We start from the raw sequence: 115343 nt of genomic DNA, 5'->3' as shown, positions 1-115343 counted from the left end.
ATCCTGGTAAAAGACAGCGGTATCGGCATTTCCAAAGAAAACATCCCGTATTTGTTCGACCGTTTTTTCCGCGTGGACAAAATGCGCTCCCGCTCCACAGAAGGCACGGGATTGGGCCTGTCCATCGCCAAATGGATTGTGGACGCCCACCATGGCAAAATTCACGTGAGCAGCGAGGAAGGCATAGGAACCAGCTTTTTGGTTACACTGCCAGTAAAGTAAGCAGAGGAACAGAGGCAGAACCGATTTCCACTTCAAGGGAATCGGTTTTTCTTTTGCAGACATGGATAAGTGTTGATAGTATACTTTTTTGCTTTACATATTTAGAAAGTAAGGTAAACTACAAGGGAAGAGAGGAGTGGCGTTTGATGAAGATGACGGTAACGGAAGCAGCTGTAGCGTGGTTTAAAGAAGAGTGGGGCTGCCAAGAGGGCGACAGCATTCGCTTTTTTGTCCGATATGGAGGGGTAAGCACGGTTCAGGATTCCTTTTCCATGGGGATCGCCAAAGAACTGCCGAACGAAATCGGACTGTCTACCGTAATAGATGGCATTACTTTTTATATGGAACAAGACGAGTTGTGGTATATGAACGGAAAAGGACTGATCGTGGACTACCGTCCAGCGACTGACGAAGTCGATTTCCGTCTGGATGAACAATAATGATGAGAAGCAAATGACTCCGCGAGATGGAGTCATTTTTATTTTCATACTTAACAAACTAAAATATATGTTATATTATAAATGCAAGATCCAATTGGTAAAAGGAGGATGTTACATGCGGTTACTCGATTCGTATTTGGAGCTCGGCTTGGTGGGAATGGCGCGCGCGGCGCAAGAAGGATGGTTCGAGGGTCATTACGGTGCGGCATTGCTGGCAGGCTACTACATGAATCAGGAGCATGATTTGCCTCGCCATGTAATAGAGGGGATTGAGCGAACCTGTGAAGCTTTCCGGAAATTGAAGCCGGAATGGTTCGCCCCGTTGGACCAGGAAGAAGAAGCTGATCCCGCCTTGCTGGACAGCGTCATTTACAGACTCAAGCAAAATACGCAGCAGCTGCGCACCTCCGGACATGGTTTGGCATTGGGCGTGCTGGCATTGAAAGCGCTCAAGGAACGTCCCGATCTGATCCGTCCGAGCATTGTCAGCGGGCTGGTTGAATTGCTGAAAAGGACAAAAGAAGACAGACCAACCCGCTATTGGGGCATCGCCAACTATTTTGCGATCAGGACGGAGGACGTGGCATCGGAAGTGGCGCCATACGACACGACCGACGAGATGGCGGTCAGGACGTTTGACGAGCTACATACAGTCATCCCCGGGCGGGTGATTGATGGGCAGCGCTATCACTTTGCAGGCGAGGTCATCCACAGCGTGACGCATGCCCAGGCTTTGACTGAGTTGGAGCGTTTCGGCTACGGAGAGATGGTCAAGGCGGGAATCGCCAATCATCGGATTCAAACCTATCTCGACCGTCAGCGACCGGAGTTTGTGCTGGAGGATGAAGTAAAAGAGCCAGCTTTTGCCGAGATTTTCGCGCCGGCGTATTGGGAGAAGACGTATAGCGACCCTCACGCGCTAAAGCTGCCGTACGCTGCGCTGGACTTGCTGAAAAAATTGCCGGCAGAAGACAGGGCAGGCGCCGAGCGCAACCTGTGCAAGCTGTTGACGATTATGGACTAAAAGCGCTCGATAACGAAAAAACAGGGAAGCCGCTGTGGCGTCCCTGTTTTCATTTTCATCAATGAATTACCAGCCCGGAATGACGGTCGTCGTGGATTCTTGATTCGCGTAGTAGCTCTTATGCTCCACCAGCGACCGGAGAATGGCGGCTTCATTAATCGTGAAACCTATGCCTGCTCCGGTAGGGACGGAGAGAACGCCCGGCGAAACGAAATCGATCATCGGCGTAACGACATCCTCTGTAAAGTAGCGGTGAGATGGCGACGTGTCGCCCGGGATGGTGAAGTTGGACAGCGAAGCGATGGCGATGTTGTGGGCGCGGCCAATCCCGACTTCCTGCATGCCGCCGCACCAGACCGGAACGCTTTTTGCCGCACACAAGTCATGGAGCTTCTTCGCATCTGTCAGGCCGCCGACGCGTCCGATCTTGATGTTGATGATGCGGCAGCTGCCGAGTTCAATCGCTTTGCGGGCATCCTCGACGGTGTGGATCGACTCGTCGAGGCAAATAGGCGTTTTCAGCTCGCGTTGCAATGTCGCATGGTCGATGATGTCGTCGTGTCCCAAAGGCTGCTCAATCATGATCAGGCCAAACTCGTCGAGCTGTTTCAGCATGTCGATGTCTGCGAGCGTGTAAGCCGAGTTGGCATCAGCCATCAGCGGGACGTCAGGGCCAAAGGTGTGACGGATGGCGCGCATCGGCTCTACGTCAAAGCCCGGCTTGATTTTCACCTTGATTTTTTTGTACCCGTCGCGGATAAAGCCGTCGACTCGTTCCAGCAATTTTTCGATGGTTGGCTCGATTCCGATGCTGACGCCGACATCGATTGTCGTGCGTGTGCCGCCAAGCGCCTGGGAGAGGGACAGCCCGTTCATTTTGGCGTACAAGTCCCAGACAGCGCCTTCCAGAGCGGATTTGGCCATCTGGTTGCGGCGCATCCAGGAGAAGATTTCCGAAACTTGATCAGGATGCTCGATGTCGCGGGTAAACAGTTGGGGAATCAGGTACTTTTCAAGCATGTACCAGACGGTGTCGACATCTTCTTCGTTGTAAACCGGGACATCCATCGCGACGCTCTCGCCAAAGCCTACGTGATTGCCGCTGTAGGCGCGGACGAGAATACATTCCTTGTGAGTTTCCAGCCCCATGCTGGTGACAAACGGGGCAGTCAGGGGAATTTTGATTCTTTGCAGATCGACGCGTTCGATTTTCATGACCATCTCTCCTCAGACATGTATTCGGATGAGCGAAGGCGGATTGCAGGCGAGATCACTTGCCCGCGTGCCGCTCAAACGTGGTGAGTACCGTTCGGGCCAAAATTTCGATGCCATCCAGCAGCGATTCTTTTGCAAAAGTCATTTGCGGATGGTGCAATCCGGGTGCCAGGCCGCAGCCCAGCCCCAGCATGGTTGCGCGTAGATGAGGCCGTTCTTTGGTGTAGTAGTGGAAGTCTTCCGCGCCCGGCGTCTGGATCGGCGCTTCCAGCTTGTCTGCGCCAAGCGTCTGGACAATCGCATCAGCCATGATTTGCCGAGCTTCCTCATGGACTTCGGCCGCGTACACCCGCTCGGTGATGTCATAAGACAAGTCTACCTCATAAAGCCGGGCTACATGTTGCAAAATGTGTTCGACTCGGGAAAAGAGCGCGTCGATGACAGGGTTCGTCTGCGCGCGCAAATCCAGATGGAACTGGGCGGAGCCGGGAATGATATTGCTGCTCTTGCTGCCCGCAGAAAGCTGCGTCATTTTCACGGAATACGGGATGAGCGGATCGAGATGAATGCCTTTGAGCTGCTCGACGATGGCGGCTGCGACCTCGATGGCATTGACCCCGAGATGCGGACGCGCTCCGTGGGCATCGTCTCCCTTGATTTGTCCAAAAATGGTGCCTGCCGCGCCGTGCATAATCGCCGAGGCAGCCGTACCTTGCCCAATCTCCTGAATCGGCCGGAGGTGGACGCCGTACAAGTAGTCGATATCGTCGACAACTTGCTTTTTGACCATAGCCAGCGCGCCGTTTCCGCTTTCCTCAGCCGGCTGGAAAATCAGCTTGAGACGTCCGGGAAGCTGAATATTTTGCGCCTGCAAGACCATGAGCACTCCCAGCACCATCGTCATGTGGGCATCGTGCCCGCAAGAGTGGTTGGCCTGGAAGACGCCGTTTACTTCTTGCCAGAGAGCGTCCATGTCAGCCCGCACGCCGACCGTCAATCCGCCGGGGGTCAAGTCTCCCCACTCAGCTACTACGCCTGTCACATCGTCAAAAGTAGTGACCCGGCAATGGTGCTCTTGCAAAAAGCGGGCGATATAAGCGGTCGTCTCGACTTCCTGCCAGCTAACCTCAGGATGTTGGTGCAAGTGCTCATACAGAGAAAAAATGGCGGGCTGCAATTGTTCGATAGTTGTGCGCATGGTTCCTCCATAGGTTTACGACCGGGGCTGCGCCACGTCATGGCCCAGCCAGTCAATTGGCAAAAATCGTGTCTAGGAAACGCCGATGGTGACAGCAACGATCAGAGCGACGGCGGCGATGAGTGCCCAGCCCAACAGCAGCTTCCAGATGAATTTGACCCATTTCTCGTACGGGATGCCTGCGACAGCCAAGTAGCCCATCAGTGCCGAAGAAGTCGGGATGATCGAGTTGGTCACCGCATCACCGTACTGGAACGCAAGAACGGCGATCTGGCGCTGAATGCCAAGCAGGTCTGCAATCGGCACCATGATCGGCATCGTTGTCGCAGCCTGGCCGCTTCCGGACGAAATGAACAGGTTGAGCACCGCTTGAATCAGGAACATAGCCAGTACGTTGATCGCATCCGGCAAATGGCCGATGGCGGAAGTCAGGGCGTAAATCATCGTATCGATAATTTTTCCTTCTTCCAGCACGACGGTGATCGCCCGGGCAAAGCCGACGATCAGGGCGCCGAAGGTAACGGCTTTGGCGCCAGCGACAAAGGAGTCAAACAGCTTGTCTACATTCAGGCCGCCGACAAGCCCGGCAACCAGACCCATGATTAAAAACGAAGCCGTCAGTTCAGTCAGGAACCATTCGTACTCGAACACGCCGTAGACGTTGAAGGACAGCCCACAGACCATCACCAAAAAGACAAGCTTGTGGCGTCCGTTGAGGTCTGGAATCTCGACAGCGACCTGATCGGTGCTTTCCTGTTTTTCGATCGAGTAAATCACGCTTTGGGTCGGGTCAGCTTTGACACGGTAGGCATAGCGCATGACGTACCAGATGGCAAAGCCGAGGACGAAAACGTAAACTACGGCGCGGAAAGTCAAGCCGGAGAAGAGCGGCAGTTGCGCCAGAGATTGTGCTACCCCTACCGTGAACGGGTTGAGCATACCGCCCATGAACCCGGCAGCCGCGCCCATCGTGATCATGGCCGTACCCGTTACCGCATCGAAGCCCATTGCCCGGGCGAGCGCAATCCCGATCGGGACGAAAATGATGCTTTCTTCCGCCATCCCCATCGTGAAGCCCCCGATGGAGAAGAGGAACATGGAAGCGGGGATCAGGAGCTTTTCCCTGCCCTCCAGATAGCGGACGCCTTTGTTGATGCCCGCCTCAATCGCGCCCGTTTGACGGATGATTCCGAAAACGCCGCTGACGATGAAGATGTAGAAGATGATTTGCGAGCCTTTTTGCATGCCCTCCGGAATCGCTTTGAACATGTCAAAAAACCCGACAGGACTGCTTTCGACAGGGTGGTAGCTGCCGTTCACGACAATCGTTTTACCCGAGGCTGCGTCCTTGACGCGTTCGAACTCGCCAGTAGGGAGCACGTAAGAAGCAAGCGCTGCCAAAATAATGATGATAAAGAGAATGGCATAAGTGTGTGGGACCGAAAAACGTTTCTTGGCTGGCGTTGCTTGAGGAGAAGGATGTTGTGTAGCCATGAGGTCACCTCGCTTTTTTTGGCTTTTTATAAGCAAGTGGCATGCCAAGTGTCGAAAATTCACGAAAAAAGGCGTTTTCATCGGACGAAGAAGGTGCTCCTCCAATAGAAAACGCACTCTTTAGGAATGTTTATTAGGATTTATTCGACCTAATACATCCTAATATTCAAAAATCTTTCCCTAGATTTTCCCATGCTTCCTCAGCACCTCGATGCCGTCTCGCGTTATCAAGGTTCCTTGACGTGTTGTTCCAGAGCGCACCAAGCCTAGCTGCTCCAGCTGTTTCAAGCGGTTGCGCAGCGCGCTTTCCGTCCAGCCGTTCGCTTGCAGAGCGGGGGAATGCGCCAGTTGGTAGCGCCCTACTGGTTTGTTGGAGAGGTAATATTGATACAGGGCGATTAAAATATCGAGATTTCGTTCATCGTCAAGCGGCACGACGGCAGCCAGTGATTGCTTTTGAAAAATACGCTCGGTCAGCCGCTTGGGGAGATCGGATACGCCAATGACAGGATGCTCGCTTACCGTAATGGCGTAGTCCACCACGTTTTTCAGCTCCCGAATATTTCCCCTCCAGTCATGGGCAAGCAAAAGCTCCATCACTTCCGGCGACCAGCTTTTGCGAATGCCTTGCTGCTTGAGGTGATCGTCAATCAGCAGCGGGATGTCACTGATCCGTTCCCGCAACGCCGGAATCTCGATTGGCAAGACGGCGAGGCGGTAAAACAAGTCTTCGCGAAACGCCCCTTCTTTGACGGCATCCTCCAGATTGCGGTTGGTTGCCGCGATCACCCGGCAGTCTACGGACAAAATGCCTGTGCCGCCGACGCGAATCACTTGCTTTTCCTGAAGGACGCGAAGCAGCTTGACCTGGATCGCTGGGGAGATATCGCCAACCTCGTCGAGGAAAATCGTCCCGCCATCTGCCTGTTCGAACAGACCTGGCTTGCCGCCTTTTCGCGCCCCCGTAAAAGCTCCATCATCGTAGCCGAACAGCTCGCTTTCCAGCAAGTTTTCCGGCAGCGACGCGCAGTTGATGGCGACAAAAGGGCCGTTTTTTTGCAAGGAATGCTGGTGAATGGCGTGGGCAAACAACTCTTTTCCCGTGCCGTTTTCCCCCGTCAGCAAGATCGTCTGGTTGTTTTTCGCCATTTTTTTGCTTAGCTCGATGGCGTGTAGCAGCGGTTGGCTGTCTCCTTTTATATCCGCAAAAGAATAAGTAGCCGTGTGCCCGCGCAAAGTGAGCTGCGTGCGCAGGCGCTGAATCTCGGTCACGTCTTTTAACGTGCAGACGAAGCCAAGCTGCTCGTGGCCTCTGCGAATGCTGTGGCTGCGGACAATGAATTGTCTCTGCTCGATGGCAATGAGCGTGTCTTCCTGGCCCTCCTGCTTGAAAAAGGGGGCGAGCTGGCTTGACTCTTTCAGCGTGGTATACGGTTTGCCGATGATCGCTGTTTCGAGTGGACAGAACAGTTCGACGGCCGCATCGTTAATAAACGTGATCAAGCCAGCTTCATTGCAGGCGATGACCGGGTCTTTTACAGCTTGAAACGTAGATTGCAGCTGACTGTTCAGCTTCTGCACCTCCGCATAGGAAGTTCCGAGCATTTTGGCCAACTCGGACATTTCGGCGATAAAAGCGGAGAGATATTGCCGCTCCCATTCAATCGGAACCCCTACCTTGCGCCCAGTATCGATCAGATCGTGGATGCTGATTTTGCGGAAGCCGAGGTCGATGATTTCCACATGAGGCGGCAGCGGAACGTCGGGAATGCTCATGATGATCGCATACTGAAATTCCGCCTCTTCGAACGTACAGCCGGGGTGGAACGGAACGTAGTGCAAGTGATCGATGTTGGCTTCCCGCAAGTTTTGAATGACTTCTTGCGCGGTGACGGGCGAGTTGTTCATGACAGGTACGGTCGTTCCGGGCGGAATTTGCATGAGCGCCTTGATTTTGCGCAATTCAAAGAAACGGTTGAGGACGGTAATCGGCACCGTCTCGGGTACAGCCTGACGGGCGATCGTATACAACTCGGGTGCCCTTGTCGTGATGAAGACGTGTGATACCCCGGAGAGGTCCGGGATTGGCTCGTGGCTGGCATAACCGATGACCTTGCAATACGGTTCGAAGTACGCCCGCAGCTCTTTCAGCAAAAAAGCGAGCGTATCGGTTCCTTTTGCAATCAAGACAATGGTGTGATCCATGGTGCACCGCCTTTTCTGGGAAAACTGTTGCTACTAATGATAGCACAACGGCTGTCCGGCGATGGATGGATTCCCTTGTCTGCAAAGGAAAGACAAGGATTGATCTGCCAGGCGGGAAGTGTGGTTTAATAGAAGGAGAAGGAAAAAGCGAGAAGAGGAGCAGGGGGATTCAGCATGGAGAACACATTTGTTCCAGAGATGCTGCAAATGATCGGTCAAGCTGTGCCAGAAGAAGTGTCCATTGCCATATCGGATGGAACGCAATATTTGTATTATCAGCCTAGCTCAAACATAGACTTGAAAATTGCACCGGGCGATCAGGTTCCGGTTGGCTCAGCGACTCACAAGGCATTGATGGAAAGAGGCAAAGTAGGGCATCAGGTAGAAAGCCGGATTTTTGGAGTGCCGTACTACGGTTTGTCGCTTCCGTTGTTCAAAAGTGGAGAGGTCATGGGCTGTATCACCGCCATCTACCCTTTGCAAAGCGTTCCGCTTGCCAATCCGCAGCCGCGGCTGTCGTTTTTGATTGGAAAAGGGGAAGATGGCTGGCTGCCGATTCCGTTGCATGAGATTGTGTATATCAGCTCGAATGAAGGCAAGACGCTGTTGCATGCGGCCACTGGATCGTACGCGAACAAGTACAGCATGTCCGAGCTGGAATACATGCTTCCGCCGGAGCGGTTCGTGCGTTGCCATCGCTCGTATTTTGTGAACATGGAGGCGATTGGCTTCATCCATCCGCATTTTCACTCGACGTTTTTGCTGGAGATGAAGGACAAGCAGAAGACGAGAGTGCCCGTGAGTCAGACGTATGCCAGTGCGTTCCGGCAACTGCTCGGCTTTTAACAAGGAACAACGTCGTTTCGCTGAGAATGGTTCGCTGTCTTTTTTTCTAATTATCTGCTCAAATATTCTGCTTTGTTGAAAATTGAGTGCCCGCTCAGATTCCTTGTGCTAGTGTAGGAGCAAGAAAAGATGGCATAGGGGGTCACAATGATGTGGGAGCGCTTACGCGATAAACGAATGGCAGATAAAATCGTGACAGCTGAGGAAGCAGCGAGTTGGATCGAGGATGGCATGACGATCGGGTTAAGTGGCTTCACTCGTGCAGGGGATGCCAAAGTCGTGCCGCTCGCATTGGCCGAGCTGGTCAAAAGAGAAAACAAACCTTTTGGAGTGAACGTATATACAGGCGCATCGCTCGGTTCCGATGTGGATGCCGTGATGGCGGAAGCGGGAATCGTCAGCAAACGCTTGCCTTTTCAGGCCGATCCCGTGATGCGCAAAAAAATCAATGACGGCAGCATGATGTTTGTCGACCAGCATCTGTCCCACACGGCAGAGCTGATTCGTCAGGGAGCAATGGCCGCCATTGATTACGCGATTGTGGAAGCGGTTGCAATTACGGAGGATGGTATGATCATTCCGGCCACATCCGTCGGCAATTCGAACATCTTCGTCGATTATGCGAAGCATGTCATCGTTGAGCTGAATCTGGCTCAGTCTGCTGAACTGGAAGGCATTCACGACATCTACACACCAGGGAAACAGGGAGAGCGCGAGCCGATCCCGCTTACAGCAGTCGATCAGCGAATCGGCACAGCGGGAATTGTGGTCGATATGGATAAAATCAAAGGCATCGTGTTGACGAACCAGCTCGACTCGCCATCGACGATTGTGGAGCCGGATGAGGAGACAGCTCAGATCGCCGCCCATCTGATTGCGTTTTTGCGCGAGGAAGTGAAAGCTTCCCGTTTGCCGAAAAATCTCGCGCCGCTGCAATCGGGCATCGGGTCTGTAGCCAACGCGGTGTTCAACGGCTTTTTGGACTCGGAGTTCACCGACCTGACTGTTTATTCGGAAGTATTGCAGGATGCGGTATTTGACTTGATCGATGCGGGAAAAATCTCGTTTGCTTCCGGCTGTTCGATCACGCTGACTGCCGAAAAAATGGAGCACGTCACGCGTCATTTTGCCCAATACCGCGACAAGCTGTTGCTGCGTCCGCAGGAAATTACTAACCATCCGGAAATCATCCGCCGTCTCGGACTGATTGCGATCAACACGGCGATTGAGGTGGATATTTACGGCAACGTCAATTCCACGAATGTATCCGGCAGCAAAATGATGAACGGCATCGGCGGCTCCGGCGACTTCGCCCGCAACTCTCGTCTTGGCATTTTCGTCACCAAGTCGATTGCCAAAGGCGGGAAAATTTCCAGCATCGTTCCGTTTGCGTCTCATGTGGATCACACCGAGCACGATGTCGATATTATCGTCACGGAACAAGGACTGGCTGATTTGCGCGGCCTGGCTCCAAGAGAGCGCGCCTTGAAAATCATCGAGAACTGCGCCCATCCGCTCTATCGGGATCAATTGAGAGCGTATTATGAAGAAGCGCTCACACGCGGCGGGCATACTCCGCACGTATTGGAAAAAGCGTTCTCCTGGCATGTGCGGTACGCGCAGGAAGGCACGATGCTTGCGCATGAGCCGGCTCTCGTATAGTTTAAGAGTTGTAGGAGAATAACAGCGGTAAAAAACAAACCCGCCCGGGCGTCGATGCCTGGACGGGTTTGCTTGTGTCTGTGCTTGCTTTACCTTTTGGCGGAAGCGATTGTTACTGTTCCGCTTTCTTTTGGCTGAGAAAAGGATGCGACGGCAAAGCCCAGCCCTGCGAGCACGAGCAAGCCGCCAACCCAGCTCACATGCACAATCGCCGCATGGTTGACGATCAATCCGCCCAGCCCTGCGCCAAGTGCCAGCCCCAGTTGAAAAACCGAGGTGTTGATGCTGAGCGCGACTTGGGACGAGTGCGGAGACAAAGTAATCAGGTAATACTGCTGGGCAGGGACAGTCGTCTGAACCGCAGCCACCCAGAACATGACTGCCACAATCGCGCCTGCGAACAGCATGGTGGACAAGGGCAAAAACAACAGGACGAGCGCATGCACTACCAGGCTGATGTACAAGGTGCGACGGACGCCCCATTTGTCAGTGGCGACACCGCCGATTCGCGAACCCGCGACACTGGCGAGACCAGCCATGAACAGCGTAGCGCTTACCCAGGCGGTAGACATGGCGGTCGTGCTCTGCAAGAGCGGGGTGATGTACGTGTAAACCGTCGAGTACCCTGTGACGAAGAACAAAGAGAGGAGCAGGGCGTGAATCACGCGGCGGTTGCGTAACGCTGCCAGCTGCTGGCGCAAGGGGATGGCTGCCTCGCCTTGTTCTTTTGGCAAAAAGGCAAGAATGGCTGCGAACGGAATGATGGTCAGGACGCCGATCAGGGCGAATACAGACCGCCAGCCCCACAGTTCGCCGAGCATCGTGCCAGCCGGAACGCCGAGCACAAGCGAGAGGCTAAAGCCCATGAGAATGATGGCAATGGAGCTGCCCTTTTTCTCGGGGGAGGCCATATTGGCGGCTTGCGCGAGAGCAACCACCGTGTAAATGCCGCCGCAAAGCCCGAGCAAAATACGCGAGAACAACAGCAGGGAGAACCCAGGGCTGACGAAAGCGAGCAAATTCGTCAGGATGAACACAAAAAGCGCCCAGAGGATGAGCTTTTTGCGCTCCATTTTTGCCGTGAGCGCAATCAAAATCGGTGAACCGAAAGCAAAAGCCAGGGAAAAGGCTGTAACAAGCTGGCCAGCCAGGGAGACGGAGACGTGGGTATCATTTGCGATCATGCCGATGATGCCTGTTACGATCGATTCGGCGGTGCCCACCATAAATTCTCCCAGTGCCAGCAACAAAATCAGTGTACGTCTGGACAAAGCGGCTTCACTCCTTGGAAAAACAAGCTTTTCATGCCGCCTGACCGCGCGCTGGTCAGTGAGCATCTCGGTAGTGACATTTTACGAAACAATTTTTATAATTTACATGCATGAACCAAGGTGTTTCTCTTGTATTTCTATATAGAAGCAAGTTATTTGCAGGTTAGCGCTTATGAAATCGAAAGGGTGATAAAAGTGGATCAGGTCGATTACAAAATCATTAGCCTGTTGCATGAAAATTCGCGGATACCGTTGGCGGAGATGGGGCGAATCATCGGGATGACGCAGCCAGCGGTCAAGGAGAGGGTGCGCCGTCTGGAAGAACAAGGCGTGATCACCGGCTATCACGCGGCGATCTCGCAGGAGAAGCTGGGCAAGCACACGACTGCTTTTGTCATGTTCCGCACCAAGCAGTGCGCCGCTTTTATCGACTTTTGCAAGCAGGCGCCTGAAGTGACCGACATGTACCGGATCAGCGGGGAGTACAACTACATGCTGAAGGTCGTCACCCGTTCTACGGAGGAGTTGGTAGCTTTTTCGGAACGCACCGGAGATTTCGGTTACTCTTATACGCTGATTGTGTTGACGGCTCCTTTTGAACAAAAAATGATGCTGGGGGAAGAGAAGATTTTTTGAGCGTTTTCCCAGCAAAAAAGGCTCCGCTGTAGCCAGGCCAGGCGGGGCCGCTTTCGTTCATGTACAAAAAATAAAGACCGCCACGAGCAGGTGACGGTCTTTGTGAAGCTATGGCTATATTCATGCATAAGGGCGGTTTTTGTTTGCAGTTTGGATACAAGAAATTATTTGCGGTAAAGCGGATAGTCGACTTCGAGCGGCACCTGGATCAGCACCAAGCGCAGGGGAGCATCGTCTTTTGCCTGATAAGTGATGGTTTCCGCTGCTTCGGTTGAAACGACGACAAAGTCGCCTGTATTCGCAGTTGCTGACTGTTCACTGCCCAAAATGTTCCCGCTGCCTTCCACGACGACGACAGCGTGAGCGTAGCCAGCCGGAAGCTCCAGCGAAAAAGCTTTGCCTGCCGGAATGGCAATGTCTTTCATTGAAGAGTCGGTCACGAGCGAAATGGGAGCTTGAGAACCAATGATGCTTTTCACCGATACGCCATCCGTCGTTTCGCTTGGAAACTCTTCGTGATCATACTGGTTGTAAGTCGGCGGAGTCTTTGTGGTTTTTGCCAGGTGCGGCTCAAACCAGATTTGGAACATTTCCGTATCTTTGCCCAATTCTTCGGCGTGGTAAGCTCCTGATCCTGTTTGCATGATCTGAGCGCCGCCTGTTGTCACTTGCTGCAAATTGCCCAGCGTATCCCGATGACCCACTGTGCCTTTCAAGACATAGGACAAAATTTCAAAGCCGGAATGCGGGTGAAGAGGAATTTCAAACGTTTGCAGTGATTTTGCCCATGCCCAGTAAAATAGCGGGCCAACCCGTTTTACGACGGAACCTTCGTGGGGGAAGCCAATCGGTTTGTTTTCTACGATTTCACCGTCGCCAAAGTGTCCTTTTGCTTGTTCATTCTGTGTATAGACGCGGATTTCCATCTGCTGTGTCCTCCCTTGGTGGAATGCTGGCTTACGGGCTTAGCAAGTGTTGCTTAAAACAAAACGTATGCTCCTGGACCGATCAAAGCGACACCGATAGCGACAGCGATCAAAGTCAGGTTGTACTCGTAGCCGTTTTGCGTTACCCAATATCCATTTTGACCGTGAACCTTCACAATCGCAACCAACATTGTGAAGACAATGAGGAGAGCGCCGACCCATGTACCGACACCTGCTGCAAACAGCAAGCCGCCGACCAGTTCAGCCAATCCGGCAAGCAGGGCCATGGCAACGCCAGGTTTGACCCCGATGGACTCCAGCCAGCCGCCTGTGCCTTTCAAACCGTAGCCACCGAACCAGCCAAACAGCTTTTGCGCACCGTGACCTGCAAACGACAACCCAATCACCAAGCGAATAATCAACAATCCAAGATCCATCATTTTTCATCTCTCCTTAATTATTTTAAATTATAGTATTTCAAATTTGAGATATTAGGACAAGAAAGGCTGGCGGGCCTTAGAAGGATTCCGCCAGTTTTGCTGCTTTTTCGATGCCTGCTGCTACGATTGCTTCTGCTTTGTCCGGGAATTGGTTGTGACCTTCTACGATCACTTCTGTCACATTGCTGATGCCCCAGAAGCCAAGCACCGTGCGAACGTAGCGGTTAGCCAGTTCGATTTCAGCCATTGGGCCTTCGGAGTATACGCCGCCGCGTGCGCTCAGGAGAGCTACTTTTTTGTCGCCCATCAGTCCAACAGGGCCTTCCGCTGTATATTTGAACGTTTTGCCTGCTTGCGACAGGTAATCAACGTAGGTGTGCAGAACAGCAGGAACGGTGAAGTTCCACATAGGGAATGCGATAACTACTTTTTCTGCATCAGTGAATTGGTTCAAATATTTGCTCACCAGTTCAGCGCCTTTTTGTTCTTCAGCAGTCAGCTCCATGCCGCGTCCAGCTTTGAACATGGCAGTGAGCAGGTCGTTTCCGTAGTAAGGAAGGTTTTCTGCGAACAGGTCCAGCTCGGCGATCTCGTCGTTTGGATGCGTTTCTTTATAAGATTTTACGAAAGCCTCGTACAGCTTTACGCTTACTGCCTGCTCAACTGGGCGATCATTTGCTTTAATGAAAAGTACTTTGCTCATGAGAAAAATATTCCCCTTTCTTTTTGTAAGCAGATAACTTTTAATGTGTAAATCTTGATTTTAAGATTATTACGTGTTGAAGGTTTTGTCAACACCTTTTTTACCCTCGGTGGGTGCTGCCCAGTCTAATAATTCTCCTGAGCAGCACGTCCCAACTTTTTTAACAAAGCAATCGCTTGCTGTTGTTCTTCGGGGGTAAGTCCCGCGACCGCTTTTTCAATCGCCTCTTGATGAGAAGGAAAAATGTCTGCCAGAAACGCATGGCCTTTTTCCGTCAGCTCGGCGTAAATGACCCGGCGGTCGGCCGAACAGGGTTTGCGAATCAACAGTTGCTTCTTTTCTAGCTTGTCCACAACGTAGGTGATATTTCCACTGGAGATCAGGATCTTTTCGCCAATTTGCTGCAATGGCTGCGGACCCTTATGATAGAGAACTTCCAGGACGCCAAACTCGGTAGGATTCAGCCCGTGCAGGCGGATGTGCCGATTGGAGTGGGCAGTGACCCAGTTATATGATCTCGATAATACGACAAAAAGATCGAGGGAATCATTGCGATCCATGAAAAACCCTCCTTTCCAACGAATTTTCGATATCTTGAATTTAAGATAACTTTACATGAAGTCGCATCCGTTTGTCAAATAGAGGGGGATAAAATCATCCTTTGCAAAACAAATGTTTTTGTGATAGACTTTTGTTTGTAAACGAAGCTGTGAATGCTAATCAGAAGAAAGGAGGATGACCGTGGAGAAAGATATGTTGATCCTTCATCACATCCGGCAAAATCCGTTCATTTCCCAGCAAGAGCTGGCTGACTTGATCGGGATTTCGCGGTCGGCTGTAGCGGGGTATATCGCTCAGTTGACCAAGCGCGGCGAGATTAAAGGCAGAGCGTACGTATTGCGGGACGAAGGCATGATCGCTTGCATCGGTGGAGCGAACCTCGACCGAAAAGCGCGTGGAAAGCAAGCCGTGCGTCTGCATTCCTCCAATCCGGTTACGATCATGGAATCGTGTGGCGGGGTTGCCCGCAATATCGCGGAGAATCTTGGACGACTGGGATGCAATACATCCTTGTTCACCAGCATCGGTGAAGATAAGGAAGGCGAGTGGATCGTGCAGGAGACGAAAAAGCACGGAGTAGATATCAGCCAGGTGTGGCGCTTGCCTACGCAGCGCACAGGCACGTATACCGCATTGCTCGATATCGATGGGGAAATGGTCGTTTCTTTGGCGAACATGGATATTTACGACGCGCTCACACCGGAGATGTTTGCCGAGAAATGGTCGCACATTGCAGCAGCCCACGCGATTTTTATCGATACGAACATACCGGAGGATTGCTTGGCCTACATCATTAGCCGTTGCCGGGAGGAAAACATCCGACTCTTTGTTGACCCGGTCTCTTCTGCAAAAGCGAAAAAGCTCCCACAGCAATTGGACGGAGTCGAAGCGATCCTGCCCAATCGGGAGGAAGCGGAGCTGCTTTCCGGCATGACGATCAACTCTATCGAGGATTGCGCCGAAGCGTGCAAGAAAATCAGGGAGAGAGGCGTCAAGCACGTCATCGTCACCATGGGCGAAGCAGGAATTTTTTATCAGTCGGAGGACGTATCGGAGCAGATGGCGCCGTATCCGACTGAGGTAGTTGATGTAACAGGGGCAGGCGATGCGTTTGCGTCCGGCCTGTTGTACGGCATCGTGAACGGGGAGTCGTTCCAGGCTGCTTGCCGTCTCGGTTTGGCAGCATCTGCTCTGACTTTGCAGACAGAGCAGTCCGTTTCTCCCTTGCTCAAAGCGGAACAACTGCAATTGACCGTTGGACAATACGAAAAGGAGCGATAAAAGATGAAACAATACCTGACCTTTACTGAGGAAGTACGCCACGCGCTGGAGAACAACCTGCCAGTAGTTGCCCTGGAGACTACGATTATCTCCCACGGGATGCCATACCCGCAAAACATCGAAATGGCAAAAGAAGTAGAGCAAATCATCCGCGACAATGGCGCAGTGCCAGCGACAATCGGAATCATGGACGGCAAAATCAAAATCGGTTTGACCGAGAGCGAGCTGGAAGAGTTCGCGACCAACAAATCGGTGGAAAAAGTGAGCCGCCGCGACTTCCCTTACATCCTCGCAAGCGGCAAAATCGGTGCGACGACAGTAGCGGCAACCATGATCGCAGCCGATCTGGCTGGCATCCGCATGTTTGCGACTGGCGGTATCGGCGGGGTACACCGCGATGGCGAAATCACGTGGGACGTATCTGCTGACTTGACTGAGCTGGCGCAAACAAGCGTTGCGGTTGTATGCGCTGGCGCAAAATCGATCCTGGATATCGGACGCACGCTGGAATACTTGGAGACGCAAGGCGTGCCGGTGGTCGGCTACCGCACTGCCGAGTTCCCGTCCTTCTTCGCTCGCGAAAGCGGATTTGGCGTAGACTTCCGTCTGGATACGCCAGAAGAAGTCGGCACTTTGATGAACACCAAATGGAAGCTCGGTCTGACTGGCGGCTTGATCATCGCCAACCCGGTACCGGAAGCAGACGCGCTTGACCACAAGCAAATCGAAGGCGTAATTTTGCAGGCGCTCAAAGAAGCGAAGGAAAACAACATCGCAGGCAAAAAAGTAACACCTTTCCTGCTCGACAAAGTGAAACAACTGACAGCAGGCAAAAGCTTGCAAACGAATATCGCTCTCGTAAGACACAATGCGGAAGTAGCGGCAAAAGTAGCTGTTGCTTACCAAAATGCAGTGAACGAAGGTAAATAAGCAGTCATTCCAGGCTCCCGATGAAGAAAATCGGGGGCTTTTTTTGTGCGTCGAGAAAAGCCAAAGAAGCAGAGGAGAAAAAATTTTAAAAAATCACTTGATATACCCTGTGGGGGTATTGTATATTGAGAGTGTGATAAGAAATGAACGTAAGGGGAACTATACAATGAAATATACCCTCTAAGGGTATTTGGGGGAATTGGTATGAGTGCCAAAACGGCAGAAGCTACAGTTCCGATTTCAGGGATGACATGTGCAGCCTGCGCGCTGCGCATTGAAAAAGGCTTGAAGAAGCTGGATGGTGTAGAAACAGCCAATGTGAATTTGGCTTTGGAAAAATCGACAGTCGTCTTCGATCCGGCCAAAACGAGTCTCGACGATATACGCTCGAAGATCGAGGCGCTTGGCTACGGCGTCGTCGCCGACAAAGTCGAGCTGAATATTACAGGCATGACTTGTGCGGCGTGTTCAACCCGAATCGAAAAGGGTCTGAACAAAATGCCTGGCGTGTTGAAGGCAAACGTGAACCTGGCGATGGAAACAGCTACGGTCGAATACGATTCTGCTCAGGTGGGCGTGTCTGATCTTGTGCGGCAGGTAGAAAAGCTGGGATACCAGGCAACGCGCAAGGAAGAGGGCAAAGAAGAGGAGCAGGTTGACCGCCGCATGGCCGAGATCAAGCGGCAAACGCAAAAGTTCTGGATTTCCCTCGTGCTGTCGCTGCCGCTGCTCTGGTCGATGGTCAGCCACTTTTCCTTCACTTCGTTCATCTGGTTGCCGGACTTCCTGATGAACCCGTGGGTACAACTGGCCTTGGCGACTCCTGTGCAGTTCATCATCGGGGCGCAGTTTTACGCAGGGGCCTACAAAGCGCTTCGCAACAAGAGCGCGAACATGGATGTGCTGGTCGCGCTCGGCACCTCGGCTGCCTATTTTTACAGTCTGTACGTGGCGATCTCGTCCATCGGGTCACACGCCCACATGCTGGAGCTTTACTTTGAAACGAGCGCTGTGCTGATTACCTTGATTTTGCTGGGCAAACTGTTTGAAGCCAAGGCGAAGGGACGCTCTTCGGAAGCAATCCGCAAGCTGATGGGCTTGCAAGCGAAAACAGCCGTAGTCGTCCGCGACGGTGTGGAAATCACGATCCCTGTTGAAGAAGTGCGGCCTGGAGATATCGTGAACGTGAAGCCAGGCGACAAGGTGCCAGTGGATGGCATCGTGCTGGAGGGGCAGTCTGCGGTCGACGAATCCATGCTGACGGGGGAAAGCATCCCGGTAGATAAAGCGGCTGGAGATGCCGTCATCGGAGCCACCTTGAACAAAAACGGTTTTCTGAAGGTAAAAGCGACCAAAGTCGGGAAGGAAACGGCGCTGGCGCAAATCATCAAAGTCGTGGAGGAAGCGCAAGGGACAAAAGCACCGATTCAACGACTCGCAGACAGCATTTCCGGGATTTTCGTTCCGATTGTCGTCGGAATTGCGGTGGTGACTTTTCTCATCTGGTATTTCGCCGTCATTCCCGGCAACTTTGCCGAGGCGCTGGAAAAGGCTATCGCCGTGCTGGTAATCGCTTGCCCGTGCGCACTTGGTCTGGCGACTCCAACCTCGATTATGGCTGGCTCTGGCCGCGCAGCTGAACTGGGCATTTTGTTCAAAGGGGGAGAGCATCTGGAGACGGCGCACCATTTGGATACGATTGTCCTCGACAAGACAGGAACCGTAACCAAAGGAGAGCCAGAGCTGACAGACGTGATTTCGCTTGATTTTGCCGAGCCAGAACTGCTTGCGCTGGTAGGCGCGGCCGAGAAAAACTCCGAGCATCCACTTGCCCAGGCGATCGTTCGCGGGATCGCGGAAAAAGGCATAGCGCTTGGGCAAACCAGCGTGTTTGAAGCGATTCCCGGCTTCGGGATTCGGGCAACCGTCGACAGCAGAGAAGTGCTGGTCGGGACCCGCCGTCTGCTCGAACAGCACCACATATCGTATCAGGCTGTTTCAGACACGATGCTTTCGCTGGAACAAGCGGGTAAAACGGCGATGCTGGCGGTCATCGACGGCAAGCTTGCCGGGTTGATTGCCGTAGCGGATACGATCAAGCCGACTTCGAAGCAAGCAATCGAACGCCTGAAAGCGATGGGGCTGACGGTCATCATGATGACGGGCGACAACCGTCAAACCGCCGAAGCGATTGCTCGCGAGGCAGGAATTGAGCACGTCATCGCCGAAGTCCTGCCCGAAGGCAAGGCTGCCGAGGTGAAAAAGCTTCAGGCAGAGGGCAAGAAAGTGGCTATGGTCGGCGACGGAATCAACGATGCTCCGGCACTGGCTACCGCTGATATCGGCATGGCGATCGGCACGGGAACAGATGTGGCGATGGAAGCGGCCGACATTACCTTGATGCGCGGCGAGCTGACCAGTGTCGCTGACGCCATCGAAATGAGCAAGCGAACCATTCGCAACATCAAGCAAAACCTGTTCTGGGCTTTTGCCTACAACACGCTGGGCATTCCGTTTGCAGCCTTGGGCTTCCTCGCTCCATGGTTAGCCGGAGCCGCGATGGCTTTCAGCTCCGTCTCCGTCGTGCTCAACGCCCTGCGCTTGCAGCGAGTGAAGCTGTAAGCTGCCATCTGCCATCTGTCGTTTACAAACAGCAACAAGCGGCTTTGTCCGCATCATTTATACACATACACTCAAAGGAGAGATTGAGAATGAAAAACGTAACATTGAATGTAGAAGGCATGTCTTGCAACCATTGCGTGAATACCGTGGAAAAAACGTTGAAAGAGCTGGGAGCAGAAGGCAAAGTCAATCTGGCGGCCAAAACAGTAGAGGTTTCCTTCAACGAAAGCACGTTGACGCTGGATGCCATCAAGGAAGCAATCGAAGAACAAGGATACGATGTCGTTTAAATAGCGACTGTCTCTTTGAACACAAAGCCCCTGCCTGAACATTAGTTCGGGTGGGGGTTTTTCGTTTTCCTCTCCACCAGCGCCGTTTGCCCACGAACTTTTCGCTTTTGTAAAGACTTTGTAAATCGTTAACACCTCCTCAACAATCCGGCAGGGGATCGACCGAAAAGGCGCATGGACAGGCGTCTGGCCTTTATCAAACCTTGTCGCCTGCTTTATACGCCCTTCAAAAACGACAGCTACAATGAAATCAAACGAAATCAAACAAGTCGGAAAAGAACAGGAGGAGTGGTCAGATGATGGACTTGCATATGCACACCACCGCTTCTGACGGGAAGCTCACTCCCGCAGAGCTGCTTGCCGAGGCAAGCGAGCGGGGAGTGACTCACCTAGCCATTACAGACCATGATACCGTCGATGGATATCTGCTGGCTCGCGATGAGGCCGAACGTCTCGGTCTGAAGCTCATACCGGGAATCGAATGGAACACGGACGGCCCAGAAGACGAGTTGCATATTTTGGGTTACGGCCTCGATATATCGGATGCCCGGCTCCTGCACGTCATGGACAGGCGCCAACGGGAGCGGATCGAGTGGATCGCCGAAATCGTCGAACGCTGCAATCGTTTAGGTATGGCGATCACCATGGAAGAATGCACAGCCCGGGCAAAAGGCGACGTGCTGGTGCGCACAGATGTGGCAGAAGTTTTGGCAGCACGCGGCTTTTGCTCCACTCCGCAAGCGGCGTTCGAGACGTATTTGCGAAAAGGCTGCCCGGCCTATGTGCCCCGTCCTTCCTTCTCGGCACGCGAAGCGATTGAGCTTACTCATGAAGTAGGCGGCATTGCGATTTTGGCCCATCCGGGTATTTACTCGTTTGAAGTGAAGCTGGATGCGTTGCTTGCCTACGGCATCGATGGCATCGAGGTGTACTATTCGAAGCATTCCGCGCAACAGATGGCATTTTGGGAGCGGCAAGCTAAGGTGAATCACCTGATCCGCTCGGGAGGCAGCGACTTTCACGGGCACGGCTCGCGCAACCCTTACCCGGTTGGCAGTGTGCCGATCCCGGCAGAGGTAAAGGAGTGGTGGACATGCTGTATGTTTCATCGACATTGATGTGGTCCTACCCGGTAGAAGCGGCGATTTTGATTGCCAGGCAGTACGGATTTGCCGGGATGGAGGTCTGGGCCGAGCACGTCTGGTTCCACAAAAGCAACCCGCGGGAAATTCAGCAGGCCGCCAAACGCGTCGGCATGAAGCTGACTTTGCATGCGGCTAGCTGGGACTTGAACTTGTGCTCGCTGAATAGCGGCATTCGCAAACAATCGGTGGAGGAAATCAAGCGGTCGTTGGCTCTCGCGGGGGAGATCGGAGCGAAAAGCGTGACGATCCATCCGGGACGAGTGACTTTGACCCACAAAAACCGGGAATGGCACGAAGCGGTGCTCATCGAGAGCCTGAACGAGCTGGCGCAAGAGGCTGTGCGTCTGGGAAGGGTGCTGTCCATCGAGCATATCGAGCCGTTGCCAAAAGAACTGATCGTGACGCCGGGGGATTTGAACAGGCTGCGTGCAGCGCTGAACTATCCGACGGCAGCGACCTTGGATATCGCCCATGTGCCCCTGACCTGTTCTCTGCCGCAGTTTCTCGGAGAACTGGAGGGAGTCGACAAAATCCATGTGAGCGATGCGACAGCAACCAAGCTGCATGTGCCACTCGGAACAGGGGAAATTGACCTGCCGACGATTTGGCCGCTCTTGCTTGCGGAAGAGAAGCCGCTGGTTGTAGAAGGCTTCGACGATGCGCGGAATTTGTCCCAACTCAAGCAAAACCTGCTCTTTTTGCAACAAGGCCACAGTGTCTCATTTGGATAGGAGGTTTGTATTATTTTGAACATTCTCGTAGTGAATGATGATGGAATTTTCTCCAGCGGCGTGCTGTGTCTGGCGCAAGCCCTGCAGCCGTTCGGCAATGTATCCATTGTCTGCCCGGATCAGGAACGAAGTGCGATCAGCCATGCGATCACACTGAAATCACCTGTAAAAGCAAACAAAGTAAACTTTTTCGATACTTCATTGGAAGCGTGGGCTGTCAACGGCACTCCCGCCGACTGCGTCAAAATGGCGATTGAGGTGATTCTCAAAGAAAAGCCGGACGTGATTGTTTCCGGGATCAACCGCGGGCCGAATCTCGGGCGGGACGTGTTTTACTCGGGCACGATCTCGGCTGCGATCGAGGGGGCGATGTACCAGATTCCTTCTGTCGCGATCTCGCTCGCCACGCTGAAGCCGAACCCGAACTTTTCGATCGTGGAGCCGTTGGCCTACGAAGTGTTTGAAACGCTGTTCAGGCACAAGCTCAGCCCGGAAGCGGTACTGAATATCAACTTGCCGTACTTGTCCAAAGAAATGGTAAAAGGCGTAGCGGTGACGCCATTGGCAATGGATGTGCTGCGCTATCAGTACGTCGGACTGAGCGACCCGCAGGGCTACCTGTGCTACTGGCTGTCCGATCATTTGAGCGAACTGAACTTTGAGGATGAGGAGTCGGATTACTACAAGCTGCGCGACGGGTTCATCACGATTACGCCTCTGCAATTGAACATGACCAACACGGCCATGAAGACGAAGATCGGAAAATGGTTTCAAGGTGCGAAGCAAAGCTCTTAACTCATAAGCCTACTTAATGATCAGGAGGAATAAAAAATGAAACGTGTTCTGTTGCAAAAATGGACTCTTTCTTTGTTCGCGGCCGTATCGGTCTTCGGACTTGCTGCCTGCGGTTCCCAGCCTTCTTCGTCGACCCCATCCCAGCCAGCGCCGCAGTCGACTCCGGCTGCCACAACGGAGCCTGCTGCCCCGAAAGTAGCGGGAACCTTGAGCTTTTACACGTCCCAGCCGGATGCGGATGCAGCTGCTTTGATCGACGCTTTTTCCAAGAAGTATCCTGACGTGAAAGTAGATCTGTTCCGCTCGGGAACGGAGGAAGTCATCAGCCGCTTGCAGGCCGAAGCACAGGCAGGCCAAGTAAAAGCTGACGTGCTGTTGGTCGCGGATGCGCCGACTTTTGTCAGCCTGAAAAAACAAGATTTGCTCATGCCGTACACTTCGCCTGAAGCGGCGGACATTCCGGCGGAGTGGAAAGACGCGGACGGCGCGTACACCGGAACGAAAGTCATGGCGACTGTGCTCGCGGTCAACACCAGCAAGGTAAAAGCTCTCCCGGACAGCTGGAAAGTGCTGACGAGTCCGGAAGCGGCGAACAAAGCGATTATGCCAAGCCCGCTCTACTCAGGCGCAGCGGCTTACAATGTCGGGGTGTTTACGCGCCAGCCTGATTTGGGCTGGGATTACATCAGCGGGCTGAAAACGAATCAAATGACCGTCATTAAAGGAAATGGCGCCGTTCTCAAAAGTGTAGCGGGCGGCGAAAAAGATTACGGCATGGTCGTCGACTATCTGGTTGCCCGCGCCAAAAAAGACGGTTCGCCCGTCGAGATCGTGTATCCAAAAGAAGGCGTGCCTGTCATCACGGAGCCGATCGGCATCATGAAAGCGACCAAAAACCAGGAGGCTGCCAAAGCGTTTGTCGATTTCGTCCTCTCCGAAGAAGGGCAAAAGCTCGCCAGCGGCCTGGGCTATACACCGATCCGCAAAGGAGTAGCAGCACCGGAAGGACTGTACGCACAAGATCAAATCAAGGCGCTTTCCGCCAATATTGACGAACTGGAAGCTTCCAGGGAAGCGGACAAAAAGAAATTTGGAGAGATGATGGGTGGCAAGTAACTGGCAGACGGTAGTGAGCGAGAGACAGATGGGGGAGCGGCGCAAGTTCGCCGCCTCCCTGTCCATGGATAAGGCGGCTACCTGGTTCGTGCTGGTGCCGGTCGCCTTCTTTTTTGTCTATCCGTTGTGGAAGCTGATTGTGCTTAGTATCCAGACAGAAGCAGGGCTTGGCTTGCACTACTTTCAGGAGGTGCTGGTCAATGCCCGGACGTGGGATGCAGTCGGTCATACTGTGCTGGCAGCAGGTATTTCCACCGTCATCTCGGTAGTCGTCGGCGTGGCGCTTGCCTGGCTGTGCGCGTATACCGATATACGCTGGAAAGGTGCGATTCACGCGTTTGCCCTTTTGCCACTGCTCATCCCGTCCTATGTAATGACGCTGGCCTGGACGCAGCTGGCAGGGCCGCAGGGTGTGCTGAACAGGGCTGCGAGCTGGGTGATGGGCAGTCCGGTCGAGCTGTGGAACGTGTACGGGCTGGATGGGATCATCGTCGTGATGGGGCTGACTCATTATCCGCTGGTGTACATGTTGACGCTGTCTGTGCTGTACCGGATTCCGAAAGAGCTGGAGTGGGCGGCGCATTCCTCGGGAGCAAGCGCGCGGGCTGTGTTTGCCAAAGTGACGCTTCCGCTCGCCTTGCCAGGCATTGCGGGAGGCGGACTGCTGGCGTTTATCTCCGGGCTGGACAACTTCGGGATTCCGGCATTTTTGGGTATCCCGGAAAATATCTCTGTACTCAGTACACTGATCTACGAGGAAGTGATCGGATTTGGGCCGAGCGCTTTTGCCAGGGCGGCTGTCCTGTCTGTTTTGCTCGGCGTCATTGCGCTGGCAGGGACAGGGATGCAGTGGGTTTTGCTGCGGAAAAGCCGGGTAGACCAGACCAGTGCCGAGGACAAGTCCATCCGGCGGTCTTTGGGCAAGCACCGTTTGACGGCGGAGGTTTTGGTGGGCGGGTTTTTGCTTGTGACGAGCCTGCTTCCGCTTTTGTCGATGGCCGCAACCGCTTTTGTCAAAGCGTACGGCTTGCCGTTTGTCCCGGAAAATTTGACGTGGAAGCATTTTGCCTTCGTAATGTTCGACCACGCAGGTACGAAGGGAGCCATCGGCAACAGCTTGATGCTTGCCAGCATGACGGGTGTCTTGTGCGTCGTCGCGGGCACACTGTTCGCCTACTGGCGCATTCATAAGCCGTCTGCGCTTGGCAAAGCGATGGAAGGGGCTGTAGCGCTGCCGTATGCGCTTCCGGGCATGGTGCTCGGACTGGCGATGATTTTGACCTGGATTGAACCGATTCCCGGTTGGCAGCCAGGCATATACGGAACGGTTTGGCTGATTATGATCGCTTACGTGACGCGCTTTCTCATTTTGCAAGTCAAAAGCAGTACGGTTTCGATCATGCAAGTGGGCAAAGAAGTGGAGGAAGCGGCACGGATCAACGGCGGGCGCTTCTGGACGAGATGGCGGCGCATTTTGCTCCCGCTCTACGCGCCGGGCATGGCAACAGGTTTGTTTCTGGTCTTTCTCACCGCTTTTACAGAGCTGACGATTTCGTCGCTCTTGTGGTCATCCGGCTCGGAAACGATCGGTGTCGTCATTTTCAGCTTTGAGCAGGCGGGATCGACAACGTACAGCACGGCCCTCTCGACCTTGATCGTAGGAGCCATCCTGCTGGTGCTCGCGGCGGGCAGTCTGTGGAAACGATACTGGCAACGGAGGATCGAACAATGAACAGTGCGCGGGTAATAGGGGTATCGAAAAAATTCGGGAATGTCACGGCGCTCCACCATCTCGATTTGCAGATCGGCCAGGGCGAGTTTGTCGCTTTGCTCGGTCCGAGCGGCTGCGGCAAAACGACACTGCTGCGGCTCCTTGCCGGGTTCGAATCTCCGACAAGCGGAGAAATCTGGATCAACAACGAGTGTGTAGCCAGCGCGGCCAAGCGCAAGCCGCCGGAAGAACGACGGATTGGCATGGTGTTTCAGTCGTTCGCGCTTTGGCCGCATTTGACGGTCTACGAAAACGTGGCGTTTCCTTTGCAGCATCAACAGCAGGTGCCGGAAGCGTACAAGCAAAACCCGAAAGCGCGGGTAGCCCAGATGCTGGAGATGGTCGGTCTGGGCGGTATGGAGGAGCGGTTCCCCAGTCAGCTTTCCGGCGGGCAAAAGCAGCGTGTGGCGCTGGCACGCGCCATCGTGTTCAATCCGACCTTGTTGCTGATGGACGAACCGTTGAGCAGTCTGGACGCCGAGCTGCGCATGCAGATGCGAAAAGAAATCCAGTTCATTCACCGCGAACTGGGTACGTCGATTGTCTATGTGACGCACGATCAATCCGAGGCACTGGCCATGGCTGATCGCATTGTCGTGATGAAGGGCGGCAGAGTTGAGCAGGCAGGCACTCCGCACGACATTTACTACGCCCCGGAGTCGCCGTTTGTCGCCAAGTTTGTCGGCAGAGCCAACTTTTTAAAAGGGAACTGGGCTGCCGCGAACACCTTTTTGCTGGAAAAACAGGGAGCGTCAGCGTTGCCGATCACCGTTTCGCGTGATTTTTCCGCTTTTTTCGATCAGCAAGTATTGCCTGTTCGCCCGGACCAGTTGAAGCTGTCCGTCTGGCATCAAGGCTCGGACGGGATCATGGGCAAGGTCGCTCACGTCCAGTTTCAGGGCCGGGAGCTGATTTACTCGATTCGCGTCGGGGAAGAGGAATGGGAAGTGGTCACCGATATTAGCGAGCGGTTTGCTTACGATGATTCTGTACTGGTGAGCATTTGCGTGTAAGCTGGAAAGCAGGCGAAATAGCTTTCATTTGTGAGCAACCGATAGCTAATGTCAGGATATAAATAAAGAACGATCAAGCATGAGGCAAGCAGGCAGAAGCGAGCATTCACAATAATTGGCAGCAGGCGTATAATCAAATCACATTACCGAATCTGATTCAAACATTTCATACGGCCTAGTTCCGGGGCAACCCGGAAGCGGGGGAACCAATCTTTTGGGGTTAATCCTGAGCAATCAGGAGGGATGAGATAAGTCTTCTCTGCCATCCTACCCGTCAGCTAACCTCGTCGGCCAAAGCAGGGAAGGTTCATGAAGCGATGAAGTCTGGGCAATGATGCGAAAAAAGAGGAGCGGTCCTCTTCGGGCGCGTTTATAGGCCATTTCAGACTTTTTCTTTGGGACCTTTGTTCTTGAGAAAAAGGATGAAATAGGTCTATTTTTTATGGCGATTTTCATGTGTGGCTTTTGTCATACGCGTGCATGTCGATGTGCGAGGATGGCGGGCGGCAAATGAATTTCGGCATAAACCCGGTGCATGAAACCAAAAAACGAACAGCGAAATCAGGAAGACAGCGTACAGGGAGCCTTTTGCACAGGGGCGCCAGGTATTAGGTAAGCCTGCGTTAGTTCTGCAAAAATCGAGCGTACACAAGCGGCAGCGTCTGCAGGTGGTTCGTCCGGTTGGAAGCGGAACTTCGCAGGTTTTTTCATTTGGGAAAACAAAAAAGGGAGGAAAGGCTCATGCCCAAAATGACAGTCAGGCAATTGACGAAAGTGTTTGGCAAGCAGCCGCAGGCAGCGTTAAAGCTGTTGGAGCAAGGATGGACAAAGGAGCAAATTTTTAAAGAGACAGGGCAATCGATCGGTGTGAACCAGATCAGCTTCTCGGTAGCAGAGGGCGAAATTTTCGTCATTATGGGGCTGTCAGGCAGCGGCAAATCTACCTTGATCCGACTTTGCAACCGCCTGATTGAGCCAACCACTGGGAGCGTTCAGATCGATGGCGAAGAACTCATTGGTATGAAGCCGGCTCATTTGCGCGAGGTACGCAGGAGAAAGCTCGGCATGGTTTTTCAAAATTTCGCGCTCTTCCCACAGCGAACGGTACGGGAAAACATCGAATTCGGTTTGGAGATTCAGCAAGTACCGCATGGATTGAGGCAAGAAAAAGCACGCGAAGCGCTTGCGCTCGTCGGGCTTTCCGAGTGGGAAAATGCCTTCCCTGATCAATTGAGCGGCGGAATGAGGCAGAGGGTCGGCCTGGCCCGGGCGCTCGCCAACAATCCCGACATTTTGCTGATGGATGAAGCGTTCAGTGCCCTTGATCCGCTGATTCGAAAAGACATGCAGGATGAGCTGCTAGAGCTTCAGCTAACGATGAAAAAGACTATTTTGTTCATTACTCACGATCTGCATGAGGCATTGCGGCTCGGTGACCGGATCGCCCTGATGAAAGACGGTCGCTTCATCCAGGTCGGGCGTCCCGAAGAAATCATGACCGATCCTGCGGATGAATTCGTGAAAAAATTCGTTGAGGATGCAGACTTGTCCAAAGTGCTGGTGGCAAAACACGTGATGAAAAGGGCAGAAGCGATTACTCCTGACAAAGGTGCGAGGGTGGCCCTCCAGCTCATGATGGACAACGGGGTATCCAGTCTGTACATCGTAGACAAAAAGCGGACATTGCTTGGGCTTGTTACCGCCTATGACGTTTCGCTTGCGATCAATACGGGCGAGTCGCTTGAAACCATGATGAAAAAAGATATCCCCAGCGTGGGGCCAGATGCCCGTCTGAACAGCCTGTTTCCTCTGATGGCAGATTTGCACGTTCCGATTGCTGTCGTGGGTGAGGAGCGGCGTCTGTTGGGCGTCATTGTCAAGGGAGCGGTGCTCGGCGGGCTTGTCGGCAAGGTCAATCCGCAGCAGGGAGCAGAGGTGATGCCTCATGGATTCCGTGCCTAAGTTGCCGATCGGTGAATGGGTGGAACGAATCGTTGAGGCGCTCGGTCAGCACAAAGGCATTTTGTTCGATCCGATCGCGATCATCATTTCGGGAATGGTCACGTACTTTACCGAGGTTTTGGCTGCGATACCGTCTGTTATTCTCATTTTGCTGTTCGGGGCGCTGGCCTGGGTATTTGGCGGGCGATCTTCGATGTTTTTCACATTGCTTGGGCTGTTTCTCATTGCCAATCTGGGGTACTGGGATGAAACGGTCGAAACGCTCGGCTTGGTTATTGCTTCTGCCCTGTTGTCCATCACTGTAGGGATTCCTGCGGGTATTGCCTGCGCGCGAAGCGATACTTTCACGAAGCTGGTCATGCCGTTGCTAGATTTGATGCAGACGATGCCAGCATTCGTTTACTTGATCCCGGCCATTTTCTTTTTTGGACTGGGCGAAGTACCAGGGGTCATTGCTTCCGTTATCTTTGCGCTGCCGCCGATCGTCCGATTTACGAATCTCGGCATACGTCAGGTTCCGCCGGAGCTTGCAGAAGCAGCGGATGCTTTCGGCTCATCGAGATGGCAAAAGTTGATGAAGGTGCAACTGCCTTTGGCGAAGACGACCATCATGGCGGGAGTCAACCAGTGCATCATGCTTGCGCTTTCGATGGTGGTTATCGCCGCCATGATCGGAGCAAAAGGATTGGGAGCCGATGTTTATCGGGCTGTATCCCAGGTGGATATCGGCAAAGGTTTTGAAGCGGGGTTATCGATCGTGATTATTGCTATCGTTCTGGACCGCATTTCCCAGCATGCCAAACAAAAGGAGAGAAAAGCGTTATGAACAAGTTCACGCGAAAAAATGCACTGACATGGGTGGTGGCTGCGGCTATTATGCTGGCAGGCTGCTCTCAGCAAGGCTCTACACCGACAGGGGCGACGATTGGGCACAATCCGAATCCCGTCCAGGTGCCGAAGAACGCGATTGGGGAAGCAGTGGGATATAAAATCATTGGAATTGACGCTGGTGCCGGCTCGATGGTGAAGACTGAGGAAGTCATGAAGCTGTACGGCCTGGACAACTGGCAGCTTGTAGAAGGATCGGATGCGGCGATGACTGCCGCGCTGACGCGTGCCTACGAACAGAAGCAACCAATTATCATCACGGGTTGGACGCCGCATTGGATGTTCAAAAAACTGGATCTGAAATATTTGCAGGACCCGAAAAACGGCTTTGGCGGAGCTGAACAGATTCATACCATCGTTCGAAAAGGATTGAAGCAGGATCACCCTGCCGCCTATCGGTTTCTGGACGCGTTCCAATGGAAGCCTGCGGACATGGAAGCTGTGATGGTACATATTTTGGACGGGAAAAAACCAGAGGAAGCGGCTGCGGAGTGGGTGAAAAACAACGAAGACAAGGTCGGGAAGTGGGTAGAGGGGCTTGCTCCGGTTCAAAAAGAAAAGCTGACCATCGCTTACGTGGCATGGGACTCGGAAATTGCCAGTTCGCACATAGTGAAGGAAGTGCTGGAGACAAAGCTCGGATATGAGGTGGAATTGAGTCAGGTCCAGGCTGGACCGATGTGGGCAGGCGTAGCCATGGGCGATGTGGACGGGATGGTAGCAGCCTGGCTTCCCTCTACCGATGCGAGCTATCTCAAAAAGTTCGGGGATCAGTTGGAAGACCTTGGCCCCAATCTGGACGGAACCAAAATCGGGTTGGTGGTTCCAGGCTATATGAACATCCAGTCGATTGAGGAGCTCAAATAAACGGGAAGAGGAGGGGCTGGCATGAAAAATTGTCTGGTCATTGGGGTGGGAGAGGCATTCACGTCTTTTGTGCAGACGATCAGAGGAGGCAGTGACTCTCTGTTCTTCCGGAAAAGTCCTGTTGCCTATTCGCTGATCAGGGGAGAGCGTCACTCCTGCACAGAAAAGTTGTCGCCCATTTCTTTCGATGAAAGCTATCTTCATCAAGAGGAGTTGTTAGTCTATCAGTCTGTCTATCTGTTTGTGGACGAATGGCCAGAAGGGCGTGATTTCATTACTTTGTTTCGGCAGTTGGGCACTTGCCGCATTTTCGTTCTGACACAGGAGCAGCAAAATGCGAGTTTATACAAAGGGTTAGGTGCCCATTATGTCATCATCAGCAAGCCAGGGTACAAGGGATATCGATGGCTGGCAGAACAACTCAGCGGTTGATTGGAAAAAGGCTCCGTCAGTAAGCAGGCGGAGCCGCCTTTTCGATGCACAGGTATTCAGTTGAGGAATCAGCCCAGCATTTTTTCGAGGTCCTTGTCCAACACGTAAACCTCGATTCGCTCCCCCATCTTGGTGCTGATGTCGCTATGACTGGACAGCACTTTGCAGCCGGTCAGCTTTTCTACGATTTCTTCTGATTCCTCGCTATACATCTCACGAAGCACCTCGCGCATTTCTTTTACAATGCGACGGCCTTTATCGTGGCTGGAGAGATGTTTTTCTTCAACGGTGAGCACTCCCTTGAAGCGAACGAGGACCATGTCGCCGACGATGTAGGTTTTTGCTTCTTGAGGGCCACGTCCGATCAAGTCGCGTTGAAATTTGATGAAAGTTTCGCTGATTTCAGCTTCCAGCTTTTTTTTGTTAGAGATGGCCAAACGCCATACCTCCCATTATTTATCATTGTGCCTTATATTACTCAGCCGACTTTGGGCTGTCAACACGCCTGAGGAGGGATGATTTTGTGGTAATCGTAACGATTTTTGCCGTGGGGATTTTTTTGTATTTGGTTCACGCCTTATGTCATGTAGAACAATTGTGAATTTCATAGGATAGAAAGGTGAATGGCCGTGAAACAAGTAGAAGAGCATTCGACATTCCACAATAAAATAATCGGAACAGCTTTGTTGGAGAGCGTACGCAAGCTAAACCCGCTGGTTATGAAATCGAATCCTGTACTGTTTGTGGTTGAGATGGGAACTGTGCTAATCCTGCTCATGATCCTTTTCCCCCATTATTTCGGAACAGAGAATCAGATAGGCTGGAACACAGGCGTATTTTTGGTTTTGCTGTTTACCGTCCTGTTTGCCAATTTTGCCGAAGCACTGGCAGAAGGGCGGGGAAAAGCGCAGGCAGATACGTTGCGCCGGGCCAAAAGAGATACTGAGGCGAAACGGCTGAAGGCAGACGGGGGCATCCATGTGGTGTCTGCGGAGGAACTGCGAAGAGGGGATCTTGTTCTGGTAGAGACGGGTGACTTCATTCCTGGCGACGGTGAAATTGTCGAGGGGCTGGCTTCGATTGATGAATCAGCGATTACAGGCGAATCTGCACCTGTAATCAAACGGGCGGGAAGTGATCAGTCGTCCGTGACTGGCGGTACGCGGGTCACGAGTGATTCTATCGTGATCAAAATAACCACGAACCCGGGCGATTCTTTTTTGGACAGGATGATTGCCTTGATCGAAGGCGCCAAACGGCAAAAGGCCCCAAACGAAATCGCCCTGAATACGGTATTGATCGTATTTACGCTTATTTTTCTCATCGTCGTAGTCACACTGGTGCCAATCGCCGCCTATGCGGGCATTCATCTCAATATTTCTGTCCTGGTCGTACTGTTAGTTTGTTTGATTCCGACGACGATTGGCGGTCTTTTGTCTGCGATCGGAATCGCAGGCATGGATCGGGTTACCCGCTTCGGTGTCATTGCGATGTCAGGCAAGGCAGTAGAGGCGGCTGGTGACGTCAATACGATTATTTTGGACAAAACAGGCACGATCACGTACGGCAATCGGCTGGCGGCGCAGTTTGTTCCAGTCGCAGGAGCAGAGGAGAAGGAGTTGATAGAGGTAGCGGTACTTACCTCTCTGTTTGACGATACGCCAGAAGGCAGCTCGATCCTCATGCTCGCCAAGCAAAAGCATGTCGTTTGCGACGTGAAGGCATACGAAGGCCAGGTCGTACCGTTTACCGCAGAAGAACGGATGAGCGGGCTGAATTACAGAGGGGTTCAATATCGGAAGGGAGCGGTTCGCGCCATATGTGACTACGTGGGCGAGCGGCAAGGAACAATCCCGAAAGACCTGGAGGAACGAAGCGCCCAAATCTCCCGCTATGTACAGTGCAAAAGAGAAGGGACGAAATCGATACATTGTGTACTCCTTTACGATGAGCAATCATGCATCAGAATGTCTTGCGATGGAACAGGAACTTCACAAAGCTTTGGAGAGGGGGGAATTTCATCTGCAATACCAGCCGCAAATCGATTGCCAGACAGGAAAAATAGTCGGAGTCGAGGCGCTGCTGAGGTGGCAGCATCCCGTATGGGGGCTGGTTTCCCCGGCAGACTTCATTCCACTGGCAGAAGAGACGGGACTTATTGTACCGATTGGCGAGTGGGCGCTGCGAACAGCCTGTAACCAAGCCAAGCTCTGGGAGCAGGCAGGATATGACCCGTTGCGAGTTGCCGTCAACTTGTCTGCCCGTCAGTTTCAACAAGAGAATCTGGTACAGATGATTCAGCAAGTTCTTCAGGAGACGGACATGCAGCCCGAGCTTCTGGAGCTAGAGATTACAGAAAGCGCCGTCATGAAAAATCCGGATGCGGTGATCGGTGTTCTGCATGAGTTAAAGCGATTGGGGATGAAGCTGTCGATTGACGACTTTGGCACCGGATACTCTTCGCTTAGCTACTTGCGCGATTTTCCCATAGATCGTCTGAAAATTGATCGCTCCTTCGTAAGTGCTATTACGGAAAAGGACGATGCCGTGATTGCCCAGTCGATCATTGCCATGGCCCATAATCTGCACCTCAGCGTTTTGGCTGAAGGGGTGGAAAACGAGCTTCAGTTTGCTTTTTTGCGTGAACAGAAGTGTGATGAAATGCAAGGATACCTTTACAGCAAGCCTTTGTCGGCAGAAGAAATAAAGCAATGGCTGCAAAAAATCGGACAGGGCATTTCCGAACGCGGTCCATGCGTTGCGAGAAAACGCGAGATAATCGACGAAATATCTTGCGCGGCTGAGTCCTGACAGGATTAAATCGCTTACATCGATAAAGACTGCACAAATCGTGCTAAAAAGCGAGAAACAAGACATTAACAACCGATTATGCCAGACGTATAATGAGACTCGTAACCAACAATTGCAAATCTGGCCAAATCCCGAGGCACTCGGGAACGGAGGACCCAATTTTGTAGGGGTTAATTCCACGATTCGTGGAAGGGATGAGTAACTCTTTCGCCATCCTACCCGTCAGCTAACTTCGTCGGCTAAAGCGAGGGAGGTCTAAAGACCGCCTGTTTGAGGAGGCTTTTTTTGTTGTCCTTTTGGATGAGCAAAGAAGCTTGCTCGAAACGAAAGATGCAGGTCTTTTCGTTTTGCCCAAAAAATGAATACACGTTTTTCGGAAAAAGGAAACGGGAGACAAAACGCAAAGAAGGCACATTCAAGTCGGCTGGGCGTTCGGTAGACCAATGAGTACTTTTTCTCCGAAGAAGTGATCGTCTTTCATACCGCTAAAGTGCGGGCGGGGCTTGCCCTGTCTGTTGAGCTTTGCTGGTCCATTGTGGCGATCTTTTCGGGGAATGAGTAAGCATTGGTCTATTTTTTTGCTTCCATGGCAGGTTTTTTCAGGGGAGAAAGCTTGTACCAGGAAGTGAGCGAAAGAGGCGAACCGGCACGACTTTGTTCAAGGTAGATGGAGGTGGGCGCCTGAAGGAAGCTGGCGCGACAAAAACGGCAAACTGCAAGCGGAAAAAGGAGGGACTTTTCATGGACTTAGTTGCCATACTGCTCTTGGCAATCTCGTTTGTTACATTTTTTGCCCTGATCAAGTTTTGTGATGCGGTAGTAAAAGAACAGGGAGGAAAAGAAAAATGATCTTGCTGCTGTTGATTGTGGCCGGACTGGCGATCTACCTGGGCCACGCACTGATCTATCCGGAAAAGTATTAAGGATTGGTCGAGCGATTCATTTCATAGAGGAAGTAGGAGGAATTGTCCGTGGACTTTATACAAATATCGGTGGTTTTGGTGGTGCTGCTCTTGTTGGCGATTCCGACGGGACGCTATCTGGCGCGGGCCTTTTCCCTGGAAAATACGCGATTGGACCGCGCTTTTGGCGGGGTGGAAAAAGTCATTTACAAATGGTCCGGCATTCGCGTCGCAGACATGACCTGGAAGCAGTACGCGACGGCGGTTTTGGTCAGCAATATCACGATGGTTGCGATTGCTTATCTGCTCTTGCGCTTGCAAGGGATGCTGCCGGGGAATCCGAGCGGTGTGGCGGCGATGGACCCGTTGCTGTCGTTCAATACGGCGGTAAGCTTTTTGACGAATACCAATCTCCAGCATTACAGCGGAGAAAGCGGTTTGTCCTATCTGTCGCAGATGATGGTGATTATCTACCTGATGTTTACGACACCTGCTACGGGGATTGCGGTCGTCATGGCATTCATGCGCGGATTGACCGGACAGCGCAGCATCGGAAACTACTATGTCGACCTGGTGCGGGCGCATACGCGTGTGCTGCTTCCCTTGGCAGTAGTCGTGACGCTTCTTCTGGTGGCGCAAGGCGTGCCGCAGACGATGGAACCGACAGCGACGGCGACTACATTGAGCGGGGCTGAACAGCAAATCGCACGCGGTCCGGTAGCTTCGCTTGTATCGATCAAGCATTTGGGAACGAACGGCGGCGGGTTCTTTGGGGTCAACTCTGCGCATCCGTTTGAGAATCCGACTCCTTTGACGAACGTGCTGGAGATTTTGTCGATGTTCCTCATTCCGGCGTCTCTGCCTTTTGCCTTCGGTTTCATGACGAAGAGCCGCAAGCAAGGCTGGATCATTTTTGGCGCCATGGGTTTGATGTTTCTCGTGTTCCTCGGGATTGCCTACGGAAGCGAGATCAATGGCAACCCGGCGCTTGAACGTGCAGGTTTGTCACAGGCCGTGGGCAGCATGGAAGGAAAAGAAGTGCGTTTCGGCATTGCGCAGAGCGCCCTGTTTACAGCGGTGACGACTGCGGCGACGACCGGAACGGTCAACAACATGCACGACACGCTGACGCCGCTGGGCGGACTGGTGCCGCTCGGGGAAATGATGCTGAACTGCGTATTCGGCGGAGATGGCGTCGGTACGGTAAACATTTTGATGTATGCGATTTTGGCTGTATTTATCGCGGGCTTGATGGTCGGACGGACGCCCGAGTTTCTCGGACGAAAAATCGAAGGGAAAGAGATGAAGCTGATCGCGATTGCGATTCTCGCCCACCCGCTGATCATTTTGGCTCCGACCGCGATTGCGCTGGCCTCGGAAATGGGCACAGCCGGAATCTCCAATCCGGGCTTCCACGGCATTTCGCAAGTTTTGTACGAATTTACGTCCTCGGCAGCCAACAACGGCTCTGGCTTTGAAGGACTGGGCGACAATACGCCTTTCTGGAACATTTCGACTGGGCTGGTCATGCTGTTTGGCCGATACGTGTCGATCATCGCGATGCTGGCGGTAGCCGGTTCGTTGCTCGCGAAAACGCCTGTACCTGAAACGATGGGTACGCTTCGCACAGACAATGGTGTGTTTCTGGTCATTTTGATCGCGACGGTCGTGATCGTGGGTGCGCTGACGTTCTTGCCGGTACTGGCACTTGGCCCGGTAGCCGAGTGGTTGACCATCCGATAATTCAAAAGGCAAAGGAGATATTTCCAATGAGCAGAACGCGCACGGTTGCGTTTCCAAAAGATTTGTACCAGCGTGCCTTTGTCGAGGCGCTGAAAAAACTGGACCCGCGGGTCATGATCAAAAACCCGGTCATGTTTGTGGTCGAAGTCGGATTTGTCGTGACCCTGCTTTTGACGATCTTGCCCGATCTGTTCGGGGGAGCCTCTGATCGCGGATACAACGGGATCGTCAGCCTGATTCTGTTTGTGACCATTCTGTTCGCCAACTTCGCCGAGGCATTGGCAGAAGGGCGCGGAAAAGCACAGGCTGAGAGTCTGAAAAAAACGAAACAGGATACAAAAGCGAGAAAGCTCGCCAAAGATGGCTCGATCCAAATGGTCAGCTCGACGGAACTGCGCAAAGGCGATCTAGTCATCGTCGAAGCGGGCGAGCTGATTCCGAGTGACGGAGAGATTGTCGAAGGTGTCGCCTCCGTGGATGAGTCGGCGATTACGGGTGAATCCGCGCCTGTCATTAAAGAAGCGGGTGGCGATTTCAGCTCCGTTACAGGCGGTACGCGTGTAGTGAGCGACCGGATTCGCGTCCGTGTGACGACTGATCCTGGCGAGTCGTTCCTCGACCGGATGATTTCTTTGGTCGAAGGTGCCAAACGGCAAAAAACTCCGAACGAAATTGCGCTCAATACGTTGCTGGTCAGCTTGACGTTGATTTTCCTGATCGTCTGCACGACTTTGCAGCCGATCGCAAGCTACGTCAATGCCGCCATTCCGATTGCTACGCTCGTGGCTTTGCTCGTCTGCCTGATTCCGACGACGATTGGCGGTTTGCTTTCCGCCATCGGGATTGCCGGGATGGACCGGGTTACGCAGTTCAACGTCATTGCGATGTCGGGGAAAGCGGTGGAAGCTTCGGGCGACATCAACACGATTATTTTGGACAAAACGGGCACGATCACCCACGGAAACCGCATGGCAGCGGAATTTGTGCCAGTGGGCAACAGCAAGGCAGACGCTTTGAACAGGGCGGCAGCACAAAGCTCCATACTCGATGAAACACCGGAAGGCCGCTCGATTGTGGAACTGGCGAAAAAGCAAGGTCTTGCAGCAAGCGAGCTGGAACTGCCGGGCGCAGAGGGCGTGGAATTTAGAGCCGAGACGCGCATGAGCGGCACGAATTTGGCAAACGGCACGCAAATTCGCAAAGGTGCAGTAGACGCGATCAAAACGTACGTCAAGGAATTGGGAGGCCGTATCCCGGCAGACCTCGACGAAAAGGCAAACCGGATCGCAACCGCAGGCGGAACGCCGCTGGCAGTGGTGGAGGGAAATGTCATTCTCGGGCTGATTTATTTGAAGGATACCGTCAAACCGGGGATGAGAGAGCGCTTTGAAGAACTGCGACGCATGGGGATTCGCACGGTGATGTGCACGGGGGATAATCCGCTCACAGCAGCGACGATTGCCCGCGAGGCAGGGGTAGACGATTTTGTGGCGGAAGCGAAGCCGGAGGACAAGATTGCCTTGATCCGCAAAGAACAGGCAGCGGGCAAACTGGTCGCGATGACAGGCGATGGCACGAATGATGCGCCAGCGCTCGCCCAGGCGGATGTCGGTCTGGCGATGAACAGCGGGACGGTTGCGGCGAAGGAAGCGGCCAACATGGTCGACCTCGATTCCGACCCGACGAAAATTATTGAGGTAGTGGCGATCGGCAAGCAGCTTTTGATGACGCGCGGCGCACTGACGACTTTCAGTATCGCAAACGACGTGGCGAAGTATTTTGCGATCATTCCGGCGATGTTCATGCTGGCGATCCCGCAAATGAACGCCCTCAACATCATGGGCTTGGCTACGCCGCAGAGCGCCATTTTGTCCGCGCTGATCTTCAACGCGATCATCATTCCGATCTTGATTCCGCTGGCGATGAAAGGCGTAAAATACTCGCCGATGAGCGCGACCAAGCTGCTCAGCCGCAATCTGGTGATCTATGGTTTGGGCGGCATTCTGGTGCCTTTTGTCGGCATCAAGCTGATTGACCTGGTGCTGGTCGGATTGAATCTCGTATAGGCGAAACCGCCACAATCGAAACAGGAAAGCAAAGGTGAATATCCATGATTTTGAAAAACCTCCGATTGTCTGTCGTTTTACTGCTCATATGCGGACTGATTTACCCGCTTGCGATGACAGGGGTGGCGCAGGTCGTCATGCCGGCGCAGGCGAGCGGCAGTCTGATTGCCGATGCGAACGGCAAAGTAGTCGGCTCCGAGCTGATCGGGCAAACGTTCACCGATCCGCAGTACTTCTGGGGCCGCATCTCGTCTATCGACAACAATGCAGCAGGCTCTGGCTCGAACAACTACGCGCCATCCAACCCGGCACTGACCGAGCGCGTGCAAAAAGACATCGCTGCTTTCCTGGCTGCCAACCCGGGCGTCGCGCAAGCAGATATCCCGGCCGATTTGCTGACCAACTCCGGTTCGGGCCTTGATCCGCACATCTCGCCAAAAGCGGCAGCCATTCAGGTGCAGCGCGTTGCGAAGGCGCGCAATCTCGATCCGGCAAAAGTTCAGGCTTTGGTTGCGGAAAACACGGAAGGAAGAAGCATGGGAGTATTTGGAGAACCGCGAGTCAACGTACTGAAGCTGAATCTGGCTTTGGATCGGCTGAAATAAACAGGAGGGCTGCGAGATGGTCGAGCAGTTTCGCCGAAAGACCCCGGAAGAAATCTTGCAGTCCATCTCCAGAATGCACCGGGGCAGGCTGAAAATCATTCTGGGGGCAGTGAGCGGCTCAGGGAAAACGTATCATTTGCTGATGGAAGGGCAGAGTCTCCGAAAAAAAGGAATCGACGTGGTTATCGCCGCTTCCGGTGCGGCCGCATCGCCGAAGCTTGCTCCCAAGCGGGAAGGTCTGGAGGAAATCCCTTCCCTTCTCTGGCATGCGCAAGGCGAGGCGAAGCATGACCTGGATGTCGGCAAAATTTTGGAGCGAGATCCCGAAGTCGTGCTGGTGGACGGGCTGGCTCACCGGAACCGTCCGGATGCGCCACGCCCGACCCGGCTCGATGACGTTCGTTATTTGCTCGACCACAATATCAGCGTGATTGCGACCGTCAACATTTACGAATTGGCGGGAATGAAAGAGATGGCGGAACGACTGACCCGCGCACAGGTGCACATCGATCAGTGCGTGCCGGAAGAGACGCTGGCTCTTGCCGACGAGGTAAAGCTACTGGACGTGACGCCGGAAGCGATCCTGAAACGGTTGCAGGAAGAGGATGGTGCTGCTTCGATGCGCAGCAACCATCCCTTGCTGCGCAGAGACAATCTGCATGTGCTGCGCGAGCTGGCGCTGCGGTTCGTAGCCACAGGCGTGAACGAAGATTTGGAGGAGTACCGCGAGAAGCACGGCATGGTGGGAGCATCCGGGGCAACCGAGCGCATTTTGGTATCGGCCCAGTATCATTGGAACGGCTCCATCCTGGTGCGGCGCGGACAACAGGTTGCCAAGCGGCTCGGCGGAGAGCTGTTGGTCGTCTGCTTTCGTCCGGCCTCCAAAAAGCTGAGCAAAGAAGAAGCGACTTTTCGCAGAGCGATTGCAAAGCTGGTTGACAAGGTAGGCGGTACGTTTGAGGAAACGCCTTTGCAGCGGGAAAAGGACGTGGCAAGCGAGCTGGTCGCCTACGCGATGGCGCGCAATGTAACCCGGATCGTCATGGGGCAGTCGAAGCGAACCCGCTGGGAAGAAATTTGGCACGGTTCGATCGTCCATAAAATTCTCCGGAAAACGAAAAATATCGATATTTTAATTGTCGCCGACCGCTCAGAGCGCGACGGGGAGCGAGTGATGCCAGCCAAGCGCCACACTACGGAAACGATCAATCCGTATCGCCGCCTGTCGCAGGAAGAAATGGAGCAGGAGATCGGAAAAATCAGGCGCGGAGCGTTAAAGGTATACGTCGGGGCAGCGCCTGGCGTGGGCAAAACTTACACGATGCTGCGGGAAGGAAACGAGCTGGCCGAAAATGGCATCGATGTAGTGATCGGCCTGCTGGAAACGCACGGGCGTAAAGAAACGATCGAGCAGGTCGGCGGACTGCCCCTGATTCCGCGCAAGCGCATCCCGTACAAAAACGTGACCTTGACGGAGATGGACACGGACGAAATCATTCGGCGCAATCCCGAGGTCGTCCTGGTCGACGAGCTGGCGCATACGAATGTGCCCGGGAGCGAGCGCGAAAAAAGGTATCAAGATGTGGAGAAGCTGCTTGCGGCAGGTATTTCCGTGATTTCCACGATGAATATTCAGCATCTGGAAAGTCTGAATGACAGCGTCGAACAAATTACGGGAGTACGTGTGCGGGAAACAGTGCCCGACCATATTTTGCATCAGGCGGACGAGGTTGAGCTGATTGATATTTCCCCGAAAGCGCTGCGGCAACGAATGCGCGAGGGAAACATTTACGCGCTGGAAAAGGTGGAGCAGTCTCTGGCGAATTTTTTCCGGACGGGCAATTTGATAGCGCTGCGGGAATTGGCTTTGCGCGAAGTGGCAGACGACGTTGACGAGCGGCTGGAGGCGTGGGAGCGGCGGACGCTCAGGGGGCCGTGGCGACAACAGGAGGTCATTTTTGTTTGCGTCAATTTGCGTTCCGACAGTGAGCGGCTGATTCGCAGAGGCTTTCGTCTTGCCTATCGGCTCAAGGCCGTTTGGCATGTGGCGTACGTCAAAGATCACGAGCCGCTTACCGAAGAGGAAGAGGCGCAACTGGCAAAGCTGCGCGCGTTGACCAAGCGGCTGGGAGGTCGCTTTGAACAATACGAAGCAGCGGGAAGGCGCAAAGTTTTTACCCAGTTGATCAAGCAGATGAACGAAAAAGGCACGACACAGGTCATTATCGGACAATCGGCGCGGACGAGGTGGAAGGAAATACGCGAAGGCTCGGTCGTCCAGCGATTGCTGCGCGAGGCTCGGCACATGGACGTCCTCGTCGTAGCCGATCAGATGCCGGATATGAGGTAAAGGGAGGATCACAATGGGCACAGAAAAAGCAGGGCAATGGGCGAAAAGCCTGGCAGACGCCTACAGCCGTTTGGAGTGCCTGATCAATGAGTGCGCCGGACAGGACCAGAAGAGCCAGCCGGAGCCGAGTACAGAAGCATTGCTGTTTTTAGAACTGATACGAATTTACGTCGAGGAAGAAGAAATCCGGGTGAGGCAAAAGCTGAAGCGCAAATCGTCCCAGCGAATCTCCCGCGTCATGCACGAGCGGATGGGGGCGTTTCTGGCAGAGCGGATTGCAGGGATTTCTTTTCAAGTGATGGACGGCCTGCTGTTTTTGCAAGCGCGGGAACAGACGGTCGCGGCGATCAAATGCATTCCCGACTTGGGCAGCTACGATACTCCGTCGTGGAATGCGACGATTGCCCGGTTTGCCAAACAGTATGAAAAGCGTTACAAGCTGGCGCCTGGCAAGCTTTTGTTTGTGGTGTGCTCTCTCGCCAAAAGCCTGGATGCCCAACACGCCAAGGCTTTGACCGGAATCGACGTCTGGTGCGGTTCGGCCCTTACTGCGCCAGTGTATCGGGAAGCTTTGCAAACGTACGTCAGCAAATGTGTAGAAGCGATGGATGCCGTACCGAATCCGCGAGGGCAAGTGTATTTTTTGAGTCCGGGCGCCCATCCGAACACGTTTGCCTGCCAATTGTTGCGCGGCGAGCCTGCTGTCATGCCTGATGGCTGGCTGAAACCTTCTGTCAACGAACTAATGCAGTTCGTCCAATCGAGGTGCTATACTGATGGTGATTTCCAATAAATGAGGTACTGGAGGAGCTGTCTATTAACGTAAAAGTGGCTGGTATCCCGCATTTCACGGGAGCGTATGTGTCTGGAACGGAGCTGGCCCCGGACGCACTGAGAAAAGCGGGGCTCATCGAGCAATTGCAGCAAGTTGGCTTGACAGTGGCGGATAGCGGCGATTTGAGGCTACCTGATTATTTGCCTCGTCACAATATTCCGCCTGTTCGCAATTGGCCTGCGCCGCGCATGCTGTGGGACGTGCTTGGGAAAGAAGCGCAGGCGTGGTTTGCAAGCGACGACGAGATCGTCCTGATGCTTGGCGGCGACTGTAGCCTGATCGTCGGGACGGCTTTGGCCCACCAGGCGCGTCACCAAGAAAAGGCGTACTTGTTGGTCATCGACGGGCATTTGGACGCGGTAGTGCCTTCTGCTTCGCGCTGCATTGGAGCGGCAGGGATGGGACTGTGGTTTTTGCTGCAAGACCAGGGGCAATGGATTGAACGCAGCGGTTGGCGTGCAGAGCGAATCCGGTTGGCGGGCTGTCAGCAACCGCCTGCGGAAACGTACGGAGTGGAGATCACGTCGCTGGAGCAGCTCAAAAGGGCAGGCGTACACGAATCCATCACCCGGATCATGCAGGAGATTCCGCCAGATGCCCGCATACTCGTTCATTTTGACGTGGATGTGATGGACAAGGAAGCGATGGCTGCGGCCTATTCGCCAAGCGAGATCGGGCTTTCCCTGGAGGAAGCGGAGATGCTGCTTGCGACTGTAGTCAGCGATCGGCGCGTCACGGGACTGGAAGTGACGGAGTTTTCCGCTCTCAGGGATACGGAAGGGAAATACGCCGCCAACTTGGTGCAATTGCTCGCTCGCGCATTGGCTACTCGCGCTACGGGAACTTTTTCTGCTACACTATAAATATAAGTAATTGCTTATATTTGGAGGAGAAGCCGATGTTCAAAAAGCTGATGGCAAAATTCGGTGTAGGAGCAGCAACTGTTGATTTGCAACTAGACGCACCTGGATTCCGACTGGGGGAAAAGGTGACAGGCGTCGTGCGGATCGAGGGCGGCAACGTAGAGCAGCGCATTTCCGAGCTGAGCGCTGTCCTGCTCATGAGAGTGAATGTGCGTGGGCAAGAAGTAACCAGACAAGTGCAGGTTTATCCGATCAGCCGCCAGTTTACGGTACAGCCGAAGCCGTTTGTGCAAGAGATCCCTTTTTCCTTTGACATGCCGGATGGACTGGCTATGTCTACTCCAGCCGTTCAATTTGCATTGCAAACCAAGCTGGATGTAGAAATGGCGCTCGATCCGACTGATTTTGACCGTCTGGACATTTTGCCGCCAGAACGGGTGGAGCGCGTGTTGCGTGCTTTTGATCGCGCAAATCTGCGGCAAAAAGCCGATTCCGGCAAGCTGACGCCGTACGGGCAGGAGTTCGCCTTTTTCCCGGCTGGCGATCTCGGAATCCCGCTCAAAGAACTGGAAGTGATCTTCTTCTCGACTCCTGACGAACTGCGCATGCTTGTGGAGCTTGATCTGGCTAGTGGCTTTCTGCGCCGCGAAAAAGAGTACAAGGCAGAAATCGTGGTGCCAAACGAATTGCTTGCCGCTGGACAAGAGGAAGAGTTGTCCCGCTATTTGCTGGCGAAGATTCGCGATTACGCCAACAACCCGCAAGCCATCCCGTACGTGCAGCTGTCTGCCTACCAACAGGGCCATTACGGTCATCACGGCCATCGCGGCAGCGGCATGGGCGGCATGATCGGAGGCATGGCAGCCGGGCTTCTCGGGGGCATGCTGCTTGGCGAGCTGATGTCGCCAGACGAGGAAATGGCTTCCGACGATGCACAAGAGGAGCATGGCAGCGAAGAGGAAGAAGCAGATTTTGACTTTGGCGGTTTTGACGACGAACTGTAAAAACGTACCTATTCCCATACAGGAAACAGAGCCGTCGCTTGCTGGAAGACAGCGGGCGGCGGCTTTTGTTGTGCCAAACGTTCATGACCGTCTTGCCTGGAAAAAAGGAGCGACCGTGGCCGATTGACTCCTTTTTCGCCAGTCATGATTTCTAAGAATAAGGTCCAAGCTGCTGACGGGAAAAGGCGTAGGGAGACTTCTCGTCTTTCAGCCACATGTTGCCTTTGACGATCAAAATGTACACAGCGACGGCAAAGTACAGCGTTCCGAAGATCCAGTCCAGTACCGTAGCCATGTTGTTGGCGACGATGTGCTGGATGTACCAGCCGCCGATCGGAATATGGAAGACGATGACGGCGAACAAGCCCGGATTGTACAAGGTGCCCGCCTTCCGATTCGCAAAAATGCCGTGCCAGACAAACTGGAAAAATCCCATGAAAATCGGCCCGAGCGCCAGCCATACGACGGTGGGGAAAAAGACAGGAACGAGATAAAAAAGATAGGCGATGACGAGGTTGATCACCATGGCCGACTGTCGATTCAGCGGATAGCGCTCCGGATGCTTGCTTGGAAAAATCAGTCCGTTGAACAGTCCGGGAAAATAGCCAGGCCAACGATATTCTTCAAACTGGTGCACGAGGATCGCGATGAAGCTCAACCAAAGAATTTGCTCAATCTCCGGGATGTCCGCCCACCCCGCCAGCAAATAAACTCCCACGATTGCTGCGGCGAGTAGTCCGAGATCTTGCCAATACGAGCGCAGAAAGTTCATACTCTTTCACTCCTATTTTGCATTTTCATGAAAATAGCGTGCAAACAACAAGTCCATTTGCTGTTCGACGGAGCCGACCTCGATGCCAGCGCCTGTCGACAGCGTCGATTTCAGCAGAGCCGGAAGGAAAATCGCTCCAAACAATTGCATGATCATCATTTGCAAAAGCTCCTGATCGGCTTCCCCGGTCAGTTCCTGGAGCACAGAGCGCACCTTGACGAACCCGATGCTGCGCAAAAACTGTCCGTATTGGTATTGCGAGGTAAAAACGGCCCCGCCGATGGCGAAAATCCGCGCAACCAGCTCGGGGTATTGCGAAATGACAGAGACGTAGCTGGTCAAAAATTGTCTGAGCCGCGCTTTTGGGGCGACTGTCAAATCGTCGAGCACATCAAAGGTGTCTTGAAAGCTGCCGAGAAAACTGCTGAGAGCTTCGTTGATCAGGCGATCCTTGGACCCGAAATAATAGTTGACCAGTGCGACATTCGTTCCCGAATCTGCTGCGATTTTGCGCACCGTGACGCTCTCGAATCCTTCCGACTTGATCAACTCCAGGGTAGTCTGCAAAATTTTTGCTTTCGTGTCACTGTTTTTATCCATTTTTGGCCGGACAACCTCCTTCTGGTGGGGAAGTTCAGAACAACGTCTTAAACGATGTTTTAAACATTGTTTAATTGAAGGATAGCAGCTTTTCTTTTATTTGGCAACAAGTCTTTTGGCCGGGATAAAAAAGCCAAGAAGGGACTGACTGGTGCAAACATGCCCTGCCTGTTTGTTGGCACAACACTCCTCTTTCTCGCGTATACCTAATAGGCAATGGGAAAGAGGTGACCACATATGAGCGGATGGCTCGCACTCCTGCTCGTTTCCCTGGCCATCAGCATGGACAGTGTCAGCGTAGGATTGACGTATGGCTTGCGCAACATGAAAATGCCCTTTTTGTCGCTGGTCGTCATTTCAGGATGTTCCTTTGCCGTTGTGTATGGTGTCATGCTTGTAGGGTCTTCCCTGACCAATTGGCTGACGCCTGAGATTGGCAAACATATTGGTGCGGCAGTGCTAATCCTGATGGGGTTGTTTACTCTTTGGCGACTTTTCTTTTCCAGGCAAGAAGGGGAGAAGGGACCAGAGCAAGCCCAGCCATGTTTGCTGACAGCTCAGGCCGGGGGATCGACAGCTGCGGGTGAAGTGTCCGTTGTACCACAAGCGGCAAATCAGGTAGAACTGGATCGCACAGTCTTGACCCAATTTCGGATTTTCGGCGTGATGATTCAAATTTTGAAAGACCCCTCCAAAGCAGATGCGGACCGTTCGGGGCACATCATGGGCTGGGAGGCGGTCATGCTTGGGCTGGCGCTCTCGCTGGATGCATTTGGCGCGGGAATCAGTCTTACGTTTTTAGGATACTCTCCACTCGTCGTCGCGCTCTGTATCGCCATCATGAGCGGACTGCTGCTTGTCGTCGGGCTGGCGATGGGACGACGCGCAGGAAAAGCCAGATGGCTTACACGACTGACATGGCTTCCGCCGATTTTGCTCATTTGCATCGGGTTGGTCAAAAGCTTGAAATAATATCTCTCCACATGAAGACCCGTCCACGGAAAAGGACGGGTTGTTTTATTTTCTGGCTCGTCTGCATACACATGAGAAGGAGTGAGAAGTGGATGGAGGAGATGTAGGTGGATACACAGCCAATTCGAAAATGGTACACGCTGGCGGCGGCCGACGTGACCGAAGCCCTTCATAGCGATGCGGCGCAGGGATTGACTCAGCAGGAGGCAGAGCGGAGACTGGCCAAGCAAGGTGCCAACCAGTTGGCTGAAAACAAACGCAAGCCTCTCTACTCGGTCTTTCTCGACCAGTTCAAAGATTTTATGGTACTCATCCTGTTCATCGCCACGCTGATTTCTTACTTCCTCGGAGAGTATCTGGATGCGATTACGATTATCGCGATCATCATCATTAACGGAATACTCGGGTTCATTCAGGAGGCAAAGGCGGAGCGGTCCCTGCAAGCTCTCAAGGAGCTGGCATCCCCGATGGCGCGCGTCATCCGGGAGGGGCACATTTCCATGATTCCTGCTTCTCGCCTGGTGCCGGGCGATCTGGTTCAGCTTGAAGCGGGCGATCGGGTTCCAGCCGATTTGCGACTGCTTACTGCCAATCGGCTGGAGGTAGAAGAGTCGGCGCTGACGGGTGAATCTGTCCCTGTAGGAAAAAACGTGAAAACGCTCGATACGGCGCAAGCTTCCACCGTGCCGCTGGGAGATCAGAAAAATCTCGCTTTCATGGGCACGATGGTGACAGGAGGGACCGGGAGCGGAATCGTCGTGGCAACCGGGATGACCACTGAAATCGGGAAAATCGCCCACTTGATGAATACCGCCGAAGAAGCGGAGACGCCGCTGCAAGTGCGTTTGGAGCAAATGGGCAAAATTCTCGTGGTTGTCGCCCTGCTCTTGACGATAGTCGTCATCGTAGCTGGTGTGTGGCACGGACACGAACTGTTCACGATGTTTCTCGCAGGGGTGAGTCTTGCGGTAGCAGCCATCCCGGAAGGCTTGCCGGCGATTGTGACGGTGGCGCTGGCGCTCGGCGTACAGCGAATGATCAGACGCAACGCCATCGTGCGCAAGCTGCCATCGGTAGAGACGCTTGGCTGCGCTTCCGTCATCTGCTCAGACAAGACAGGCACGCTGACCCAGAACAAAATGACCGTTACCCATGTCTGGCACAGCGATGCTACGTACGAAGTGAGCGGAAGCGGCTATGTGCCGGAAGGAGCTTTTCATCATCAGGGCAAAATGGTGTCTCCTGCCCGCGATGGAGCGCTCACGCAAATCATCCGTATCGCCGAGCGGTGCAACAATGCCCAACTGATTTGTGAAGAGCAGAGCACACGCAGCTTGCTTGGGATGGGCAAAGCGACGCGGCATTGGCAAGTAGTGGGCGACCCGACAGAGGGAGCGCTGAAGGTGCTCGCTGCCAAAGCAAACGGAAATGCCGCAGAGCGCAGCACCCAGAAAAGCCAGTCGATGCGCGTCGAGGAGCTGCCGTTTGACTCCGATCGCAAAATGATGTCTGTGGTGGAAAAAGGCGCAGACGGAGCGCACTCGCTGCTGACCAAAGGCGCTGCCGAGGCTGTGCTGGCGAGATCCACGCACATTTTGTGGGGAGGCGAGCTACAGCCGCTTACAGCCTCGCTTCGCCACCGGGTATTGGAGCAGACAGAGGTGATGGCGGGCAAAGCACTGCGGGTTCTCGGCTTTGCCTACAAAACGTTGCAAGGCTACCGTCCCGGACAACCGATCGCGGCGATTGAAAACAATCTCGTTTTCGTCGGGCTTGTCGGGATGATCGATCCGCCGCGGGAAGAGGTTCGCTCTGCGATCAATCTGTGCCACCAGGCGGGCATCAAGACGGTCATGATTACGGGCGACCACAAGGTGACGGCCGAAGCGATCGCTCGCCAGATCGGGCTGATGCGCGGCTATGGCGAGGTGCTGGAAGGCCGGGAGCTGGATGCGATGTCTGATGCTGTCCTCGCGGATCACGCCGAACGGGTGACGGTGTACGCGCGGGTTTCTCCCGAACACAAGCTGCGCATCGTACGCGCCCTGCAAAGCAAAGGGCATGTGGTGGCGATGACGGGTGACGGCGTGAACGATGCTCCAGCGATCAAGACATCTGACATCGGGATCGCCATGGGCATTACCGGAACAGACGTGACAAAAGAAGCGGCAGACCTGGTGCTGCGCGACGACAACTTCGCGACGATTGTGGCCGCGGTCGAGGAAGGGCGCAACATCTACGACAACATCCGCAAGTTCATCCGCTATTTGCTCGCTTCCAACGTGGGCGAGATTCTCGTCATGTTTTTTGCCATGCTGCTCGGCTTGCCGTTGCCGCTGGTGCCGATTCAGATTTTGTGGGTCAATCTGGTCACGGACGGGTTGCCGGCTATGGCTCTCGGAGTCGATCAGGCAGAGGCAGACACGATGTACCAGCACCCGCGCAACAAGGCGGAAAACATTTTCGGCAGAGGCTTGGGCTGGAAAATCATCAGCCGCGGCTTTTTGATCGGCGCCATGACGCTGCTCGCTTTCTGGCTGACGCTGCGCGAGAATCCAAACGATCTGGTCCACGCCCAGACGGTCGCTTTCGTCACTTTGGTGATGGCGCAGCTGATCCACGTTTTCGACTGCCGCAGCCAGTACAGCGTGTTTCATCGCAATGTGTTTGAAAACAAATACCTCGTCTGGGCAGTCATCTCGTCGTTGGTACTGGTGCTCGGTGTCGTCTACATCGACACGCTTCAGCCCATCTTCAAGACGACAGACTTGTCCATCCGCGATTGGGCGCTGATTCTCGTCACATCCGGCGTACCTACTTTTGTGGCAGGCATCGGCGGCGTGCTCGCAAGCGGCCGACCGCGTCGCGGCAAGCAAAAGCGTTCTTCCATGCGTACGGTACGTCCTGATTGAGCATTGATATAGTTTCGTACGGCGAAACGAGGGAGTGGAAGAAAGCGTGCGTTTTCGAAAAGGAGGCTGGAAAAGGCGCGGCAGAAAAATTTTCGCTACGTTTTTGGTGATCATCGTCGGATTGGCGATCTTGTTCGTGGTCGTGGAAAGAAGGGTGGAGCCAACCTTGATCCTGATTGCGCAAGCCAAAGCCGATCAGGTGGCAAAGCTGGCGATTACGGATGCAGTCACGAAGCGGTTGACACAGCAAGGAGTCGATTTTAACGAAATCGTGATGATGGAAAAGGACGAGGCAGGCAGTATCAAGGCGGTCAATTTCAATTTCCGCGAATACTCCCGAATCGTGGGGGAGACGACGGCCCGCATCCAGAATCGCTTGAAAGAGTTCGAGCAAGAGAACGTCCAGACGACGATTCCGCTCGGGCTGGCTACCAAGAACGTTTTTCTGGAGCACTTGGGTCCGGACATCCCCGTTTCGTTTGTCCCGATTGGCGCGGTAAAAACCCGGCTGGAAACAGGATTGAAGCAGGCAGGCATCAACATGGTGCTCGTCACGGTCTACATTTACGTAGAAGTGGATTTGCGTGTCGTCATTCCGTTTGCCACCAAACAGCAGACCGTGACGACGCAGATTCCGATCAGCGAAGCGCTCATTGTCGGCAAGGTGCCGAGTTATTTGTACAACAATCCTTCCGGGAAGCCGGATGTGCCGATGCCGAAAAATACGCAAATCATCAGTCAGCCATAACCGTTTATAGGAAGGGGGCAGCGACGAAGCTGCCTTCTTTTTTTCTATCCATAAAAATTTGTTGAAACGTTTGCGAAATGGCTCCGTCCAATGAATAGAAACACAACACAAGAGAAAAAACAAACATTGGAGGAATACAACATGAAAACAATTCGTACAGGAATGATGACTCTGGCGGCACTCGCCGTATTGGGCACGAATATCGTATCGGCTACCTCCGAACCAGTTAAAGAACTGTCGGTGAATGTAAACGGAAGCGCGATTACGCAAGCAGCGATTTTTGATAAAGGTCAACAAACGGTATTGGTTCCGCTTCGCCCGGTGGCTGAATCCCTCGGCTTCAAAGTAAGCTGGAACGACAATCTGAAAGCGGCAGAAGTGCAAAAAGGCGCCATCTCTAGCTACGCAAAAGCGGGCGAAGATCGCTACCCATACGCGAAAATGTACAAAACGCTCGGAGCGGAGCCGCGCGTGCTGAACGGCAGCACGTATGTGCCAGTCGCGTTTGTGGATGAAATCCTGCAAGCCGAAGTAAATGTGACAGACAGTGCGGTGACCGTTGTGGACGAAGAAGCAGAAAAAGCGCCAGTGCGTACAGGTACGATTTCTACCATCAACAAATCGGAAAAAGGAAATATCTCTATTGCGCTGGACGGATATGAGACAGGCATCATCCTGCACATCAGCGAAGAGACCAAAATCACCGACGCTGCGGGCAAAGTATTGAAGCCAGAAGACTTGAAGCTGGGCATGGAAGTGGAAGCGACTCACCACAAATACATGGCGATGAGCATGCCGCCACAAACAGGTGCGCTGACCATCGTGGTGAAGAAAAGCTTGGAATCTGCGGAAGTAATGGGAACAGCAGGCAAAGTAGCGAGCATTGCGCCTGACCAGCAAGGCACGTACAAAATGGTGGTAGAAGGACACGGCTTGACCACTACTTCTCCAGAAAAAGTGGCGCTGATCATCAACGACAAAACCGTAATCGTAAGCGCCAAGGACAACAAAGCGCTCAAGCCGGAAGAATTGAAGGCAGACATGAACGTAATCGCGTTCTACGGTCCTAAACTGACGCGCAGCTTGCCGCCAATCGGTGTAGCCGAAAAAATCGTAGTAGAGTAAGAGAGAATCCGGGATGGCAGCTGCTGTCCCGGTTTTTTGACGCATGTCGCTGACGACCTACGGCATGCAGGTGAATCGGTCAAGGGTCTCAAGGTCTATTCCAGTGTCATATTTTGTCAATGCCGACTTTGCGCGGAACGGGGCAGGTTAAGGGAATTCCCTGATACACAACTGGTCATGTAAACTCTACAATAGCATGTAGATGATTGTCTCAAAGGAGGAGCGCATGAGTACGTGGAAAGAAGATCTGGGAACATCCAATGAAGCTTTTTCCCTGATGCAGTCCATCTTTGCCAACGTCAGTGACGCCATCCTGGTGATCGACCATGAGGGACGGATTGTCAAGGCCAACGCAGCGCTGGCACAAATGTCAGGCTGGACAGAAGAAGAGCTGGTCCGGGAAAAGCACATTTGCGAGCTTTGCTTGGGCATGGCAACCTGTACGGAGGAGACGAGTTGCACCGATTGCTTTTTCAAGCGGGTGCAAATGCCGTCTTTTGAAATGCGGCTCCGTACAAAAGACGGACACGAACATCCTGTGGCAGCCAGCTCAGCCCGACTGCCCGACGACTCAAGTGGCAAGCTGGTGATGATCTTGCGTGACATGTCAGCTCAACAGCGTGTGGAAAAAGAGCGTTATCAGCACAAGCTGACTCATTTTGCGATTCAGGCGCAGGAAGAAGAGCGGAAGCGCATTGCTCGCGAGCTGCATGACGGCGTAGGGCAGGCGCTTTACAGCATTTTGGTCGGACTGAACGTGGTCAGGCAGGGAAATCCCGGAGAACAGGTCATGCAGCACGTTACAGAGCTGGTGAACATGACATCCAAGGCGATGGAGGAAGTCAAGCGCATGGCTTTGGAGCTGCGCCCGTCTGCTCTCGATGATCTCGGACTTTTGCCCGCGTTGCGCTCTTTGATGAAACGAGTGGAAAAGACTTTTCACATACAAGTCGAATTGCACGTACAAGGCGAGAAGCGGAGGTATTCGGCCGCGATGGAAACCGCGTTGTACCGGATCGTTCAAGAAGCCATGACCAACACCGCCAAGTACGCGCAGGCAAGCCAGCTGGCGATCATGTTCGAAAATCGGGAAAAAGAAGTCGTCGTGACCATCGTGGACGACGGCATCGGTTTTGAAGTGGAGAAGACGTTGAGTGTCGGCAAAGGACTTGGCGTGTTCGGGATGAAGGAACGGGCGCAACTGCTTGGCGGTACCGTCGATATTCGTTCGGCACCGCAAGAAGGAACGACAGTCATTGTCCGCGTTCCGTTGCCAAAGGAGGGGATTTTGGATGACCATTCGCGTGCTGATCGCTGACGATCACGCGATTGTACGGTCCGGGCTGGGAATGCTGATCAATGCCCAGGAGGACATGGATGTTGTCGGCTATGCAGCTGACGGCAAGGAAGCTTGCGAAAAAGCGCTGGAAATCCGCCCGAACGTGGTGTTGATGGATTTGAGCATGCCGCCAGGGGAGAACGGCTTGACGGCAACAGCGAGATTGAAGGAAGCAGCACCGGACATACAGGTACTCGTTTTGACGATGCACGACGACGAGGAGTATTTGTTTCGTGTCCTGCAGGCTGGAGCTGCCGGATATATTTTGAAAAGCGCCCCTGACCTCGATCTGATCGCTGCCATTCGTTCCGTCAACAGCGGCATGGCTTATTTGTATCCATCGGCCACGAAATCGCTGATTGAGGAATTTTTGCAGATGGTCAAAAACGGCGAGGAACAGGCGAAGTACGAGATTTTGACCGAGCGCGAAAAAGAAGTGCTCGTGCTGATCGCCAAAGGTTTCAGCAACAAAGAAATCGCGGAGCAGCTCACCGTTTCCGTGAAGACGGTCGAGTCGCACAAGGCGCATATCATGGAAAAGCTGCACTTGCGCACGCGGCCTGATCTGGTGCGGTATGCGATCAAAAAAGGCTGGCTCGACTTTGAGTAAACCAGACCGAATGCTTTCATCACGTCCTTGCATCTGTTTGAGGGCGTGTTTTTTATTCCGAAGATTTTGGACAGGAATGGAATATTATGTAACCATGTGCCCGTTCGTCTCGTCATTACTTATGTGTAAAAATAATCCAGTTACTTTGGAGGCGCGAGATGAAAAGAATCAATCAGTCGGTCATGACGATTGTGGCGGCATGCTTGCTGGCTGCAACGCCAATGTGGACGGAAACTTCGCGGGCAGAAGCAGCCAATATAGCAAAAGAACAACAGGCGAAAAAGAGTGAAATTTCAAAAGAAGTGCAAAGCTCGTTGGACAAGCTGTTCGAGCAGATGCCGGAATTAAAGACACTTCGCCTGGAAGAGAAGTTTTTGAAAGAAAACAACTTCCGCGACTACCCGAATCCGGTCTGGAACGTGATGCTGACAAACAGGCCAGAGACAGGGGCAGAAAAAAATCGCACCGAATATGCGACTGCCTCGATTGAACTGGATGCGCAGACAGGGCGACTGCTTTTCCTGGATATTCGCAATCCGGACTGGGCGTCAGCCAATTATCCGGACGAAAAGCTGGCACGCGAAAAAGCGGACGAATTTCTGCACAAATGGCTCGGAAAAGAAACCAGTTCTATGAAACAGTCGCAGGCAATGGGCAGAGGGAAGGCCGGAAGGGGGAGCGGAGAAACAGGCAAAATGATCGAGTGGGCGAGGTCGAGCGTCTATTACCAAACCCTGATCAATGAGATTCCGCTGAACGACTACTCTCTCGTTGTATCTGTTGACCATGCCGGACATATTGTTCGCTACGACGCTTACCGCCAAATTCAGCCTGACGAGGCCAAGTGGCCCGCCCCAGAAAAAGCGATCTTGCCGGAAAAAGCGAAGCAGCTGTATCAGGAGCAGTTGAAAATGCAGCTGGAGTACGTTGCTGAACAACCGACAGCGTATGCCGGGCCGGGAAGACCGTCCGAGAAAAAGCCGATGCTGATTTATCAGGCTAACGAGCCATTCGGAATTGACGCCGTGACAGGCAAGGTAGTGGGAGAGGACAAAATACCGGAGCAACAAAGCGTGCGAGTGAAAGGCGGAGGGAAGTCTGTCAAAATCGCATCCAAAGCAGAGGGCGAGCAATGGCTGAAGGAGCAGTTTGGCATTGATGTCGCAGGTGCTGACTTTGAATACGATGATCATAAGGAAAACTTGACGGATGGACTTCAGCAAATCGAATCGTATCATTGGTTGAACTTTTCCGGCAAGAGTGCCTCGTCCTTTGACAGCATTTCGATTACGACTGACGCTGTGAGTGACCGCCTGATCGGTTTCAATCTGCATTTGCCGGACGGGCGGAAACAGGGGGAGACAATCAGCATTGAGGAAGCAAAGAAAAAGGCGATTGCAGCATTGGAACCGTATGTTGATCCATCGCTTGCCGAGCTGACGCTTTTCGTGCGAACGGATGAAGCGGAAATCCCCGATTGGGTAGACAAGAGCAAGCTGCACAAACAGGACGAACCTCAGGAGTATTCGTTCCACTTCCAGGGCAAACGCGACGGGATTCCTGTGTCAGACGAATTTTATGGAGTGGAGATAAACAAGGAGACGGGGGCGATCGCAGGGCTGAACCTTCATCCGATCCAGCCGGGCATCGTTTTGCCAGACGCGGGCAAGATCGTGAGCGAGCAAGAAGCCAAAGAAGCGTATCAGCAGGAAGTAGAGCTGGAACTGAACTATTACTGGGACCAATACGAAGGACAGCGGGCGCCTGAACCGCAGTTGATCTACCAGACAAAAGAGAAGAACAGCTACCGCTTTATTGACGCCACTACGGGAAAAATCATTACAGTCAAATATCGCTAAACGTGCCCCAAAGCCGATTGCTCTTGCAGCATTCGGCTTTTTTGTCGAAAATGTGGCGGATATTATGTCGGAATTGTGTCGTGAATGAGTCAGAATGGGGATTTTCCCGGACCATTTTAGGGGATTTCCCCGAATTACTTCCAACTGGTCCCAAGGGTAGAATGAAGGCGTGATAGATGTGATGCGCCTGCGCGGCACACAGAAAGGAGAAAAGTGCGATGGAGACGCAAATCGACAAATTGGAGCAAAACAAAAAGTCAAAAGAAAAAAAGACACAACCAGAGAAAGAAGAGCTCAAAGGAACGTTTGCTGCTGTGCTAATTGTGGGAGGCATCATTCTCGTTGGCTGGCTAGGTGTATTCGGGCTTTTCCTGGAACGGGCGTAATAGAGGAAGAGAAGGAGGATACGTATGCATTTGCACCGTTATGAAAAAATATGGCTGATGCTTGGTGCAGGCGGATTGGCGCTGTTTATCGTGTTGTTGTGTGTCAACGCGTTTGCGATGGGGATGGCTCCGCCAAGCAATATGGAAATGATCGATCCGGAAAAAGTGATGGAGACTCCTCCCTTTGATAAACCAGGCTTGAAGCAAGTGGGAGACAAGGAGTACGACGCTTACATGACGGCGTTTGCCTTTGGTTTCTCACCGACAAAGATGGAGGTTCCGGCGGGTTCCACCATCAATTTTCATGTAACAAGTCCGGACGTTGTTCACGGATTCCAGATTCCGGAAACAAACATCAACTTCATGGTTTTGCCAGGGCACATCAGCTCGGCTACCCATACGTTTGACAAGCCAGGTGAATACCTGATCCTTTGCAACGAATACTGTGGCGCAGGCCATCAGGTGATGGCAACCACAATTATTGTGAAATAAAGGTAGGTGAACCTTAATGGTCATCGCAAGAAAATTGGATGAAGCAATTCCTCACACTCCGATACAGCGTTCTGCAGCCACACTGAGTCTGGCTTATGTCTGGGTGGCGTATGCGGCTTTTGGGCTGGCAGCATTGGCAGGTATGCTCCAAGGGATGGTTCGCGGCGGTATTATTGAGCTGCCAAGCTGGACGAACTACTATCAAATTTTAACGGCTCATGGCGTATTGATGGCACTCATTTTTACCACGTTCTTTATCGTCGGCTTTATTTTCTCAGGTGTTGCCCGAACGACAGGCGGCTCCTTGCACGGAGCAGCGCTGAAATTTGGTTGGGCAGGCTGGATTCTCATGGTGACGGGAACGCTGATGGCGGTCGTCACGATCGTGATGAACGAAGCTTCGGTCTTGTACACGTTTTACGCACCGTTAAAAGCTTCTCCATACTTTTACATCGGTTCGGCCCTGCTCGTCGTGGGCAGCTGGCTGGCTGGCTTCGGGGTTTTTGCCAGCTATCGCAAATGGAAAAAAGAAAATCCGGGTAAAATGTCTCCGCTGTTCGTGTTCATGGGAGTTACCACATACGTCATGTGGATTATCGCTACTCTCCCGGTAGCTGTCGAGGTACTGTTCCAACTCATTCCGTGGTCACTCGGACTCGTGCCGACGATCAATATCATGCTCAGCCGTACGCTGTTCTGGTTTTTCGGCCACCCGCTTGTGTACTTCTGGCTGATGCCTGCTTACATGGCTTGGTATGTATGCATCCCGCGAATTATCGGCGGACATGTGTTCAGTGATTCGTTAAGCCGTCTTGCGTTCATCTGTCTGTTGCTGTTCTCGATTCCGGTCGGCTTCCACCACCAGTTGATGGAGCCGGGAATTTCCGCAGGCTGGAAAATGATTCACGTTGTATTGACCTTGATTGTCGTTATTCCTTCGCTGATGACCGCCTTCTCGATGTTCGCTGTCTTCGAGACGACGGGACGCAAAAAAGGCGGAAGCGGCCTGTTCGGCTGGCTCAAAAAATTGCCTTGGACTGACGTTCGCTTCTTCGCTCCATTTGTCGGAATGCTGTTCTTCATTCCTGGGGGAGCGGGCGGAATCATTAACGCAAGTAACCAGATCAACGCGGTTATTCACAATACGATTTGGGTAACGGGACACTTTCACATCACGGTCGGGGCGGCAGTTGCCCTCACGTTCTTCGGAGTCAGCTTCTGGCTGATCCCTGCTTTGACCGGACGCAAACTGACCAAAATAGCCAACCGGATGGGTATGGTGCAGACGGTATTCTGGGCTGTCGGGATGTTTCTGATGTCGCTTGCGATGCATACGATGGGGCTGCAAGGAGCGCCGCGCCGCACAGACTATACGACGTACATGGATCATCCGACCGCTCTCGGCTGGATGGACTACCAACGCGTCATGGCTTTTGGTGGAGGACTGCTGTTTGTGTCGGCGGTTCTGCTGATCCTCATTTTGCTGTACTTGACGTTCTACGCGCCAAAAGGCAATACGGAATATCCGATTGCCGAAACCGAAACGAAGCAAGAAGTTCCCCGCATTTTGGAGCGTTGGCCTGTATGGGTCGGACTGGTTGCATTCCTGATCATTCTGGCCTACGGTTACCCGATTATGGAGCAAATCCAGCATCAGGCGCCAGGCTCGCCTCCGTTCCGAACCTGGTAGTGATACAAAGGCAAAGAGCCGCTTCCCGTGCAGGGGGGCGGCTCTTTTTTGCTTATTTACCAATATCCAAGGGCGGCGAACTCAGTGAAGGCGAGAATCAAATAACCGATCGCCAACAGCCAGAGGGCAAGCAGCCTGAGGTCTTCCTCTTCAAAAGACATCGAACTCCTCCTTTATCTCTTGTTACCCACAAAGTATTCAGGAGGAGGGGCATTGGTTTAGCTTTATGGCTCGTAAATCATTTTGCGCGTCATGCCTCCATCGATGACAAGCTCTGTGCCGGTAATGAAGTCGTTGTCCTTGCTCGTCAAGAAGAGGCAGGCACGGGCGATATCGTCGGGAGTGCCGACCCGTCCCGCCGGGTGCTGCGCATGATCCTGCGGGCGCAGGGCGGAGTAATCGCCATTTTCGATCCAGCCCGGTGATATGGCGTTCACGCGTATTCCGTCAGGTCCAAGCGACACGCCCAAAGCGTGGGTGAGTGCGAGAATGCCCCCTTTGGAAGCGGCGTATGCCTCGGAGTGCGGCTCGGACATATGCGCTCTTGTAGAAGCGAGGTTGACGATGGCGCCGCCGCCGTTGCGACGCATGATTTTGGCTGCTTCCCGCGAAGCGAGAAAGACGCTGCGCAGGTTGGTGTTCAAGATGCGATCCCATGCGTCGACGGCCAAGTCGTAAGGCGATTCCCAGACGGACAGGCCAGCGTTGTTGATCAGCACATCGAGACGCCCCCAGCGGGAGTCGACTGTTTGCATCAGTTGCTCGATCTGCTCGGGCGAGCTTACGTCTGTTTGGACAAATAAAGCCGTTCCGGGAGTATCTCGGGCAGCGTTTATTTTTTCGACAGCGGCTTCGCCTGCTGCGGGATTTTGCTCCGCGATGACGGCGTGAGCGCCGTGAGCTGCGTACATGGAGGCGACAGCCAAACCGATGCCTTGACCGCCGCCAGTGACGATGACAATGTTATCCGTGTATTTCAAACGAAGCGCCTCCAAACAATAGGGGATGAAAAGCGGTAAAGCGTAAGAAAAAATGATTGAATAATGTTTGTAACTATATTAAAGTAAGTTATATACTTCAACAAGGGTATTTCAATACTGAGAGGAGAATGAGTATGAACACAGAATTGAAAATGACCGCTGAACAGGTGATGGAAGCACGCCACAGCGTACGCAAATACGATCCGAATGCAACGATTCCCCAAGGAGAGCTGAATGAAATTTTGCGTCTCGCAGCCAGCGCTCCGTCTTCCTGGAATTTGCAACATTGGCGTTTTCTCGTCGTAACCGACCCGGCGATCAAGGAAAAGCTGCTGCCAATCGCTTACGGTCAGCAGCAGGTTGTGGATGCTTACGCGACCATCATCATCCTGGGCGATTTGGAAGCAAACAAGTCCGCCTATACGATTTATGACGCCGCGCTGGAAAAAGGCTACGTCACCCAGGAAGTACGCGACACCTTGATCGGACAAATCGAAGGGGCTTACAAAAACAACCCTGAGATCGCCCGTGACGAGGCCATCCGCAACTCTTCCTATGCCGCTATGCAGCTCATGCTGGCAGCAAAAGCAAAAGGCTATGACACATGCCCAATGGGCGGATACAACCGCGATGCGCTGATCAAAGAGCTGAACATCCCATCGCGTTATTTGCCGACCTTGATGCTCACCATCGGAACAGCGAGTGTGCAGGCGTACCCAACTGCCCGCTTCGGACTGGATGAACTCGTGATCACGAACAGCTTCTAAATGTTTACTTTAGCGTTCCCAGGCTGCCGGATTTTCCGGCAGTTTTTTTGTGCCTTCTTTTATTTTTCGATACAAGGTGCTGCGGGCGATACCGAGCATTTGCGCGGCCGCTTCCACGTTGGGCGATTTTTGCAGAGCTTCTTCGATCACTTTTTGCTCCAGCTTTTTCAAGGAAAAAGGAGAAGCGGACGGGAGGGGAACATCTTCGCGAATATGGCTGGGCAAGTGTTCCGGGCGAATCGGTTCGCCTGCTCTTTTGGCTAACAAAAAAGCCCGTTCCACGACATTGCGCAGCTCGCGTACATTTCCCGGCCACTGGTAGCCTAAGAGAGCATTCCAGGCTGCCTTTTCGATGAGATGTGGCCCGTTGCCGTAAAGGGCACACAAGTCGTGCAGGAATTGCTGGGCGAGCTGCCGGATATCTTCGCTGCGCTCGCGCAGCGGCGGAATGGTGATGGACAGCACGTTCAGACGGTAAAACAAATCGGCCCGGAACGTATCGCCATTCGCCACGGCTTGCAGCAGATTGCGGTTGGTGGCGGCGATGATGCGGACGTTTATGGCTCGTTCCTTTGTATCGCCAAGGCGGACGATCTTTCTCGATTCGATGACGCGAAGCAGGACAGCCTGCAAGTCAAGCGGCATGTCGCCAATTTCGTCGAGAAAAATCGTTCCGTTGTTGGCCGCCTCAAATTTGCCGATCGCCCCGCCCTTTTTTGCTCCTGTAAATGCCCCGTCGACAAACCCGAACAGCTCGCTGGCGATCAAATCCCGCGGCAGCGAGGCAGCGTTTATCGCAAGAAAAGGACCGTGGCGGCGCTCGCTTTCCCGGTGAATCGCTTCGGCCAAAACTTCCTTGCCTGTTCCCGTTTCGCCCAAAATAAGCACATTGGCTTGCGATTCCGCCGCCAGACGAGCGACATTCAGCTCCGCTTGGTAGCCGGGATGGGATGTTCGCACGCGGCCAAAGGAAGCGGCAGGACTGGCAAGCTGAACGGTGGGTGTTGCGCTTGCTTTCGCTTTCAACAAGTAAAAAAGATAAGGCGCTTGCTCGGAGCATGTCACCTCATAGCGGGAAGAGAGATCAGCCCAGTTGTTTTTTGCCACCGTTTGACCAGGGGAGAGCTGCGTCAAAGCAGATGCCTGCTCGCTCATGTAGACGATCAAGCCGTCCGTGGTGGCCACGATAAGCGCTTCGTCGCTGATTCGGCTCCAACCGTTCAAGACCGTTTCAGGCAAAGCGCCAGGAAGCTTCGTATCTGTCAGGAAGGGAGCAGGCGAGATGCTGCGCTTGGAATCCCACACGATCTCGAATTGTCCGTTGGGGAGCGATTTGCCGATTTTGACGGGTCTGGACAGATGGCGATCAGAGGTGTCCAGCGCCATCGGGCCGCATACGGTCGGGAATGTGCGGCCCTTGATCTGCTTCACAATGTCCCGGTGGCTAATGCTTTTTGTGTCCAGCAAGCTTTCCAGGATGAGCTTGGTTCCCAGGTACGTGTTGTACATGACAGAGGAAATCGGGCGCTTTTCCCCGAGAAACCGCTGGAAAGTAGCGATGAACGCTTTGTTGTCCTCGCCAGGCAGCGACTGAAAATAGCTGGCGGAGCTGTAATGACCCGCGCGGTATGGCGTGCCGATTGCAGCCAGTTCCGTCTCTTTTGTGATCGGACTGAAAATGGGAATCTTTTTTCGCGGAGCCGCCATGCGGTGAAAATCCCGGTAAAAGGGCGCGATGCTTTTCCCGACCAGCGTGGAAAAGACGGCATCCGGCTGTTCTTCGGCGATATCGGACAAGACATCGTGAAAATGCTGGTGTCCGAACGGCACGTAATGCTCTTTTACAACCGTGCCATTGCGTTGCGCCAAAAAGGAATGCACCTGCCGATGCGTTTCGCGCGGATAGTAGTAATCAGTGCCGATGCAGTAGACGCGCTTGCCGTAATGGCTGGTCATATAGTCCAGCAGCGTATGAATTTGCTGGTTCGGCAGCTCCCCGGTGTAGATGACGTTTGGGTGGCACTCCTTCCCCTCGTATAACGTCGGATAAACAAGCAGGCAATGGTATGCTTCCAGCACAGGGAGGATGGCTTGGCGGCAGGTCGACGTGTAGCAGCCTACGAAGATGCGGACTCCTTGCCGGGCCAGCTTTTCCGCTGCTTGTGCCCCTTTTCGCGGATCGGAGCCAATATCCGCTATGACAGCTTCGACTTGGCAGGAAGCGCGATTGTATTCCTCGATGGCGAACCTGGCAGCATCGCATTGCCCTTTTTCGGTGAGCGAGGTAGTTCCCGTCAAGGAAAAAAGCAAGCCGATTTGGATGCGCACAATATCCCCTCGTTTCTTGTCTTGATTTGCGAAAACCAGTCTCAAAATGAGAAAGAGCGTGTTTGCCGCGAGTTTTGTATAGAAAAATCAGAAAATTATGTGTGGAAGTCTGTTAATGAAACAGATTCTTCGCGGCAAATGCTTGTCCTGCCTCTGTTTTTGATTGGCATAAGAGTTGCGATAGGAAAAGCGCAAAAGGAAGGAGGGGAATGGCTTTGAAATTGTTCATTCTCGATAGTCTGGAAACAAAAGGCGTGAGGGTGCCCAAGGAGCATCTCGATGAACTGGAGATGAGATGGCAGGGGATCGTCAGTTTGAAGCAAGAGACAGAAGCGGCTTTGCTGGATGATCACGATATCGCATTGCGAAATATCCCGGGGGGTGACCATCTTGAGTAAAGAGTTGATCGGCAAGTCGGCAGAAGAGCTGGCTGGCCTGCTGGAAAAGCGGGATGTCTCCTCGCTGGAACTGACGAGGGCTGTTTTGGATCACGCCGAAGCGTTGAATCCGACGATCAATGCGTATTTGTCCATTACGAGAGAAGCGGCTGAGAAAGCAGCCGCAAAAGCAGATGCGGAGATTGCTTCCGGCGGGTATCGCGGGATGTATCACGGGATTCCAATGGGGATCAAGGACAACTTGTACTTTCAAAATGAAGTGACGACGATGGCATCGAAAATTCATCAGCATTTTGTTCCGGATTACGATGCGACGATTATTGCCAAGCTGCGGGAAGCCGGGGCTGTCTTTACCGGAAAGCTGAACATGCATGAATACGCGTGGGGGATTACGAACAACAATCCGCATTACGGCGCGTGCCGGAACCCGTGGAACCCGGATAAAATCCCAGGCGGTTCAAGCGGCGGCTCGGGGGCAGCAGTGGCAGCGGATATGTGCGTCGCTTCGCTTGGCACGGATACGGCTGGCTCCATTCGCATTCCGTCTTCTGCTTGCGGGATTGTCGGGTTGAAGCCGACGCACGGCAGGGTAAGCAAATACGGCTGCTTTCCGCTCTCCTGGTCGCTTGACCATATCGGCCCGATGACGAAAACAGTGAAGGATGCGGCAGGCTTGCTGGAAATCATTGCAGGCTACGATCCAAACGATCCGACATCTGTAAATGCGCCTGTTGCTACATACACGGCTGAGCTGACTGGCGATGTGAGCAAGCTGGTGATCGGGGTGAACGAGGACTATTTCTTCAAGCAGGTGGATACGGAAGTGGAGCGGCTGGTGAGGAAGGCGATCCAGGCACTCGCAGATCAAGGCGCCAGAGTGGAGGCGGTCGAGATTCCGGCACTTGCCTACGCGGAGTACGCAGAGATGATTACGATTTTGTCAGAGGCCGCTACCATCCATCATCGCAATTTGCTGAAGCGGCCGGACGACTTTGGCAGCGATATCCGCCTGTTGTTTGAGCTGGGAGAGCTTCCGTCTGCGGTCGAATACTTGCAGGCGCAGCAGCTTCGCCGCCAAATCAAGCGCGACTTCCGCAAGGCTTTTGAAAAGGTGAATGTGATCATCGCCCCGACTTTGCCGATTATTGCGCCTAATATCGGAGAGGCGTTCGCTGACTTGAATGGTGAGCAGGTCGACTTGATCAATCAGATCATTCGCTTTACCGGGCCGAGCAATCTCACCGGACTGCCCGCTTTGACGGTTCCGTGTGGGCTGAAGAGCGGAATGCCGGTAGGCTTGCAAATCATTGGGCCAGCTCTGCAAGAAGGGCTGGTGCTGAATGTGGGCTACGCGGTGGAGCAGACGAATCCGTTGCAAGGCAAAAAACCGGAGCTGGTGCGAGTGTAGCGTGTAACTGTAAACACCAAGGAAAAATGGCACAGGGAACGAGCGGAACAGGCAGCGCATGTGCATGTGCCAAGGCAAGCAAGGAAAAAGGCAGCGGCTGTCCCGGACAGGAAAAAGTCATGGGACAGCGCTGCCTTTTTGTATGGTATAAACACGTGTTTTATTAGCGATGCATGTGCCTGGCGATATCGGACAGCTTTTTGCTGCGCAACCTTCGCATTCAAGCAGGCTGCGCTGTTCGGACAGCTTTTGGGAAGCGAGAGTACAATTGCAGGTAGAATCAAAACCGATCGGCGAGGCAAAACCTCCGTGCCGGGTGTGTACGTCGAGGAAGTAAGCGATTGCCGTTTTCACTCCGTTCGTTCCACCGTCGACGCGCTTCCGGCAAGTCCGGCAAGGGGAGGGGCCAGAGGCAAATCAACCATGATGGAAGTGCCGCGCCCTTGCTCGCTGCTGACCAGGAATCGACCTGTGTGGAGTTGAATGATCTCCTTGCAGATCGCAAGCCCCAGGCCGCTTCCAGACAGCTTGGAGGTGCCTTTGAAAAACTTTTCCGTGACATGCGGCAAATCGTTCGGATGGATGCCCTCTCCGCTATCCGTTACGGTGACCGTCAGCCTGTCTTCCGAGGCCGTTGCCGCTACGCATATCGTGCCGCCTTTTGGCGTGAATTTGAAGGCGTTGTCCAGCAGATTGACAAACACTTGCTTCAACCTGTTTGGATCGCCCATGACGATCAGCGGAGAAGCGGGCAGGTCGAGTTGAAAATCGATTTGCTTCTCCTGAGAGCGGATGGCGAATTGCACATGCATATCGTCCAAAATCTCGCGCAAGTCCATCCGTTCGCGGGAAAGCTTCATCTCGCCGGACTGAAACTTGGAAAAGTCGAGCAGTTCTTCTACCAGGCCGATGAGCCGATCCGTTTCCTTGGAGATGACTTCAAGGCCGAGCATCGTTTCCTCCGGCTCCTCCAAGCCGCCAGAAATGAGCGTTTCCCCCCAGCCTTTTATCGAAGTGAGCGGCGTGCGCAGCTCGTGGGAGACGGAGGAGATAAAGTCGTTTTTCAGCTTCTCGTTTTTGCCGATCTCCGCTGCCATGTAGTTGAATGTATCGGCGAGCGTTCCTACCTCGTCATCGTAGCGTTTGGGGGCGCGGGCGGTGAAATTGCCCTCGGCCATTTGCTTCGCGGCGTTGGTCAGCTCTTCGATCGGGTCGACGATTCGTTTTGCCATGAGCAGGCTGAGAGCAAAAGCCAGCAAAACTACGCCCGCCCCAACACTCAGCCCGTAGAGGGCAATGCGATTAACCGCCTGATATAAAGGCTCGGCGGAGATCGTGTAGCGCAGCACGCCGACGTATTCAGAAGCAAAGGTAAGCGGATTGGAGATGGCAATTACCCGCTCGCGGGATTGCGGGCTTCTGCCGACAAACAGTCCTTTTTGCCCGCGAATGGCATCTGTGACGTCGGAAGTCTGGATCAGCTCTCCTGTCTGGAACCCGTAAGAGTTGAGGATGACTTTGCCATTCAGGTCGAGAACCTCGATTTTGGCATACTCTTGACTGGATATGTTCTCCAAAATATAACGAGCTTTATCCTTTAGGCGGTAGCCGGTAGCGTATTTGTTGATAAAATTGGTGAATGTCGTGCTGCGTGTTTCCAATGCTTCGGTCGCTGTCCCGAAGTAGTAAGTGTGGACAGCCCAATAAAACAGGCCTTCCAGCAACAACACAATCAAAAGCAGGATCATGCCGAAGTAGAGGACAAGCCTGCTTTTAATTCCTTTCATGAGGAGCATCCTTTCGCCACAGGTACCCGTATCCCCAAACCGTTTCCAGGAAAGTCGGGTGAGCAGGATCATCCTCAATTTTTTGCCGGATTCTCCGCATGTTCACGTCGACGATCTTCAAGTCGCCGACGAAAAACTGGCCCCAGACGTTGGTCAAAATCTCATCGCGGCTGATTGCTTTGTTCGCGTTCTCGGCCAACAGCTTGATAATCGCGAACTCTTTCGGGGTCAGGACAATTTCCTGGTCCTTTTTCGTCAGCTTCCGCTCATCGAGCAGCAAGGTGAACGGGGCAATATCAATGACGTTTTTGTCTTCAACAGCTGCGGGAACAGGAGCGAGCCTGCGGTGCAGCGCCTTGACGCGAGCCAACAGCTCTGCGGGACTGAACGGCTTGGACACATAGTCGTCGGCGCCGAACTCCAGCCCCATTACTTTGTCCAGCTCCTGACTTTTGGCGGTGAGCATGATGATGCCCAGGCGCGGATATTTTTTGCGCAGATGCCCGCATACTTCAAAGCCGTCGATGCCAGGCAGCATGACGTCGAGAATGGCAATCTCGATATCGGTATTGGCGTCTGCGATCTCCAGTGCTTCTTCTCCGGTGGCTGCCTCGATGACTTCCCAGCCTTCGCGTTTCAGATTGATGCGCACAAAATCGCGGATCGATTTTTCATCTTCCAGCAATAAAACCTTCATAAGGCAAATCCCCTTGATCTGATTTCGACTTTTTCAGCTATCCATAGACGATGGACGGGTAAACAGCGCTGGCCTTTATCACGGAATGGATAAAGGCTTGTAGAGCTGGCGTATTTCGTCGGCAGTGAGCTGCATGGCACGGTACTCCTGCATGGCAGACTTGCCGAGGTTAGGTGCTGCTTGCGGCAGAATCGCGATCAAAACTTGCTTGCCCTCTTCTTTCAGCAGGACGTAAGGAACTTGCTTCTGCTTGAGTCCGTTCTCGAATTTGCTCCACTCGGTTTGCGGAACGCTTTGGAGAGTCAAAAGCTCGGCTTTATTTTTCCCGTTTTCTCCGTAGTAGAAAAAGCGCATCGTGAACGAATTGGAGCTGGGGAGGGTCGCGAGTGAGTATTTGTCCCGCCATTTATCGGGAATTTTCAGATCGATGCCCTGGGCAAAGTTCTGGTAGTGATCCTCCACGTGTTTCAGCCCCGTTTTTCCATCCCATTGAAAGTAGGAGGAGATCCAAGGAATTTCGGCCATCGCCATATCTTCCGTCCCAAGCGGCTGAATCATCGTGCCGACCTCAATAATTCCATCCCCGTTAATATCCTCACTGTACAAAGAATAAGCCTTGAAGGTCAAATCCATTTCTCCCTCTACTTTAGCCAGCGGATTGCGCAGCTCGCCATTTTCCCAGAGCAGCAGGTCGGTGGCAGAGGAATGTGCGCCGACACCCGATTCGATAAACAGCGCATTGCGCGTAGGCGATGCTTTGCCGATAATCGCCTGTTCGTATCCGTTTACGTAGCCGTCGAGCGCGATCTCAGTCAGTTTGGTAATTTTCCCGTCTTTTGCGCCGAACAGCTCTGCTTTGGAGGTGAAGTTGGTGTGATCGTGCATGACCAGGGCAAGCTCGGGTTGTTGATCTCCGTTCAGGTCGCCAACCGCCATTACCGAATACGACTGCTTCATCAGTTCCCGGGTCTTGTCATCGGCGATCGAAAAGACGGACAGTTCTTTGTTCAAGCCGTCACCGCCGCCCAGTCCTATCAGCATCTCCGGGATATGGTCGCCAGTCAGGTCGTTGAACGAAACGTAGTCCAGCTCATTGCCGATCCCGGTAAAAGAAGTCAGCTTTTGCCAGTTTCCCTGCTTTTGGGTCAGCACCAGCACGCCGATCTCGTAGTCGGTTTTATCTGACTTGTAAAACGCGACAACCTCGGGAGCCCCGTCTCCGTTCAAGTCTTGCAGGGAGACAGCGCTTGCTTCCGCAGGGTGCAGCGGGACCGCCAGTTGAGAACCGGCAGGCAAAAATTGCATGACGGCCTGATTGATCGATTTCTGGTCGCCGTCAGCCGAAGGGGCGCGCATCAATTCATTTGGAGTATCTGTCAGGCCGCAACCGCTCAACAAGGCAGCGCAGAATGCCGCAGACAAGAGCCAAGCCTTTTTCATTGTGATTGTTCCTTTCTGTAGCTGCTTCACATTTGACTCTATTGTAGCTTGCCGCTTCTGTAAAGTTGTTGCAAATCGGTAAAAACGAGCAAGAAAACTTAGGAATTATTTACTAGCAACATTTACCCTGTCCCCCTCGTTAGAGATGTATAGAGGGAAGGAAATACACGGGTGTAATAATCTGGCAAGAAATAGCATGCCCATTTACAGAGGAGGAGAACAATTATGAAACGATGGCAAAAGGCAATGGCAGCGATCGCATGTAGCGGCGCGATTCTCATCGCATCAGGAGTGGGAGCCGATCCGGTTCATGCGAGCACTTTCCAGACGCAGGCATATGCTCCGGTAGTCCTGCTCCAGCCTGGGCAAGATATCCCGTTTTCCGTTCAGTTTACCGCTGGATTTCAGGCGAAGGTGACCAACTTGCGCACAAAAGCGGTCACGACAATTGATTTGTCCGCGAACAAGACGAAGTATATGGACAAAGGGATTTATCAAGCGGACGGAAAGCTGTTGAGGACGATGGACGGGTTTACGCAAAAGCTGGTTGAACTCGTGCCTTTCCGCGACGCCAAAGGCAACCTGCGCTGGATGGGCAAACAGATTATGTGGGGATTCAACAACGAGGATTATGTTGCAGTGGCGACCAGCGTGTGGAATGTCGTTGACAACAAGCCGCAACTGCTGTCACTGACGGTGGAAAAAGCGGACGAAGACAACTTGCCATCGCAGGAAGTCTCGATTAATAGCGGTTTTAGCATGCGGGGCGACAGTACATATGTACTGGATACCAAGTATGCCGATGTAACGGGCGATGGGGTAAAAGACCAGATTCTTTTGATCGGAGACAAAATGGGCTTCTCCATGAACCAGACAGCGAAAAATTTGCGGCTGGTCGTGCGGGAAGGAAAAGATCATCAACAGACGATCATCCCCGTGGGCAAACGCGATCAAGGATTGCTGCCAAAATTGGCGATCGCGGATGGCAATCAGGATCAGGTGAAGGACATTTTGGTTACCATGCCTACGGCTGCAGGCAATGTGTACAGTCAGATCACCTGGAAAGAGAACCGTCCTCGTCCGGTTGTGGAGCAGGATCAGTTGAACAATCGCACTGTATACCAGCCGGTAATGGGCGTGCATGGAGAAGCTGTTGCGATGAAAAGACTGCGCTAAAGCGACTGGCGCAAGGAGAAGAGCAAATCCTCTTCTCCTTGCTTGTTCATGAGCCTTGACAAAAAAAGGAACCAGGCATACAATAGAAATCGAGGGATTTGCTCGCACGTTGTGTACGACTAAATCCACATGAAATTAAGGCATTCTGTGCGTAGCTCAGTTTTTGATCTATGAACAGAGTGTCTTAATTTGTTTTGGGCATAAAAGCGCCGGATTGTGGATAGGGTAGGAACAGGTCGCACGTTGTGTACGACCGAAAAGAGGAGTTCGCACGTTGGGTGCGTTCTCCTCTTTTTATTTATACTCCCATGTGATGATCTTGGATTTCAGGTGCCTGGTGTAAAGAGCGAAGAGGGTCTCCTGGTGCCGTTTGCGCGGAGGAAAGCCGTAGATCGCCCGAAAATAAACGGAAGTGATGAAGTTGATCATGTCGGCAAGCTGGATCAGGTTTGCGTTTGTATCATGCGACAATTTGATTTGAAGGTCCGGGTACACCCGGCGATTTGCCGGGTTTCGCAAGGCGTCACGAAAATGGTTGAGTTCGCTAGGCTTGCCGTCGTCACAGATGATGAAGGCGTAAGAATCGGAATGACTCATCTCGTTTGAGAGGCACTTCACGAGTTCCGTATACGCATGAAGGTGCATCCGGTTATGATTCGTCTCTTTTGCCTTGGCCTGATAAAGCGGCTTGTTGACAAGGGCCGCCACCACTTTTACCTCGGCAGCTTTCACCAGAGACAGCAATTCATCAACGACCCGGAAGCGTTGTGCATCTGACAAATTATAGTAAAAATTTTCGCCATCAATAAACGCTTTTCCGTGTATCTCGAACTTTTTGAAGAAATCGATGTGCGGAAATTGCTCGGCGGGTATCCCGTGGATGGCTGCTTTTATATCTTTTTCCAGGTTGTCTTTTATTTTCTGCACTTCACGGTGCAAGTGGATTTGGTGATGGATCGGAACAAGTACGCCTGCATAGCAGAGTACCGGCTGGTTTTTCATATCGTTGAAGCCGTTGTTTCCTGACTCATCCGTGTAAAACCCGTATAAAGTCACATTTGCTCCTACTTTCGACTGCGACATAGTTCGATTATACCAAATAAAGGAACAGAAAGAGGACGTGTTTTGGACCGTGGTGAGTTCGTTAAATCGTAATTATTTCGTTTTGTGTTGACATGACGACTTCAGTTGGTTTAGTATGATTCATAAATCGTAATGATTACGTTTTGTTAAACAAACAGACAAAGGAGAGCAACTGATGAACGATACAAGAATCCCGGTAACAGTGTTGAGCGGCTACTTGGGAGCAGGGAAGACGACATTGCTCAATCACGTTTTGAACAACCGGGACGGATTGCGCGTCGCCATCATTGTCAACGACCTTAGCGAAGTGAATATGGATGGAGCTTTGGTAGCGCAAGGGGGAGGCATTTCCCGCGTAGATGAAAAGGTCGTGGAGATGTCGAACGGCTGCATTTGCTGCACTTTGCGGGAAGATTTGCTGACAGAAGTGGAGCGGTTGGCGCTCGAAGGACGGTATGACTACATACTGATCGAATCGACAGGGATCGGCGAGCCTGTTCCGGTCGCGCAAACGTTCACATATGTTGATGAGGAGAACGGGATTAATTTGTCGCTGTTGACCCGGTTGGACACGATGGTGACAGTGGTGGATGCCTACCGTTTCTGGCATGACTTTTCCTCGGGGGAAAGCTTGTTGGACAGGGATCAGGCTGTGGGCGAGGACGATACGCGAGAAGTGGTCGATTTGCTGGTGGATCAGATTGAGTTTTGCGACGTGCTGATCTTGAACAAGTGCGATCGCGTAGCTCCCGAGGATTTGGAGCAGTTGGAAGCTGTGCTGAGAAAATTGCAGCCAAAGGCGCGCTTGATTCGCTCCGTACGCGGTCAGGTCGATCCACACGAGATTTTGAATACAGGCTTGTTTGATTTCGAAGCTGCCAGCCAATCGGCGGGCTGGATTGCGGAGCTGCAAAAAGAGGAGCACACCCCGGAGACTGACGAGTACGGGATTTCTTCATTTGTCTACCGCGCGCGCCGACCTTTTCACCCGGAACGATTTGGCGAATGGCTTGCGCAATGGCCGGAAGAGGTCGTGCGAGCCAAAGGTTTTTTCTGGCTGGCAACGCGAAATGATCTGGCGATGACGCTCAGTCAGGCAGGGCCGTCCATTGAAGTGGGAACAGCCGGGTACTGGACGGCAGCGCTGCCGCCAGAGGAACAGCAGGCGGTGCTTGCAGAAGAGACGGATTGGCAGCACAATTGGGACCCGAATCACGGCGACAGGATGACAGAGGTGGTGTTCATCGGCATTGGGCTGGATCAGACAGCGGTGACAGAGCAACTCGATGCCTGTCTCTTGACGGACGAGGAATACGAGTCGGACTGGGGCATGCTCCCTGATCCGTTGCCTACAGCCAGCACCGTCGTAGAGATGTCGATGTAAAAGGATAAAGGAGGAGCGTCACATGCGCGTAAACATTACTTTGCAGTGTACGGAAACAGGAGATCGGAACTACATCACGACCAAAAACAAAAGAACGCATCCAGAGCGGCTGGAGCTGAAAAAATATTCGCCTCGCCTGAAACGCCATACGCTGCACCGGGAGACGAAGTAAACAAAGCGGTCATGACCGTTTGTTGACCGCAAGCGGCCACATCCCATTTCATGAAAAAAAGCCCTTTCTCATGCTGCGAAAATCAGGTCAGTTCCGGACCGATCCTTCGCAGGCGAGGGAGGGCTTTTTTGCTGAAGGATGGAAGGAAGTTGCAAACAGTGTGAACCAGCCACGGGCCGGACGGTTTCAGCCGTTTTTGCCCAAGGCGTAGACGCGCATGACTTGCTCAGCGGCTTGTTTCAACAGGGAAGCGCCATTCTGCATGGCTTCATCCAGCGTCATCGGCTTGTTGGTGATTCCGATGACAGCGGTAACGCCTTTTTCGTACAAAGCTTCTATGCCTTCCCCGACAGAGCCTGCCAGCACGATGACAGGAATGCCGCATTGCTGTGCGAGCTGTGCTACGCCGCATGGTGTCTTGCCTTGCGCTGTTTGAAAATCGACCTGGCCTTCTCCGCTGATGACGAGATCGGCTCCGTCCATGGCGAGAGCGAGCCGAGTCGTTTCCATGACGATCTGAATCCCGGATTGCAGCTTGCCGCCGAGAAAAGCCAAAAGCGCCCCTGCCACGCCGCCTGCCGCTCCTGTCCCGGGCAGGTCGTGAATGGCGGTGCCAGTCGTTTGTTTGATCACGTCGGCAAAATGCCGCAAATGCTCGTCCAGTGCGAGAACCATTTGCGGGGTGGCGCCTTTTTGCGGGCCAAATACGCGGGAAGCACCGTTATGGCCGACAAACGGATTGTCGACATCGCAGGCGATGACAAATTGGCACGCATCCAGCCGTTTGTCTTTGTCGCTGTCGTCGATATGCGATAGCCGCGAAAGCTCGCCGCCGCCAAAAGCAAGCGGCTGATTGTTTGCATCGAGCAGCCTGTAGCCCAAAGCTTGCAGCATTCCGGCACCGCCATCGTTGGTCGCGCTGCCGCCGAGTCCGAGAATAAAGCGTCGGCACCCGTGATCGAGTCCCGCCAAAATCAGCTGGCCGAAGCCGTATGTAGTAGTGAGCAGCGGATTGCGTTCGTCTTTGGCGATGAGATACAGACCAGATGCTGAGGCAAGCTCGATGACGCAGGTCACGCCGTCGCCAAGAATGCCGAACTGGGCTGCAATCGTGCGTCCGAGCGGGTCCATGGCCTGCGCAGTCAAAACTTTGCCATTGGTGGCATCAACGAGGCACTGCATGGTTCCTTCGCCGCCGTCTGCCATGGGCGAGACGACAACTTCGGCTTGGGGGCAGGCGCGTTGTACCCCTGCGCGAATCGCTTCACCTGCTTGCTTGGCCGTGAGACTTCCTTTGAAAGAATCGGGAGCGATGACGACTTTCATGCGGGACACCCTCCTTTTTTCTTCATGATAAGCCGAAACGACTCGTTAAAGAAACGTCTGCCGATGAAAAAAGCTGCCCCGGCGTCGCGTGACGCGGAGCAGCCTGTTTTTTTGTCGTTACGCATTCTTTTTCATCAACAGCTTTTCTTCCTGTGCGTCCTTGTCGGCAAAAAACCACTTCATCATCGGCGGGGTAACAATCGTCGTCAAAAGAACAACGACGATCAAGACGGCAAACATATCGTCTGTCAGCAGATTGTTTTCCAACCCGATGGCGGCGATAATCAGCGCCACTTCGCCCCGCGATACCATGGCCGCTCCGATTGCCATTGAATTTTTCCAGGGGAACCCGGTCATTTTGGCGCCAAGGGCACCGCCAACGAGCTTGGAGACAATGGCGATGACACTCAGGATGACGATCAGCCACAGATTTTCCACAATACCGGAAAACTGCGCAGTTACCCCGATCGAGGTGAAAAAGACCGGAACGAATACCGCGTAGCTGATCGTTTCCACCTTGTGCGTGACTTCTTCCTTGTACGTGGTCAGGCTGATTGCCACACCAGCGATATAGGAGCCGATGATCGCGGCCACACCTGTGTACTCGGCAAAGTAGGCAAACAGAAAACAAATAATCAGGGCGGCGGAAATGACGGATTCGGTTACTTGCAAAGGCGCGAATTTACGCAGAACCCATGGAACCACTTTCCACGACAGGAGAATGACGACGGCGAAAAACGCGACCTTTTTCAAAACGACCATTCCCAGGTTGACGTCGCCGCCCGCAAAGCTCATCAAAAAGGCGAGGGCCAAAATGACAAGAACGTCGTCAATCACAGCAGCACCCATGATGGTCGCGCCTTCCCTGGATTTTAGCTTGCCCAGTTCTTTCAGCGTTTGGACGGAAATACTCACGCTGGTTGCGGAGAGCAAGAGTCCCAAGAAGACTGATTCGATCGACGATAGTCCCATTGTGATTCCGGCTACATACCCGAGAGCCAGAGGGGCGATGATGCCTGCCACACCTACACTGGTCGAGGATTTGGCGGTGCGCTTGAACTCGTCTATATCGGTTTCCAGACCGGCGATGAACATGAGCAGGATGACCCCGATCTGGCTGATTTCTTTCAAAATTTCCGTGTCAGTGACAAGCCCGAGAACAGTGGGGCCGAGGACGATACCGATGAGCAACTTCCCCAAAACGGACGGCTGTCCCAGGCGCACACTGATGTCTCCGGCGATTTTGGAGGCGATCAAGATGACAGCCAGCTGAAAAATAAGCATGTGGTTTCCCCCTTTATCTTTTTGAAAAAAACAAAAAGAGCCCGTAATCAAGGGGTTTTTCTTTTTGTCCGCTGAAAAAAGACAAAAAGAACCCTATGATGACAGGCTCCTCCATAAACGAAACGAATATTCATTTGCAATACGATTACATTTTAACATAACGGGGAGAAAAAGTAAAGAAACAGTGGCGACCGTATTCATGCCGAGTAGCAAAAGTGCTGCTGCATGCGGGCACATCTGCGTTTGCGAAACACGCCGAGACTTTTCTACAAAAAAAGAAGACCTGACTGTCAGAGGACGGCCAGGTCTTCTTTTATTACTGCCCACTAGCGGACATGTTTATTTCCAGTTAACGAAATCGGACATTTGTGCGAATGCGTCTGCCAAAGCGTGCAAGCTTTCTCCGGTTTGGTAAGCGAAGATAGGCAAACCGACAACGAACAACAAAACTTCTCCGATATATTTGGCGATCATGAGATCTACCTCCTTTTGGATGTGGTTCAAGCCGTGCGATCCAAAAAAAGGGAGCTGTATGTATCCTTGTCGCCATTCGCGTGCTGAATCCGCCGAATGATGCGGAAGCGCAGCGGTTGCCTTGCTGCCATCGGATAAGTTTCAACCGAGCAAGGATTGATGGAGGGTTGATAGCTGTCACTCGTGCTCCAACGAAAAGCCTGCAATTGCGGGTGATCACAACGTCTCAGGCAAAAGCCGGAGGTGAAGCAACCCACAAAGAGGGCGAGCAAGGCGAAGAAATCATCCAGTGAAAACAGCAGCAGCATATCTTCCACGGCGATCCTCCTCCTTTCGTATCCATCATTCTACTCCTGTTCACATATTCCAGCAACCCTAAAAAGCAGGGGGATTGATTCCATTGCCAATGATCCGATTATTTGATTTTGCCGATAGACAGGTTGACGCGATAGTTGCCGAAGGGCAGGAGATCATCCAAAAAGCGGTTGAGGGCGGACTGGTCAGGGACGTTGATTTTCATCGTATAACAGCCTTCTCCGCTGATGCGATGCGCTTCGAGAACTTCGCTGCGGGAGGCGACGAAGCGAGTAAAGCTCGTATGATCGGTCGTTTTCATGAACATGGTGACCATGGCAGTGAGGGACGGAGCCAGCTTTGTTTCATCCACGAGTGTAGTGTAGCCGGTAATAATACCCTGTTCCTCCATGCGGCGAATGCGGTTGCCGACGGCTTGTCCGCTCAAATGCACCTGTTCGCCGATGTCTTTCCACAAAAGGCGGCTGTTTTGGCGCAGCAAGGCCAAAATGGCGAGGTCGGTTTGGTCTGGCATGGAAATCTCCTTTCACGGTGAAAGTGGGGCGCTGTATTTGTTTCGCGGGAAGAGGCGTTTGTTTTTTACAATAAAAGCAAGCTCATTTCTATTATACGATCGGGACTGGAGGACAGTGAAGAGATGCACATTCAACTTGTTAGACACGCCACATTGAAAGTGGCTTACGGCGGCCGCACGTTTTTGATCGACCCGATGTTCAGCGATGCCGGGGAGCTGCCTGCTGTACCGAATACGCCGAATCAGCGGGCAAATCCTTTGGTCGACCTGCCTTTTTCTCTGGAAGAAGTGCTGGCAGGAGTTGACGCGATTGTGATTACCCATACGCATCGCGATCATTTGGACGAAAAAGCGATGAGCCTGTTGCCACGGAATTTACCTGTGTTCTGCCAGCAGCCAGACGAGGAAATGCTGCTGCAACAAGGATTTTCACAGGTTACCGCCATCAAGGACGAACATGAATGGCAAGGGATTCGCCTGAATCGGACAGCCGGGCAGCACGGGACAGGCGAGATCGGAAAAGCGATGGGGCCAGTTTCCGGTTTTGTCCTGCAAGCCCCTGGCGAACCGACCTTGTACATGGCAGGAGATACGATCTGGTGCGACGAGGTAGGGCAGACGATTCAACGGTTCTCGCCAGATGCCATCGTCGTGTTCGCCGGAGCGGCAAGGTTTTTGGCGGGCGATCCGATCACGATGACAAAAGAGGACATAGCATCTGTGGCGGCAGCCGCACCGGATAGTCACGTGCTGGTAGCCCACATGGAGACGTGGAATCACTGCCTGTTGTCGCGCAGCGAGCTTCGCGAGTTTTTGAGCGAGCACAAACTGCAAAAACGCGTCCTTGTGCCGAATGACGGGGAGATCGTTGCACACCTGTGACCTGTGAGGTAAGGTGTGATCGAAAAAAGGAAGCAGCTTCGCTGACTGGCGGAGCTGCTTTTTCGTCTGCGAGCAAATTCGGGCTTGGCCAGCATTTGACAAACGAGTTGTCACGTAATAAACTATTTTTACGTAAATGATTAATGTCATGAGGTGTTGTTGTGGCGCACGAACAGCTGGAAACGTATATCGTCGAAACGCCCGAGCAGGCGATGGCGTTGTTGAATCCGCTCAGGGCCGAGATTTTGAGCCGATTGGCGGAGCCTGCTTCAGCGGCGGAAGTAGCGCGGGGAATCAACGAGATTCCACAGCGGGTGAATTATCACCTGAAAGCTTTGGAAAAGGTCGGGCTGGTCAGGCGCGTAGGCAGTCGGCAGGTCCGCAATCTGGTTGAAGTGCTGTATTTGGCGATAGCTCGCACGTACGTGCTCTCCGAAGGGCTGAACTGGGCTAACGACACCGTGCAGCAGATGAAGGATCAGGGAGCTTTGTCGCACTTGATCCAGACGGCTGAGCGGATCAAGCGGGATGCCCTCGCTTTGCTGGAACGCTCGGATCAGGAAAAAGAAATTCCGAGTGCCACGCTCGATACGAGCATTCGCCTCGCCAACGAGGAGCAGCGGGCAGCTTTTGTCGAGGAATACGTGCAGCTCGTCAATCAGCTCGTCAAAAAGTATCAGACGAAGACAAGTGCACAGGAGACGTATCAGGTCATTCTCGCGGTGTATCCCAAAGAAGGAGGCGAGCCGTCATGAAAGCAGAGGCTTCAGCGCCTGTAAAAGCAAGACCAGTCGTTGTGTGGGAAAGACGGGTCGAACCGAAGGCAGACAACGTCATCATGCTTCCGGCAAACGGCAACAACGTGGAACGGGAAGCAGCAGTGACAGAGTGGACGATCGGTTCGAGCGAACAGCCTGCTGTAATCACCCAGGTGTCATCCGGGTTTGGCAAAAGCAAGGCTGCGGCTGTACCGCCACAGTCCGTGCGCATGAGCATGGCAGCCTAAAAGCCTAAAGGATATAAAGGAGGGTTTGGCATGAATTTGATTCCGGTAGTCGTTGAGCAGACGAGTTATGGCGAGCGTTCGTACGATATTTACTCCCGTCTGCTGAAAGATCGCATTATTTTTCTCGGCAGCGCCATTGATGATCAGGTAGCAAATGCAATTGTGGCCCAGTTGCTGTTTCTTGCGGCAGAGGACCCGAAAAAAGACATTCATTTGTACATCAACTCCCCCGGCGGCTCGGTGACAGCGGGAATGGCGATCATCGACACCATGCAATTCGTGGCGCCCGACGTATCCACCATCTGCACAGGTATGGCTGCTTCGATGGGAGCGATGCTGCTGGTGGCAGGAGCGCCCGGCAAACGCTACGCCCTGCCGAATGCAGAGGTCATGATTCACCAGCCATGGGGCGGCACGCAGGGACAGGCGAGCGATATTAAAATCGCTGCCGAGCGGATCATGAAGCATCGGAATCTGCTTTACTCGATCATTGCCCAGCGTACAGGCAAGTCGGTTGAGCAGATCGAAAAGGATGCCGACCGCGACTACTTCATGTCCGCCGCCGAAGCGCTTGAGTACGGGATCATCGATAAAGTTATTGAAAAGCTGTAAAAGCTTGTAAAACATAGACGCAGAGGCATCTTCGGAACTTAGTTTTCGAGGATGCCTTTTTCGTTTGCCCCTAAACATGCGTATATTTTTTTAGCCTGGTTTAAAGAGGAAAAGGACAGGGAAAGAAAAAGGGTGGTATCCGAGTATTTTCGACATGATCACATTCATTTCGACAAGAGGAGGCACTCTTTTGAAAATCAGAACCAAATTCATTCTAGCTTTCAGCCTGATTTTGGCCGTTATGTTCAGCTCAGGCTCATATATGTACATTCATATGCAACAACTGAAATCTGCCTATGAGGAGATGCTCGACGACGGAGAGTTCCTGACCGATTTGCGCGAGATGCAGTTTACCCTCACAGGTCGAAACAATGACGAGCGCGGCTATGTGCTCACGGGCGATGAAGAGTATCGCAAGGAGTTGAAGGAGAAAGCAGGAAAAATCGAAGCGCTGTTTCAAAAGCTGGACGAGTACGAGGATATTACGGAACAGCAAAAAGCAACGCTGCAAGAAGCGAAGAAACTTTATCAAGGGTACTTGGCCGCAAGCGACAAGGCCGTGGCAGCTTTGGACGAAGGCAGGCGGGAAGAATCGATGGTCTATCATTTTGGATTGGAGCGGCAAGCGCGAAAGAAGCTTGATTCGACGGTAAGCACGCTCATGGAGGATGTTCGCCGGGAAAAAGAAGCCGACGATCAGTTGCTGCGTGAACGGGAAGTCGTGTCCGTCAACATCCAGATTGCTTTTAGTGTCGCAGGAGTTCTTGTTGCTGTCGTCATTGGCGGACTGTTGATTCGGGCGATCATTCGTCCGCTCAATCGCGTTAACGAGCAGTTGGCTGCCATAGCGGATGGGGAAGGCGATCTGACGAAGGAGCTGACGGTGTCCTCCAAAGACGAGATCGGCGAGTTGGCTGCGTCCTTTAACCGGATGCTGGCCAATCTGCGCACGCTCATTTCCCAGATTCGCGGGCACGCCCAGCAAGTAGCGGCTGCGGCAGAGCAGTTGACGGCCAGCTCGGAGCAGACTAGCAAGGCAACCGAGCAAATCGCGGAAACGATCCAGGAAATGGCTACAGGCGCAGATGTGCAGGCGCATCAAGTGGAAGAGGGCGACAAGGAAGTGCAGGAGATGACCACAGGCATCGGACAAATCGCTGCGCGTGCGCAAAATGTCTCGGCTGCGGCACTGAACGCCTCGGAGCTGGCAACGGGAGGAACCCGGACGATTCAGCTTGCGGTAGAACAGATGAACGGCGTCGGTGAAACGATGCAGCAACTGGCTCATGCGGTCAGCGGGCTGGGCAGCCGCTCGGAGCAGATTGGGCAAATTGTCGAGGTGATCACGCAAATCGCAGGTCAAACCAATTTGCTCGCGCTCAATGCGGCCATCGAAGCGGCCCGGGCGGGTGAGCAAGGCAGAGGCTTTGCGGTAGTCGCAGATGAGGTGAGAAAGCTGGCTGAGCAGGCGTCCGCGTCCGCACAGGAAATCACCCAGCTGGTTAGCGCCATACGCGCAGAGACACTTGATGCAGTAACGTCGATGCAAAAAGGCTCGGACGAGGTGGCAGCGGGGATGGAAGGTGTCGCGACGGCGGGCGAAGTCTTTTCGCACATCCGCGATGCCGTTGTCAGTGTGGCAAAAGACGTGGAGAGCGTTTCGGAAGCCTCGCGTACCTTGACAGAGAGCACGGGAAAAGTCGCAGCGTCGATGGAGCTGGTCGCTTCCGTCACGCACACCGCTGTCAGCCGGACTTTGGACGTATCTGCAGCGACAGAACAGCAGCTTGCCTCCATGCAGGAAATTCATTCCTCGGCTGCTTCTCTCGCCAATTTGGCGGAGGATTTGGAGAAGATGATCAGCCGCTTCAAAGCATAAAGGCTAGGATACCAAATGGAATGCTGTCGTGCAGCGAAACACCATGCGCGAAGATGCAAAGCCACTTGCAGGCACGAAAAAACTGCAAGTGGCTTTTTCTTTGCCACATAAAGCGAGAGTGCGGTGATTGCCGGATCAGGCCAGCCGCCACAAGGACAGCTTGCGGTAGACGAGAAAGATCAGCATGTTGCCGAGAGCTGCGACAAGAAAGACTGCCCACGGGCCGATCGACACCGTCATGAAGCCGGAGCCGAAGATAGAGAAGACGATTCCCAGCTTGAAAATCGAGCCGGTAATGCCGCTAATCCGCCCGATCAGATGGGCGGGCGTAGTCTCCTGGCGAAACGTCCAGATACAGACATTTTCAATCGTAGCGATCAGCCCGGTGAGAAACAGGGACAGGCAGAGCAGCCACGTACTGGTGGCGAAGACCATGAGCAGAGAGGAGAAGCCGAGTGACAGAATCGTTACGCCCATCATTTTCCCGAGCGGAAAGCGCCGCCGCAGCGGAGCGACGATGGAGCTGCCGATCAAGCCGCCAAGCCCGGCGACAGACAAGACCAGCCCCAGTGTGGAAGTATCGAGACGCAAATGATCTTTGGCAAAGAAAATGATCATGGCGTCGTACATGCCGGAAGTCGCGTTGAGAAAAATGACGAGCAGCGTGATATGCCAAAGCGGTTTATTGCTCAACAGCTCGGCCCAGCCAGCTTTTAGCTCCTGCCAGAACCCGGCTTTTTGCGCAGCGGGTGGATCGGCTTTTTCCAGGAACGAGATCGCGATGAAAGCGAGCATATAGGCTACGCCTGTGATCAGAAGCCCTGAGTACAGACTGGACAGCAACAAAATAAATCCGGTAATCGCCGGGCCCATAATTTCAATGAACGTGCTCATGAACGAAAAACGGGCATTTGCCGCGGTGAGCAGCGGCGTAGGCACGACTTGCTTGATCATGCTCACCCGCGCATTTTGGAAGCCGTAGTTGAACGCCATCAGAAAAAATCCGGCGATGTAGTAGTGAATGACCTGGGCGTGCCCAGCCGCGGACAAGGCGTACAGTGAAAACAGCAGCACCATTTGCCCGAAGACCATCCATTGCGACCAGCGCTTTTTCGAAAAGCGGTCGACCCATACGCCAATGAACATGGCGAGCAGCAGGTTGGGCAAAAACTCGATGCTTTTCATCGTGGTCATCGCTATGGCTGACTGCGTCATGTCGTACAAAATGAGCGGCAGGGCCAGTTCGTATACTTTGCTGCCGCAAGCAAGCAGTGTGGACGTGCAAAACAAGATGAGAAACGGTCGATTGCGCCAGATCGGCATGAAAATCAAAACCCCCTTTTCGTTCTCCATTGTAGTTGGAAAAAGGGGAAGAAAAAGGGTAGAGTAGTAGCAGAGGCAGTTCCCCTTTTTATAGAAAGAAGTGAGGCAACTTTGCAGATTGTGTATCATTACTTGCGCTTGCGCCAACATTTTGCCAACAGGCAGGTGGGCGAAGCGCAAGCGATTACGCTTCACGAGCTGGCGGAGATTTTGTGCTGTACGGAACGCAACGTCAAAAAAATCATCAAGCAGCTGGTCGAACAAGGCTGGATCGAATGGACGCCGGGCAGAGGGCGGGGAATCGGCTCGCAGCTTGTTTTTTTGCGCAGTGTCGAGCAGATTGTCATGCCGCTCGCCAAAGCCCAGATTGAGCAAGGCGATCTGGAGCGGGCGATGCAGTTGCTGCAAGAGTCCCGGCTTCCTGCCGGGGGCAGGGAACGCTTTTTTGACTGGCTCTCCGGGCAATTCGGCTTTCACAGTCAAATTGTCGAAGAGCGGACATTGGACACGCTGCGCATGTCTTTTTACAGAACGATTCCCCGTCTTGACCCGGCTTTTGTGAACAGACGCACGGAGTCGCACATGGTCAGGCAAATTTTCGATACGCTGATCAGCTACGATGCTAAGGAACATGCCTACAAGCCGCGTTTGGCTCATCAATGGGAGACGAATGCGGCAGGGACGGAGTGGACCTTTTATTTGCGAAAAGGAGTCTTGTTTCATCACGGGCGGGAGTTGACCGCGCAGGATGTAGTTCGGACATTGGAGCGGGTGGCTGATCCGCAGACGGGATCGCCGTATCGCTGGATGCTTGAAGATGTGGAGCGAATGGCGGCTCTTGGCGCCAACGTTTTGCACATCCGGCTAAGACGGCCCAATCGACTGCTGCCTGCCTGTCTCGCTTCGGATCGTCTGTCCATCGTTCCGGTGGACATGGTGCAGCAAAAAGGCGAGGAGTTCAGTCGCTTGCCAGTCGGAAGCGGGCCTTTTCGGCTGGTGACGAATGATGAGCAACAGTTTGTTCTGGAGGCATTTCCCGCTTATTTTCAGGGACGAGCACACTTGGATCGGGTGGAAATCTGGGTAGTGCCGCAATTTGACAAGCGCAGCGAGAAGTTTTTTGCTACGGAAAAAGAAGTCCATTTCCAGACAGCCTGGAGCTTGCCGAAGCCGCTGGGCAGCTGGCAGGAGTTGAAGCAAGTGGAGCGAGGGGCTACTTACCTTGCGTTTAACCTGAATCGGCAAGGCCCGCAGCAAAACCGCGCTTTTCGTCAGGCTGTGGATAGCATCCTCTCGCGCAAGCAGATGATTGCCGAACTGAAAGGAAACCGCTACGGGCGGGCCTACAGCTTTTTTCCGGAAGTTCCGGGGATCGAACCCGCTCTGGCAGCGGGAAGCCGCGAGGAAAAACAGGCTGCCGTAAAGGACAGCGGTTATAGGGGAGAGCGCTTGAAGCTGTATACATACGAAGGCGCGGGCAATGAAAACAACGTCGAGTGGGTGCAGCAACAGCTGATGGAGTATGGTGTCCACGTCGATGTGACGATTGTGCCGATTGAAACGTTGAAAAAGCCGGAGGTATTGCTTCAAGCCGATCTCGTTTTGGCGGGAGAGGTTTTTGATGAGCAGTGGATTTTGGGGATGGTCGAGTTTTTTCGCTCGGACATCAGCTTTGCCCGGAACTTGTGGAATCCGGCCTTGCGCGAGCGGATTGATCGTGAACTGGAGCTTTTGGCGGAGGAACAGGGCGAGGAAGGGCAGCAAAGGAGGCTGCGGCGTATCGAGATGCTACTGGCCGAGCGGTGCGCTCTGCTGTTTTTGTACCATACAAGGCAGCATTCGGTTTACCACTCGGCACTTGCCGGTGTCTCGTTAAATGCGCTGGGCCAAGCCAATTACAAGGACATCTGGTTCAAACAGGCGCATATCGCCACACCAAAATGAAGGAGAGCGCCGAAAACAGAGTCTGTCACGAATGTGGCGATTGCGATAAGATAGGAGTTCAGTGCGAAAAATGGGGGAGAGACGATGAGACGATTCCGATTTGACGAACAGGCTGGGAGAGAGATCGAGCGTTTTGATTCTGTCGGCGCGGTGTTTTCCCGCATTTTGCGTACGAAAGATGCTGTGTCTATCGGCTGTATTCATGTAAAAGCCGGCGGGGTAGTAGGCTATCATCCGGCTGTTTGCCCGCAGCTCTTTCTCGTGGTCAACGGAGAGGGCTGGGTGCGGGGAGAGGATGACGAGCGGATTCCGATTCAGGCGGGCCAGGCGGCTTTTTGGCAGGCGGGCGAGGGTCACGAATCGGGAACAGAGTCTGGGATGACAGCGATCGTGATCGAGGGAGAGGAGCTTGATCCCGACAGCTTCATGACGTTGTTGGAAGCATAATGGTTCACGCCAACTCCACATGCACGAGGAAGATCATCTTGAGAAAGTCGGTGTGAAAAAAGAAATGACGTGGAAGACACATATGCTCCTTGGCGCAATCGCGGGATACTGGGCGTACCCTTCCTGGAAGGGGAGCGTAATTGGTGCCACGATGGCGCTGGTGCCAGATATCGATCAGGCGAGAAGCAAGCTGGGGCATTTCCTGGGCCCTGTGTCCAAAATGCTGCAAAAAGGGCTTGGGCACCGGACGCTGACGCATTCGTGGGTCATTTTGTTGCTTCCGGCTGCTTTTTGGGGCGATTCCCCGGAGGGCTGGGCGGCCTTGTGGGGATTGCTCTCGCACCTGATCAGCGACATGCTGGTGGGGCGTATTCAGCTGTTTTGGCCGCTGCGAATGGGCTGGGTAGGTGTGCGCCTGTCGCGCGCGCTTTATGGAACCGTAGATCGTCTCGTCTTTTATGCGGCGATCGTCTACATCATCTACATGGGATATATGTAAGAAAAAGAACCTTGCCGCACTTCACAGTGGACAAGGTTCTTTTTATTCTCGCAGTTGCGATGCTTATGGCATCATGAATTGTTGGACCAGCTCGGCGTTTTCCGCCATGAATTTTTCTGCTGCGGCTCCTGCCTCTTGTTGGACTTCCATCATTTGCTCATCGGTCATGGTTGCCAGGTTGAGGGCATTGTCAGCTGTCATGGCTGGAATTTCCAGCGCTTTGCCAAATTCTTGCTTGGACTTCATTTTCAGGCTGATACCTTTTGGCATGTCTGGAGTCGCCTGGTCAAAGTTGATTTTCACGCTGGCGTCGGAATCGCGCCCGGCATCTGTAGATGTCTCGGATACAGTGACGTTCCCGCTCAGAGCGATCGGCTCGGAGTATTCGTCTGCCAGAACGACTGCGAAATCGTACTTGCCGTCTACTTTTTTGCCTTCTTTGACGGTTTCAAATGTTGTCGACAGATCAAGCGCTGGCTGCTCGTTCTCTTTTACCAGGAGATTCAGCTTGCCGTTTGTTTTGCCGCTTTGCTCAGTCGCTTTGTACGTGTAGGATACTTCGCCGTTTTTCGGATCTTCCGGGTTGTGGATGGCGAAGCGATAGTAGCTGTCCGCGCCTTTTTGGTAAGCGGTGCTTGAGAAGAACAGGTTTTCCTGTTTGTTGTCTTCCCCAGTAAACATCAGTTTGCGGGACAAGATTTGGTGATCGCCGTCTACGAGCACGACCATTTTCACTTGTTCCTTGCTCGCTGTAGAGCTGTCGCTAATGTCTTTCAGCAAGTCATCGAAGCCTTGATCGTAGTCTTTCTTGAACTCTTCTTTGGAAACTTCATCTACCACATAACCGCTGTCAGCCATCAAGGTAGCGACGTTGTGGTAGCGGGTGTAGATCAGATCAAACAGCTTCGTGTCCGCTTTCGCTTTTTCTGCCAGCTTGGTTGCGAGCGCTTTTGCCTCTTCTTCGGTAAAGGTCACAGTGATTTCACGAGCGCTTTCCTTGAAGCCTTCTTCCGAGAAGGAAGCATCCTTGTTGATTGCTACTTGCGTGTCCTTGATCGAATCTGCGTACAGCAAAGCATACGGAGTCAGCACGCTTTTCACTTCATCCTGGTTGAAGCGGACTGCTTCCATCAGTTCGCGATAGGTGAGGAAACGCTTAGGCATCTCTTGACCGTATTTTTGCTTGAGGGCATCGCGGTCTTTCAAGTCCATGTAGCCGTATTTCGAGTAAAAATCAGGCAGACGGAAGCCAAACTGCGAGTCGTTCATGAAGTACTCAATCGTAGCCAGCTTCTTGTCTTTCAGATGAACTTCGAGATTCCCTTGCTGCTGGTGCTTTTGCTCGTCGATGTTGCTTTGCATGACGACTTTCGCGCTCTTCAGCAGATCGAGAATTTTTTGTGCTTGCGGGTCTGGGATTGTAGCATCTATCGCAATATCAGACAGTTCGGTTGTGGAGTGCACAGGCTTTTCCAGATATGGCTTCATGTACTCTTCGTATTCCCCATAAGCCTTGGAAACGTTGGACGAGAACTTCATCATGCTCTCCGCTTCCGATTGCAGGTAGATCGTTTTTGCGCTTTTGAACAAGTCGAATTTGGCGTAGGCCGTTCCGAGCCCGCCCAAAATAACGACAGCAGCTGCTCCCGCAATCAGCAGCGGTTTTTTGGAGCTTTTGCGTGGCGGGTTCACGTTTGTAGTGGTTTCCATGAGTTCCTCCCCTTTGTAACACTCTCTCTTTTTTTTGCGTACGAACTGTAAATGGTTTTTCGCACTCGATTTTGTATTGTACCATAAGGGGGAAGGATGAAAGTGATTTCCAGTAAATTTTTTCAAAAATGAGGAAGAAAGACCCAAAAATATAAGTGTTTGTTCCAATTTTTCACCCTGGACAGCTTGTCTAATCGACAACAGGTAAGGCAGACGGCTTTTCGGGCTACAGAGACAAGGGGATGGATAGGAGGAGATTGTGTGGACTTTCGCGTGCTGCAGACGTTTTTGGTAGCGGCTACAACAGAAAATTTTCATCAGACAGCTGAGGCGCTGTTTATCGCCCAGCCAACGGTCAGCCAGCATATTCGACAACTGGAGAAGGAATTGGGGATCAAGCTGTTTGAACGGGTTGGGAAACGCGTCAGGCTGACGGCAGCGGGCAAGCGCTATCTGCCGCATGCAAAAGGTCTTTTGGAACAGTGGCACCACAGCATGGAAGATTTGCAGGCGTGGCGGCAAGGATACCGGGAGAAGCTTCATCTGGCTGTCTCGCCGATTATTGCCCGCGCCCGCTTCTCCCATCTGCTCCACCGTTTCACCAAGCAATATCCGGATGTAGACATTTCGATCAAAATTGCCGAATCGGTGGAGATCGGCCCGCTCGTGCAGAGTGGACAGGCTGATTTGGGACTGACCCGGATGGTGCCAGGCGAGTTTCAGCTGGATACGTACTTGCTGTATGAAGATCCGGTGGTGTTCGCTGTACCGCATAGCGGAGGCGACATGGACGCTCCTTTGCCTGATTGGGAGCAGGAAGTGCAGGCGAACCGTTTGCTGACCCACAATCACCCGGGCTACTGGGACGATTTGCTGCTGCTTTTGCGCCAGAGAGGACTTGCTTTGCGCACGATGGCGGTATCGCAGGTGGACATCACCAAACGCTTCATTGAAGACGGGCTTGGCGTGTCTTTTTTGCCCCGGTCGGCTGTCAGTCGGGATTTGTTTGAAAATCGCTTTATCGAGCTGCCGACGCCGGGGCTTGTGCTGCCAAAGGTGGCTTCTTACCTGCTCGTGCCGAAAGTGGGAATTAGCGAGCCAGCCAAGCATTTCATGGAGATTTTGCAGGCGCTCTATCCGCCGATGCCTTCGGTTGTGCAAGGGGGAAGGCAGTAGGGAGAGCAAAGGGCCAAATGATTATAAAATGTGATTGATAGCGGGTTTTTCTTTTATTTCCCTTCCATATTAATAATCGATATACTGAAGGGAAAAGAGAAGAAAAAGGAGTGGCGATCATGACAAAACAACATCCTTTGGCAATCGGTCTGGAAGGAATCGCCGTAGCGGAGACAGACCTGAGCCTGGTAGATGGAATCAACGGATTGCTCGTATACCGCGGCTATTGGGCGCGCGATCTGGCTATTCACCACACGTTTGAAGAAGTAGCGCACTTGCTCTGGTTCGGCCATTTGCCAAGCGAGCAGGAGCTGACGGAATTAAAGAATAAATTGAAAGCAAACCGCGAACTGCCGGAGCATGTCAAAGGAATCCTGAAGCTGATCCCGGCAGATGTCGATATGATGAGTGTGCTGCGCACAGGCGTTTCCGCGCTGGGCAGCTCCTCCCAAGGCTTCCCGCCAACGATTGACGAGGTGATTGCGCTGGCTGCGAAAATGCCTACAATCGTGGCGTATCGCTTCGCCTGTCTGGAAGGCCGCGAGCCGATCTCCCCTAACCCGGAGCTTGATCACACGGCGAACTATTTGTACATGCTAAAAGGCGAGAAGCCGAACTCGGCTCATGTTCGTGCGCTGGATGCGTACCTGATTTTGACGCAGGAGCATGGCATGAACGCTTCTACTTTTGCTGGCCGTGTCGTCGGTTCAACCGAGTCTGACCTGATTTCTTCGATTGTGGCAGCCATCGGGGCTTTAAAAGGTCCTCTGCACGGCGGCGCTCCGTCGGAAGTAACGGAGATGATCGAAGCGATTGGCACGAAGGAAAATGCGGAGCCGTGGCTGCGCAGCAAGCTGGAAAGCGGTGGCCGCCTGATGGGCTTCGGTCATCGCGTCTACAAAACGATCGACCCGCGTGCAACGGCTTTGCGTGTGGTGGCTTCCGAGCTGTCGGCGGACGATCCGTGGTTCGACCTGGCGACACATGTGGAAAAGGTCGGTTTGCAACTGCTGGACGAGTACAAACCGGGCCGCAAGCTGAACACAAACGTGGAGTTCTTCGCCGCTGCGGTCATGCGCGCGGTTGGGTTGGATGAGAACTTGTTCACTCCGACTTTTGCCGTGAGCCGCGTAGTTGGCTGGAGCGCTCATATTTTGGAGCAGGCTGCGAAAAACCGCATCATTCGCCCGCAATCGAATTACATCGGCTCGATGCCGGAATAATAGACGTTGCCTTTTACAAAAGCTATCCGTTGTTGCGGATGGCTTTTTTTGCTGAAAAATCTAGGTGGGTGTTGAGCGAAGCTGTAGTGGAGGGAGGAAACAGGAGAAACCGCAGCAGGGCACCTGGCCTCTTGCGGGGAGCTTAAACTGGCCGCCTGCGGTGAAAAAGGAAAACCGCGTCAAAAGGAGTTTGTTCGGAGAAGTGGATTCACGTTGCCGCTTAAAGGCCGTGTTCCTTTTTCGCCTCCGGCTGGGTAGGAGCCCGAAAGCCCTGCTGCTTGTTTCTCCTGTTTCCTCGGCCAACGTTAGGCTTTGGTCGGGGAGTGATTTTTGAAAGTTGATCAGGGGCGGAAAATCTAATGCAGGCAGCAACGAGCTTTTTGCATGAAAGAGTCGCATACAGCAATCTTCTTCAAGAAAAGCCTTAATCTGTTTTCATGTTTTTTTTTGAAACTGACGTCGAACTCACCAGCCTCTTTCCTCGCCACACCTAAAGTACCGATGAAGCAGACTACGAAGGTCAACCCAAGCAAGCTTTTCGTATTTGGCATTTTTCCTTGAAACTCCCGCTGACCACCACCAGCTCCCAAGCACTCCCCCAACCCAGCTTTTCCGCTTAATCTGCAACTCCACCACCCGAAAGTGCAGCAGGGGGATTGCAGAGGTCGCTAACTTTTGGCATGATAATGAAAAAAAGTAAGGAGTGGAATCAATGGCTCTGTTGTCTACCCCGTTTCAATTCAAAGGACTCACTTTGAAAAATCGCGTAGTGATGCCGCCTATGTGCCAATACTCCGTGGAAGCGCAAGACGGAACGCCGACCGACTGGCATTTTGTCCATTACGTGTCTCGCGCAGTAGGAGGTACAGGCTTGATCATCGTAGAGATGACAGATGTGGAACCGGATGGCCGCATTTCCAACTTCGACCTCGGCCTGTGGTCCGATGAGCAGATTCCGGCATACAAGCGCATTATCTCCGAGGTACACAAGTACGGCGCGAAAATCGGCATCCAGATTGCTCACGCTGGCCGCAAAGCGGAGGACGCCGAAGTACCTGTCTCGGCATCTGCGATTCCTTTCCCTGGCTCTCGCTACAAAACGCCACGGGCACTGACGACAGAAGAAGTCAAAGCGATGGTCGTCAAGTTCCAGGAGGCAGCGAGACGCGCAGTGGAAGCGGGAGTGGACACGATTGAAATCCACGGTGCGCACGGATACTTGATCCATCAGTTCCACTCGCCACTGACGAATTTGCGGGACGATGAATACGGACGGGATAAAGCGCTGTTCGGCGTAGAAATCATCAAGGCGATCAAAGAAGTGATCCCGGAAGACATGCCGCTGATTATGCGGATTTCCGCGGTAGAATACGTAGATGGCGGTTATGGCCTGGAGTACAGCACAGAGCTGTCCCGTAGATATAAAGAAGCGGGCGTGGACATTTTCCATTTGTCGAGTGGCGGCGAAGGTCCGATCGGTTCAGGCGGACGTCCGGGAATCCATCCAGGATATCAGGTGCCACTTGCCCGCGCGATCAAGCAGGCATTGGATGTTCCGGTGATTGCAGTCGGCAACCTCGACGATCCGAGGCTGGCAGAAGCGTCGATCGGCAATGGCGACACGGATTTGGTAGCTGTCGGACGCGGCATGCTGCGCGATCCGTACTGGGCGCTTCACGCCATCCGCGAGCTGTCCGCCGACGAGCTTGACGCGCCAAAGCAATACGCGCGTGCATTTTAATCACTCCTAAAAACAAAGCAACCTTTCTTGCTGCCGATTCGCGATTCGTGATTCGCAGACAGAGAGGTTGCTTTTTTGCATGCCAAAAGATCATCCTGCAACGGCGCAGCTTCACATACCTGACAGCCGCGGAAAAGACAGGCTCGCAAAAGGCAGATGCCCTCACACAAAACGATCCTGCATCGAGAAGAGTCAGCTTCTGTGATAGACTAATGCACAAAGTACGGCCGAAAGGAGAAGGTAGTTTTTGCGAGAACTTTCGACGATCCGGTTTACCGATAAAGAACCGCTTTTTACGCAAATGTATCACCATCTAAGAGACGAAATCGTGAACGGACAAGTCCGGCACGGGGAATTTCTCCCTTCCATTCGCAGTTGCGCGCAGTCGCTTGGCGTCAGCAAAAATACGGTAGAAGTCGCGTACCAGTTATTGATGTCCGAGGGCTATGTCAGCAGCATGCCGAAAAAGGGATATCAGGTCGTCTACAAGGCGGAAGCCCCTGCGACCAGGCACACTCCAAGCACGACAGAAGCAGCCCCTTTGAACATTCATACGGATTTTCGCTACGGCAATATCGAATTGGGAGCTTTCCCGTTTCAGCAGTGGAGCAAGCTGCGCAACCGGGTGATTGCCGACCACCAGCAGCGCTACATGGTAGAGGGTCAGGACCAGGGCGAGTTCGAGCTGCGAAAAGAACTGGCAAAGCTGTTGCACGAGACGCGCAAAGTCATGGCGACCCCGGAGCAGATTGTCGTCGGAGCTACTCCCCAGCAGCTCGTTTCCGTTTTGGTACAGCTTCTGGACAGGGAGAAACAGATCATTGGCGTGGAGAACCCTGGCTATGACGGCGCGCGAAACACGTTTGTCAACGGCGGCTATCAAGTCCGGGGCATCACGGTAGGCGCGGACGGCGTCTCCATACCAGAGCTTTTGAACAGCAAGGCAACTGTCATGTACGTCAGCCCGTCCCAGCAATTTATCAACAAGCTTGTGATGCCGCTTGAAAAAAGAACCGAGCTGATCGAATGGGCACAAACTAGCGCGTATATCGTGGAAGATGACTATGAGTGGGAGTTCAAGTACGAAGAGAGCTTCCTTCCTGCGATCCAAAGCTTGTCTCCGCAAAAAGTGGTCTACATCGGCAGGCTGTCCAAAGCGTTGCTGCCTGTCTGCAATCTGAGTTACATGGTGCTCCCTTATGATCTTTTGTCGCGCTTTTACCAGCGTGTGCCGGAATACGATCAGCCCGTCGCCAGACTGGATCAGCTGACATTGTCCGCGTATTTGTCCGACGGTTTTTGGCACAGGCACGTGCAGGCTATGCGCAAAAGCTACGCAGACAAGCGGCAAGCTTTTCTTCAAGCTGTCTCCCGCTGGATGGGGGATCGCGTGGACGTGCAAGGAAAGGACACAGGGCTGCACGCGTTTTTGACCGTTAAGGAAAAAGGCAGCGAAGCAGAGTGGATGGAGCGCGCTTTGCGAAACGGGGTAAAAGTGTACGGGACAGCGAGGTACTGGGTGCAGGACATCCGGGAATACCCGTCGTTTCTGCTCGGGTACGGGGCTTTGAACGAACAGGAGATCGAGACGGGCATCCGGCAGTTGGCTGCTGCCTGGTTCGGGTAAAAAGCTGCTTTTTGCGAATCTGACCCGGTCATTTTGTGAAATCTGTCCCTTCAAGAGAGGGCCTCTTGCACTCTATGATGATACATATGAAAGCGATAGAGTAAAGGGGGACAGGGAGCAGATGAGGTTTATTTTCGACTTGGATGGGACGATCTGCTTCAAGGGGCAGCCTATCTCCAAGAGCATTCTGGATTGTCTGCTTGAACTGGAGCAGGAAGGCCACACTGTAGGGTTTGCTTCCGCCAGGCCGTGCCGGGATATGCTGCCGGTTTTGGATGAGCGGTTTGCCAACCATCTTCTGATCGGGGCGAATGGAGCCATGACTTATCATCAGGGACGGTTGCAGAGCTACACGGCGATTCCCGGCCAGTTGGCAACAGAAATCATTCGTATCCTGGCTGATCATCAAGCGCAGTTTTTGATTGATGACAAGTGGGATTACGCTCATAACTGCACAGAAGCTCACCCGGTCATGCGCAATATCGACTGTGGGCGCAAAGCTAGCCGCATCGACTTCGATCAGCTGGATGCCGTTTTGAAAATCTTGATTTTATCGGCAGACCGGACGAAAGATCTGGCGGCAAGACTGAAGGAACTCGACGTCACCATGCACCACCATTCCGCAGAGGACATTCTCGATCTCACCTGCCGGGGTGTCAACAAGCTCGCTGCCCTGGAGCGGTTTGCCCCGCAGGATGAACCATTCATTTGCTTTGGCAATGACATGAACGATCTGCCGCTTTTCGAACAGGCGCAGCACAGTGTCCTGATTGGCGAGTACGAGCCGCTCGTGCCGCTGGCGACTGAAAAAATCGCGGTGGACAGCCAGGTCGAGAGTGTGATTGTTTCCAAAATTCGGGAACTGAGCGTGGCGTACAAGCCTGCTCGGACGTATTAAATTGAGGAGGGGAATGGAAGATGAATCAGGCATTGGTGCAAAGACACCGGGCTTTGCGTGAAGCAGAAACAAAAGCAGAGCAATTGTTTGCCCGGATCGAAGAAACAGGAATCATTCGCAGCGGGGCGTCGGAAAAACAGATCAATCAAGAGATTTACGAGCTTGCCTTTCAAATGTTCGGGATCAAAAAGTATTGGCACAAGCGAATTGTGCGCGCCGGAAAAAACACGCTCCATCCATACAGGGAGAATCCGCCGGACCTGATTGTCACTCCAGAGGATATTATTTTCCTCGATTTCGGACCGATTTTTGAGGACTGGGAAGCTGATCTGGGGCGGACGTACGTACTCGGCAATGACCCGATGAAAATCAAGCTGCGCGACGATATCGAAAAAGCGTGGGATTTGGGCAAGGCTTACTTTGAATCCAAGCCGGATATTACGAGCAGCGAGTTGTTTCACTACATGTGCCAGGTCGCTGAAGAGAACGGCTGGGAGTTTGGCGGGCCACACGCCGGACACCTCATCGGCGAATTTCCGCACGAGAAAATTCAGGGGGAAGACATCGTCAACTACATTCACCCGGACAACAACAAACCGATGAGAGACCCTGATCACAATGGTCATCCGCGCGACTGGATCCTGGAGGTACACTTCGTCGATCGCAAATTGGAAATCGGCGGCTTCGTAGAAAAGCTGCTGACGGTGGACTAATCCATCATTTTTACCCTCTCCCGTTGTCAATGGATGGGAGAGGGTGCTATTATGAAGCTAGAAAGTTATCGTTATATCGATAACTGCAACCGGGAACGATAAAAAAGAAACCGACACGGTGCTGGTAACACCATGTCGGTGGTACAAAGACGGCCCCTTTACGGGGATCGGCTCAAGTGACTTGTAAAACGGACGAAATGACCGCCTTAGCCACGTCAAAGCTTAAGGGCGGTCATTTCGTTTGGACAAGGCAACAACGATTGCTACGACTAGGCTCAGCAGTCCGACAACAAAGCCGCCAAACTGGAGCATAAGCGAAAGCGTTTCGTGAGTAATTGCCACGATCCCACCTCCCTTCCGTTTGTGACGTGGGGAGATGAGCCGACCACCCTCAAGATTGAGCCGTATCTGTGTACTTGTCCAAATTTTACTATTTTTCTGGTATGATTGTCTAATTCGTATTTGAATAAAGTGGCGCGGCGGTCGAAGCTTGTTGTACCGCTTGGTCATGCCATAGCGGAAAACCGCCTGCTCCCATTCGGATCAAGCGGTTTTTTTGTGCGCAAAACTCAGTACATCACCATGTTGCCCGTCTCTTTCATGTGCTTTTCCGCCTTTTTCAGCAACACGACCGTCACCAGCACGAGCAGCAGCAAGACGCTGGCCAACAGTGCCAATTCAGGCGCCAAAGCGGACAGAGGCGCGCCTTCCATCAACAAGCCGCGCACAAGCTGGAGAGCGTAGGTGAGCGGAAAGCAAAACGAAATCGCTTTGGCCCAGAGCGGAAAAGCCAGCGGCGGAAGGCGTACGCCGGAGAAGATCAGCATCGGTTCGTCCAGGACGGTATACAAGAAGCTCGCGTCGCGGGAAAACAGGAAGAGGACGCTTAAAAAACCGCCCCAGACGATGGCTGAGACAAGCAGGACGAAAAACGCGAGCGGGATCGCCCACCAGCCGCTTGGATGCATCCCGCCGACGAACAGCAGCGCCAGCAGGGTGAAGCAAAAGAACAGCCAGACGCCCTCGACAAGCGAGGAGAGGGAACGCCCGTACAGGAAAGCCAGCCGATTGACCGGGCTGATAAAAATCATTTCCATCGTCCCGGCCTGTCGCTCGAAGCTCATTTGCCAGGCGGATTGCACCAGGCACCAGAAAAAAATGTACCCGAGATACCCGGTCAATAAAAACAGCGGGAGCTGCTCGGCAGAGAGGAAGCGGGCAAGCGGCGAATCGGCTCCTGTGCGAAACGGCGCAAACGAATAATACGCGGTCACGAACATGATGGCGGGCCAGATCAGCAGGCTGAAGTACACCATTTTGCTGTGAAAAGAATGCCGATGCTCCTTCTGGATTTCCGCCCACAACAGCGCAGTAAGCTGCTTCATGCGCCCCTCCTGTCTGCCATGTGCAGGATGACATCCTCCAGGGACGGCTGCTGGGTATGTAGGCGCAGGACGGGCGACTGATGGGCGGCTAACAGCGAGAGCAGCGGCGTGGTCATATCGGTTTGCCCGCGCAAGGTCACTTCCCATGTGTGTTCATCTGTTTCGGCAATTTCCCGTGAGCCGCCGTAGCGCACGGCGAGCTTTTGCAAATCGAGATCAAGGGAAGCGGAAAGCGCCGGGATGACGACGTGCAAAGCTGTCTCCAGGTTGAGCGATTGGGTCAGTTGCGCAGGGGTGTCATGTGCGACCAGCTTGCCTTTGTCGATGATGTACACCTCGTCGCACAGCTCCTCGACTTCGTGAATGTAGTGACTGGTCAACAGGATCGCTTTTCCGTGCGCGACAGCCAGTTCTTTTACATGCTTGCGCAATTGCCTGGCGATCGGAGCGTCCAGCCCCAGTGTCGGCTCATCCAGAAACAAATAGCTCGGATCGTTAATCAGGCCGCGAGCGATTTGCAGCCGTTGCTTCATGCCTTTGGAATACCGCTCTACGGGGGTATCAGCGGCATCGAGCAGCCCGACTTGCAAGAGCAGCGAATCGATTCTGCTGCGCAACGCTCCGCCGTGCAGTCCGTACAGGCTGCCGAAATAGTGCAAGTTTTCCCGCCCGGTCAAGCGCCAGTACAGCATCCGCTCGCCGCCTGCGATCATGTTGACTTTGGCTTTTACGAACCGATCCTCCTTGACCGCGTCATACCCGTCTACCGTAATCGTTCCGCTGGTAGGAGTGAGCAAGGTCGAGCACATTTTGATCGTCGTGGTTTTCCCCGCTCCGTTGATTCCCAACAGCCCGATGATTTTTCCGGGCACCATCCGAAACGACACATCCGATACGGCCTCTACTTCCTTCCATTGTTGGCGAAGCCAGCTTCCTTTTTCCTTCACGCGATATACTTTTCGCACATTTTCCACAATCAGCACGGGAAAAGACCTCCTTTTATGCAAATATCGATTCGACGACGCGCTTCTCCATTCGCCGCATGCCCCACATGCCGATGACGAGGTACGCAAGCGACAAAACGGCCATATGGAGCAGTTGGGGAGCAACAGCGACCAGCGGCTTGCCCTGAATCACGCATTGGCGAAAAGCGTCCAGCGCAGGCGACAGCGGCATGATCGCCCCGAGCGGCTGCAGCCATTCCGGCAAGTACGGAGTGGGAAACGTGACGCCAGAGACGAACGCCATGATGACAAACAGCGTGTTTTGCGTGATGTATGTATCACGAAAACGCAGCATCAGCGAGCCGAGCACGAGAGCCTGGCAGAAAAACGCACCTGTAGACAAAATCCAGACGGCAATCGCGCTCCACAGGTGTGTATGAACGAGATTCAGCCCGAACAGCGCTCCGATCAGCAAGATGATGGAAAATTCAAACACCGTGCGCATGACTTGCTGGGCGACATTGCCCAAAAAGTACCCTCGGCGCAAAGACGGGGTGAGCAGCACCGCTTCCAGCGTGCCTTCCCGCAGCTCGGTAATGAGCGAACGGCTTACGTTCATCAAGGTGGAGACGGCAAAAGCGTAAAAAGCGCCGCCCAAAATCGCATAGGACAAATAATCGGCTGTGCCAGCCAAGTGCTGGAAGCGGCTGTCCAGCTGCCCGGCAAATACATAATGATAGGCAAAGTAGGCGAACAGCACCGTGTACACGCCAGCCAAAATATGACCGATGACAAACGACCACGGATAAGCCCGGAGCATGACAAGCGTGTTGCGGACAAAGGTTGCTTTGGCGACTCGAAACAAGTCAATTCCTCCTTTCGTTTTGCGGGGGAGAGATGGGTAGCGCAGGTGTCGGCATGTCGATGAACTCGTGCAGATCGACAGCCAACTGCTCCAGGCGGGAGGTAATCCCGCGGTAAAACACGTACCTACCGCGCCGCTCGCTCCAGACGAAGCCAGCGTCTACCAAAAGCTTCAGATGCTTGTTGATCGCTGGTTCACTGACGCCGTGCAGGTCGGCGAGCTGCTGCGTGCAATAAGGGTGAGCGAGCAGCGACTTGAGAATAGCCGTCCGCGTCGGATCGCTGAACACTTTCATTTTCAGCGTAAAATCTGCCGGAATCGCTGAGGTGGCAGTGCTCCCCGGCACATCGACGCAATAACCTACCGAGATGTGCTCCCCGTATATGCCAAGCAGCAAATGCGGCGAGACAAACGTGGAGACGCGCAAATGGATGCGGGCCAGCTCGGAATAGGCGAATGTATACGTTTGTGCCTTGTGAAATTGCAAAAATTTCTCATGTACTTTCAGCCGGGGATGCACCTGCGACAAAAACCCGACCGGATCTGTGGCAATCTGCTCCTGGCCTTCATGAACGGCGCGCACCAGCCACGGCTCAATGCGCCTTTCTTCTGCGCGAAAAAACGGCAGATAGGCGTAGCAAAATTCCAGAAAGCTGCGCTTGGCGGACAATGGATGCCGCAGCAAGTCCCGATGCTCCGGTTTAAGCTGTTCGAATGCGTCATCCGTGTAGCCTTGCAGCCACTTTTGCATTTGCCGGGGATGATAGACAGGCCCCATCATCAATTGGACAAACTGTGCCGCGTCCAGCGCCTGCACCCGCTCCAGACTGGCCTCTACGGAATGCTCATAGCCTTCTTCCCACGGTACAAGAAAGTCCATGGCGTCAAGAAACTGGTTGGACATGCTGCTGAACTGATGCAGTTGCTTGACGAGCGATGCCGGAAGCGCCTGGAGTGTTTCCTGTGCCCAGCCCAACCGGGACGTGTGGTGATCGGGTCTTGCCAGGACGTGCAAGCTGAGAAAAAACTCAAAGCCGGGCACGTAGGCAATCGACAGGTGTTTGCGCAGCCAGAGCGGCAAATCTTGCATGGTTCCCCCTCCTTTTCGTTTGATTAACTGTTTGGTGAATCCAATTTGGAAGCGGGCAAAAGTGAGGAAATTATGGAGGAGAGAGGGGAGGATGTCAAGAGAAAAAAAGAAGCAACCACGAACGCCGATGGCGGGTGGTTGCTCTTTGGTTTGGTCACTGGTTTTGCGCCTGACTCTGATTCGGGTTCTGGCTCTGGCTGTCATTTTCCGCGTGGGCAGCCAGCGCCTGGACAGCTTGCTGCATGTCCGCAAGCTCCTCAGGCGACAGCGAATGCTCCTGATAGCGATACTGTTCGTAGAAACTGGTGATTTTGGCGGCCAGCTCCAGCGCTGGTGCCGTCATAACCGGATGATACTGCAATCGCTTGAAAAATTCCTGCGTTGTCTCATATGGCTGGACGGTGGCCCCGCGCTTCGCCATTGCTTGCAAAAACTGATAGTAGGCGTAACGAGTGGGATCGTCTTCCGGGCCAATCGGCTTTTTAAACCATTGGGAGACATCCCATGCTGCCGCGTCACCGTCAACAGTCGGCGGAAGCGCAGACAAATTTGCCGCGTAATCCGTATTGTCTGCGGGTGCCGCTGTGTGTTCGGCGCGACGGCGGCGCTTCCACATGTACCAACCCAAAAGAATGAGCGATGCGAGAATGACGAGCGCAATCAAATACGGCTCCAACACGGAAAACAGTGGTTCACCTTGCTGAACCGGGTCCAGTGGGAGATTTTCGCTTTGACCTTGACCATCCAGGGCATTATGGACACGCTGGTCTTTGTTCAGCACTTGCGACAAGCCGCCGATCCAATCCGCAAGCTTGAGCAGGACTGGTTCGATGAGCATGTAAAGCCCTGCGCCAAGCGGCCCTTTTACCCACGACCAGACAAATCCCACAAGGCCGAGCACGACAGAGGCAGCCGCTATATAGCCAACGGTCAACACCAGCCGCGTCCCGACAACCTGCGCAGCCAGTTTAGCGCCCAAAGAGCCGGGCAGACGGACAGGCAGAGACTCTTCCCGCAGCAGGAAAACGGCGAGAGAAATCAACACGTAGCTGCCCGTAACCAGGGCCAGCATGCCGAAGTACGGAGCAGGCGTAAACGTTTCCGGATGAACCATCGTTCCGTACAAGGCGGCCACGACGAGTTGAATCAGGCAGACCATAAATGCCAGCACGAAACGGCGTTGCATACTGCTATGCCCAAGGCCATTGGCTACTGCCGTTTGCACGCGCCAATAAAAAATGCCTGTCAAAGCGAGCGCAATCAGCCAGGAGCCGTACAAGTAATAGCTGAGTACGCCAACCCCCAGTACGACTGGATAGAGCAGCAGATGGAGAAGAGAGTGCCGACCACCGTGATGGTACAGCCAGCTTCCGGCGAGCAACAGCAGGGAGGCGGCCAGGCAAAAGAAGAGCAGCTGACCAAAACTTGCCGTAATCCAGCCCAACAGCATCAGTGCCCCACCGATCAGCAGCGCCTCCAGCCAGAAAATGAGCGTCCAGCGGCTTAGAAGAGAAAAGGTCACCGCGCCATCACACTCCTTTTCCTGGCTTGTGCCAGCTCTTGCCGTGCGAATACAACCTGTTCCTGCGAGACATCCAGCACGGCGATTTTGTGACCGCGGCGAAGCAACTGTTCCATGGTGGCGACAGGCAGTTCATCGGGACGCGCGGTTACGAGAATCACCGCTTCTTTTGCCGGGCTTTCTTCCAGTCGGCGGAGCAGGGAGGGCAGAGGCGTCGTCACGTAATGGTTCAATTGCGCCAGTTGGGTCATGACGTGCAAATGATGGGATTTACCGCTGCCAGCAGGCAGGTGAAAATGCTCGCGTCCACGCTGCTTGACGGTCAGGAACAGCTCGAAGCCGATGGACTTTTTGCGGCAAAGCATGGACAAGGCGGCAAGGCAAGAAATGATGCGTTCATTGGCTTCATCGTTATGCCGTTGCGCAAGCGGTTCATAGGACGGCAAAATGTGGCCGATGATCCGCCAGTTCGGATGGGCAGTATGTTCGAAAAGCCTTGTTTCAAGCGTGCCTGTCTTCGCAGTCGCTTTCCAATGAATATGCTTGAACCGATCGCCTGGCATGTAAGGTCGTGTCCCGCGCAAAAAAGTGACATCCTCTTGCTGACGCTGGCGCGAAAGCTTGCTGCCGTCTGGCTGCGTCTCTTCCAGGACGAGCGGAGGAAGCGGCAGCGGCAACGGGTAAACCAGCATGGAGAAAGACAACGGCATCGGCAGGAAAGTTACTTCGTCTGCGAATAGCGGCATCGTCTCTGACTGAATTTCCGTCAGCCAGACCGTACCGCGCTTGTGCGGGGTCAGCGTCAACGTTCTGGCTGCGCTCTGGCGGATGGGCAAATCAAAGCGCAGTCGCACGATGGTGCGCTGATTGCTTGTTTTGACTTCGTTTCCACCGTCCACCGTGACATGCTCAGGCAAGGAAAAGCGCAGCCACGTAGCTGGCAGGGGAAGCCAGGAGCGGTTGTGCAGGCGAATGGTGATGTTCACGGGTGTGCCAGGCATGACGCGGGTCTGGTCGCTCGTCCACTCCAGCTTGACCCATTTGACTATCGATTTTGCCCACCACTCTTGGGCAGCAGGCATGAAAAAGAAAAATCCGCCAAGCAGCCAGAGAAACCAGCTGCCCGAAAAAAGTCCGAAAAGCAGGAGGAGAAAGCCGATCACATGAAAGGTTTGCTTCGTATCCATCAGGCTTACACGCTTTCCTCAACAGGTGCCGGCACGCTGGACATGATTTGCATAACCACTTCCTGCTCCGTCACATGCAGCTCGGCTTCCATGGACAGACGGATTCGATGGGCAGCGAGGCTCGGGAACACGGCTTTGACATCGTCCGGCAAAACGTAAGTGCGCCCGGATACAAAAGCGTAAGCCTGTGCCGAGCGCAGCAGGGCAAGCATGGCGCGCGGGCTGATGCCGACGTCGACAGAGCGATGGCTGCGGGTAGCTTCGGTCAAATCGATGACATAGTCTTCTACCGCCTGGCTGACGTGGACAGCGGCGACTTCTTTTTGCAGGGCAGCAATCTTTTCCACCGTTATTACGGGCTGAATCGTCTCCAGAGGAGAGCTGCTGCGAAATCTGCGCAAAATCTCCTTGGCGTCTTCGCGTGTGCCGTAGCCAAGCGACAACCGGAACAGGAAGCGGTCCAGTTGAGCCTCTGGCAATGGATAAGTGCCTTCTGATTCAATCGGGTTCTGGGTGGCGATTACCAGCATGGTCGAAGGCAGTGCCAATGTAACGCCTTCAATCGTTACCTGGCGTTCTTCCATGCATTCCAGCAAGCCGGATTGAGTCCGCGGAGTCGCGCGATTGATTTCATCAGCGAGCAGCACGTCAGCGAAAACAGGCCCTTTGCGCAGTTCAAACTCGCTCGTGCGCTGATTGAAAACATGCAAACCTACTACATCGGACGGGAGCAGATCGGCAGTAAACTGAAGGCGGTTGTACGTTCCGCCGATCGCTTGGGCCAAAGTTTTGGCGAGTACAGTTTTGCCCATGCCAGGCAAGTCCTCCAGCAACACATGTCCACGCGCCAAAAGAGCTGTTACCAGCAGGCGGACCTGATCTTCTTTTCCCACGATTACTCGGTTTACGGTGGCAAGCAGGCTATCCAGAGCAGGATGAGTCATGAGATTTCTCCTTTATGTAGATAGGGTATGGGGTGATGTCATTTCCACGCATTTCATTATACATGGAATATCCTATATTTTACAAATTTTTGCAAAGCAATCCCGCCGATGGAAACGGCCACGATCAGCGCACCGATCGCGAAATAGAGCGGGCGAATGCCGACGCTGTCGCTGAGCGTTCCTCCCAGCCAGATCCCTATAGGCATTGTAGTGCGAACGATCAGCAGACGCACTGAGAATACGCGTCCCATCATCCCGGCTGGGACGTGCAGTTGATAGAGTCGCGTGCTGTGCAGTTGAAAAAAGGGGGCAGTAACACCCGCCGACAGCTCGATGGCGATTGCCAGCTCGATGAACGGAGTGAAGCCTAAAGCGACAAAGCTCAACCCGCCTGCCACCAAGGAGACGAGCATGACTAAAGAGGGCTCCAGATGATTAAACAGCTTGGGCACCAGAAAAGTTCCGATGAGGTAGCCTAACGGATAGCCTGCCAAAAACAATCCCGCATGCAGAGCCGTTCCGTGCAGCTCGCCCGCCACAAACGGCAGATTGAGCACCAGAGTCACACCGACCGCGAACTGCACAAGTGCGGAGTACAGGCTCAAATAGAAGAGAAACGGTTTTTCCCGAAAGACGGACAGCCCTGCCTTGAACATGAAAAGCCATGATTCTGCTGTTTTGGCAGGAGGGACCGAAGTCTTTTCGCACAAAAGCAGAAAAACTCCGCTGACAGCATACCCGATGGCGACCAGGCCCAGCACATGTGTGCCGCCGATGCTCGCGACGAGAATCCCGCCCAGCGGCGGGCCTGCAATCATCGCGATGCGCATGGCACTGTCCAGATAAGAGTTGGCTTGCAGCAGCGATTCTTGTTTGACAAGAGTCGGGAGCAGCGATTGGCTCGCTGGCACGTACAGCGGTTGAACAAGACCGTTGATCAGCGATGTCAGATAGAGCGGCCAAAGAGCGTCAGGCGCATAGGAAATCGCCAAAAAAGCACAGCCGAAAGCCGCACAGCGCATCCACTGGGAAAAGAGCATGACGCGCTTTTTGTCAAAGCGGTCAAGATAAGGGCCAGCCACAAGCTGCACCAGCAGCGAAGGCAAAAAGTAGAGCAGCCACATTTGTCCGACAGCGGTCTGGGAGCCGGTGATTTGGTAGAGCAACCAGCTGTTTGCCAGCGTCGAAAGCGATGCGCCAAACTCGGAGATCAGCTGACCGAGCAAAATACAGGTGTAGGAACGGTTTTTCCAGAGCGGAATCATCAAAATCCCCTTTCCAGAAACTGATCGAGCAGGAGGGAAAGCTGGGATACGGACTGGCTGCGCAGGCGAAACCGGGAGCCGGACGCTTCTACCAGACGCGCGGAACGAAGCATGGACAAATGGTGATGAACCGTCGATTTGGCCATTTGCAGGACGTCGGTCAATTCCTGCAAGCTCAGCTCTTTTTCCGCCAGCATTTTGACCATGCGGAGCCGCTGCTCGTCTCCGAGCGCCTTGAAGCTTTGCACCAGAGCCTGCGGCGGCTGGTACGGGTCGATGTGCTCGCTCATGTTTTCATCGGCGACCGGGCAGTAAAAAATTTTCGTGCCCGCGTCATCGGCCTGCACCGTCCAGGGCCGATAAATCGCTTGCGGGATTAGTAGCACACGAGTGACCGCAGGCTCAGGGGGATAGCTTGCTCCGGTTGCCCACTCCACCAGTGCTTCCGGATCGAGCTTGTCCTGCATCGCGCGCTTTTGCGACGTATCCTTTTCCAGCATACGCCGGATGCTGTCTTCTTGCGGCTTGATGTGTGTCTGATACCAGCCTTCCATCAAGGTGAGCAGATGCTGGCGCAGTTCATTTGTGTCGACAGAGGTGATATGGGCAATATACGCTGCAAAAAAGAGGTGGTCCCGGCATGCTGCTTGCAAAAGCTCGGCGTCTGCTGCGCTGCCCTGCGCGGCATTTTCGCGTGCTTGCTGTCGTTCCTGGCCCAAAAAAGGCAGGGCGTGGTAGCGCAACTCTTCTGCCGACAGCTCGCTGACAACATGCAAAAACGATTCGAGATCGGCAAAAGGCTGGTGGTGGAGCAGTTGCAGCAACGTCTTCCAAGTGTTGTGCCTTTTGGCGTAATCAACCTCAAGCTGGACGGATTGCGGAAGCGCGCTCAGCATTCTGCTCCAGTGCTCAGGCGGATGCTCCAGCGTGTGGTGAATTTGATCGTAAGTGGCGACGGCGATTCCGAGTGCGGCTTCAAAAAGCGGTGAGCAAGCGAAGTCGAGCTGGTAGGTGGTGCGTGCACTGCCGATGTTCCATATTTTCAAAGCGGATCACCTTTTCCCCATTTTTTTCATAGATCAAATTCTAAAATATCCGAACTGTTAATTCAAGTTATTTCGAATGAATAGTTCAATGATTTTCGCATCTGTTCTTTTTTTTCTGCTGATTTAGTTGAGACTATCCAGTGAAAGACACAAAAAAACGAAAAAAACCACTTCCCTGACGAGAGTGGTTTTTTCGTTTTCGCTTGAATGAAAAGGTATGGTGTTGTAGGAAAACCTATACCTTGCTCACGGCAACAGCTGCTTCCAAAGCTTGCTTCAAATCGCCGATGATGTCTTCGATCGCCTCTGTTCCGACAGACAGACGGATCAATCCGGGAGTTACTCCTGCCGTTAATTGTTCCGCTTCGTTCATTTGCTGGTGCGTCGTGCTCGCCGGATGGATAACGAGCGACTTGGAGTCGCCTACGTTTGCCAAATGAGAGAAGAGCTTTACGGATTCGATCAATGTTTTGCCTGCTTGCACGCCGCCGCGGATGCCGAAGGTGAGGATGGCGCCAGCGCCTTTTGGCAAATATTTTTGCGCGAGTGCGTAGTTGGCGTCGCCTTCAAGACCTGGGTAGCTGACCCATTCCACTGCCGGATGCTCGGCGAGGAATTTCGCTACCGCGAGTGCGTTTTGGCTGTGGCGCTCCATGCGCAGGTGGAGTGTCTCCAGACCTTGCAGGAACAGGAAAGAGTTGATAGGAGCTACGGCAGCGCCGATGTCGCGTTGCAGTTGCACGCGCGCTTTGATGATGTAGGCGAGCGGGCCGACTGCTTCTGTATAAACGACTCCGTGATAGCTTGGGTCTGGCGTCGTCAGACCAGGGAATTTGCCGTTGTTCCAGTCGAATTTGCCGGAATCTACGATAATGCCGCCAATCGCCGTGCCGTGTCCGCCGATGAATTTGGTCGTGGAGTGAACGACGATGTCAGCTCCGTGCTCGAACGGACGGGTCAGGATTGGCGAAGCGAATGTATTGTCGACAATCAGCGGCACGCCGTTTTCGTGCGCGATGTCCGCAATTGCCTGCAAGTCGGCCACGTCGATGCGAGGGTTGCCGATCGTCTCGCAAAAGAGCGCCTTGGTATTATCGTTGATGAACGCGCGGAAGTTGTCCGGATTGGACTGATCCACAAAGTGTACTTTGATGCCCAGGCGTGGCAGCGTATGGGCAAAAAGGTTGTACGTCCCGCCATACAAACTGCTAGATGCGACAATCTCGTCGCCCGCTTGCGCAATATTCAAAATCGAGAAGGTGATGGCTGCCTGACCGGAAGAGGTTGCCAGCGCACCTACGCCGCCTTCGAGCAGAGCGACGCGCTTTTCAAATGCGTCTTGGGTCGGATTCATGATGCGCGTATAAATGTTGCCGAACTCTTTCAAAGCAAACAGGTTGGCAGCATGCTCCGTGTCACGGAAGACGTAGGAAGTCGTTTGGTAGATCGGAACCGCGCGCGAGCCTGTTACCGGGTCTACCTCCTGTCCGCCGTGTACGGCGAGCGTTTCCGGTTTCCATTGTTGTTGGTCAGACATGATCATCTCTCCTTTTTATATGGGGGTAAGGAAATAAAAAAACGGAGCGTTCTCCTGAGTAGAAGAAGGCTCCGGCTATGCACGGGTGTGCGTTCATCTCTCAGAATCTATGGATTCTGCAGGAATTAGCACCGCGCAAGACTCGCTTGCTGGTTGCCGGGTTTCATAGGGCCTGTCCCTCCACCGCTCTTGATGAAAATGTAGCTTTCAGTTGTTGTCATAATTGTATGAAAAACCATACTTCGCTGTCAACATCAAATGATTAAGTTATCGGGGTGGATTTTGTGGATTTTAAAGATTTACCCGTTCATGCTGTTGCCCATAAGATCCAGAGAGCCTGTCTGGTAAGCTCTGTTTACATGGTTTGTATGAGGGTTTCCTTCATCTGAAACCAAATGAGTTGCCTTACGAGATTGTTTTCCTTTTTTGGCATACAAGAGGACCGCAGCCAGAGTGCAAACAGCCAAAATTCCAAGGACATACATCATAGAAATAACTCCCCCTCACGCTAAGCTTCATCAATTATCAGCGTTCTTTTTCATGAACTGGCAGACATGGTTTTTTACTTGTAATTTTATAATTTTATGGTCATTTTTGTAAATTCTTTGAACTTGCAAGCAACCGAGCCTTGCTGTCACAAAATTGCCCCTATATCTCGGCGCTTTCGCAGCTCCCGCCGTTAGAAAACGCCTGGGGCCTATGATATGATGGAAATGGCAGAAAACGACTAAACGATTGTACATATAGGAGGAAAAAACGCGATGAGCCATGGCGTGAAGGAAATTACACCACAAGAGCTGCTGGAAAAGCTCGCGGCAAAAGAACAGCTTCAGGTGATTGATGTACGCGAGGTGGAGGAGTGGAACGAAGGCCATATCAAAGAGGCCAAGCTGATTCCGCTCGGCTTTTTGCCGCATCGCACCGACGAGCTGGACAAAGACATTCCGGTCATCATGGTGTGCCGAAGCGGCGCACGCAGCCACCGGGCAACTGAATATTTGTGTGAGCTTGGCTTTGACGCTGCCAATATGGTTGGCGGAATGCTGGCATGGCCTGGGGAAAAAGAAGTCTAGAAAGACAGAGAAAATGTGCGCTGCTCGCCGCTGCAAGCAAAGCGGGATGGCGCATGAGATGTGCAGGGGAGGCAGGAAATCGTGAGTGAAGGAGCACAGCAACAAGGGTCAGCGTTGCAGCGCCATTGGTTTACGGTGCTGGCAGGCTTGATTATCCTTGCGATTGTAGGTGTGTTCGGCTACAAATACTTGGCAAAAGATCCGATTCCGGTGATGAAGCCGATCGCGGACTTTTCGTTGGACAACAGTGACGGAACTTCCTATACGTTCTCGCAAGGCAAAGGCAAGGTGCGCCTTGTCGAGTTCATGTTTACCAATTGCCCTGATATTTGCCCGGCAACGACGTACAACATGTCCAAGCTTCAGGATCAGTTGAAGGAGAAAAAGCTGTTCGGCGACAAGGTTGAGTTTGTCTCGATCACCTTCGACCCCGACTTTGATACGGCTGAGGTTTTGCAGCAGTATGCAGCGAAGTTCAAGGCTGATCAAAGCGGCTGGAAGTTTTTGCGCGGAGATGCCCAGGCGGTGGAAAAAGTAACGAAAGACTTCGGGATCGCGGTACTGAAGCAGCCTGATGGTTCCTTTGCCCACACCGCACGCATGTTCCTCGTCGACGGTGACGGCAACATGCGCCGTGCTTACGGCATGGCGGCGGACATGGACATGGAGCAAATGATGAAAGAAATGGAACAGCTCGCTGACTAGACTCAGACGGTTTCTTCGTACGTGATGTTCACGACTCGTTCCGTTTGGTTTTCAAATTCAATATGCACAAGAAGCGCCCACCTGCGATTGCCCTGCTGGAGCAAGAGCTTGAACGTCTCCTCTGACGTGGTGGGCGTTTTTGCTATGCGCCCGACATGCAAATAGTCTACGATTTGCGCGTGCGGATATTTTTGCATCGTTTCCTGCATCGCCAATCTGCCCCATTTGGCATATGGCGGCTGGGCATTTGCTGGGGCATACTGGAAAAAGAACAGCAGCAAACTTGCGGCCAGTGTAGCGAGAAAGCTGCGCGTGAGGAACATGTTCATGGAAGAATGCATGGCGGAGGCTCTCCTTTTTCGTGTTGGAAAACGGGCTTGCCATGTAGTCTGAAGTCTTTTTAAAGCGGTCATTCGTAGAAAATCCTTACACGTGCAAAAGGGGGCTTGCGGCCGGAGCAGTCGCTTGATGCCCAGCTTTTGCTCGAGTTGGAGATACCGCGTATCAGTTTTCTAATATTGACCGAAGATGAATGTGTGGAATTAACAAGACAGGATGAAACGAACGCCTCGCGTTGTGTTACAATAAGAATGGCATGCTTGGTTCGGGTTCCCAAAATCATGCACGATGAAGTTAGGAGGAAAGAGTTTGAGCGACGTTAAGATTTTCGCAATGGGCGGCCTCGGCGAGATCGGAAAAAATATGTATTGCGTCGAGTATGAGGATGAAATTATCATCATTGACTGCGGGGTGAAGTTCCCCGAAAATGAAATGTTCGGTATCGACCTGGTCATCCCCGATATTTCCTATTTGGTGGACAACCAGCACAAGATTAAAGCACTTTTGTTAACGCACGGACATGAGGATCACATCGGAGCGATTCCTTATATTTTCAAACAAATTAACGTGCCGATCTACGGTGGTCGTCTGACCCTGGGCTTGGTCAAGGCGAAGCTGGAAGAGCATCGCATGCAAAATGACGTGAAGATGATTCCGATCTCGGAAGATACGGAAATTCCGTTCAATCGACTGAAAGCGACTTTCTTCCGTACGAATCACAGCATCCCGGATTCGCTCGGGGTTGTGCTCCACACGCCTGAAGGCATGGTTATCCATACAGGCGACTTCAAATTTGATATGACTCCAGTCGGACAGACCACAGAGTACGGCAAAATTGCCAAACTCGGCGCGAGTGGCGACGTTTTGGCTTTGCTTTCCGATAGTACAAACAGTGAGCGCTACGGCTTCACCATGTCAGAGCGCACAGTTGGCGAGGGGATTCTCGATGTGGTGCGCAAAGCGCGCGGTCGCATCATCCTGGCTACATTCGCGTCCAACGTGCATCGTCTGCAACAAGTGGTAGATGCCGCTGAACAGTGCAACCGCAAAGTCGCGGTCATCGGCCGCAGCATGGAAAAAGTGTTCCTGATTGGACAAGAACTGGGCTACATCCAGATGCCTGAGGGTATGCTGATTGATATCAAGCACATTGACAACTACGCAGACAATCAGGTGCTGATTATTTGCACGGGAAGTCAAGGCGAGCCGATGGCGGCGCTGACCCGGATTGCTTCCGGATCGCACCGCACTGTGTCGATCTATCCGGAAGACACGGTGATCATCTCTGCTTCGCCGATTCCGGGCAACACGATCAATGTCAGCCGGACGATAGACAAGCTGTACCGGGCAGGCGCAAACGTCGTGCTCAGTCACGTGTTTGACATTCACGCGTCTGGACACGGAAGCAGCGAAGAACTGAAACTCATGCTCAACTTCATTCGTCCGAAATACTTCATTCCGATTCACGGTGAATACCGGATGCTGAAGACGCACTCCAAGCTGGCGCAGCAAGTAGGAATTGACGAGAGCAACATTTTCCTCATGGACAACGGGGAAGTGCTGAACTGCAACCGTGAAAAGGCATGGCTCAGCAAGGTGCACGCCGGAATCGTGCTGATCGACGGCAGCGGCATCGGAGACGTAGGCAACATCGTTCTGCGCGACCGCAAGCATTTGGCGGAAGATGGCCTGATGGTCGTCGTCGTCAGCCTCGATATGAAAAACTTCAAGATTCTCACGGGACCAGACATCGTCAGCCGCGGTTTTGTCTATGTGCGCGGTTCTGAGTCGCTCATTCAGGAAGCGACGCTTCTGGTTCGCCAGCGCCTCCAGGAAGCGCTCGACAAGAAGATCAAGGAATGGTCTGAGCTGAAATCCCAGATCAATGAAGTAATCAAGCCGTTTATTTATGAAAAGACCGGACGCAATCCGATGATCCTCACCATTTTGATGGAAGTGTAGAACGAAAGCACTTCTGCGTTCTCGCGAGGGCTCGATCAGGTTATAATAATACGTAAATGGAAACGTGATACAAAGGAGAGGTTGCCCCATGATGTCTTATGAAGCGTATATGAGCCAAGTGATTCAACCGATGCGCGATGAATTGACCCGCAACGGATTTCAAGAGCTGCGCACGGCAGAGGAAGTTGAACAAACATTGCCGAATGCAAAAGGTTTGACTCTCGTAGTCGTTAACTCCGTATGCGGCTGCGCAGCAGGACTCGCTCGTCCGGCAGTGGTTCATTCCTTGGGCCATTCCACCAAGCCAGACAACATCTATACTGTATTCGCAGGTCAGGATAAAGAAGCTACGGCAAAAGCCCGCGAGTATTTTGAAGGCTATGCGCCGTCGTCTCCGTCTTTTGCGATCATGAAGGACGGCAAAATCATGACGATGATCGAGCGCCATCAGATCGAGAACAACGATCTGCAAACCATCTCCAACCTGCTGACCACAGCTTACGAGACATACAAATAAACAACAATGACCATGACAAGGCGCTCGGAATCGGGCGTCTTGTTTTACATCCGAAAGGAGCAACCACCAGCATGCAGACCCGATCATTTGGACGAGATCCCCATCAAGTTTCCTTGCTCGGATTCGGTGCGCAGCGGATCGTGGACGAGCACGATTGCAGCGAAGAGCAGGCAATCGCGATTATTCGCCGCGCAGTAGAAGCGGGCGTCAACTACTTCGATACAGCTCCGAGCTACAGCGACGGGCAGTCGGAGACCCGGGTGGGCTTGGGGTTAAAAGGCTTGCGCGACCGCGTGTGGATCGCGACCAAGACGGGAGGACGCACCCGCGATTTGGCTTTGAAAGATTTGGAGGGCAGCTTGAAGCGGCTCCAGACGGACTACGTCGACGAGTGGCGCATGCACAACATCATGCAGCCGCACGATCTGGAAGCGATTTTTGCCAAAGGCGGCGCTCTGGAAGCTCTGCTGGAAGCCAAAGAGCAGGGACTGATCCGCAAAATCAGCATTAGCGGACATACCGACCCGCGCTTGCTGGCAGAAGCGATTCGCCGTTTTCCTTTTGACAGTGCGCTCGTGGCTTTGTCTGCTCTGGATCATTTCATCTACAGCTTTGTCCATGATTTCGTGCCGCAAGCAGTCGAAAAAGGCGTGGCCGTCATCGGGATGAAGGTGATGGGGCTGGGCAAGCTGGCTCCGTGGACGGAGCAGGCGCTGCGCTATACATGGAGTTTGCCTGTCGCAACAGCGATCTTGGGCGTGAGCAAAATGGACGAGCTGGAGGCGGATTTGGCCGCAGCAGAAGCTTTTGTGCCGATGACCGATATCGAACGCGTGGAGCTTTTCCAACAAATCATGCCACTCGTGCGGCCGGATGTCCTGCGCTGGAAAGCCCGCGAATGGATGTCTGGCGAATGGTATCAGCTGCCCGAATTGCCATTTTGATTGAGCCGTAAAGAGAAGGAACCTCTTCTGGATTTGATTTGCTGGAAGGGGATTCCTTTTCGCCTTTTACTATACTATTATATATAATAAGTTTATAAAAGGCGGTGATTGTTGTGTCTGCAAGCAAGCTGGTGGTCATTACAGGGGCGACCCGGGGATTGGGCAGGGCGATGGTGGAGCGGTTTCATGAAGCGGGCTGGGTCGTCGCGGGATGCGGCCGCTCGATGGCAGAAGTGTGGAACTTGAATCGCGAGTTTGGAAAAAGGCATCATTTTTCGACGATCGACGTTTCCGACGGGAAGCGGGTGGAAAGCTGGGCAGAGGAAGTGTGCAGCAAGCTTGGCGTACCGGATCTTCTCCTCAACAACGCCTCCCTGATCAATCGCAATAGCCTGCTGATGGAGCTGTCGCCAGAAGAATTTACGACAGTCATGAATGTCAATGTAAACGGCGTGTTTTACGTCTGTCGCGCTTTTTTGCCGAAAATGGTACCCAATCCGGAGGGCAGAGTGATTGTAAACATCAGCTCGTACTGGGGGCGAGTCGGGGAAGCGTATGTAGCACCGTATTGCGCATCCAAATTCGCAGTCGAAGGGCTGACTCAATCGCTGGCGCAAGAATTGCCGAAGGGGATGGCGGCAGTCGCGCTTGACCCGGGAGGAAGCGTCGGTACGTCCATGCTGCAAGCGTGTTCGCCGCAAGACATGGCGGCAGCCCCATCCGCACAAGAGTGGAGCCGTGTAGCTGTGCCGTACATCATGAGCCTTTCTGCGAAGGACAACGGCAAATCGTTGACATGCCCGCCAGTGAGGTAGCCGGGTTTACAAGGAAAGCGACAATCGAGAACGGTCTGGATAGCAAACAAGCCGCCTTTTTCCAAGCTGGAAGCAGGCGGCTTGTTTATGCGTAAACGAATCAACTGGCTTTTGTCGCCGAGATTCGTTTTTCGCGCTGGACATACGCATGGAGCAAACAGAGGAAGACGGAAGCAAGCGAAACGAGAGAGGCCAAAAGCAACGTGGGCTGCACGCCACCGTGGTCGTACATATAGCCCATCGCCAGCGGGCCGAGCAAGCGCCCCACAGCGGTAATCGCCCCGACGACTCCCAGGTAAAAGGGAGCGTTTTCCCCCGTCTTTTCCGTAATGAAAGTCGGGATAGTCGGAGAGATCAGCATTTCGCCAAAAGTGGTAATGATCATGCCGGCGATAAAAGCAAAGTAGCTGCCGTGATACATGAGCATGAAGCCGAACCCGAGAGCGTATGCCACCGCGCTTGCCACCAGCTGCGCGGACAAGTTTTGCTGCAGGATGCGCTTGATCCAGGACGTGATGGGCTGACCCGCAAAAATGATGATGCCGTTGATCGTCCACAGCCAACTGAAGGCCGACAGCGGCATGCCCTGCGCCGTAATGTAAGGGGCGACACCCGTGTTCCAGACCATGTTGGAAAAGAAAATACAGGCAGCTCCCAGTGCCATGAACAAGTAAAGCTGGTAGCGCAGAAGCAGGGCAAACGTATTTTTCGCCTCGCCTTGCCGCCGGTTTTCTTTTGCCTGGTCGCCAACCAGTTCTTGGTGCGAGATATTTTTCATAAGGCTCTTTTCGCAAATTTTGTTGCTATTGCTGTTGTGGAAACGTGTGCTCTATAATGAAAATCAGGAAGTCTATAGGATTTCCATTTACCGTGAATGCACGCTTCGCTTGGTACTATAAATATCAAGCAACTCACGGCTTTTCTAAAAGCAACAATTTCTTAGAAAAGAGCGTTTCATAAAAAGGAAGAAGAACAGCGCAAACAACAGCGTGCTCGTACTGTTGAACAAAAAGGTCAACTGAAAGGAAAAGGTAGCGATGACCCCGGCAAGCGAAGTGCCGATCGCCATGCCGAGATTGTTGCCTACGTAGACGATGTTAAACAGCTCTCGGCGCTGTTCTTTCCAGCGAAAGCCGATAAATGCCTGGATCGCCGGAAAAGAAAGGTTGAAAGTAAAGCCCAAACAGGTCATGAGCACGAGATAGACGGGCCAGCTGCTGATGAACGGAATGGACAGCTGAATCAATCCTTGAAAAAGCAGCGCTCCCACGATGAGACGCTTGGCGCCCAAGCGGTGAAACAGGGAGCCGCCGACGAATTGCCCGGCAATGCCCGCCAAAGACTGGACCATCAAAACAAAGCCGGCTTCGGTCATGGAGCGTTGGAGAATCGTATGTACGTACAAAGTAGTCAACGGCCACATGAAAGCGCTGCCAGCAGAATTGATAAAGCTTGCAACGAGAAAAAACAGGGCTTCCTGCGGGTAACGCTGAAAAAATGCGGATGGAGAAAGCACGACAAGTCACCCCTTGGAAACGAGTATGAAGGTAGTATAAAGAATATTGCAAATTTTGTAAACGTTAAAGTATAAAAAGTTAAGCTACCCAAATAAAGGCTGCTCCACATTGTAAAGATTCGAGTATACTAAACAAGTGGTGAGATGAGTTCAAGTAGATACAGAGAATAAAAGGTGGAGTAGTTCTTTATGCGAATATGGAAACGAGTGTTGCTCCTGATGCTTGTCGTGATTGCCACGACAGCGGGTTATTACGGATACTCCTTTTATGAGTTTGCTCAAAATATCCAGGCTCCTAATGTTGTTACACCTGCCCCGCCGGATGGCGGAGCCGCAACGAAAGCGGCGGAGATACCCGAGTGGGATGGTCAAGAGCGTGTGAACATCTTGCTGATGGGTGTGGATCGCAGGGGAATGAAAAATAACGGGCTTCCCCGTTCCGACTCCATGATGCTGGTCAGTATCGACCCGGCATCCAAGCGTTACGATCTGTTCTCCATTTTGCGGGATACGTATGTGGACATTCCCGGAAATGGCAGCTCGCGCATCAACTCGGCGATTGTAGACGGCGGGCCTGAGCTGGCGATGAAGACGGTCAGCCAGTTTACCGGACTTCCTGTGGATCGCTACGTCATTACCGATTTCGAAGGCTTCAAGGCGCTGATCGACGCAGTGGGCGGCGTCGAGATCGACGTAGAGAAAAACATGTATTACCATGACCCGACAGATAAAGGCGTCTACGATATCAATCTGAAAAAAGGTGTGCAGCAGTTGGATGGCAACAAGGCGTTGCAGTACGTCCGTTTCCGCCATGACGCCACATCCGACTATACGCGCACCGAGCGTCAGCGCAAATTGCTCGCCGCTGTAGCGAGCCAGATGAAGAGCGGCACATCCCTGATCCAGTTGCCGTCCATCCTCAAACAAGTGGCGCCGTACATCCAGACGAACATCAGCTCCATGGACATGCTGAAGCTGTCCGCGCTCGGCTTGAAGCTCGATACGATGCAACCGGGCAACTATCAGCTGCCGCCGATGGGAATGTTCCGGGAATCGCACAAGGCAGGAGCTGTGCTCATTCCCGACGTAGACCAGATTCAGTCGTTCATTCAGGAAAAGCTTGAGCCGCCGACTGAAACGATGCAACAAGAGGACAACAAAACAGACGACAGTACAGACAGCAAAGACAGCACGCGAATGTAGCGTGCTGTTTTTTTGCATATTTGGGCACACTATCCATGATTTTCTACAGTACAGGCACATTGGGGTGAAGGAGATGGACCAGGAGTTCCTGCATAGATGGTTTTCGCATATCGGGGACCTGGTTGCCGAGCATATCGATGACCCGGATGGGTGTGCGAGGCTGTATTTCATATCGAGCATGGCGGATGCCAAAGTCGTGTACAGCGAGCTTATTCCGAAGCTGAGGGAAATCGATCAGGATAGACTGAATATCGACCATGTCGAAAGGCACTTGGGACTGGGGAAACGAGCAAGGGCATGCGGGACAAGGCGAATTTGCAATCAGACAAAAAACTTTCAGGCGGGCAAATACGGGTGGCATTTGTACAATGAGCACTTTGCGAAAAAAGGCATTGGCAGCATCTCCTCCCGTTACAGCAAAATGATGAAAACGATGGAGGACGCATTGGAAAAGGAAATCGAGAAAGAACTGCAAAAAGTCGTCAAAAAATTGCAGCAACTGGACGTCGATCCGGCGGGATTTGGCATCGTCTATCGCGCCCAGCAGAGGGGATTGAAAGAGACGACGAACCGCGACTGGAGAAAAATTTTCCGGCAGGCGTCTGTTCGTTTTCATGTTCAGGCAACCATTATCCGCAACGGAGTGATAGATTAAAAAAGTTTTTCCTGGGATTGCTATTGACGGGATATTTTCAAAAAGGATATAATCCGGTTTGTATCATGAAAATATGAAAAACGAACATAATATACGTGGAAATCTTTCTTATCAAGAGAGGCGGAGGGACAGGCCCGATGAAGCCCGGCAACCGGTTCATTTTTTCGAAAATGAGCGTCGCGGTGCCAATTCCTACAAGATTGGTTGGATCTTGATAGATGAGAAGGGTGGATGCGAACGTATACATGCGTTGCAGCCCCTTTTTCGTTTATGAAAAAAGGGGCTTTCTGTTTTTCACAAGGCATGTAGACAGATTTTGCTGGGAGGTGGATGCGTTGATTCAATTGCAACAACTGCATAAAAGCTATCAAGTACAAGGCAAGACGATTCCGGCATTGCTCGGGATTGACCTTTCCATAGATAAAGGGGAAATTTACGGGATCATCGGGCATTCCGGTGCGGGGAAAAGTACCCTGATTCGTTGCATCAACCTGTTGGAGCGCCCTACGTCAGGACAAGTCGTTGTCGACGGAGTGGATTTGACCAAGCTCGATGACAGCAAGCTTCAGGAAAAGCGCCGCCAGATCGGGATGATTTTCCAACACTTTAACCTGTTGTCTTCCGCGACCGTAGGCGAGAATGTCGCTTTCCCGCTCAAGCTCGCCAATCGCTCGAAGGCTGAAATCCAGAAAAAAGTGGACGAGCTGCTCAAACTGGTCGGGCTGGAAGCGCATCGGGACAAGTACCCGTCGCAATTGTCCGGCGGTCAGAAGCAGCGCGTAGGCATCGCCCGAGCGCTGGCCAATGATCCGAAAGTGTTGCTGTGTGACGAAGCGACTTCCGCCCTCGATCCGCAGACGACGAACTCGATTCTCGCGCTCTTGCTCGATATCAACCGCAAACTGGGATTGACCATCGTGCTGATCACGCACGAAATGCACGTGATCCGTTCCATCTGCGACCGCGTAGGCGTCATCGATGGCGGAAAAATTGTCGAGTCGGGTGAGGTTCTGGACGTGTTTCTCAAGCCGCAGCATCCGACGACACAGGAATTTGTCGAGCAGGTGGCCGATTCCAGCGAGCTGCGGGAAGCAGTCGCGCACGAAAAGGCGGCAGGAAACCGCACGATTGCCCGCGTCACATTCCTGGGGGAAAAGACGTACCAGCCGATCTTGTTTCAGACGATGCAAGAAACAGGCACGGTGTTCAGCATCTTGCAAGGAACGATTTCCCGCATGAAGGATAC

At 53.2% G+C, this 115343-nt stretch carries 108 protein-coding genes, 1 pseudogene and 4 riboswitches (2 of these 113 cut by a window edge); of the genes and pseudogenes, 69 read left to right on the top strand and 40 right to left on the bottom strand.

All coding sequences use genetic code 11. From position 1 onward, the window contains the following. The 3 genes from IRJ17_RS02310 to IRJ17_RS02300 all read left to right on the top strand — a co-directional run. Positions 1 to 222, top strand: the 3' portion of a protein-coding gene (locus tag IRJ17_RS02310; protein WP_122966694.1) for a sensor histidine kinase. 1068 nt of this gene lie to the left of the window's left edge; 222 of the gene's 1290 nt are visible here — the last part of the coding sequence; its start codon lies beyond the left edge, outside the window; the stop codon is at positions 220 to 222. 146 nt (positions 223 to 368) lie between these two features. Next, entirely contained in the window at positions 369 to 662 is a 294-nt protein-coding gene (locus IRJ17_RS02305; protein WP_173597943.1) for a HesB/YadR/YfhF family protein, read from the top strand. Between the two features lie 115 nt (positions 663 to 777). Further along, positions 778 to 1686, top strand: a complete 909-nt coding sequence (locus IRJ17_RS02300; RefSeq protein WP_242773021.1) for a hypothetical protein — start codon at positions 778 to 780, stop codon at positions 1684 to 1686. Between the two features lie 66 nt (positions 1687 to 1752). Here the strand turns inward: IRJ17_RS02300 and menC are convergent, their stop codons facing one another. From menC to IRJ17_RS02280, 4 genes are all read right to left on the bottom strand, one after another. Beyond that, positions 1753 to 2901 carry an o-succinylbenzoate synthase gene (gene menC / locus IRJ17_RS02295; protein ID WP_242773019.1) on the bottom strand — a complete coding sequence of 383 codons (1149 nt, stop codon included), beginning with the start codon at positions 2899 to 2901 and terminating at the stop codon, positions 1753 to 1755. 55 nt (positions 2902 to 2956) lie between these two features. Further along, complete coding sequence (locus tag IRJ17_RS02290; RefSeq protein WP_242773017.1) at positions 2957 to 4099, bottom strand: M20 peptidase aminoacylase family protein; 1143 nt, start codon at positions 4097 to 4099, stop codon at positions 2957 to 2959. A gap of 72 nt (positions 4100 to 4171) precedes the next feature. Then, on the bottom strand, positions 4172 to 5593 hold the full coding sequence (locus IRJ17_RS02285) for a YfcC family protein (protein ID WP_122966703.1): 1422 nt from the start codon (positions 5591 to 5593) through the stop codon (positions 4172 to 4174). 180 nt (positions 5594 to 5773) lie between these two features. Beyond that, positions 5774 to 7798, bottom strand: a complete 2025-nt coding sequence (locus tag IRJ17_RS02280) for a sigma-54 interaction domain-containing protein (RefSeq protein WP_122966689.1) — start codon at positions 7796 to 7798, stop codon at positions 5774 to 5776. A 174-nt stretch (positions 7799 to 7972) separates the two neighbouring features. Here IRJ17_RS02280 and IRJ17_RS02275 point away from each other — a divergent pair, with 174 nt between their 5' ends. Beyond that, positions 7973 to 8644, top strand: a complete 672-nt coding sequence (locus IRJ17_RS02275) for a LytTR family DNA-binding domain-containing protein (RefSeq protein WP_122966688.1) — start codon at positions 7973 to 7975, stop codon at positions 8642 to 8644. A gap of 150 nt (positions 8645 to 8794) precedes the next feature. After that, positions 8795 to 10306, top strand: coding sequence for a succinyl-CoA:acetate CoA-transferase ScpC (locus IRJ17_RS02270; protein ID WP_122966687.1), 1512 nt, complete (start codon positions 8795 to 8797; stop codon positions 10304 to 10306). Between the two features lie 89 nt (positions 10307 to 10395). On the opposite strand, the gene IRJ17_RS02265 is transcribed toward IRJ17_RS02270, so the two are convergent. Further along, positions 10396 to 11577 (bottom strand): MFS transporter, encoded by a 1182-nt coding sequence (locus IRJ17_RS02265; RefSeq protein WP_173599965.1) that lies wholly within the window; start codon positions 11575 to 11577, stop codon positions 10396 to 10398. A gap of 195 nt (positions 11578 to 11772) precedes the next feature. Here IRJ17_RS02265 and IRJ17_RS02260 point away from each other — a divergent pair, with 195 nt between their 5' ends. Continuing rightward, positions 11773 to 12213, top strand: a complete 441-nt coding sequence (locus IRJ17_RS02260; RefSeq protein ID WP_242773015.1) for an Lrp/AsnC family transcriptional regulator — start codon at positions 11773 to 11775, stop codon at positions 12211 to 12213. A gap of 164 nt (positions 12214 to 12377) precedes the next feature. On the opposite strand, the gene IRJ17_RS02255 is transcribed toward IRJ17_RS02260, so the two are convergent. The 4 genes from IRJ17_RS02255 to IRJ17_RS02240 form a co-directional block, all read right to left on the bottom strand. Continuing rightward, on the bottom strand, positions 12378 to 13139 hold the full coding sequence (locus IRJ17_RS02255) for a pirin family protein (protein WP_173599966.1): 762 nt from the start codon (positions 13137 to 13139) through the stop codon (positions 12378 to 12380). Between the two features lie 53 nt (positions 13140 to 13192). Continuing rightward, positions 13193 to 13579: a DoxX family protein gene (locus IRJ17_RS02250; protein WP_122966684.1), complete on the bottom strand. Its 387-nt coding sequence runs from the start codon at positions 13577 to 13579 to the stop codon at positions 13193 to 13195. Positions 13580 to 13655: 76 nt separating this feature from the next. After that, positions 13656 to 14282 (bottom strand): FMN-dependent NADH-azoreductase, encoded by a 627-nt coding sequence (locus IRJ17_RS02245; protein ID WP_122966683.1) that lies wholly within the window; start codon positions 14280 to 14282, stop codon positions 13656 to 13658. 125 nt (positions 14283 to 14407) lie between these two features. Further along, positions 14408 to 14842, bottom strand: coding sequence for a MarR family winged helix-turn-helix transcriptional regulator (locus IRJ17_RS02240; RefSeq protein WP_122966682.1), 435 nt, complete (start codon positions 14840 to 14842; stop codon positions 14408 to 14410). Positions 14843 to 15023: 181 nt separating this feature from the next. Between IRJ17_RS02240 and IRJ17_RS02235 the strand changes: the two genes are divergently transcribed. The 14 genes from IRJ17_RS02235 (at position 15024) to IRJ17_RS02170 (ending at position 30686) form a co-directional block, all read left to right on the top strand. After that, positions 15024 to 16124 carry a carbohydrate kinase gene (locus IRJ17_RS02235; RefSeq protein WP_173599967.1) on the top strand — a complete coding sequence of 367 codons (1101 nt, stop codon included), beginning with the start codon at positions 15024 to 15026 and terminating at the stop codon, positions 16122 to 16124. A 3-nt stretch (positions 16125 to 16127) separates the two neighbouring features. Further along, positions 16128 to 17054: a pseudouridine-5'-phosphate glycosidase gene (locus IRJ17_RS02230; RefSeq protein WP_242773013.1), complete on the top strand. Its 927-nt coding sequence runs from the start codon at positions 16128 to 16130 to the stop codon at positions 17052 to 17054. Positions 17055 to 17258: 204 nt separating this feature from the next. Next, complete coding sequence (locus tag IRJ17_RS02225) at positions 17259 to 19676, top strand: heavy metal translocating P-type ATPase (RefSeq protein ID WP_173599968.1); 2418 nt, start codon at positions 17259 to 17261, stop codon at positions 19674 to 19676. Between the two features lie 89 nt (positions 19677 to 19765). Continuing rightward, positions 19766 to 19966: a copper ion binding protein gene (locus tag IRJ17_RS02220; RefSeq protein ID WP_063229343.1), complete on the top strand. Its 201-nt coding sequence runs from the start codon at positions 19766 to 19768 to the stop codon at positions 19964 to 19966. Between the two features lie 296 nt (positions 19967 to 20262). Then, positions 20263 to 21084, top strand: a complete 822-nt coding sequence (locus IRJ17_RS02215; protein ID WP_122966678.1) for a PHP domain-containing protein — start codon at positions 20263 to 20265, stop codon at positions 21082 to 21084. Continuing rightward, positions 21060 to 21842, top strand: coding sequence for a sugar phosphate isomerase/epimerase family protein (locus IRJ17_RS02210; protein ID WP_242773011.1), 783 nt, complete (start codon positions 21060 to 21062; stop codon positions 21840 to 21842). Before IRJ17_RS02215 ends, IRJ17_RS02210 begins: the two co-directional genes overlap by 25 nt. Before the next feature lie 15 nt (positions 21843 to 21857). Then, positions 21858 to 22637 (top strand): 5'/3'-nucleotidase SurE, encoded by a 780-nt coding sequence (gene surE / locus IRJ17_RS02205; protein ID WP_242773009.1) that lies wholly within the window; start codon positions 21858 to 21860, stop codon positions 22635 to 22637. A gap of 36 nt (positions 22638 to 22673) precedes the next feature. Continuing rightward, complete coding sequence (locus IRJ17_RS02200) at positions 22674 to 23753, top strand: ABC transporter substrate-binding protein (protein ID WP_122966675.1); 1080 nt, start codon at positions 22674 to 22676, stop codon at positions 23751 to 23753. Further along, positions 23743 to 25485, top strand: coding sequence for an ABC transporter permease (locus IRJ17_RS02195; RefSeq protein WP_233454135.1), 1743 nt, complete (start codon positions 23743 to 23745; stop codon positions 25483 to 25485). The genes IRJ17_RS02200 and IRJ17_RS02195 overlap by 11 nt, the downstream gene beginning before the upstream one ends. After that, entirely contained in the window at positions 25482 to 26537 is a 1056-nt protein-coding gene (locus tag IRJ17_RS02190; protein WP_242773006.1) for an ABC transporter ATP-binding protein, read from the top strand. The genes IRJ17_RS02195 and IRJ17_RS02190 overlap by 4 nt, the downstream gene beginning before the upstream one ends. 162 nt (positions 26538 to 26699) lie before the next feature. Beyond that, positions 26700 to 26846: riboswitch (cyclic di-AMP (ydaO/yuaA leader) on the top strand. 432 nt (positions 26847 to 27278) lie between these two features. Continuing rightward, a complete protein-coding gene (locus tag IRJ17_RS02185; protein WP_122966700.1) occupies positions 27279 to 28499 on the top strand; it encodes a quaternary amine ABC transporter ATP-binding protein in 1221 nt (406 codons plus the stop codon). Beyond that, a complete protein-coding gene (locus IRJ17_RS02180; protein ID WP_122966673.1) occupies positions 28483 to 29325 on the top strand; it encodes an ABC transporter permease in 843 nt (280 codons plus the stop codon). The genes IRJ17_RS02185 and IRJ17_RS02180 overlap by 17 nt, the downstream gene beginning before the upstream one ends. Next, positions 29322 to 30254 (top strand): glycine betaine ABC transporter substrate-binding protein, encoded by a 933-nt coding sequence (locus IRJ17_RS02175; protein ID WP_122966672.1) that lies wholly within the window; start codon positions 29322 to 29324, stop codon positions 30252 to 30254. The genes IRJ17_RS02180 and IRJ17_RS02175 overlap by 4 nt, the downstream gene beginning before the upstream one ends. Positions 30255 to 30275: 21 nt before the next feature. Beyond that, entirely contained in the window at positions 30276 to 30686 is a 411-nt protein-coding gene (locus tag IRJ17_RS02170) for a hypothetical protein (protein ID WP_122966671.1), read from the top strand. 68 nt (positions 30687 to 30754) lie between these two features. Here the strand turns inward: IRJ17_RS02170 and IRJ17_RS02165 are convergent, their stop codons facing one another. Beyond that, positions 30755 to 31123, bottom strand: coding sequence for a Na-translocating system protein MpsC family protein (locus IRJ17_RS02165; protein WP_063229353.1), 369 nt, complete (start codon positions 31121 to 31123; stop codon positions 30755 to 30757). Positions 31124 to 31309: 186 nt separating this feature from the next. On the opposite strand from IRJ17_RS02165, the pseudogene kdpB (IRJ17_RS02160) reads away from it, so the two are divergent. The 10 genes and pseudogenes from kdpB (IRJ17_RS02160) to IRJ17_RS02120 all read left to right on the top strand — a co-directional run. Beyond that, positions 31310 to 32575: pseudogene (kdpB, locus tag IRJ17_RS02160) on the top strand (potassium-transporting ATPase subunit KdpB); the annotation flags it as partial. Positions 32576 to 32663: 88 nt separating this feature from the next. Beyond that, a complete protein-coding gene (locus tag IRJ17_RS02155) occupies positions 32664 to 33497 on the top strand; it encodes a putative bifunctional diguanylate cyclase/phosphodiesterase (protein ID WP_233454136.1) in 834 nt (277 codons plus the stop codon). A 112-nt stretch (positions 33498 to 33609) separates the two neighbouring features. After that, positions 33610 to 33753: riboswitch (cyclic di-AMP (ydaO/yuaA leader) on the top strand. A 589-nt stretch (positions 33754 to 34342) separates the two neighbouring features. After that, complete coding sequence (locus IRJ17_RS28255; protein WP_083955723.1) at positions 34343 to 34420, top strand: potassium-transporting ATPase subunit F; 78 nt, start codon at positions 34343 to 34345, stop codon at positions 34418 to 34420. Between the two features lie 48 nt (positions 34421 to 34468). Then, the gene (gene kdpA / locus IRJ17_RS02150; protein ID WP_173597953.1) at positions 34469 to 36142 is read left to right on the top strand and encodes a potassium-transporting ATPase subunit KdpA; all 1674 of its coding nucleotides are present in this window, start codon (positions 34469 to 34471) and stop codon (positions 36140 to 36142) included. A 26-nt stretch (positions 36143 to 36168) separates the two neighbouring features. Beyond that, a complete protein-coding gene (kdpB, locus tag IRJ17_RS02145) occupies positions 36169 to 38208 on the top strand; it encodes a potassium-transporting ATPase subunit KdpB (RefSeq protein WP_122966667.1) in 2040 nt (679 codons plus the stop codon). Positions 38209 to 38252: 44 nt separating this feature from the next. Next, entirely contained in the window at positions 38253 to 38813 is a 561-nt protein-coding gene (gene kdpC / locus IRJ17_RS02140) for a potassium-transporting ATPase subunit KdpC (RefSeq protein ID WP_173597955.1), read from the top strand. A gap of 16 nt (positions 38814 to 38829) precedes the next feature. Continuing rightward, positions 38830 to 41163, top strand: coding sequence for a universal stress protein (locus IRJ17_RS02135; protein ID WP_242773003.1), 2334 nt, complete (start codon positions 38830 to 38832; stop codon positions 41161 to 41163). Between the two features lie 13 nt (positions 41164 to 41176). Then, entirely contained in the window at positions 41177 to 41956 is a 780-nt protein-coding gene (locus tag IRJ17_RS02130) for a hypothetical protein (RefSeq protein ID WP_173597957.1), read from the top strand. 68 nt (positions 41957 to 42024) lie between these two features. After that, positions 42025 to 42861 carry an arginase family protein gene (locus IRJ17_RS02125; protein WP_242772997.1) on the top strand — a complete coding sequence of 279 codons (837 nt, stop codon included), beginning with the start codon at positions 42025 to 42027 and terminating at the stop codon, positions 42859 to 42861. Between the two features lie 35 nt (positions 42862 to 42896). Next, on the top strand, positions 42897 to 43865 hold the full coding sequence (locus IRJ17_RS02120) for a sporulation protein (RefSeq protein WP_173597959.1): 969 nt from the start codon (positions 42897 to 42899) through the stop codon (positions 43863 to 43865). A gap of 151 nt (positions 43866 to 44016) precedes the next feature. Here the strand turns inward: IRJ17_RS02120 and IRJ17_RS02115 are convergent, their stop codons facing one another. Continuing rightward, positions 44017 to 44637 carry an HXXEE domain-containing protein gene (locus tag IRJ17_RS02115; RefSeq protein WP_242772994.1) on the bottom strand — a complete coding sequence of 207 codons (621 nt, stop codon included), beginning with the start codon at positions 44635 to 44637 and terminating at the stop codon, positions 44017 to 44019. A 12-nt stretch (positions 44638 to 44649) separates the two neighbouring features. Continuing rightward, positions 44650 to 45237, bottom strand: a complete 588-nt coding sequence (locus IRJ17_RS02110) for a TetR/AcrR family transcriptional regulator (protein ID WP_122966658.1) — start codon at positions 45235 to 45237, stop codon at positions 44650 to 44652. 237 nt (positions 45238 to 45474) lie between these two features. On the opposite strand from IRJ17_RS02110, the gene IRJ17_RS02105 reads away from it, so the two are divergent. The 10 genes from IRJ17_RS02105 (at position 45475) to IRJ17_RS02060 (ending at position 57370) form a co-directional block, all read left to right on the top strand. Beyond that, positions 45475 to 46209, top strand: a complete 735-nt coding sequence (locus IRJ17_RS02105; RefSeq protein ID WP_122966657.1) for an MntP/YtaF family protein — start codon at positions 45475 to 45477, stop codon at positions 46207 to 46209. Positions 46210 to 46316: 107 nt separating this feature from the next. Continuing rightward, positions 46317 to 49121: a calcium-translocating P-type ATPase, SERCA-type gene (locus IRJ17_RS02100; protein WP_122966656.1), complete on the top strand. Its 2805-nt coding sequence runs from the start codon at positions 46317 to 46319 to the stop codon at positions 49119 to 49121. Positions 49122 to 49167: 46 nt separating this feature from the next. Next, positions 49168 to 49869, top strand: a complete 702-nt coding sequence (gene yunB / locus IRJ17_RS02095) for a sporulation protein YunB (RefSeq protein WP_122966655.1) — start codon at positions 49168 to 49170, stop codon at positions 49867 to 49869. A gap of 141 nt (positions 49870 to 50010) precedes the next feature. After that, positions 50011 to 50994 (top strand): copper amine oxidase N-terminal domain-containing protein, encoded by a 984-nt coding sequence (locus IRJ17_RS02090; RefSeq protein WP_122966654.1) that lies wholly within the window; start codon positions 50011 to 50013, stop codon positions 50992 to 50994. Positions 50995 to 51220: 226 nt separating this feature from the next. Continuing rightward, positions 51221 to 52312, top strand: coding sequence for a PAS domain-containing sensor histidine kinase (locus tag IRJ17_RS02085; RefSeq protein WP_122966653.1), 1092 nt, complete (start codon positions 51221 to 51223; stop codon positions 52310 to 52312). Then, positions 52287 to 52943, top strand: a complete 657-nt coding sequence (locus IRJ17_RS02080) for a response regulator (protein ID WP_063229374.1) — start codon at positions 52287 to 52289, stop codon at positions 52941 to 52943. The genes IRJ17_RS02085 and IRJ17_RS02080 overlap by 26 nt, the downstream gene beginning before the upstream one ends. A gap of 158 nt (positions 52944 to 53101) precedes the next feature. Further along, positions 53102 to 54802, top strand: coding sequence for a YcdB/YcdC domain-containing protein (locus IRJ17_RS02075; RefSeq protein WP_242772991.1), 1701 nt, complete (start codon positions 53102 to 53104; stop codon positions 54800 to 54802). A 218-nt stretch (positions 54803 to 55020) separates the two neighbouring features. Further along, positions 55021 to 55188 carry a cytochrome c oxidase subunit 2A gene (locus IRJ17_RS02070; protein WP_122966651.1) on the top strand — a complete coding sequence of 56 codons (168 nt, stop codon included), beginning with the start codon at positions 55021 to 55023 and terminating at the stop codon, positions 55186 to 55188. Positions 55189 to 55212: 24 nt separating this feature from the next. Then, positions 55213 to 55680 carry a cytochrome c oxidase subunit II gene (locus IRJ17_RS02065; protein ID WP_063229376.1) on the top strand — a complete coding sequence of 156 codons (468 nt, stop codon included), beginning with the start codon at positions 55213 to 55215 and terminating at the stop codon, positions 55678 to 55680. A 16-nt stretch (positions 55681 to 55696) separates the two neighbouring features. Continuing rightward, a complete protein-coding gene (locus IRJ17_RS02060; protein WP_122966650.1) occupies positions 55697 to 57370 on the top strand; it encodes a b(o/a)3-type cytochrome-c oxidase subunit 1 in 1674 nt (557 codons plus the stop codon). Between the two features lie 224 nt (positions 57371 to 57594). Here IRJ17_RS02060 and IRJ17_RS02055 read toward each other — a convergent pair whose 3' ends face one another. Further along, positions 57595 to 58350: a glucose 1-dehydrogenase gene (locus IRJ17_RS02055; RefSeq protein WP_173599931.1), complete on the bottom strand. Its 756-nt coding sequence runs from the start codon at positions 58348 to 58350 to the stop codon at positions 57595 to 57597. A gap of 134 nt (positions 58351 to 58484) precedes the next feature. On the opposite strand from IRJ17_RS02055, the gene IRJ17_RS02050 reads away from it, so the two are divergent. Then, the gene (locus IRJ17_RS02050; protein ID WP_173597965.1) at positions 58485 to 59117 is read left to right on the top strand and encodes a nitroreductase family protein; all 633 of its coding nucleotides are present in this window, start codon (positions 58485 to 58487) and stop codon (positions 59115 to 59117) included. A gap of 9 nt (positions 59118 to 59126) precedes the next feature. On the opposite strand, the gene IRJ17_RS02045 is transcribed toward IRJ17_RS02050, so the two are convergent. After that, the gene (locus tag IRJ17_RS02045; protein ID WP_242772988.1) at positions 59127 to 61445 is read right to left on the bottom strand and encodes a transporter substrate-binding protein; all 2319 of its coding nucleotides are present in this window, start codon (positions 61443 to 61445) and stop codon (positions 59127 to 59129) included. Positions 61446 to 61654: 209 nt separating this feature from the next. Between IRJ17_RS02045 and IRJ17_RS02040 the strand changes: the two genes are divergently transcribed. Together IRJ17_RS02040 and IRJ17_RS02035 are read left to right on the top strand one after the other, a co-directional pair. Continuing rightward, the gene (locus tag IRJ17_RS02040) at positions 61655 to 61843 is read left to right on the top strand and encodes a hypothetical protein (protein WP_122966645.1); all 189 of its coding nucleotides are present in this window, start codon (positions 61655 to 61657) and stop codon (positions 61841 to 61843) included. Further along, the gene (locus IRJ17_RS02035) at positions 61836 to 63251 is read left to right on the top strand and encodes an amidase (RefSeq protein WP_242772985.1); all 1416 of its coding nucleotides are present in this window, start codon (positions 61836 to 61838) and stop codon (positions 63249 to 63251) included. Before IRJ17_RS02040 ends, IRJ17_RS02035 begins: the two co-directional genes overlap by 8 nt. Before the next feature lie 350 nt (positions 63252 to 63601). On the opposite strand, the gene IRJ17_RS02030 is transcribed toward IRJ17_RS02035, so the two are convergent. The 3 genes from IRJ17_RS02030 to IRJ17_RS02020 all read right to left on the bottom strand — a co-directional run bounded on the left by IRJ17_RS02030 (position 63602) and on the right by IRJ17_RS02020 (position 67175). Beyond that, entirely contained in the window at positions 63602 to 65038 is a 1437-nt protein-coding gene (locus tag IRJ17_RS02030) for an ATP-binding protein (RefSeq protein WP_122966643.1), read from the bottom strand. Next, on the bottom strand, positions 65025 to 65735 hold the full coding sequence (locus IRJ17_RS02025) for a response regulator transcription factor (RefSeq protein WP_122966642.1): 711 nt from the start codon (positions 65733 to 65735) through the stop codon (positions 65025 to 65027). Before IRJ17_RS02025 ends, IRJ17_RS02030 begins: the two co-directional genes overlap by 14 nt. A gap of 78 nt (positions 65736 to 65813) precedes the next feature. Next, positions 65814 to 67175: a VCBS repeat-containing protein gene (locus IRJ17_RS02020; RefSeq protein WP_173599926.1), complete on the bottom strand. Its 1362-nt coding sequence runs from the start codon at positions 67173 to 67175 to the stop codon at positions 65814 to 65816. 225 nt (positions 67176 to 67400) lie between these two features. Between IRJ17_RS02020 and IRJ17_RS02015 the strand changes: the two genes are divergently transcribed. Continuing rightward, a complete protein-coding gene (locus tag IRJ17_RS02015) occupies positions 67401 to 68351 on the top strand; it encodes a hypothetical protein (protein WP_173599925.1) in 951 nt (316 codons plus the stop codon). 294 nt (positions 68352 to 68645) lie between these two features. Here IRJ17_RS02015 and IRJ17_RS02010 read toward each other — a convergent pair whose 3' ends face one another. Then, on the bottom strand, positions 68646 to 69434 hold the full coding sequence (locus tag IRJ17_RS02010) for a DUF3800 domain-containing protein (RefSeq protein WP_217365821.1): 789 nt from the start codon (positions 69432 to 69434) through the stop codon (positions 68646 to 68648). Positions 69435 to 69609: 175 nt separating this feature from the next. Between IRJ17_RS02010 and IRJ17_RS02005 the strand changes: the two genes are divergently transcribed. Together IRJ17_RS02005 and rpmG are read left to right on the top strand one after the other, a co-directional pair. Next, positions 69610 to 70818: a GTP-binding protein gene (locus tag IRJ17_RS02005; RefSeq protein WP_173599924.1), complete on the top strand. Its 1209-nt coding sequence runs from the start codon at positions 69610 to 69612 to the stop codon at positions 70816 to 70818. A gap of 22 nt (positions 70819 to 70840) precedes the next feature. Next, positions 70841 to 70990 (top strand): 50S ribosomal protein L33, encoded by a 150-nt coding sequence (gene rpmG, locus IRJ17_RS02000; RefSeq protein WP_063229390.1) that lies wholly within the window; start codon positions 70841 to 70843, stop codon positions 70988 to 70990. A gap of 186 nt (positions 70991 to 71176) precedes the next feature. On the opposite strand, the gene IRJ17_RS01995 is transcribed toward rpmG, so the two are convergent. From IRJ17_RS01995 to IRJ17_RS01980, 5 genes are all read right to left on the bottom strand, one after another. Beyond that, positions 71177 to 72316, bottom strand: a complete 1140-nt coding sequence (locus IRJ17_RS01995; protein WP_242772982.1) for a glycerate kinase — start codon at positions 72314 to 72316, stop codon at positions 71177 to 71179. 117 nt (positions 72317 to 72433) lie between these two features. Then, positions 72434 to 73600, bottom strand: a complete 1167-nt coding sequence (locus IRJ17_RS01990; RefSeq protein WP_242772979.1) for a cation:proton antiporter — start codon at positions 73598 to 73600, stop codon at positions 72434 to 72436. Positions 73601 to 73939: 339 nt separating this feature from the next. Beyond that, positions 73940 to 74074, bottom strand: coding sequence for a hypothetical protein (locus tag IRJ17_RS28095; RefSeq protein WP_255679197.1), 135 nt, complete (start codon positions 74072 to 74074; stop codon positions 73940 to 73942). A gap of 26 nt (positions 74075 to 74100) precedes the next feature. Beyond that, complete coding sequence (locus tag IRJ17_RS01985) at positions 74101 to 74382, bottom strand: hypothetical protein (protein ID WP_217365341.1); 282 nt, start codon at positions 74380 to 74382, stop codon at positions 74101 to 74103. Positions 74383 to 74489: 107 nt separating this feature from the next. Then, positions 74490 to 74903: an Lrp/AsnC family transcriptional regulator gene (locus IRJ17_RS01980; RefSeq protein ID WP_122966634.1), complete on the bottom strand. Its 414-nt coding sequence runs from the start codon at positions 74901 to 74903 to the stop codon at positions 74490 to 74492. Between the two features lie 123 nt (positions 74904 to 75026). Between IRJ17_RS01980 and IRJ17_RS01975 the strand changes: the two genes are divergently transcribed. The 5 genes from IRJ17_RS01975 to IRJ17_RS01955 all read left to right on the top strand — a co-directional run bounded on the left by IRJ17_RS01975 (position 75027) and on the right by IRJ17_RS01955 (position 79282). Then, on the top strand, positions 75027 to 75785 hold the full coding sequence (locus IRJ17_RS01975) for an MBL fold metallo-hydrolase (protein WP_242772976.1): 759 nt from the start codon (positions 75027 to 75029) through the stop codon (positions 75783 to 75785). 161 nt (positions 75786 to 75946) lie between these two features. Then, a complete protein-coding gene (locus tag IRJ17_RS01970; protein WP_242772966.1) occupies positions 75947 to 76540 on the top strand; it encodes a winged helix-turn-helix domain-containing protein in 594 nt (197 codons plus the stop codon). After that, positions 76537 to 76791, top strand: a complete 255-nt coding sequence (locus IRJ17_RS01965; RefSeq protein ID WP_173597974.1) for a hypothetical protein — start codon at positions 76537 to 76539, stop codon at positions 76789 to 76791. Before IRJ17_RS01970 ends, IRJ17_RS01965 begins: the two co-directional genes overlap by 4 nt. 30 nt (positions 76792 to 76821) lie before the next feature. Further along, positions 76822 to 77403, top strand: coding sequence for an ATP-dependent Clp endopeptidase proteolytic subunit ClpP (gene clpP, locus IRJ17_RS01960; RefSeq protein ID WP_122966630.1), 582 nt, complete (start codon positions 76822 to 76824; stop codon positions 77401 to 77403). A gap of 190 nt (positions 77404 to 77593) precedes the next feature. Next, positions 77594 to 79282, top strand: a complete 1689-nt coding sequence (locus IRJ17_RS01955; protein WP_242772964.1) for a methyl-accepting chemotaxis protein — start codon at positions 77594 to 77596, stop codon at positions 79280 to 79282. Positions 79283 to 79417: 135 nt separating this feature from the next. Here IRJ17_RS01955 and IRJ17_RS01950 read toward each other — a convergent pair whose 3' ends face one another. Further along, positions 79418 to 80605 carry an MFS transporter gene (locus IRJ17_RS01950; RefSeq protein ID WP_242772962.1) on the bottom strand — a complete coding sequence of 396 codons (1188 nt, stop codon included), beginning with the start codon at positions 80603 to 80605 and terminating at the stop codon, positions 79418 to 79420. Between the two features lie 120 nt (positions 80606 to 80725). Here IRJ17_RS01950 and IRJ17_RS01945 point away from each other — a divergent pair, with 120 nt between their 5' ends. The 3 genes from IRJ17_RS01945 to IRJ17_RS01935 all read left to right on the top strand — a co-directional run bounded on the left by IRJ17_RS01945 (position 80726) and on the right by IRJ17_RS01935 (position 83495). Next, entirely contained in the window at positions 80726 to 82549 is a 1824-nt protein-coding gene (locus IRJ17_RS01945) for an SgrR family transcriptional regulator (protein ID WP_242775195.1), read from the top strand. Between the two features lie 84 nt (positions 82550 to 82633). After that, complete coding sequence (locus IRJ17_RS01940; RefSeq protein ID WP_122966626.1) at positions 82634 to 82996, top strand: cupin domain-containing protein; 363 nt, start codon at positions 82634 to 82636, stop codon at positions 82994 to 82996. Between the two features lie 52 nt (positions 82997 to 83048). Beyond that, positions 83049 to 83495 (top strand): metal-dependent hydrolase, encoded by a 447-nt coding sequence (locus IRJ17_RS01935; protein ID WP_229049798.1) that lies wholly within the window; start codon positions 83049 to 83051, stop codon positions 83493 to 83495. 63 nt (positions 83496 to 83558) lie between these two features. Here the strand turns inward: IRJ17_RS01935 and IRJ17_RS01930 are convergent, their stop codons facing one another. Next, complete coding sequence (locus tag IRJ17_RS01930) at positions 83559 to 85205, bottom strand: DUF6583 family protein (protein WP_122966625.1); 1647 nt, start codon at positions 85203 to 85205, stop codon at positions 83559 to 83561. 261 nt (positions 85206 to 85466) lie between these two features. Between IRJ17_RS01930 and IRJ17_RS01925 the strand changes: the two genes are divergently transcribed. Together IRJ17_RS01925 and IRJ17_RS01920 are read left to right on the top strand one after the other, a co-directional pair. Next, positions 85467 to 86381, top strand: coding sequence for a LysR family transcriptional regulator (locus IRJ17_RS01925; RefSeq protein ID WP_122966624.1), 915 nt, complete (start codon positions 85467 to 85469; stop codon positions 86379 to 86381). Positions 86382 to 86500: 119 nt separating this feature from the next. Continuing rightward, positions 86501 to 87604, top strand: a complete 1104-nt coding sequence (locus tag IRJ17_RS01920) for a citrate synthase/methylcitrate synthase (RefSeq protein WP_173597977.1) — start codon at positions 86501 to 86503, stop codon at positions 87602 to 87604. 356 nt (positions 87605 to 87960) lie between these two features. Here the strand turns inward: IRJ17_RS01920 and IRJ17_RS01915 are convergent, their stop codons facing one another. Beyond that, positions 87961 to 88194, bottom strand: a complete 234-nt coding sequence (locus tag IRJ17_RS01915) for a hypothetical protein (RefSeq protein WP_173599922.1) — start codon at positions 88192 to 88194, stop codon at positions 87961 to 87963. A gap of 122 nt (positions 88195 to 88316) precedes the next feature. Between IRJ17_RS01915 and IRJ17_RS01910 the strand changes: the two genes are divergently transcribed. The 4 genes from IRJ17_RS01910 to IRJ17_RS01895 all read left to right on the top strand — a co-directional run bounded on the left by IRJ17_RS01910 (position 88317) and on the right by IRJ17_RS01895 (position 92583). Continuing rightward, complete coding sequence (locus tag IRJ17_RS01910; RefSeq protein WP_242772959.1) at positions 88317 to 89345, top strand: NADH:flavin oxidoreductase/NADH oxidase; 1029 nt, start codon at positions 88317 to 88319, stop codon at positions 89343 to 89345. A 247-nt stretch (positions 89346 to 89592) separates the two neighbouring features. Then, positions 89593 to 90972 carry a MocR-like pyridoxine biosynthesis transcription factor PdxR gene (pdxR, locus tag IRJ17_RS01905; protein WP_242772955.1) on the top strand — a complete coding sequence of 460 codons (1380 nt, stop codon included), beginning with the start codon at positions 89593 to 89595 and terminating at the stop codon, positions 90970 to 90972. Between the two features lie 121 nt (positions 90973 to 91093). Continuing rightward, positions 91094 to 91870 carry an HAD-IIB family hydrolase gene (locus tag IRJ17_RS01900; protein WP_242772952.1) on the top strand — a complete coding sequence of 259 codons (777 nt, stop codon included), beginning with the start codon at positions 91094 to 91096 and terminating at the stop codon, positions 91868 to 91870. 20 nt (positions 91871 to 91890) lie between these two features. Further along, positions 91891 to 92583, top strand: coding sequence for a M24 family metallopeptidase (locus tag IRJ17_RS01895; RefSeq protein ID WP_122966620.1), 693 nt, complete (start codon positions 91891 to 91893; stop codon positions 92581 to 92583). A gap of 222 nt (positions 92584 to 92805) precedes the next feature. Here the strand turns inward: IRJ17_RS01895 and IRJ17_RS01890 are convergent, their stop codons facing one another. The 11 genes from IRJ17_RS01890 to IRJ17_RS01840 all read right to left on the bottom strand — a co-directional run bounded on the left by IRJ17_RS01890 (position 92806) and on the right by IRJ17_RS01840 (position 104368). Next, the gene (locus IRJ17_RS01890) at positions 92806 to 92925 is read right to left on the bottom strand and encodes a putative holin-like toxin (RefSeq protein ID WP_208715247.1); all 120 of its coding nucleotides are present in this window, start codon (positions 92923 to 92925) and stop codon (positions 92806 to 92808) included. A 227-nt stretch (positions 92926 to 93152) separates the two neighbouring features. Beyond that, positions 93153 to 93968 carry an ABC transporter permease gene (locus tag IRJ17_RS01885; RefSeq protein WP_122966618.1) on the bottom strand — a complete coding sequence of 272 codons (816 nt, stop codon included), beginning with the start codon at positions 93966 to 93968 and terminating at the stop codon, positions 93153 to 93155. Next, a complete protein-coding gene (locus IRJ17_RS01880) occupies positions 93965 to 94951 on the bottom strand; it encodes an ABC transporter ATP-binding protein (protein ID WP_063229413.1) in 987 nt (328 codons plus the stop codon). Before IRJ17_RS01880 ends, IRJ17_RS01885 begins: the two co-directional genes overlap by 4 nt. 16 nt (positions 94952 to 94967) lie before the next feature. After that, on the bottom strand, positions 94968 to 95777 hold the full coding sequence (locus IRJ17_RS01875) for an ABC transporter permease (RefSeq protein WP_242772949.1): 810 nt from the start codon (positions 95775 to 95777) through the stop codon (positions 94968 to 94970). A 1-nt stretch (position 95778) separates the two neighbouring features. After that, entirely contained in the window at positions 95779 to 96867 is a 1089-nt protein-coding gene (locus IRJ17_RS01870) for an ArsR/SmtB family transcription factor (RefSeq protein ID WP_122966615.1), read from the bottom strand. A gap of 154 nt (positions 96868 to 97021) precedes the next feature. Next, positions 97022 to 98389, bottom strand: coding sequence for a DUF4129 domain-containing protein (locus IRJ17_RS01865; RefSeq protein WP_242772948.1), 1368 nt, complete (start codon positions 98387 to 98389; stop codon positions 97022 to 97024). After that, complete coding sequence (locus IRJ17_RS01860; protein ID WP_122966613.1) at positions 98386 to 99576, bottom strand: DUF58 domain-containing protein; 1191 nt, start codon at positions 99574 to 99576, stop codon at positions 98386 to 98388. Before IRJ17_RS01860 ends, IRJ17_RS01865 begins: the two co-directional genes overlap by 4 nt. A gap of 5 nt (positions 99577 to 99581) precedes the next feature. Then, complete coding sequence (locus IRJ17_RS01855) at positions 99582 to 100520, bottom strand: AAA family ATPase (RefSeq protein WP_122966612.1); 939 nt, start codon at positions 100518 to 100520, stop codon at positions 99582 to 99584. 56 nt (positions 100521 to 100576) lie between these two features. Further along, positions 100577 to 101785, bottom strand: a complete 1209-nt coding sequence (locus tag IRJ17_RS01850) for an MFS transporter (protein WP_242772937.1) — start codon at positions 101783 to 101785, stop codon at positions 100577 to 100579. Beyond that, positions 101785 to 102831: an ArsR/SmtB family transcription factor gene (locus IRJ17_RS01845; protein WP_242772934.1), complete on the bottom strand. Its 1047-nt coding sequence runs from the start codon at positions 102829 to 102831 to the stop codon at positions 101785 to 101787. Before IRJ17_RS01845 ends, IRJ17_RS01850 begins: the two co-directional genes overlap by 1 nt. Positions 102832 to 103066: 235 nt before the next feature. Beyond that, positions 103067 to 104368: a homocysteine synthase gene (locus IRJ17_RS01840; RefSeq protein ID WP_173597988.1), complete on the bottom strand. Its 1302-nt coding sequence runs from the start codon at positions 104366 to 104368 to the stop codon at positions 103067 to 103069. Between the two features lie 90 nt (positions 104369 to 104458). After that, a riboswitch (SAM riboswitch) is annotated at positions 104459 to 104567 on the bottom strand. A 562-nt stretch (positions 104568 to 105129) separates the two neighbouring features. On the opposite strand from IRJ17_RS01840, the gene IRJ17_RS01835 reads away from it, so the two are divergent. Further along, positions 105130 to 105441 carry a rhodanese-like domain-containing protein gene (locus IRJ17_RS01835; RefSeq protein ID WP_063229423.1) on the top strand — a complete coding sequence of 104 codons (312 nt, stop codon included), beginning with the start codon at positions 105130 to 105132 and terminating at the stop codon, positions 105439 to 105441. Positions 105442 to 105522: 81 nt separating this feature from the next. Next, the gene (locus IRJ17_RS01830) at positions 105523 to 106146 is read left to right on the top strand and encodes an SCO family protein (protein WP_063229424.1); all 624 of its coding nucleotides are present in this window, start codon (positions 105523 to 105525) and stop codon (positions 106144 to 106146) included. Between the two features lie 2 nt (positions 106147 to 106148). On the opposite strand, the gene IRJ17_RS01825 is transcribed toward IRJ17_RS01830, so the two are convergent. Continuing rightward, positions 106149 to 106487 carry a YqzG/YhdC family protein gene (locus tag IRJ17_RS01825; protein ID WP_122966607.1) on the bottom strand — a complete coding sequence of 113 codons (339 nt, stop codon included), beginning with the start codon at positions 106485 to 106487 and terminating at the stop codon, positions 106149 to 106151. 286 nt (positions 106488 to 106773) lie between these two features. On the opposite strand from IRJ17_RS01825, the gene rnjA reads away from it, so the two are divergent. The 4 genes from rnjA to IRJ17_RS01805 all read left to right on the top strand — a co-directional run bounded on the left by rnjA (position 106774) and on the right by IRJ17_RS01805 (position 110723). Next, positions 106774 to 108447 carry a ribonuclease J1 gene (gene rnjA / locus IRJ17_RS01820; RefSeq protein WP_167470390.1) on the top strand — a complete coding sequence of 558 codons (1674 nt, stop codon included), beginning with the start codon at positions 106774 to 106776 and terminating at the stop codon, positions 108445 to 108447. A gap of 88 nt (positions 108448 to 108535) precedes the next feature. Beyond that, positions 108536 to 108964 (top strand): BrxA/BrxB family bacilliredoxin, encoded by a 429-nt coding sequence (locus tag IRJ17_RS01815; protein ID WP_122966605.1) that lies wholly within the window; start codon positions 108536 to 108538, stop codon positions 108962 to 108964. Positions 108965 to 109035: 71 nt separating this feature from the next. Next, positions 109036 to 109908, top strand: a complete 873-nt coding sequence (locus tag IRJ17_RS01810) for an aldo/keto reductase (protein WP_173597990.1) — start codon at positions 109036 to 109038, stop codon at positions 109906 to 109908. Between the two features lie 170 nt (positions 109909 to 110078). Beyond that, complete coding sequence (locus IRJ17_RS01805) at positions 110079 to 110723, top strand: SDR family oxidoreductase (RefSeq protein ID WP_217365346.1); 645 nt, start codon at positions 110079 to 110081, stop codon at positions 110721 to 110723. A 100-nt stretch (positions 110724 to 110823) separates the two neighbouring features. On the opposite strand, the gene IRJ17_RS01800 is transcribed toward IRJ17_RS01805, so the two are convergent. Both IRJ17_RS01800 and IRJ17_RS01795 read right to left on the bottom strand, forming a co-directional pair. Then, complete coding sequence (locus IRJ17_RS01800; protein WP_242772931.1) at positions 110824 to 111501, bottom strand: MFS transporter; 678 nt, start codon at positions 111499 to 111501, stop codon at positions 110824 to 110826. A gap of 144 nt (positions 111502 to 111645) precedes the next feature. After that, positions 111646 to 112239 carry an MFS transporter gene (locus IRJ17_RS01795; protein ID WP_229049800.1) on the bottom strand — a complete coding sequence of 198 codons (594 nt, stop codon included), beginning with the start codon at positions 112237 to 112239 and terminating at the stop codon, positions 111646 to 111648. A gap of 189 nt (positions 112240 to 112428) precedes the next feature. Between IRJ17_RS01795 and IRJ17_RS01790 the strand changes: the two genes are divergently transcribed. The 3 genes from IRJ17_RS01790 to IRJ17_RS01780 form a co-directional block, all read left to right on the top strand. Beyond that, positions 112429 to 113442 (top strand): LCP family protein, encoded by a 1014-nt coding sequence (locus IRJ17_RS01790; RefSeq protein ID WP_122966601.1) that lies wholly within the window; start codon positions 112429 to 112431, stop codon positions 113440 to 113442. A 73-nt stretch (positions 113443 to 113515) separates the two neighbouring features. Further along, positions 113516 to 114097, top strand: a complete 582-nt coding sequence (locus tag IRJ17_RS01785; protein ID WP_242772929.1) for a Ger(x)C family spore germination C-terminal domain-containing protein — start codon at positions 113516 to 113518, stop codon at positions 114095 to 114097. A 105-nt stretch (positions 114098 to 114202) separates the two neighbouring features. Then, positions 114203 to 114322, top strand: a riboswitch (SAM riboswitch). Between the two features lie 110 nt (positions 114323 to 114432). After that, positions 114433 to 115343, top strand: the 5' portion of a protein-coding gene (locus IRJ17_RS01780) for a methionine ABC transporter ATP-binding protein (protein WP_122966698.1). Its footprint extends 103 nt past the window's final position; 911 of the gene's 1014 nt are visible here — the first part of the coding sequence; its start codon is at positions 114433 to 114435; its stop codon lies beyond the right edge, outside the window.

The sequence above is a fragment of the Brevibacillus parabrevis genome (assembly GCF_022701015.1).
Taxonomy (GTDB): domain Bacteria; phylum Bacillota; class Bacilli; order Brevibacillales; family Brevibacillaceae; genus Brevibacillus; species Brevibacillus parabrevis.
Note: the sequence above shows the minus strand (reverse complement) of the source record. Positions and strands in the feature narration are given on the sequence as shown.

Excerpts from the sequence above, each read along its gene's own strand:
- IRJ17_RS02305 (WP_173597943.1), top strand. The coding sequence starts at position 369 with ATGAAGATGACGGTAACGGAAGCAGCTGTAGCGTGGTTTAAAGAAGAG.
- IRJ17_RS02300 (WP_242773021.1), top strand. The coding sequence starts at position 778 with ATGCGGTTACTCGATTCGTATTTGGAGCTCGGCTTGGTGGGAATGGCG.
- menC (WP_242773019.1), bottom strand. The coding sequence starts at position 2,901 with ATGAAAATCGAACGCGTCGATCTGCAAAGAATCAAAATTCCCCTGACT.
- IRJ17_RS02290 (WP_242773017.1), bottom strand. The coding sequence starts at position 4,099 with ATGCGCACAACTATCGAACAATTGCAGCCCGCCATTTTTTCTCTGTAT.
- IRJ17_RS02285 (WP_122966703.1), bottom strand. The coding sequence starts at position 5,593 with ATGGCTACACAACATCCTTCTCCTCAAGCAACGCCAGCCAAGAAACGT.
- IRJ17_RS02280 (WP_122966689.1), bottom strand. The coding sequence starts at position 7,798 with ATGGATCACACCATTGTCTTGATTGCAAAAGGAACCGATACGCTCGCT.
- IRJ17_RS02275 (WP_122966688.1), top strand. The coding sequence starts at position 7,973 with ATGGAGAACACATTTGTTCCAGAGATGCTGCAAATGATCGGTCAAGCT.
- IRJ17_RS02270 (WP_122966687.1), top strand. The coding sequence starts at position 8,795 with ATGTGGGAGCGCTTACGCGATAAACGAATGGCAGATAAAATCGTGACA.
- IRJ17_RS02255 (WP_173599966.1), bottom strand. The coding sequence starts at position 13,139 with ATGGAAATCCGCGTCTATACACAGAATGAACAAGCAAAAGGACACTTT.
- IRJ17_RS02250 (WP_122966684.1), bottom strand. The coding sequence starts at position 13,579 with ATGATGGATCTTGGATTGTTGATTATTCGCTTGGTGATTGGGTTGTCG.
- IRJ17_RS02245 (WP_122966683.1), bottom strand. The coding sequence starts at position 14,282 with ATGAGCAAAGTACTTTTCATTAAAGCAAATGATCGCCCAGTTGAGCAG.
- IRJ17_RS02240 (WP_122966682.1), bottom strand. The coding sequence starts at position 14,842 with ATGGATCGCAATGATTCCCTCGATCTTTTTGTCGTATTATCGAGATCA.
- IRJ17_RS02230 (WP_242773013.1), top strand. The coding sequence starts at position 16,128 with ATGAAACAATACCTGACCTTTACTGAGGAAGTACGCCACGCGCTGGAG.
- IRJ17_RS02225 (WP_173599968.1), top strand. The coding sequence starts at position 17,259 with ATGAGTGCCAAAACGGCAGAAGCTACAGTTCCGATTTCAGGGATGACA.
- IRJ17_RS02220 (WP_063229343.1), top strand. The coding sequence starts at position 19,766 with ATGAAAAACGTAACATTGAATGTAGAAGGCATGTCTTGCAACCATTGC.
- IRJ17_RS02215 (WP_122966678.1), top strand. The coding sequence starts at position 20,263 with ATGATGGACTTGCATATGCACACCACCGCTTCTGACGGGAAGCTCACT.
- IRJ17_RS02210 (WP_242773011.1), top strand. The coding sequence starts at position 21,060 with ATGCTGTATGTTTCATCGACATTGATGTGGTCCTACCCGGTAGAAGCG.
- IRJ17_RS02200 (WP_122966675.1), top strand. The coding sequence starts at position 22,674 with ATGAAACGTGTTCTGTTGCAAAAATGGACTCTTTCTTTGTTCGCGGCC.
- IRJ17_RS02190 (WP_242773006.1), top strand. The coding sequence starts at position 25,482 with ATGAACAGTGCGCGGGTAATAGGGGTATCGAAAAAATTCGGGAATGTC.
- IRJ17_RS02185 (WP_122966700.1), top strand. The coding sequence starts at position 27,279 with ATGCCCAAAATGACAGTCAGGCAATTGACGAAAGTGTTTGGCAAGCAG.
- IRJ17_RS02180 (WP_122966673.1), top strand. The coding sequence starts at position 28,483 with ATGGATTCCGTGCCTAAGTTGCCGATCGGTGAATGGGTGGAACGAATC.
- IRJ17_RS02175 (WP_122966672.1), top strand. The coding sequence starts at position 29,322 with ATGAACAAGTTCACGCGAAAAAATGCACTGACATGGGTGGTGGCTGCG.
- IRJ17_RS02170 (WP_122966671.1), top strand. The coding sequence starts at position 30,276 with ATGAAAAATTGTCTGGTCATTGGGGTGGGAGAGGCATTCACGTCTTTT.
- IRJ17_RS02155 (WP_233454136.1), top strand. The coding sequence starts at position 32,664 with ATGGAACAGGAACTTCACAAAGCTTTGGAGAGGGGGGAATTTCATCTG.
- IRJ17_RS28255 (WP_083955723.1), top strand. The coding sequence starts at position 34,343 with ATGATCTTGCTGCTGTTGATTGTGGCCGGACTGGCGATCTACCTGGGC.
- kdpB (WP_122966667.1), top strand. The coding sequence starts at position 36,169 with ATGAGCAGAACGCGCACGGTTGCGTTTCCAAAAGATTTGTACCAGCGT.
- kdpC (WP_173597955.1), top strand. The coding sequence starts at position 38,253 with ATGATTTTGAAAAACCTCCGATTGTCTGTCGTTTTACTGCTCATATGC.
- IRJ17_RS02135 (WP_242773003.1), top strand. The coding sequence starts at position 38,830 with ATGGTCGAGCAGTTTCGCCGAAAGACCCCGGAAGAAATCTTGCAGTCC.
- IRJ17_RS02130 (WP_173597957.1), top strand. The coding sequence starts at position 41,177 with ATGGGCACAGAAAAAGCAGGGCAATGGGCGAAAAGCCTGGCAGACGCC.
- IRJ17_RS02120 (WP_173597959.1), top strand. The coding sequence starts at position 42,897 with ATGTTCAAAAAGCTGATGGCAAAATTCGGTGTAGGAGCAGCAACTGTT.
- IRJ17_RS02115 (WP_242772994.1), bottom strand. The coding sequence starts at position 44,637 with ATGAACTTTCTGCGCTCGTATTGGCAAGATCTCGGACTACTCGCCGCA.
- IRJ17_RS02110 (WP_122966658.1), bottom strand. The coding sequence starts at position 45,237 with ATGGATAAAAACAGTGACACGAAAGCAAAAATTTTGCAGACTACCCTG.
- IRJ17_RS02105 (WP_122966657.1), top strand. The coding sequence starts at position 45,475 with ATGAGCGGATGGCTCGCACTCCTGCTCGTTTCCCTGGCCATCAGCATG.
- IRJ17_RS02090 (WP_122966654.1), top strand. The coding sequence starts at position 50,011 with ATGAAAACAATTCGTACAGGAATGATGACTCTGGCGGCACTCGCCGTA.
- IRJ17_RS02085 (WP_122966653.1), top strand. The coding sequence starts at position 51,221 with ATGAGTACGTGGAAAGAAGATCTGGGAACATCCAATGAAGCTTTTTCC.
- IRJ17_RS02080 (WP_063229374.1), top strand. The coding sequence starts at position 52,287 with ATGACCATTCGCGTGCTGATCGCTGACGATCACGCGATTGTACGGTCC.
- IRJ17_RS02075 (WP_242772991.1), top strand. The coding sequence starts at position 53,102 with ATGAAAAGAATCAATCAGTCGGTCATGACGATTGTGGCGGCATGCTTG.
- IRJ17_RS02070 (WP_122966651.1), top strand. The coding sequence starts at position 55,021 with ATGGAGACGCAAATCGACAAATTGGAGCAAAACAAAAAGTCAAAAGAA.
- IRJ17_RS02065 (WP_063229376.1), top strand. The coding sequence starts at position 55,213 with ATGCATTTGCACCGTTATGAAAAAATATGGCTGATGCTTGGTGCAGGC.
- IRJ17_RS02060 (WP_122966650.1), top strand. The coding sequence starts at position 55,697 with ATGGTCATCGCAAGAAAATTGGATGAAGCAATTCCTCACACTCCGATA.
- IRJ17_RS02050 (WP_173597965.1), top strand. The coding sequence starts at position 58,485 with ATGAACACAGAATTGAAAATGACCGCTGAACAGGTGATGGAAGCACGC.
- IRJ17_RS02040 (WP_122966645.1), top strand. The coding sequence starts at position 61,655 with ATGGCTTTGAAATTGTTCATTCTCGATAGTCTGGAAACAAAAGGCGTG.
- IRJ17_RS02030 (WP_122966643.1), bottom strand. The coding sequence starts at position 65,038 with ATGAAAGGAATTAAAAGCAGGCTTGTCCTCTACTTCGGCATGATCCTG.
- IRJ17_RS02025 (WP_122966642.1), bottom strand. The coding sequence starts at position 65,735 with ATGAAGGTTTTATTGCTGGAAGATGAAAAATCGATCCGCGATTTTGTG.
- IRJ17_RS02020 (WP_173599926.1), bottom strand. The coding sequence starts at position 67,175 with ATGAAAAAGGCTTGGCTCTTGTCTGCGGCATTCTGCGCTGCCTTGTTG.
- IRJ17_RS02015 (WP_173599925.1), top strand. The coding sequence starts at position 67,401 with ATGAAACGATGGCAAAAGGCAATGGCAGCGATCGCATGTAGCGGCGCG.
- IRJ17_RS02010 (WP_217365821.1), bottom strand. The coding sequence starts at position 69,434 with ATGTCGCAGTCGAAAGTAGGAGCAAATGTGACTTTATACGGGTTTTAC.
- IRJ17_RS02005 (WP_173599924.1), top strand. The coding sequence starts at position 69,610 with ATGAACGATACAAGAATCCCGGTAACAGTGTTGAGCGGCTACTTGGGA.
- rpmG (WP_063229390.1), top strand. The coding sequence starts at position 70,841 with ATGCGCGTAAACATTACTTTGCAGTGTACGGAAACAGGAGATCGGAAC.
- IRJ17_RS01995 (WP_242772982.1), bottom strand. The coding sequence starts at position 72,316 with ATGAAAGTCGTCATCGCTCCCGATTCTTTCAAAGGAAGTCTCACGGCC.
- IRJ17_RS01990 (WP_242772979.1), bottom strand. The coding sequence starts at position 73,600 with ATGCTTATTTTTCAGCTGGCTGTCATCTTGATCGCCTCCAAAATCGCC.
- IRJ17_RS28095 (WP_255679197.1), bottom strand. The coding sequence starts at position 74,074 with ATGATCGCCAAATATATCGGAGAAGTTTTGTTGTTCGTTGTCGGTTTG.
- IRJ17_RS01985 (WP_217365341.1), bottom strand. The coding sequence starts at position 74,382 with ATGCTGCTGCTGTTTTCACTGGATGATTTCTTCGCCTTGCTCGCCCTC.
- IRJ17_RS01980 (WP_122966634.1), bottom strand. The coding sequence starts at position 74,903 with ATGCCAGACCAAACCGACCTCGCCATTTTGGCCTTGCTGCGCCAAAAC.
- IRJ17_RS01975 (WP_242772976.1), top strand. The coding sequence starts at position 75,027 with ATGCACATTCAACTTGTTAGACACGCCACATTGAAAGTGGCTTACGGC.
- IRJ17_RS01965 (WP_173597974.1), top strand. The coding sequence starts at position 76,537 with ATGAAAGCAGAGGCTTCAGCGCCTGTAAAAGCAAGACCAGTCGTTGTG.
- clpP (WP_122966630.1), top strand. The coding sequence starts at position 76,822 with ATGAATTTGATTCCGGTAGTCGTTGAGCAGACGAGTTATGGCGAGCGT.
- IRJ17_RS01950 (WP_242772962.1), bottom strand. The coding sequence starts at position 80,605 with ATGCCGATCTGGCGCAATCGACCGTTTCTCATCTTGTTTTGCACGTCC.
- IRJ17_RS01940 (WP_122966626.1), top strand. The coding sequence starts at position 82,634 with ATGAGACGATTCCGATTTGACGAACAGGCTGGGAGAGAGATCGAGCGT.
- IRJ17_RS01930 (WP_122966625.1), bottom strand. The coding sequence starts at position 85,205 with ATGGAAACCACTACAAACGTGAACCCGCCACGCAAAAGCTCCAAAAAA.
- IRJ17_RS01920 (WP_173597977.1), top strand. The coding sequence starts at position 86,501 with ATGACAAAACAACATCCTTTGGCAATCGGTCTGGAAGGAATCGCCGTA.
- IRJ17_RS01910 (WP_242772959.1), top strand. The coding sequence starts at position 88,317 with ATGGCTCTGTTGTCTACCCCGTTTCAATTCAAAGGACTCACTTTGAAA.
- IRJ17_RS01900 (WP_242772952.1), top strand. The coding sequence starts at position 91,094 with ATGAGGTTTATTTTCGACTTGGATGGGACGATCTGCTTCAAGGGGCAG.
- IRJ17_RS01895 (WP_122966620.1), top strand. The coding sequence starts at position 91,891 with ATGAATCAGGCATTGGTGCAAAGACACCGGGCTTTGCGTGAAGCAGAA.
- IRJ17_RS01885 (WP_122966618.1), bottom strand. The coding sequence starts at position 93,968 with ATGAAGCAGCTTACTGCGCTGTTGTGGGCGGAAATCCAGAAGGAGCAT.
- IRJ17_RS01870 (WP_122966615.1), bottom strand. The coding sequence starts at position 96,867 with ATGCAAGATTTGCCGCTCTGGCTGCGCAAACACCTGTCGATTGCCTAC.
- IRJ17_RS01860 (WP_122966613.1), bottom strand. The coding sequence starts at position 99,576 with ATGGATACGAAGCAAACCTTTCATGTGATCGGCTTTCTCCTCCTGCTT.
- IRJ17_RS01855 (WP_122966612.1), bottom strand. The coding sequence starts at position 100,520 with ATGACTCATCCTGCTCTGGATAGCCTGCTTGCCACCGTAAACCGAGTA.
- IRJ17_RS01850 (WP_242772937.1), bottom strand. The coding sequence starts at position 101,785 with ATGATTCCGCTCTGGAAAAACCGTTCCTACACCTGTATTTTGCTCGGT.
- IRJ17_RS01840 (WP_173597988.1), bottom strand. The coding sequence starts at position 104,368 with ATGTCTGACCAACAACAATGGAAACCGGAAACGCTCGCCGTACACGGC.
- IRJ17_RS01835 (WP_063229423.1), top strand. The coding sequence starts at position 105,130 with ATGAGCCATGGCGTGAAGGAAATTACACCACAAGAGCTGCTGGAAAAG.
- IRJ17_RS01825 (WP_122966607.1), bottom strand. The coding sequence starts at position 106,487 with ATGCATTCTTCCATGAACATGTTCCTCACGCGCAGCTTTCTCGCTACA.
- rnjA (WP_167470390.1), top strand. The coding sequence starts at position 106,774 with ATGAAGTTAGGAGGAAAGAGTTTGAGCGACGTTAAGATTTTCGCAATG.
- IRJ17_RS01815 (WP_122966605.1), top strand. The coding sequence starts at position 108,536 with ATGATGTCTTATGAAGCGTATATGAGCCAAGTGATTCAACCGATGCGC.
- IRJ17_RS01810 (WP_173597990.1), top strand. The coding sequence starts at position 109,036 with ATGCAGACCCGATCATTTGGACGAGATCCCCATCAAGTTTCCTTGCTC.
- IRJ17_RS01805 (WP_217365346.1), top strand. The coding sequence starts at position 110,079 with ATGGTGGAGCGGTTTCATGAAGCGGGCTGGGTCGTCGCGGGATGCGGC.
- IRJ17_RS01800 (WP_242772931.1), bottom strand. The coding sequence starts at position 111,501 with ATGAAAAATATCTCGCACCAAGAACTGGTTGGCGACCAGGCAAAAGAA.
- IRJ17_RS01790 (WP_122966601.1), top strand. The coding sequence starts at position 112,429 with ATGCGAATATGGAAACGAGTGTTGCTCCTGATGCTTGTCGTGATTGCC.
- IRJ17_RS01785 (WP_242772929.1), top strand. The coding sequence starts at position 113,516 with ATGGACCAGGAGTTCCTGCATAGATGGTTTTCGCATATCGGGGACCTG.